Below are 115343 nucleotides of genomic sequence, written 5' to 3'. Positions count from 1 at the left end.
TCTGGCGCTCGGGCCGGTGCCACTGGGCCGCCAACTGATCGACATCAGCGTCAGCGAACGGATGCACGCCGGGCAACGGGTGCGGATCCTGCGCGACACCGGCATCGGGTTGTCCGGTCCGCTGGCTGCGCTGGACGTGTGGGACCACCAGATGGCCGTCAGCGCCGCGCCCCGCGACCCGGAGCGGACGCTGTGGCGCGAGCGCCTCGTGATCGGCGGAGCCGCTGCGCCGGCCCTGTGGCCGGCGCTGTGGGCGGTGTGGCAATGGCGGTCGTTGCGCATCCGCCAGCTCGCGCCGACCTGGGCCTACGACCCGGAGTCCGATCGACCACCGGCGCAGCCGCCGGCTTCCGTCTGACCGGCGGCGCGAAGTCAGGCCGGCTCCGGCTCGGGCTGCTGGTGCGTCGAGATGGCCAGTCGGTTCCACACGTTGATCGCGGCGATCGCGGCGATCAGGGTCGCGGTCTCGCGTTCGTCGAACTGGGCGCGGACGGCATCCCACACGTCGTCGGGCACCCCGTCCTCTGAGATCAGGGTGATCGCCTCGGTCAGCGCGAGCGCCGCCCGCTCCGCGTCGGTGTAGAGGCCATCGACCTCACGCCAGGCGCGCAGCACGTCAATGCGCCGGTTGGTCTCGCCGGCCGCACGCGCTTCATGCGCGTGCATGTTCAGGCAGTAGGCGCACCCGTTGATGCCGGATGCCCGAAGCTTGACGAGGTTGATCAGCGAGTGCGGCAGCGGGCCGGCCGCGACCGCCTTCTCCAATCCGAGCACACCCTTGAACCCCTCCGGGAATGCCTCACCGAAATTCAACCGCTCACTCATGGATTCCACCTCTCACTGCCGCGACACGGTCTGTTCGACAGCCGCTCGTCCTCCTTCCGGTCTACACCCGCAGACGCGGGGTGGGATCCGGGCGCGAGGGACCTCGGCGCTTACCCGAGGGGGCCGCGATCCTGATAATCTGCGTTACAGGGACAGAGGTGAAGGCATGGAGTCACAGGCACGTGCGGCGGCGGGCATCACGGCCGGTCAGGCGATGACGGCGCCCGTCATCACGGTCGGCCCGGATGCCACGATCGCGAGCATCGCCGAGACGATCACCTCCGCACGCATCAGCGCCGTGCCGGTGGTCGACTCGACCGGCACCGTGCTGGGGCTGGTCAGCGAACTGGATCTGCTCGCCCGCAGCGGCCGGATCGCGCGGGATGTCATGACCACGGCCGTGATCAGCGTCACGACCGACACCGATATCGAGCAGGTGCGCCGCATCCTGGTGGATTCGCGGATCCGCCGTGTCCCGGTGCTGTCTTCCGGCCGCCTGGTCGGGATTCTCAGCCGACGCGATCTGGTCGGCCGGATGATGGAATGGGCCTGTGGCGTCTGCGGCGAAACCGTCCGCGGCGCCCACCCACCGCTGGTATGCCCGAAATGCGGGGGAAGCGAGGACCGGTTCACGCTGCAAGAGCAGCCACCCGGACCGTGACGAAACACGCGGCCACAAGCCGCGGTGTTCGGTGAGAGGGATTCACAATGGCCGGACGAACGCAGGATCCGCAGCGCAAGACCGCCGCCACCGGCGGCGCGCGCGCGGACGAGGCGAAAGCGTCGACACCACCTAAGAAGACATCCGCGAAATCAGCGGGTGACCGTACGAAAGCTGATGCCGCAGTCACCGCGGACACCGGCACCTCGCACGCACCCGCTCAGCGCGCACCCGCGAAGCGCACCGCGGCCAAGTCGTCGCCGGCGGCGGCATCCACTTCCGCTGTGCGACAGCCGGATGCGGCGACCCGGACCGCGTACTACCGCGAGATGGCGCTGATCCGCGAGTTCGAGCAGCGCGCCGGTGAGATGTACACCCGCGCCAAGATCGGCGGGTACTGCCACCTGAACCTCGGCGAAGAGCCCACCGTGGTCGGACTGATGTCGGCGCTGCGCGAGACCGACTACCTGTTCACGAACTACCGCGACCACGGTTACGCGCTCGCCCGCGACATGGGCACCGGCCGCGTGATGGCCGAGCTGTTCGGCCGCGAGGACGGCGTGTCCAAGGGCCTGGGCGGCTCGATGCACATGTTCGACGCCGACAAGCGGATGCTGGGCGGCTACGGCATCGTCGGCGGTCAGCTGCCGCTGGCCACCGGGGCTGCACTCGCCCTGACCTACCGCGGCAAGCCCGGCCCCGACGCCGAGGCCGTGATGTGCCAGATGGGCGACGGCACGACCAACATCGGGGCATTCCATGAATCGCTGAATCTCGCCGCGATCTGGAACCTGCCGATCGTCTACGTGATCATCAACAACGGCATGGGCATGGCCACGACGGTCGAGCACGCGTCGGGCGAGCCCGACCTGTACAAGCGCGGCTGCTCGTACCGGATCCCGGGGCGCCGCATCGACGGCGACGACCCCGAGGTCGTGCGCCAGGCGGCCGTCGAGATGCTGACCGCGGCGCGCGAGCAGCGCCAGCCGGGGCTGCTCGAGGTCATGTCGTACCGGCTGCGCGGCCACTCCGTGGTCGACCCGGCCCGGTATCGCAGCAAGGAGGAGGTGGCGCACCTCAAGGAGGTCGACCCGCTGCCCGCCTACCGCGCCCGGCTGATCGCCGACGGCGTGCTCGATGAGCGCGCCGCGAAGGAGATCGAGGCGGATGCCGTCACCGAGGTCGCCTCGGCGATCGCGTTCGCCGACGCCAGCGCCGAGCCCGGCCCCGAGAAGCTGTTCGATTACACGTATGCGACTGATGTGGCTAGCGCCTCGCGGCTGATGCCGGGCGACCCGGTGATGGCGGCCGGCTGGGATGCCGTCGGCGCAGAGAAGCAGGAGGCATGACGGCGATGGCCGACAAGACAGACCAGGCCGCGGCATCCGCCCCGGAGATCACCTATCGCCAGGCGCTGCACGACGCGCTGCGCGAGGAGATGGCACGCGACGAGAAGGTGATCCTGCTCGGCGAGGAGATCGGCATCTTCGAGGGGTCGTACAAGATCACCGCGGGTCTGCTGAAGGAATACGGCCCGGAGCGGGTGCGTGACACCCCGATCGCCGAAGAGGGCTTCGTCGGCGCCGCCATCGGCTCGGCCATGCTCGGCATGCGGCCGGTCGTGGAGATCATGACGATCAACTTCTCGCTGATCGCGATCGACCAGATCGTCAACCACGCGGCGAAGATCTACGGCATGTTCGGTGGGCAGACCTCGGTGCCGATGGTCATCCGCACCCCGGGCGGCGGCGGCCAGCAGCTGGCGGCCACGCACTCGCAGAACCTCGAGGTCTGGTACGCGCACGTGCCCGGGCTGAAGGTGCTCGCGCCCTCCACCCCGGCCGACGCGAAGGCGATGCTGATCGCGGCGATCCGCGACGACGACCCGGTGCTGCTGCTGGAGAACCTGTCGCTGTACAACACGAAGGGCCCGGTGCCGGCCGGCGAGCACGTCGCCGAGATCGGCAAGGCCAAGGTGACGGTGCCGGGCACCGACCTCACCGTCGTCGGCTACTCGCGTTCGGCGGTGATCGCCAAGGACGTCGCGCAGCGGATGGCCGCGCAGGGCGTGTCGATCGAGGTCGTCGACCTGTGCAGCCTGCGGCCGCTGGACCGCGAGACCATCGTGCGCTCGGTCGCCAAGACCGGCAAGGCCATCGTCCTGGAGGACGACTGGCTCACCTATGGCGTCGGCGCCGAGATCGCCGCGACCATCGGCGAGGGCGCCTTCGATTATCTGGATGCTCCGGTGCGGCGCGTGGCGGCGGCGGAGATTCCGCTGCCCTATGCCAAGTCGCTGGAGCGCATCGCACTTCCGGACGCCGACGCGCTGATCCGGGTCATCAACGAACAGCTCGACGCGACCGGGTTCGCGCGCGCGAAGGGGGACCGCAAGCCATGACCGATGTCTTCATGCCGCGCCTGTCAGACACCATGACCGAAGGCGCGATCGCCCAGTGGCTCAAGGCCGAGGGCGACACGATCGAGCGCGGCGACGTCATCGCCGAGATCGAGACCGACAAGGCCGTGATGGACCTGGAGGCCTACGAGGCCGGCGTGCTGGAGAAGATCCTGGTCGAGCCCGGCGAGTCGGTCGCCATCGGCGCCCCGATCGCGCGGATCGGCGACGGCTCCGGCAGCTCGGATGCCGGTGGTGCGGATGCCGATGCGGCCGACGGTGCCGATGCGGCGGATGCCGATGCGGCCGACGGTGCCGACACGACGGATGCCGATGCGGCCGGGGATGCCGACTCCAGCGCTGCTGAGGCTGCCGAACCTGCCGCCGAGGCGGCGCCCGCTGCCGCGCCCGAAGCCCCGGCCCAGCAGGCCGAGACGTCGGGCAAGATCAAGGCGACGCCGCTGGTGCGGTCGCTGGCTCGCAGCAACGACATCGATCTGGCCACGGTCACCGGCAGCGGTCCCGGCGGTCGGATCATCCGCGCCGACATCGAGCAGCTGCTCGGCAAGCCCGTCGGAGCGGCAGCGGCACCCGCCACGGCCCCGGCCGCAGCATCCGCCCCGGCAGCGCCGGCCGTCGCCGCTCCCGTGGCCACGGCCGCCGACGACGACGAGCGCGTGCCGATGTCGCAGATCCGCAAGGTGACCGCGCGGCGGCTGACCGAGGCGGCGCTGGTGCCGGTGTTCCAGCTGACGACAGTGCTGGACGCCTCGCGCCTGGGTGAGCTGCGCAAGGAGATCAACGCACGGCTGGCCGATTCGGGCGTGAAGGTGAGCGTGACCGACCTGTTCGTGCGCGCCATCGCGGTGGCGCTGCGACAGCACCCCGAGGTCAACGCCTCGTTCGGCGGCGACGCGATCCTGCGCCGCAAGCACGTGAACGTCGGTGTCGCCGTCGCCCTCGAAGACGGCCTGGTGGTGCCGGTGATCAAGGACGCCGACCGCAAGTCGGTCGGCGAGATCGGCGCCGAAGTCAAGGACCTCGCCGCACGGGCCCGCGCCGGGCGCCTGAAGATCGACGAGATGACCGGCGGCACGTTCTCGCTGAGCAACCTGGGCATGTACGGGATCGACTCGTTCACCGCCGTGATCAACCCGCCCGAGGCGGCGATCCTCGCGGTCGGCTCGACCGTGGACGAGCCGGTCGTCATCGACGGCGAGGTGCAGGTGCGCCCGCGCACCCGGCTGACCCTGACGGTGGACCACCGGGTGCTCGACGGCGCGACGGCGGCCGCGTTCCTGCGGGACCTGACCGACCTGCTGGCCGAGCCGCTGCGGATCCTGGTGTGAGCGCGGCCGCCTCCGGCGGCGTGCGCAGCGTGCGTGCGGCCCTGCGCCGGGCGCTGCCGTACTTCATCGCCGCGGCGGTGTGCATCATCGTCGGCGGTGCGCTGGCCGCCGCCACCGCGTACGTCACGACGCAGAAGACCGCGTGGGCGACGGCCTACATCGTGCTGGTCGGCGGCGTCGCACAGGCCGTGCTCGGGGCGGCGCTGGGCTGGATCGCGACGCACGCACGGATGCCGGTGGTCTGGACGGCATTCGTGCTGTGGAACCTCGCCAACATCGGCGTCGTCGCCGGTCAGCTGACCGGCGTCATCGCGCTGACCTTCCTCGGCGGAGCCGCCTTCGTCATCGCGCTGATCCTGATCATCGTCGCGACCCTGCGGGCCGGGCCCGCCCACCCCGTCCTGCTGTGGGCCTTCCGCATCGTCGTGGTGCTGCTGGTGGTGAGCACCCCGACCGGACTCGTGCTGGCCGCCCTCGGGCGCTGAGCCACTCGCCCCACCCCACCCTCAGGCCCGCCCACCGGTCGAGAGTGCAGTACCGTGATGGGCGTGGCGCAGACCGACCTTCCCCTTGACGACCTCCGCACCTTTCGCCCCGCCGTCGCGGAGCCTGCCGACTTCGACGAGTTCTGGCAGCGGACACTGGCCGAATCCCGCGCGTTGCGCACGCCGCCGACACTGGTCCCGGCCGTCACGCCGATCACCGAGATCATCGTCGAAGACCTCACCTTCGCCGGATTCGGCGGCGAGCCGATCCGCGCGTGGGTGACCCGCCCCCGCGGCCACACACCCCACCCGGCCGTGGTCGAATACATCGGCTACAACGGCGGGCGCGGCATCCCCGGCGAGCGCCTCGCGTGGGCGGCGGCGGGCTACGTGCACGTGCTGATGGACACCCGCGGCCAGGGCAGCGGGTGGGGCACCGGCGGCGACACCCCCGATCCGCACGGCTCGGATGCCGCAGTGCCCGGATTCATGACCCGCGGCATCGCCGACCCCGACACGTACTTCTATCGGCGCGTCTTCACCGACGCCGCACTCCTGATCGACACCGTGTGCGACTTCGACTTCGTCGACGCCGGCCGCGTCAGCGTGACCGGCGGCAGCCAGGGCGGCGGCATCACGCTCGCCGCCGCCGCACTGAACCCGCACGTGCGCACCGCGATGCCCGATGTGCCGTTCCTGTGCCACTTCCGCCGCTCGGTCGAACTGACGCCCGGCAACCCCTACCAGGAGGTCGAGCGCTACCTGGCCGTGCACCGCGACCGCGTCGAGAACGTCTTCGCGACGCTCTCGTACTTCGACGGCGTCAACTTCGCGCGCCGGATCACCGCGCCGGCGCTGTTCTCGGTGGCGCTGATGGACGAGACCGTACTGCCTTCGAGCGTCTTCGCGGCATACAACCTGTGCGGCAGCGCCGACCGGTCGATCGAGGTCTATGCGTTCAACGGCCACGAGGGCGGACTGACCGCGCAGTGGCTGCGTCAGACCGCCTGGCTGGCCGCCCGGCTCTGAGCGTCGGCGATCGCGGCCGGCGACGGGGCGGGCGCCGTGCTCTGGCGCACGACGAGGTGGGCCGGCAGGTGCACGTACTGCTGCTCGAGCTCGCCGCGGCGCAGCATCTGGACAACCATCTGCAGCGCCTGCGCACCCATGTCGTGCAGCGGCTGCGCGACCGTGGTCAGCTGCGGCGTGCTCGTGGCCGACTCGGGGACGTTGTCGAAACCCACGATCGACAGCTCTTCGGGCACCCGGATGCCCATTTCGCGTGCGACATCGAGCACCCGCACCGCCGACAGATCGTTCGCCGCGAAGATCGCCGTCGGTCGGTCCGGCAGGCTCAGCAGCTCCTGCGCCGCGCGCGTGGTCGGCTTGCCCCAGTACGCGCCCTCGCGCACCAGGTCCGGGTCGAAGGCGATCCCGGCCTCGGCCAGCGACTCGCGGTAGCCCTGCTCGCGCAGCAGGGCGGATTGCAGGTCGCCGCGGCCCCGCACGTGCGCGATGCGACGGTGCCCCAGCGAGATCAGGTACCGGGTCGCGATGCGTGCGCCCTCGGCGTTGTCGGTGTCCACCGCCGGCACGTCGCCCAGGCCGGTGTGCGGGTCGATCGCCACGATCGGCACCGGCGCACCGGCGACCTGCACGGTCGGCGTGACGATGATGGCCGCATCCACGAGCGTTCCGGCCAGCCGCGACAGCGACCGGCGCTCCCAGCCGACTCGCGCTTCGTCGGTGAGGGCCCCGGCGTAGGCCAGCAGCTCGTACCCCGACCCCACCGCGGCCGCCGAGATGCCTTTGAGCAGCTCGGTCGAGAACGGTTCGAACCCGGCCACCAGAATGCCGATCACGTTGGTGCGATGGCTGCGCAGGCTGCGGGCGACCAGGGACGTCTCGTACCCGAGCTCGTCGATGACCGCCGAGACCTTCGCGATCGTGTTCTGCGCGACGCCGTACCGGCCGTTGGCCACCTTCGACACTGTGGCCACCGAGACCCCGGCCGCCCGCGCGACATCGTGGATCGTCACCCGCGCCGGCAGCATTCGGCCCCTGTAGTCCTCGCTCACACGCTCACGCTACAACACGGCGAGCCGATTTGATAACGATTTCGACAACGGTGTCGAAAACGATATCGAAAACGTTTGACACTCTTCCCGCGAGCGTGTCACTCTAGCCCTGCGGCATCCCCGTGCCCACGAAATGAAGGAGTTTCCACGATGAAGAGGAAAATTCGCGGCGCGACGCTGGTCACGCTGGCCGCGTCCCTCGCCATGGTTGCCACCGGCTGTGCAGCCGGCTCGGGCGACAACGGCGGGTCTGGCGACGGCAACGTCACGCTGACGGTCTGGCAGAACAGTACGACCGGCCCCGGCCAGCAGTACTGGGTCGATGCCGCCAAGGCCTTCCACGAGGCCAACCCGAAGGTCACCGTCAAGGTGCAGTCGATCCAGAACGAGCAGCTCGACGGCAAACTGCAGACCGCACTGAACTCCGGCAACCCGCCGGACGTGTTCCTGCAGCGCGGCGGCGGCAAGATGGCGGCGATGGTCAAGGCCGGTCAGGTGATGGACATCACCGACGCGGTCACCGATGCGACCAAGCAGGCCATCGGCGCAGGCGCGCTGAAGGCGGAGTCGATCGACGGCAAGGTCTACGCCATGCCGCTGGACGTGCTGCCGGAGGGCCTGTTCTACAGCAAGGACCTGTTCGACAAGGCGGGCATCACGCAGCTTCCGGCCACGATGGACGATTTCAACGCCGCAGTCAGCAAGCTGAAGGCATCCGGAGCCGTCCCGGTGGCCGTCGGCGCCAAGGATGCCTGGCCGGCAGCGCACTGGTACTACAACTTCGCGCTGCGCCTGTGCAGCGAGCAGACGCTGGACGCGACCGCCAAGTCCCTGAACTTCAGCGACCCGTGCTGGACCGCAGCCGGGAACGAGCTCGAGAAGTTCGCCGCGACCAAGCCGTTCCAGCCGGGCTTCCTGACCACCTCAGCACAGCAGGGTGCCGGCAGCTCGGCGGGCTTGGTGGCCAACCACAAGGCCGCGATGGAGCTCATGGGCGGGTGGGACCCGGGTGTGATCGCCTCGCTGACCCCCGACCAGAAGCCGCTGCCCGACCTGGGCTGGTTCCCGTTCCCCGCCGTCGCCGGCGGAGCCGGTGACCCGGCCGCCATCATGGGCGGCGTCGACGGGTACTCGTGCTCGTCCAAGGCGCCCAAGAAGGAGTGCACCGACTTCCTCAACTTCCTGGTCACCCAGTCGCAGCAGGAGGCCTACTACAAGGCCTTCAACTCGCCGCCGGTCAACCTTCAGGCGCAGACGGTCGTCACCGAGCCGTACCTGAAGGAACTGATCGCGGCCTACAACAAGGCACCGTACGTGTCGCAGTACCTCGACACCCTGTACGGCCAGAACGTCGGCAACGCCCTGAACGTGGCAGTCGTGAACCTGCTCGCCGGCAAGGGCACCGTCGCCGACATCATCTCGTCGGTCAACCAGGCCGCAGCCAAGGGCTAGCAGGGACGATGAGTGCATCCCTGAGCCGGAAAGCTCCCTCGGTTTCGCCTCAGGAGGACTCGTCGCCGGTCGGGAGCATCGCCACCGCGGTGCTCCCGGCCCATCCCCGGCGCAGCACGCGGAGGGCATCCTGGCGCATGCGCCTGGAGATCACCCTGCTCAGCGGGCCGGCGATCATCGTCTTCCTGGCCTTCGTGATCTTCCCGGTCGCGATGGCCGCGTATTACGGGTTCTTCAACTGGCAGGGCTATGGGCCTGCCACCGATTTCGTCGGCCTGAAGAACTACTTCATCATCTTCACCGACGGCGCCTTCCACGAGGTGCTCTGGCACAACGGCATCATCTTGGTGCTGTCGCTGGTCATGCAGGGGCCGGTCGCGGTCGCGCTCGCGCTGCTGCTGAACCAGAAGATCCGCGGCCGCACCGCGATCCGCGTGCTGATCTTCGTGCCGTACGTCATCTCCGAGGTCATCGTCGGCACCGGCTTCAGCCTGATGCTGCAGACCGACGGCGCGGTCAACGAACTGCTCAAGGGGATGGGCCTGGGCTTCCTGCAGGCCAACTGGCTGTCCGATCCGAGCGTCGCGATCTGGACGCTGATGCTGATCCTGACCTGGAAGTACATCGGCTTCGCCGTCATCCTCTTCCTGGCCGGGCTGCAGGGCATCCCCGAGGAGCTGTTCGAGGCCGCCGCGATCGACGGCGCGTCGTACTGGCAGATCCAGCGGCGCATCACACTGCCGCTGCTGGGCCCGACCGTGCGGATCTGGGCGTTCCTGTCGATCATCGGCTCGCTGCAGCTGTTCGACCTGGTCTACATCATCTGGGGTCAGTACATCGCCTCCACCGCCGGCACCTCGACGATGGCGACCTACATGGTCGGCAACGGGCGCGACGCCGGCAACTACGGCTACGGCAACGCCGTCGCCGTCGTGATGTTCGTGATCTCGCTGATCATCGCGCTGATCTATCAGCGGTTCGTCCTGCGCCGTGACACCGCCGGCGCCATCACCGAAGGAGACAAGTGATGTCCGCCGCCGCCCCCGCCGTGCACACGCCGCGCATACGCCCGAGCAAGGACCGCACCGACTGGGGCAGCCCGGTGGTGTACTTCATCGCGCTGGTGCTGATCGCGATCTGCCTGGCCCCCGTGCTGTATCTGGTGGTGGGCGGATTCCGCACCAACTCGCAGATCACCACCGACCCCGCCGGACTGCCGTCGCCGTGGGTGATCGCCAACTACATCGACGTGCTGGTCAGCAGCACGTTCTGGATCGAGGTCGGCAACTCGCTGATCGCCGCCGGCTTCACCACGGTGGGCGTCGTGGCGCTGGGACTGATGGTGAGCTACGTGCTCGCCCGGTACCGGTTCCGCGGCCGCGGCGCGATGTATTCGCTGTTCGCCGCCGGCCTGATGTTCCCGATCACCGTCGCGATCACGCCGCTGTACATCCTGGTCAAGGACCTCGGCCTGATGGACACCCTGGCGGGCGTCATCATCCCCCAGATCGCGTTCGCACTGCCGGTGACCGTGATCATCCTGGTGCCGTTCCTGCGCGCCATCCCCGACGAGATCGAGGAGGCCGCCGCCATCGACGGTGCCGGCCGGCTCGCATTCTTCTTCCGGATGGTGCTGCGGCTGTCGGTTCCGGGCGTGGTCACCGTCGGCATCCTCGCGTTCATCGGCAGCTGGAACAGCTATCTGCTGCCCCTGTTCATCCTCAATGATCAGTCCACTTACACGCTGACCCTCGGCGTGCAGGCGTTCTCGTCGCAGTACTCGGTCGACACGGCCAAGGTGCTCGCGTTCACGTCGCTGTCGATGCTGCCCGCACTGCTGTTCTTCCTGGTCTTCCAACGGCGCATCGTCGGTGGCCTGACCGGTGCGGTCAAGGGCTGAGCAGAATCTCGAATCGATGACGACAGGATCCATCATGTCCGAAATCCCCGCTTTCCCCGAGGTCTCGCAGCGGGTGCGCGCACTGCACGCGCGCATGACGCTCGATGAGAAGCTCGCCCAGCTGGTCGGCTATTGGCTCGACCAGAACGGCACGGTCGCGCCGATGCAGAGCGAGATGGCCGCCGGGCAGCGGGATGCCGGCGCCCTGGCCGATGTCACCAAAGACGGAATCGGCCACTACACGCGCGTGTACGGCACCCGCCCGGTCGACCCCCTCGAGCGCGCCGCCTGGCTGTGGCAGGAGCAGCGCCGCCTCAAGCGCGACACCCGCCTGGGCATCCCGGCACTGGTGCACGAGGAATGCCTGACCGGACTGGCCGCCTGGCAGGCGGCGGTGTTCCCGACACCGCTGGCCTGGGGCGCCGCATTCGACCCCGACCTGGTGCGCGAGATGGCGCAGGCGATCGGCGAGTCCATGCGGGCCCTGGGCGTGCACCAGGGCCTGGCACCGGTGCTCGACGTGATCGTCGACCCGCGCTGGGGCCGTGTCGACGAGTGCATCGGCGAAGACCCGTACCTGGTCGGCACGATCGGCACCGGCTATGTGCAGGGACTGCAGAGCGCCGGAGTGCACGCGACGCTGAAGCACTTCGTGGGCTATTCGGCCTCGCAGTCCGGACGCAACCACGCACCCGTGCACGCCGGACCGCGCGAGATGGCCGACGTGTTCGTCGCCCCGTTCGAGATGGTGGTGGCCGAGGCCCACCCCGCCTCGGTCATGAACGCCTACACGGCGCTGGACGGTGTGCCGATGGCCGCCGACCCCGAATACCTGACGACCCTGCTGCACGAACGGCTCGGCTTCGACGGGGTCGTGGTCGCCGACTACTTCTCGGTCGCGTTCCTGCAGGTCATGCAGTCCGTCGCCACCGACCGCGGTCATGCCGCCGCACTCGCGCTGCAGGCGGGGGTGGATGTCGAGCTGCCCACCGGCGACGCGTATCTGGCGCCGCTGCGTGCCCGGGTGCGGCAGGGCGGCATCGACGAGCGCTATGTCGATCGCGCCGTGCTGCGAGTGCTGCGTCAGAAGGAGCAGCTGGGCCTGCTCGACGCCGACGCGTACGAGGACGACCCGCCGGCGCACATCGACCTCGATTCGCCGCGGCACCGCGAGCTCGCCCGCGCCCTGGCGCAGGAGTCGGTCGTGCTGCTGGCCAACGACGGCACGCTGCCGCTGCAGCTGCCCGCCCAGCGCATTGCCGTGATAGGTCCGAACGCCGACCGGTCCGAAGCGCTGCAGGGCTGCTATTCGTTCGCGAATCATGTGCTCGCGCACCACCCGGGCGTGCCCGTGCAGGTGCGCATCCCCACTGTCGCCGAAGCACTGCGCGAGGCGGGTGCACGGCTGACGGTGACGCGCGGCTGCGCGGTCGACGACGACGACACGACCGGGTTCGCCGAGGCGGTCGCCGCGGCACAGGCCGCGGATGTCGCCGTCGTCGTGGTCGGCGATCAGGCCGGCCTGTTCGGCCGCGGCTCGGTCGGCGAGGGCAACGACGTCGATTCGCTCGAGCTGCCCGGTGTGCAGCGCGCGCTGGTTGAGGCGATCGTGGCCACCGGCACTCCGGTCGTGATGGTGCTGCTGACCGGCCGCCCCTACGTCCTGGACTGGGCGCTGGATGCCCCCGGCCCGCGCCCGCGGGCCGTGCTGCAGTCGTTCTTCCCGGGCGAAGAGGGCGGCAGCGCCATCGCCGACATCCTCGGCGGCGACCTCGCGCCATCCGGCCGGCTGCCGATCTCCCTCCCCCGCTCGTCGGGGGCCCAGCCCTACAGCTATCTGCACCCGATCCTCGGCGGTGACTCCGAGATCACCGCGGCGCGCTCGACGCCGGTGCGCCCGTTCGGGTTCGGCTTGTCGTACACGGGCTTCGACTACACCGACCTGGCCGTGGCCGCCCGCTGCGCGGCGGGCGACGAGTTCGACGCCGAGGTGACCGTCACCAACACCGGCTCCTGCGACGCCGACGACGTGGTGCAGCTGTACGGGCACGACATGCAGGCGTCGGTCACCCGCCCGGTCGCGCAGCTGCTCGGCTTCGCCCGCGTGCATCTGGCCGCCGGCGCGTCGACCCGGGTGCGGTTCCGGGTGCCGACCACGCGGTTCGCGTTCAGCGACCGGCGCATGGTCAAGATCGTCGAACCGGGCGACGTGCAGGTCTGGGTGGGTGCGCACGCTGCCGCATCCGCGCCCGCCGCGCGTGACGACGCCGGGTTCCGCGCGGTGTCGGATGCCCCCGGCCCGCAGGTCTCGCCGGGCGTGACGGGGGCGGCGACCGAACGCGCCGTCGTGTCGATCACGGGCCCGCTGCACGAGGTCACCGGCGCCGACGCACGCACGGTGGCATGGGAGCAGGTCGCCGCCGTCCGGGTGTGAGGCCCGCGGCGCAACGCGCGCCGGCGCCTCGCACTCAGCTCAGGCGCTCGCGTTCAGGCGCTGACGCAGCACATACTGCAGGATGCCGCCGTGCCGGTAGTACTCGCGCTCGGTGGGCGTGTCGATGCGCACCGTCGCGGTGAACTCGCGCGCCTGCCCGCCATCGGGCTGCACCCGCACGGTGACCTGCTCGGGCACCTCGTCCTGACCGGACAGCCCGATGATCGAGTAGGTCTCGGTGCCGTCCAGCTCGAGCGACTGGGCCGTGTCACCGGCGACGTACTGCAGTGGAAGCACGCCCATGCCGATCAGGTTCGAGCGGTGGATGCGCTCGTACGACTCGGCGAGCACCGCTTTCGCGCCCAGCAGGATCGTGCCCTTCGCCGCCCAGTCGCGGCTGGATCCCGATCCGTACTCCTTGCCGGCGAGGACGACCAGCGGCGTGCCCGACTGCGCGTACTCCTGCGCGGCGTCGTAGATCGACACCGTCTCGGTGCCGCCGGGCAGCACACGGGTGAATCCGCCCTCGGTGCCCTCCACCAGCTGGTTGCGCAGCCGGATATTCGCGAACGTGCCGCGGATCATCACCTCGTGGTTGCCGCGCCGCGACCCGTACGAGTTGAAGTCGTGGTGCGTGACGCCGTGGCCTGCGAGGTACTTGCCGGCGGGCGAGTCGAACTTGATCGATCCGGCCGGCGAGATGTGGTCGGTCGTGACCGAGTCGCCCAGCTTGGCGAGCACCCGCGCCCCGGTGATGTCGGCCAGGGCGCCCGGCTCGCGGCCCATGCCGTCGAAGTACGGGGGCTGGCGCACGTAGGTCGAGTCATCCTGCCAGGTGAACTTCTGCCCCTCCGGAATCGGCAGGCTGTTCCAGTTGTCGTCACCGGCATAGACATCCGCATAGCCCTCGGTGTACATCCGCGCCTCGATGCAGCTGTCCACCACCTGCTTGATCTCGGCCGATGAGGGCCACAGGTCGTGCAGGTACACCGGGTTGCCGTCCGAGCCGGTGCCCAGCGGGTCATGGTTCAGGTCGACGTGCATCGAGCCGGCCAGCGCATAGGCGACCACCAGCGGCGGCGACGCGAGGAAGTTCATCCGCGTCTGCGGGTGGATGCGGCCCTCGAAGTTGCGGTTTCCGGACAGCACCGCCGCGACCGTCAGGTCACCGGCATCCACCGCCGTCGCGACCTCCTCGGGCAGCGGGCCGGAGTTGCCGATGCAGGTCGTGCAGCCGTAGCCGACCAGATTGAAGCCGAGCTGGTCGAGATAGGGGGTGAGCCCCGCGCGGTCGAAGTAGTCGGTGACCACTCGCGACCCCGGTGCCAGCGACGTCTTGACCCACGGCTTGGACTTCAGGCCCTTGTTGACCGCGTTGCGGGCCAGCAGCGCCGCACCGATCATGACCGACGGGTTCGACGTGTTGGTGCACGAGGTGATGGCGGCGATCACGACATCGCCGTTGTCGATCTGCGTCTCCTGGCCGTTCAGGACCAGCTTCTGCGCGTTGCTCTCCCACTCGACCGGGTCGCCGGAGTACGCCGACCGCGGCGCCTTGACGTCGCCCATCTCGCGATCGCCGAAGAACGGGTCCGATGCCGGGAACGTGTCGTCGATCGCGTCGTCCAGCTCGGTGAGCTTCTGCACACTGGCGGTGGGGTCGTTCAGCAGCCGCTCGACGGTGCGGGCGGCCAGCGTGAGCGGGATGCGGTCCTGCGGACGCTTGGGGCCCGCGATCGAGGGCTCGATGCTGGACAGGTCGAGCTCGACGACCTGCGAGAACTCCGGCTCATGCGAGGGGTCGTGCCACATGCCCTGGGCCTTGGCGTACGCCTCGACCAGCGCGACCCGCTCGGGGCTGCGGCCGGTGAAGGTCAGGTAGTCGATGGTCTCCTGGTCGATCGGGAAGATCGTGCAGGTCGACCCGTACTCGGGGCTCATGTTGCCGATCGTGGCGCGGTTGGCCAGCGGCACGTTGGCCACGCCCGGGCCGAACACCTCGACGAACTTGCCGACCACGCCGGCGTGGCGCAGCAGCTCGGCGACCGTCAGCACCATGTCGGTGGCGGTGACGCCTTCGCGCAGCTCGCCCTCCAGCTTCAGGCCGACCACCTTCGGCAGCAGCAGCGAGATCGGCTGGCCGAGCATCGCGGCCTCGGCTTCGATGCCGCCCACGCCCCAGCCCAGCACGCCCAGGCCGTTGATCATCGGGGTGTGCGAATCGGTGCCGACCAGCGTGTCGGGGTAGGCCACCGGCATCCCGTCGCCGCCGCCGTCGCCGTCCGCGCCGAAGACGACCCGGCCGAGGTATTCCAGGTTCACCTGGTGGCAGATCCCGGTGTCCGGCGGCACGACGGCGAAGTTGTCGAAGGCATGCTGCGCCCAGCGCAGCAGCTGGTAGCGCTCCTTGTTGCGCTCGAACTCGATCTCGGCGTTGATCTTGAAGGACCCGAACCCGCCGAACGTCTCGGCGATGACGGAGTGGTCGATGACCAGCTCGACGGGGATCAGCGGGTTGACCTGCTGCGGGTCGCCCCCGAGGGCGTCCATCGCATCGCGCATCGCCACCAGGTCGACCACGCCCGGAACGCCGGTGAAGTCCTGCAGCAGCACCCGGGCGGGGTTGAACTGCACTTCGCTGTGGCCGACGTCTCGTGCGTTCCAGTTCGCCAGCGCCTGGATCTGCTCGGCGGTGACGGCGACGCCGTCCTCATTGCGCAGCAGGTTCTCCAGCAGCACCTTCAGGCTGTAGGGCAGCCGTGCGCTGCCGGGGATGGCATCCAGCCGGTAGTACTCGTACTGCTTGTCCCCCACGGTGAGGACGTCCTTGGCTCCGAAGCTGTTACTCATCTCGTGTCGCCTCCCGGCAAAACGTTCGGTGCGCGCGCTGCAACACCCCGCTGAGCCCCATCATGCCGCGGAACGGGCCCGAGGGCCAGTCCGAGCCGGGGCGAGCGCCGCGGGCGATGCCGCCGAACCCCGTCAGGTGGCCGGGGACGCCGCCGGCATCAGCGGGCGGTGCTCATAGAAGGTCTGCAGCACCACCGTCGTGCGGGTGCGCACGCCCGCGGCCCGCCGGATGTCGCCGATCAGGCGCTCCAGGTCGCGGGGCGAGGCGACCCGCACGAACAGCATGTAGCTCGCGTCGCCCGCGATCGAATGGCAGGCCTCGATCTCGTCCAAGTGCTCGAGGAGTTCGGGGGCGTCATCGGGCTGGGCGGGATCCAGCGGCGAGATCTCGACGAACGCCGCGAGGGGCTTTCCGACGGCTGCGGCGTCGAGGATCGGCCGGTATCCGCTGATCACACCGCGGGACTCGAGCCGGCGCAGTCGCGCCTGCACGGCCGACACCGACAGCCCGACCTCGGCGGCCAGCCGCGCGAGCGTCGCCCGCGCGTCGCGCGAGATCTCGGCGACGATGCGCGTGTCGGCGGCATCCAGTGGTGCATCCGGTACCGAATCGCTCATGACCGTAATATTATCGGTGTACAGGTGATTCCACCGGAATAATTCCATCCAATCTGGAGATCGGAGGTTCTCATGTCCCGCATCGAGCTTGCCGAAGCGTCCCTGAGCCAGGTCCACGCCGAGCGCGCGCAGGCCACCGTCGTCGACGAAACCGAAGTGGACGCGGCCGCCGGGGTCGAGGCATCCCCCGCCTGGCACCGTCTCAAGCGGGCCGCGATCGACATGCAGAGCCTGCAGCAGCAGGACGGGTCGGTTCCCCATGAGAAGGCACGCGCGGCCGGACTCGTCGATGCGATCGTGGCCTCGATCAGCGAGCTGGCACCCCGGTTCCCGCATGACGCCGCCTACCTGGCGGCTTCGGTCGCCGACTTCACCCGCTGGAAGAGCGACGGACTCGGCGTGCCCGATTTCTACGACTCGCTGCTCGCATTCCATCCCGAGCAGCACCGGGTGGACGGGCTGCGGCATCTGGTCGTGTTCCCGATGTACACCCAGAACGGGTCGCACAACCGGTACGTCGAGGCGCTGATCGTCGAGGTCATCTGGCCCGAGTTCATCGCCGCGCTGCAGGCCGGCCCCTACAGCAACAGGCTGTTCGTGTCGCTGCGGCTGGTCGACTTCACACCGGGCTACGACACCAACTCGGCGGTGCTGTTCCCCGAGACGGTGGCGATGCGCGAGATCCCGACGTTCACCTGGGGCGCTATCTTCCAGGACCGCGAGGCCGCCCGGTACCGCCGGGTGGTGCGCGCGGCATCCCGGATCACGAAGCTGGAGCTGCCCGAGCCGGCGGCGCGGATGCTCGATGACCAGGCGCTCGCGGAGGAGACCTTCGTGATGTGGGACATCATCCACGACCGCACCCACATGCGCGGCGACCTGCCGTTCGACCCGTTCATGATCAAGCAGCGGATGCCGTACTTCCTCTATTCGCTGGAGGAGATGCGCTGCGACATGACCGCGTTCCGCGAGTCGGTCGCGATCCAGAAGAAGCTGACGGCGCAGGACGAGCTGACCGAGGTCGAGGGGCAGATCCTCGCGCACGCCGAACTCGTGCAGTACGCCGTGATCTTCGACCGGATCTTCCGGTTCGCCGTCACCGGATCGCGGGTGCGCAACTACGACGGGCTCGGGGGCCAACTGCTGTTCGCGTGGCTGCACCAGCACGGCGTGCTGCACTGGACCGACACCGCGCTCAGCTTCGACTGGCCGGACGTTCCCGCGGCCGTGGTGGCGCTCGGCGATGCGATCGACGACCTGTACTGGCACTCGATCGACCGGCCCAAGACCGCGCACTGGCTGGCCGCGTACGACCTGGTGCGCTCGGTGCTGACGCCGCATCCGGCGTCGGCGTGGGCGCGCGGGCTGCCGGCCGAGGTGCTCGCCGGTCCGCCCAAGGGGTTCACCGACGCGGTGCTGGACGACGAGTTCCCGCTGTCGATGTTCTACGAGGCGCTGGAGAAGAAGACGCGCCCGGTGATCGAGTCCACCTCGGGGATCCGAGCCGGCGATGAGTGACCTGACGGGGCGCACCGTGCTGGTCGCCGGTGCGACGAGCACCAGCGGCCGCGTCGCGGTGCAGACGCTGCGGGCAGCCGGTGCCGGCGTCATCGCGGTGGGCCACGACCCGGTCAAGCTCGAGGCCCTCGCCGCACAGGTCGACGCCGCCGGCACGGGCGCACCGTGGATGACCCCCTCGTGCGATCTCGCCGACGAGCAGGCGGTGCACGGCCTCGCCGACCGGCTGCACGCCGGCGGTGTGACGGTCGACGGGGTGCTGCACCTGGTCGGCGGCTGGCGCGGCGGCGGCGGCCTGGCCGGGCAGAGCGACGACGACTACCGCTTCCTGGAGCGGTCCCTGACCGGGCTGCGGTTCGTCAGCCGTGCCTTCGACGCCGACCTGCGGGCCTCCGACGCCGCGCGCGAGGCGATCGTGTCGTCGGTGTCGGTGCGCCGGCCGCTGGCGGGCGGGGCGAACTACGCCGCGATCAAGGCAGCCAGCGAAGCGTGGGCGCGCGCGCTCGCGCAGGGCTTCGCGAAGGCGGCCCGGGACGCCGAGCGCCCGTTGGCGGCCGCCTCGGTCGTCTTCCGGGTCAAGGCACTGGCAGGCCTGGAGCAGACCCTCGCCGACCGCTTCGTGGCGCTGTGGGACGCCGATGCGGCCGACGTGAACGACACGGTGATCGACCTCACCGCGTGACGGCGTCGCAGAGCGCCCGTGACCACGAACTAGATTGGACAGCTGTGACCACTCTGCATGACCGAACCGTCCGCGGCTTCGCCAGCGACAACTACTCCGGCATCCATCCCGAGGTGCTCCTGGCGATCGCCGATGCCAACGGCGGGCACCAGATCGCCTACGGCGAAGACGACTACACCGCGCGACTGCAACAGGTGATCGTCGACCGCTTCGGCGAGGGCGCCGAGGCGTTCCCGGTGTTCAACGGCACCGGTGCCAACGTCACCGGACTGCAGTCGATGCTCCCCCGCTGGGGCGCCGTCGTCACGGCCGGCACGGCGCACATCAACGTCGACGAGCAGGGCGCGCCCGAGCGCATCGGCGGCATGAAGCTGCTGACCGTGCCGACCGACGACGGCAAGCTCACCCCCGAGCTGATCGACCTGCAGGCGTGGGGCTGGGGCGATGAGCACCGCGCGCAGCCGCTGGCGGTGTCGCTGACGCAATCCACCGAGCTGGGCACGCTGTACACGCCGGACGAGCTGCGCGCGATCTGCGACCACGCGCACAGCCTCGGCATGCACGTGCACATGGACGGCGCCCGGCTGGCCAATGCGGCCGCCGCGCTGGACGTGCCACTGCGCGCGTTCACCCGCGACGTCGGCGTCGACGTGATCAGCCTCGGCGGCACCAAGAACGGGGCGATGGGGGCCGAGGCGGTCGTCGTGCTCAACCCGGATGCCGCGGCCGGCCTGATCTACCTGCGCAAGATGAACATGCAGCTGGCCTCGAAGATGCGCTTCGTCTCGGCCCAGCTGGTGGCCCTGTGGGAGGGCGATCTGTGGCTGCGCAACGCGCGCCACGCCAACGCCATGGCGCAGCGGCTGCGCGGCGGCGTCGAGGCGGGCCTGTCCGACGGATCGATCCGCGGTGTCGGATTCGCGCAGCCGACCCAGTCCAACGGCGTGTTCGCGACGCTGCCCGATGGCGTCGCCGACCGGCTGCGGACCGCCTTCCGGTTCTACGACTGGGATGCCGCCCGCAGCGAAGTGCGCTGGATGTGCTCGTTCGACACCACCGAGGCCGACATCGACGCCTTCCTGGCCGCCATCGCCCGCGAGACAGCCGGGGCCTGATCCAGCCGCGCGGGACTGCCGTACCACTCCGCTGATTTGTATTCATTGGAATAGAAATGCCGGATCATCCGTTGTCCCCGGTGAAGGCAGGTACGCGATCGTCGTACCGTCGCAAGCGAAGGAGAAGATCATGGCGAGGTTCGATGGCCGAGTTGCACTGGTGACCGGCGGTGCGAGCGGAATCGGCAAGGCCACAGCGGCCCGGATCGCCGCCGAAGGCGGCTCGGTCGTGATCGCCGACGTGCAGGATGCCGCCGGTGCGGCCGTTGTGACGCAGATCGAGAACAGCGGCGGCAAGGCCGCGTTCGTGCACCTGGACGTGACCAGCGAATCGGGCTGGGCCGACGCCGTCGCCGCGACCGTGGCGAAGTTCGGCCGGCTCGACATCCTCGTCAACAACGCCGGCATCGGCGACACCGAGCCGATCGAGGTCACGACGCTGGACACCTGGAACAAGGTCGTCGCGGTCACCCAGACCAGCGTCTTCCTCGGCATGAAGGCCGCCGGAGCGGCGCTCAAGGAGAGCGGCAACGGGTCGGTGGTCAACGTCAGCTCGATGTACGGCATTGTGGGCTCGGGCGTGAGCCCGGCCTACCACGCCGCCAAGGGGGCGGTGCGGCTTTTGACCAAGACCACGGCCCTGGGCTGGGCGACCGAGGGCGTCCGGGTCAACTCGGTGCACCCCGGCTTCATCGACACCCCGATCCTGGGCGACACCGACCGTGACATGCTCATCGCCGGAACGCCGATGGCGCGGCTGGGCAAGCCGGAGGAGATCGCGGCGATGATCACGTTCCTCGCCAGCGACGACGCGAGCTTCGCGACCGGCGCCGAGTTCATCGTCGACGGCGGCTACACCGCTCGCTGACACTCGGTGCGACGACCGGCGGCAGGGCACCAGGCCCGGCCGCCGGTCGTTCGGCGTCTTCCGGCGCCGGTGCGCTCAGGCGCTGACGGACTCGAGCTCTTCGTCGTCTTCGGGCGTGATGTCGCGGGCATCGGAATCCCCGACCTCGGCGGCATCCTCCGCCGCATCGGCGTCTGCGGCGCCGGAAGCATCCCCCGGCTCGTCGGCATCCACCGACTCGGGGACCTCGGCCGATTCGGCGGCATCCGCCGACGACGCGGATGACTCGGGCCGGATCAGCTCGCGCACCTCGACCATGAAGCTGGTCAGCTGGTGCTGCTGCCAGCGCAGCTGGCGGGCGCGGTCCTCGGCGTCGTGCAGCACGGACTGCGAGTTCTCGGTCACCAGCTCCATGATCTTCTGCGCCTTCGTGCGGGCCTGATCGAGGAGCTCGCTGGCGCGCACCCGCGCGTCGGCCTCGATCTGCTGGGCCTGCGAGCGGGCGAGCCGCTCGAAATCATCGGCCTTGGCCGACACCCGCTGCGCGTGCTCGAGCGATGCGGCGACCTGCTCGTTGGCGTCCTGTGTGATGCGCTCGGCATGCGCGACAGCCTGATTGTGCAGCACCAGGAACTCCTGATGCGCGTCATCCTGGCGCCGGCTGAGGGATGCCTCGAACTCCAGGGCACGCACCCGCAGCTCGCGCACCGCCGCCTCGGCCTCGGCCCGATCGCGGCTGGTCTCGCGGGCCACCATCGAGCGCAGTGCGGCGGCGCCCTTCTCGGCCTCGGACCGGATCGCACCGGACTCCTGCTGGGCCTGGTCGACCTTCTCGGCGGAGTGTGCGGCCTCGCGCTCCAGGCGCGCCTGGTGTGCGGTCAGCTCGGTGTCGATGCGCAGCCGTGCCTGCGCGGCGTCGTGCTGGGCGTGCGAGACGATCGCCTCGGCTTCGGCCTGCGCGTCCTTGCGGCGCTTCTCGATCTCTTCGCGCGCGGAATCCAGCAGCCGTTCGCCCTGCACGGTCGCGTTGCGGATCAGCACGCTGGCCTGCTCTTCGGCGACCCGCAGGATCTCTTCGAACTGCCCGTGGCCGGTCGACTCGCCGCTGCTCTCGCGCAGTTCGTCGGTCAGCGCCTGCACCTGCTTGGCGGACTCGGCGACCTGCAGCTGCGCGGCCGTCAGCTCGCCCCGCAGCGCTGCGACGGTATCGTCGTCGGCTGCCTCGGCCTGCAGCCGGGCGACCTCGGTGGCGAGCTTCTCGGCCTTGGCCCGGCTCTGCTTGACGGCGGTCGATGCGCGCTGCTGATACTGTCGCAGCTTGGTCGATTCCTCGCCCGTGGCGCGCAGCCGCGCGTTCAGATCGGTGACGAGCCGGTCGACCTCGTCCTTGTCGTAGCCGCGGAATGCGGTCGAGAAGGTGCCCGGAGACGTCGACTCGGCGATGAGCCGGTCGAACGCGGATTGCTCGCGGGGCGCGTCGGGGCTGTCGGTCTGGTCTGGCATGGCATGTCTCCGCTTCGAGGGGCTCGCGGTACCGGCGGGCGACGTCGTGCACCCGCACCAGGGCGGGTGGGCCGACGCGCGGGTACGCACGGGCGCGGTGCACGACACCGGGAGGTGTGCCGCTGAATCACTGCGTACGTCAGTGGGAACACTACCTGCCCGCACCGGTTCCGCGAAACGTCGGTCTGCGAATCGTCAGCGCAGCGCACCGACGCTGGCCAGCGCCAGCTTGATCAGCGTGCCCCGACCGCCCTCCATGTCGGCGGCGACGGCCTCGGATGCCGCTTCGTCGGGCCGCAGCCAGGTGACCTCGAGCGCATCCTGACGGGGCTCGCAGGTGCCGGTGACCGGCACCACGAATGCGAGCGAGACGGCATGCTGCCGGTCGTCGTGGAAAGCGCTGATCCCCGGCATCGGGAAGTACTCGGCGACGGTGAACGGCACCGGCTGCGCGGGCAGCAGCGGGAACGCCATCGGACCGAGGTCGTTCTCCAGATGCCGGAAGAGGGCATCCCGCACGGTCTCGCCGTAACGCACCCGGCCCGACACGATCGTGCGGGTCATCTCGCCCAGCGGCGTCGCCCGCAGCAGCAGGCCGACCTCGGTGACCACGCCCATGCCGTCGGTGCGCACCGGCACGGCCTCGACGTACAGGATCGGCAGCCGGCGCCGCGCCTCGGCCAGTTCGACGTCGCTGAGCCAGCCGGGATTCGCGTCGGCCTCGCCCTGGCTGCGGAACCCGCCGGGCAGGCCGGCGGCGAACGGAACGCCCGGGCCGGGGCGCGCGTCGTCGTTCGGATCCGGGTCGGGCGTGCGCACGGGCATGTCTCCTGTATACCTCACGAGGCCGACACGGATGTCGTGCCCGTGCCGAGACAGCGTCCGATGCGGCTGACAGGATGGAACCATGGACGAGTCCGCGGCAGATCCCGATGGCGTCGGGGCGTGCATCGATGCCGACGCGGTGCTGTGGTCGGCGCCGGAGGCCGACCGGGCCGGCAGACCACTGCTGGTGCTGCTGCACGGCTATGGCGCCGACGAGCACGACCTGTTCGGCCTGGTGCCCGAGCTGCCCGGCGAGTTCGTCGTCGCGGCGGTGCGCGCGCCGCTGCACCCGCCGTGGCCGGCGCCGGGGTACTCCTGGTATCCGATCGAAGACGTCACCGCCGCCGATCTGGCCGGCACCGGCACGCGCGACGCGCAGCGGGTGACGCATGCCGCCGCCGCATTCATCCGGTGGCTGGATGCCGCCGCCGGCGCCGCCGACTCGATCGGCCTGTTCGGCTTCTCGCAGGGCGCGTCGGTCGCGATCCAGGCGATGCGGCTGGATCCGGCGCGGTTCGCGTTCGTCCTGAACCTTTCCGGCTACGCCGCCCCCGGCGACCTGCCGCGCGATGCGGAGCTGGCGGCCCGCCGCGTGCCGGTGTTCTGGGGCCGCGGCACTGAGGATGACGTCATCCTGCCGGTGCTGGTGGACCATACGACGCAGTGGCTGCCCGCGCACAGCGAGCTGTCCGGCCGCGTCTATCCGGCCCTCGGCCACGGCATCGCCGAGGACGAGGTCGCCGACGTGCGCGCGTTCCTGGGCAAGCAGCTGGCGGCGATCGCGGGCTGATCAGCCCGCGATCGGTGCTGCCCGCCGGCTGACCTCGCCGGGCTGTCCCCGCGGCGGCATCCCGCCCGGCCAGCCGGGCAGAACTCCTCTGATCCGCGCATCCGGCGCGCCTGAACCCGCGATCAGGGCGGATCGCGACCGGATCGAAGGAGTTGTGCTCACCCGGCAGCAGACGGATGCGGCATCCGGCCCGGTGCGCTATGCGAAGGGCGTCGCCGAGACGATCGTGACGGTCAGGGTGGCGCCGGTGGGAGCGGTGAAGCTGACCTCGTCGCCGACGTGGTGCCCGTCGATCGCGGCGCCCAGCGGCGAGACCGGCGAGTAGACGTCGAGCTCGACCCCGGGCTGGACGAGGTCGCGGCTGCCGAGCAGGAAGGTCTCGACCGAGTCATCGGCGTGGAAGCGCACGGTGATCTGCATGCCGGCCTCGACGAGTCCGTCGTCGGGCTTGGTGCCCACCTCGGCACGACGGATCAGCTCGCGCAGCTCGAGCACGCGCGCCTGGCTGGCGTCGGGGTGCTCGGCGAGCTCGGCGAGCTCGGCCTCCAGCGCCGCCAGGGCCGCCGGGGTCATCCACACAGGTCCAGTCAGGTTGGCCATCACCTGTTCCTTCCTCACGAGCTGATCTGCAGCAAAGAAACTCCAGCTTATCGGCAATGTCCGCAGTACCGACGAAGATGGAGGGATGGGCGACGTCCTCGAGCGGTTCGGCACCGCGACGGCGGACTGGTTCCGCAGTGCGTTCACGGCCCCGACCGACGCGCAGCGCGGCGCGTGGGAGGCGATCGCGGCCGGCGACCACGCCCTCGTGGTCGCGCCGACCGGCTCGGGCAAGACGCTCTCGGCCTTCCTGTGGGCGATCGACCGGGTGTTCCACGAGCACGATGCCGCCGCCGACCCCGCCGCCGCGCGCCCCGAAGCCGGCCGACGTGGCGCCGCGCGCCGGCGCCCCGAGCACAGCGCAGGTGACTCGACGCCCCCGCGCACCCGGGTGCTCTACATCTCGCCGCTGAAGGCGCTGGGCGTGGATGTCGAGCGCAACCTGCGCTCACCGCTGGTGGGCATCGCGCAGGCCGCGCGGCGCCTGGGCCGGCCGGTTCCCGAGGTGACGGTGGGGGTGCGCTCGGGCGACACGCCCGCTGCACAGCGCCGCACGCTGATCACCGCTCCCCCCGACATCCTGATCACGACCCCCGAGTCGCTGTACCTGATGCTCACCAGCCAGGCCGCACAGACCCTGCGCGGGGTCGACACCGTGATCGTCGACGAGGTGCACGCCGTGGCCGCGACCAAGCGCGGCGCCCACCTGGCGGTCAGCCTGGAGCGGCTCGACGACCTGCTGGACCGGCCGGCGCAGCGCATCGGGCTGTCGGCCACGGTGCGGCCGATCGACGAGGTGGCGCGCTTCCTGGGCGGCTCCGCCCCCGTGAAGATCGTCGCACCGCGTGCGACGAAGGCGTTCGACCTGCATGTCGTGGTGCCCGTCGACGACATGCTGAACCCTCCCCCCGCCGGCGGCCCCGTGCCGCCCTCCGCCGATCCGGCGGCGGGCACGGCATCCGACGACTGGTACACCCCCGCGCCGGAGCAGACCGAGATGACCGGGTCGATCTGGCCGCACGTCGAAGAGGCGATCGTCGACCGGGTGCTCGCGCAGCGCTCGACGATCGTGTTCGCGAACTCGCGACGGCTGGCCGAGCGACTCACCGGGCGGCTGAACGAGATCTACGCCGAACGGCTCGGCACCGATGCCGACGACGCCCCGGTGCTGGCCAAGGCGCACCACGGGTCGGTGTCGAAAGAGCAGCGCGCGCTCGTCGAAGAGGAGCTCAAGAGCGGCGTGCTGCGCTGCGTCGTGGCCACCTCGAGCCTCGAGCTGGGCATCGACATGGGTGCGGTCGACCTGGTCATCCAGGTCGAGGCGCCGCCGTCGGCGGCCTCCGGCCTGCAGCGCATCGGCCGCAGCGGCCACCAGGTCGGCGAGACCAGCCGCGCCGCCCTCTTCCCCAAGCATCGCGGCGACGTGCTGCACACCGCGGTGGTCACCGAGCGGATGCTGGCGGGCCAGATCGAGGCCCTGTCGGTGCCGCAGAACCCGCTGGACATCCTGGCGCAGCAGACCGTCGCCGCCTGCGCGCTCGGCCCGATCGAGGTGGAGGGATGGTTCGAGACGGTGCGCCGCAGCGCGCCGTTCCGCTCGCTGCCGCGGTCGGCGTACGAGGCGACACTGGATCTGCTGGCGGGCCGGTTCCCCTCCGACGAGTTCGCCGAGCTGCGCCCGCGCCTGGTGTGGGATCGCGATCAGGGCACCCTGACCGGCCGGCCCGGAGCGCAGCGGATCGCCGTCACCAGCGGCGGCACGATCCCCGATCGCGGCCTGTTCGCGGTGTACGTCGCGGGCGAGAAGGTCGGCGCCCGTGTCGGCGAGCTCGACGAGGAGATGGTCTACGAGTCCCGCGTGAACGACGTGTTCACCCTCGGCACCACGAGCTGGCGGATCGTCGAGATCACGCACGACCGGGTCAATGTGGTGCCGGCGTTCGGTCAGCCCGGCAAGGTGCCGTTCTGGCACGGCGACGGCATCGGGCGGCCGGCCGAGCTGGGCGAGGCCCTGGGCCGGTTCAGCCGTGAGGTCGCCGCCCTGCCGCGCGAGCGGGCCGAGGCGCGGCTGGGCGAGTCCGGCCTCGACGAGCACGCCGTCACGAACCTGCTGGCCTACCTGTCCGAGCAGCGCGAGGCGACCGGCACTCTGCCCACCGACCGCACGCTGACGGTCGAACGATCCCGCGACGAGGTCGGCGACTGGCGGCTCATCCTGCATTCTCCATACGGCATGCAGGTGCATGCGCCGTGGGCGCTGGCGGTGGGCGCGCGCATCCGCGAGCGCCTCGGGGTCGACGGGTCGGCAGTGGCGGGCGACGACGGCATCATCGCCCGCATCCCGGATGCGACGACCGAGCCGCCGGGCGCGGAGCTGTTCGTGTTCGAGCCCGACGAGATCGATCAGCTGGTCACCGACGAGGTCGGCGGGTCGGCGCTGTTCGCCTCGCGGTTCCGCGAGTGCGCCGCGCGCGCGCTGCTGATGCCGCGGATGAATCCGGGCAAGCGCAGTCCACTGTGGCAGCAGCGGCAGCGGGCCGCGCAGCTGCTCGAGGTCGCCCGGCGCCACCCGAGGTTCCCGATCATCCTCGAGACGCTGCGCGAGGTGCTGCAGGACGTCTACGACCTGCCCGCGCTGCTGCGGGTGATCCGTGCGATCGGGCAGCGGCGCATCCGGCTGATCGAGGTGACGACCAACCAGCCATCGCCGTACGCGCGCGAGATGCTGTTCGGGTATGTCGGCGCGTTCATGTACGAGGGCGATTCGCCGCTGGCCGAGCGCCGGGCCGCCGCGCTGTCGGTGGATCCGGCACTGCTGAGCGAGCTGCTGGGCAAGGTCGAGATGCGCGAGCTGCTCGATCCGGAGGTGATCGCGCAGTTCGAGCGCGAGGTGCAGCGGCTCGATCCCGACCGCCGCGTGCGCGGGATGGAGGGCGTGGCCGACCTGCTGCGCATCCTCGGCCCGCTCGACGCCGCCGAAGCAGCCGCGCGCCTGCAGGGCGCATCGATCACCGAGGCGTCGGCTCACCTGGCTGCCCTGGTCGATGCGCGCCGCGCCATCCGGGTCGCCATCGGCGGCACCGTGCGCGTCGCGGCGATCGAGGATGCCGGTCGCCTGCGCGATGCGCTCGGTGCGGCGCTGCCGGTCGGCATCCCGAACGCGTTCCTTGAGCCGCTCGCCGATCCGCTGGGCGACCTGATCGCACGGTTCGCACGCACGCACGGCCCGTTCCGTGCCATCGGCGCGGCCGAGCGGCTCGGCATCGGCGTCGCGGTCGTGCGCGCCACGCTGGCGCGGCTCGAGGGGCAGGGCCGCATCGCGAGCGGCTTCTTCCTGCCCGACCCCGACGCAGCGCACGCCGACGAGACGGAGTGGTGCGACGCCGAGGTGCTGCGCCGGCTGCGGATGCGCAGCCTGGCCGCCATCCGCGGCACGGTCGAGCCGGTCTCGCCGCAGGCGTACGCCCGCTTCCTGCCCGCGTGGCAGCACCACACCCGGCCGCTGGCCGGCATCGACGGGGTGGCCGCGGTGGTCGAGCAGCTGGCCGGCGTGCCGATCCCGGCCAGCGCCTGGGAGTCGCTGATCCTGCCCGCCCGGGTGCGCGACTATGCGCCGGGCATGCTCGACGAGCTGACCGCGACCGGCGAAGCGATCTGGTCGGGGCACGGCGCGCTGCCGGGCCGAGACGGATGGGTGTCGCTGCACCCCGCCGACGCCGCCGCCGGCACGCTGCCCGACCCGGTCGGCGAGCTGGTGCCCGAATCGCTCGAGCAGCGCCTGGTGAACATCCTCGGCGCCGGCGGCGCGTACTTCGCCGGCCAGCTGCGCACGCTCGCCGATGCCGACAACGAGCTGTCCGTGATCGAGGCGCTGTGGGCGCTGACCTGGGCGGGCCGGGTGACCAACGACACCTTCGCGCCGCTGCGCACCCTGACCTCGGGCGGATCGCAGGCGCACAAGACCGTCCGGCGCACGCCGCGCGCCCGGATGTACCGCGGCGCCCCGCTGCCGCGCAGCTCCGCGCCGCCGCGCCCGCCGGCGCTCGGCGGACGCTGGTCGCTGCTGCCGGCGCCCGAAGACGACCCGGCGCTGCGGGCGACGGCGACCGCGAGCCTGCTGCTGGACCGGTATGGCGTGGTCACCCGCGGGTCGGTGCAGGCCGAGGGGGTGCCGGGCGGTTTCGCGCAGGTCTACCGCATCCTCGCCGGGTTCGAACAGGCCGGGCACTGCCGCCGTGGGTACGTCATCGAGAAGCTCGGTGCGGCGCAGTTCGCAGCATCGGCGACCATCGACCGGCTGCGCGAATTCGCCGGGCTCGCCGATCCAGCCCCCTATGCCGCGCTCACGCTGGCAGCCACCGACCCGGCCAATCCGTACGGTGCAGCGCTGGGCTGGCCCGCGCTCGAAGGCAGCCCGCACCGGCCCGGCCGCAAGGCCGGTGCGCTGGTCGTCCTCGTCGACGGCGCGCTGGTGCTCTACCTCGAGCGCGGTGGCAAGACCGCCCTGGCGTTCACCGACGACGAACAGGCGCTGGATGCCGGCTGCCGCAGCCTCGCCGCGACCGCGCGCGCGCGCCACCTGCAGACCCTGACCGTCGAGCAGGTCAACGGCACGTTCGTGTTCACCAGCCCCGTCGGCCGCGCGCTGCGTGCCGCGGGCTTCGTCGAGTCCACCCGCGGACTGACGCTGCGCAAAGTGGCGGCGGGCGGCTGAGGGCCCGTCCCGCCGGCACCGATCGCGGGCCCGCCTCCACCCCCGGACAGGGCCGGCGCACCCGCTTCGTGCGGGCACCGAGCCGGTTTCGCCGCAGGGCTCCGACGCGGCCATCGCGCACAACCGGACACTATGTCTGGCACCTGCCGGACGGTAGGCGGATTCGTCCGTTTCCGGCGTGCGCAGGTTGCGTCGGGGCGCGGGCCAGGATTGAATCACCGGTCAGGGGCGACGATGCCGGCACGGCCGGCGCGGCCCCGAAATGGAGGTCCACAGGTGTCCATCACGACCAGTCCGACCCGCTCCGGTGAGACCACCGCCGACGACGTGGCCGGCGGGGTCGTGCTGGAGGGCATCACCAAGCGCTATTCGGGTCAGGTCGCCGTCGACGCGCTGTCCCTGGACATCCGGCCCGGCGAGTTCCTCTCGCTGCTGGGCCCCTCCGGCTGCGGCAAGACCACGACACTGCGCATGATCGCGGGTTTCGAGCATCCCGACGCCGGCGACATCCGGATCTCCGGACGTTCCGTTCTGGGGCAGCCGCCGTTCAAGCGCAACGTGAACACGGTGTTCCAGGCATACGCGCTGTTCCCGCACATGACGGTCGCCCAGAACGTCGCCTACGGCCTGCAGCAGCGGCGCGTCGGAAAGGCCGAGATCCGCGAGCGAGTGGGCGCGGCGCTGGGCATGGTGCAGATGCGCTCGTTCGCAGACCGCAAGCCCACCGAGATGTCCGGCGGGCAGCAGCAGCGCGTCGCCCTGGCCCGCGCGCTGGTCAACCGGCCGTCGGTGCTGCTGCTGGACGAGCCGCTGGGCGCCCTGGACCGGCAGCTGCGCGAAGAGATGCAGCTCGAGCTCAAGCTCATCCAGGCGCAGCTGGGCATCACGTTCGTCTTCGTCACGCACGACCAGGGCGAGGCACTGTCGATGAGCGACCGGATCGCGGTGATGCGCGCCGGCCGCATCGAGCAGCTCGCCGATTCGGACACGATCTACAGTGCACCGGCCTCGGCGTACGTGGCGGCATTCGTCGGCCAGCAGAACTTCTTCGACGGCACCGTCACCGCCGACGGCTCCGGTGTCGAGTCCGCGCACACGATGGTGCGCCCGGCCACGAGGATCACCCAGGTGGCCCCGGGCGTCGACGCACGTGCGGCCGTCCGCCCGGAGTTCGTGCAGATCAGCACCGAGCGGCCGGACTCGGATGTGAACGTCGCGCAGGGCCGCATCATCGGGGTCTCGCACCTGGGCGAGACGATGCAGTTCCTCGTGCAGTTCGGCTCGGACATGTCGATCATCGCCCGCCGCCCCACCCCGGATGCCCCGCGGGTCAGCATCGGCGACACAGTCTGGTGCTCCTGGCGCGCCGAATCCGTCCAGGTCTTCCCCATCGACGACTCCGCCGCGCACGGCGGCTTCGTCGGCCCGCCGACCACCGGAACCGTGCGCACCCGCTGACACCCGGGCAGCACCGCAGCACCGCAACGACCGAGCAGTCTCCCGAACAGCAGTCACCCGCCGAGAGGACCTACCATGGCCGAGAACAACCCCCTCCGCATCCTCGCCAGCCACCCCGGAACGGACAGGCTCATCGGCGAGCTGTCCCGCCGCAAGCTCTTCTCGCTCGCCGGTGTCGTCGGCGGCACCGCACTGCTGGTCGCATGCACGCCCGGCGGCGGCAGCGGCCCGGCTGGAAAGCCCGGCCCGCAGGCCAGCGGCGGCGAGCTCGAGGGCTCGCTGTCGATGTACTCGTGGGGCGATTACGACGCCCCCGAGGTGCTCAGCGCCTTCACGAAGGACCTCGGTCCGAAGCTGACCGTGGATTCCTTCGGCTCGAACGAGGAGCTCATCGCGAAGCTGGTCGCGGCCAAGGGCACCGGCGGCTACGACATCATCGTGCCCACCGGTGCATTCATTCCGCAGATGATCCAGAACAAGCTGCTGATGAAGCTGAACAAGAGCCTCATCCCCAACCTGTCGCACATGGACCCCGCCTTCCTCGGCCGCAGCTGGGACCCGGGCAACGACTATTCGGTCTGCAAGGCATGGGGCACCACCGGCTTCATGTACGACACGACCGTCATCACGCGCGACCTGCGCACCTGGAGCGACTTCCTGGACTGTGCGCAGAACGAGGCCAGCGGCAAGACCAGCGTGCTGGATGACCCGGCCGAGATCACCGGCATGTACTACTGGTCGCACGGCATCGACTGGAACACCACGGACAACGCCGAGATCGACAAATGCGAGGACTTCATCGTCAACAAGCTCGCACCGCACATCGCCGCGTTCGACTCCTACCCGGGCAGCGGCGCCATCCCGCAGAGCGCGCACGCGCTGCTCGAGGTGTGGAACGGCGACGCGCGTCAGGGCATCCTGGCCTCGGACAACCCCGAGAAGTGGCAGTGGGTGCTGGGCTCGCCGGCGACCGAGCTGTGGATGGACAACTGGGCGATCTCCTCCAGCGCCCCCCATCCCGAAGCCGCGCACGCCTTCATCAACTTCGTGCTCACCCCCGAGAACCAGCTCAAGAACGTCGACTACATCGGCTATCACACCGGCGCGAAGGACATCGAGCAGATCGCGAAGGACGAGGGCCTGGAGATGCTCGACCTGGTCTTCTTCAGCCCCGCGCAGCTGGAGACGATGCACGACGGGGCCGTGAATGAGGCGCAGGAGCGCACCGTCGACATCTACAACAAGGCGAAAGCGGCTGCGGGTGCATAGACGCCTGCGCCCGCCGGGCTTCATGATGGCGGTGCCGGCCTGGATCTGGCTGGCCGCTTTCTTCGTCGCGCCAGTGCTGGTGGTGTTCTGGTACAGCTTCGGCTACAAGCCGGGCATGTTCGCCACGCACGCGAACGACCACCTGTCGTTGGACCGCTACTTCGAGGTGCTCACCCCGACGTTCTTCGACACCTTCCGCAACACGCTGTGGATCGGCATCGGCGGCACCGCGCTGTGCTTTCTGATCGGCGCGCCGATCGCCTACTGGATGGCGCTGAAGGCACCGGCGCGGATGAAGGGGCTGCTGCTGGCCCTGGTGCTGGTGCCGTTCTGGACGAACTTCCTGGTGCGCACGATCGGCTGGATGGTGATCCTCTCGCCGGAGGGCTGGATCTCGCACGCCATGCAGGCGATCGGACTGCCGGCGCTGGACATCCTGTACACCCGACCGGCCGTGCTGTTCGGCGTGGTCTACAACTACCTGCCGCTGATGATCCTGCCGCTGTTCGTCGCCTTCGACCGGGTGTCGCTGCCGGTCCGCGAGGCATCCAAGGATCTCGGCGCGAACCGCTGGCGCACCTTCACCCGCATCACCTTCCCGCTGGCCCGGCCCGGCATCATCGTGGGCGCGCTGCTGGTGTACATCCCGCTGATGGGCGATTACATCACCGCGACGGTGCTCGGCGGCGCCAAGGGCAACATGGTCGGCCAGATGGTGGCATCCCAGTTCCAGACCGCGCAGAACTGGGCGCTCGGTTCGGCGATGGCGATCATGCTGATCATCATCATCATGCTGTCCATCGCGGTCATGGCGGCCGTGATCTGGCTGGTCGCGATGCCCCTGCGCCTGCAGAACCGCATCCGCGTCGAGCAGGTGGCCTCATGACCTCCGTCGAACCGGGCCTGGGCACGCTGCCGGCGGCAGCGGTCGACATCGAAGAGGGCGACCGGATGCCGCGCGCCGGCGCCGATCAGCAGGAGCTGCCGGCCGAACGCCCGCAGCCCCGGTCGCTGAGCGACCGGCTGCTGACGGCATGGAGCGTGCTGGTCTACGTCTTCCTGTTCACCCCGATCGTCGTGATCGTCATCTACTCGTTCAACAACGGCCGGCTGCTGGTCGCCTTCGACAGCTTCGGCTTCGACGGCTACCTCGCCCTGTTCCGCAAGCCCGCGATCGCCGACGCGGTCATGGTCTCACTGCGCACCGGCGCGATCGCCGCCGTGCTGGCCTCGCTGCTGGGCACGCTCGCCGGCATCGCGCTCGCGCGCAAACCCGGCAGATGGACGTACCTGTTCGTCACGTTCCTGCTGCTGGTGGCCGTGACCCCCGAGATCGTGGATGCGATCTCGCTGCTGCCCTGGCTCGTCTTCCTCGGCCAGGACCTCGGCATGACGATCTTCAACGACGGCACCGTGCGCCTGGTGATCGGTCACTCGCTGTTCTCGCTGGCCGTGGTCACCTACATCGTGCGGGCGCGGCTGGTCGGCATGCCGGCTGGCCTCGAAGAGGCCTCGGCCGACCTGTACGCCACGCCGCTGCACACCTTCCGCCGGGTCACCCTGCCGCTGGCGATGCCGGCGGTGCTGGCCGGGCTGCTGCTGTCGTTCACGTTCAGCCTCGACAACACCGTCGTCTCGGCGTTCGTGCAGGTGTCCGGTTCGACGCCGTGGCCGGTCTACGTGCTCAGCTCGCTGCGCAGCGGATTGCGGCCCGAGATCGCCGGGGTCTCGACGCTGATGCTGATCGTGACGCTGCTGGCCCTGTCGGTCGTCGCGATCGTGCTCAAGCGCGCCGGAGACTCGGCCACCGACATCGCCCGCACGATGGCCGGCGGCTAGCAGGCGCCGGCGCATCCCCTGGTGCCCCGGCACCGCCAGCATCGAAGGAGTCATCATGGCCCACGCCGACCTCGTCTTCACGGGCGGGCCGGTGTTCACCGCGAACACCGTCCGCTCCCGCGCGAGCGCGGTGGCCGTCACCGGCGGGCGGATCGTCGCGGTCGGGCACGACCTCGACGACCTCATCGGCCCCGGCACCGAGGTCGTCGACCTGCAGGGACGGATGCTGGTGCCCGGCTTCCAGGATGCGCACGTGCACGCCCTGTGGGGCGGGCTCGACCGGCTGCGCTGCGACCTGTCGCCGTACTCGACCCAGCGGGAGTACCTGGACGCGATCGGCGCCTACGCGGCGGCACGACCGCGCGACGAGTGGGTGCTCGGCGGCGGCTGGGCGATGTCGGCGTTCCCCGGCGGCACACCCACGGCATCCGCCCTCGACGCCGTCGTCCCGGACCGCCCGGCCTTCCTGCCCAACCGCGACGGACACGGCGCCTGGGTGAACTCCGCCGCGCTGCGGCTGGCGGGCATCGAGCGCGGCACGCCCGACCCCGCCGACGGGCGGATCGAACGCGACGCCGACGGCGCTCCGACCGGCACGCTGCACGAGGGCGCGATGACCCTCGTCAACCGGCTGCTGCCGGCCGAATCGCCCGAGCGCCTCGTCGAGGCGCTGCTGGAGGGGCAGCGCTACCTGCACTCGTTCGGCGTCACGGCGTGGCAGGACGCGATCATCGGATCATACGGGGATGCCGGTGACCCTGGCCCCGCCTACGTCACCGCCGCGGCGGACGGGCGCCTGACCGCCCAGGTCGTCGGCGCGATCTGGTGGGATCGCACCGCAGGGCTCGAGCAGATCCCGTCGATCCTCGAGCGCCGCGAGCGCTATCGCGCCGGTCGGTTCGCGGCGACCAGCGTCAAAGTGATGCAGGACGGCGTCGCCGAGAACTTCACGGCGTCGATGCTCGAGCCGTACGGCGATGGGCACGGGCATCCGACCGACAACTCCGGCATCTCGTTCGTCGACCCCGAGACGCTGAATGCGGCGGTCCCGGAGCTGGATGCGCTGGGGTTCCAGGTGCACTTCCACGCGATCGGCGACCGCGCCGTGCGGCAGTGCCTGGATGCCGTCGCGCACGCGATCGAGCGCAACGGGCGCGGCGACAACCGGCACCACATCGCGCACCTGCAGGTCGTGCACCCCGAGGACGTGCCGCGGTTCCGCCAGCTGGGCGTGACGGCCAACATGCAGTCGCTGTGGGCGAGCCTCGAGCCGCAGATGGTCGAGCTGACGCTGCCTTTCCTCGGCGAGCCGCGCGCGGGCTGGCAGTACCCGTTCGGCGACCTGCTGCGCTCGGGCGCCGTGCTGGCGGCGGGCAGCGACTGGTCGGTGTCGAGCCCGAACCCGCTGGCCGCGATCCACACGGCCGTGAACCGCACGGCGGCGCCCGGGTTCGAAGAGGGCGAGTACGACGCGTTCCTGCCCGAGCAGGCGATCGACCTCGCCGCGTCGCTGACGGCGTACACCGCCGGGTCGGCATGGGTGAACCACCTGGACCGGTCGACCGGCACGATCGAGGTCGGCAAGTACGCCGACCTCGCGCTGCTGGACCGCGACCCGTTCGCCGGCCCGGCCGATCAGATCGGCGCGACCGAAGTGCTGCAGACGTTCGTCGAAGGCGAGCGCGTGTTCGCCGCGGAGTAGGCCTCCCACCCCCACCCGACACTCCGTCCGGCAGTGCGCCGAGATCGCGACACGACGCCCGTGCGACCACGCACCCCACCCGCGAAGATGGAGACAACCCGCCCCCGATCGGAGCTGATACCCGTGGGAACCACCGTCTTCGAACGGAACCGCCCCGCCGCATCCGTCGTCGCGCATGCGCTCGACGATACGAAGCACGCGGTCTTCTGGCGCGACGACCTGCCGGCTGCGCTGACCCCCGCCCGCCCGGCGCTGACCGCCGCCCTCGAGGCGGACCTCGTCGTCGTCGGCGGCGGCTACACCGGGCTGTGGACGGCGCTGCTGGCGACCGAGCGGATGCCGGGGGCCCGCATCGTGGTCGTCGAGGCGCAACGGGTGGGGTGGGCCGCTTCGGGCCGCAACGGCGGGTTCTGCGAGGCGAGCCTGACCCACGGCCGCGAGAACGGGCTGTCGCGCTGGCCGGCCGAGATGCCGACGCTCGAGCGGCTCGGGATGGCGAACCTCGACGAGATCGAGGCCGCCGAGGCCCGCTACGGGATGGATTTCGAGTTCGAGCGCACGGGCGAGCTCTCCCCCGCGACCGAACCGCACCAGGTGGCGTGGCTGCAGGACGCCGCCGCCGGGGCCGCCGCCGATGCCGACGCCGTGTACCTCGACCAGGATGCGGTGCGCGCCGAGGTCGCCTCGCCCACGTACCTGGCGGGCCTGTGGTCCCGACGCGATTGCGGCATGCTGCATCCCGCGCGCCTGGCCGCCGAGCTCGCGCGGGTGCTCGAAGAGCGCGGCGTCGAGATCTTCGAGCAGTCGCGCGTGCACGACCTGCAGACGCCGGACGGCGCAGGGACGGTGGTCGTCACCGCCGGCGGCCGAGTGCGCGCGACGCAGGCGGTGCTGGCCACGAACGTCTTCCCGTCGCTGCTCAAGCGCAACCGGCTCATGACCGTGCCGGTCTACGACTACGTCCTGATGACCGAGCCGCTCAGCCCCGAGGAGCGGGCCGCGATCGGATGGCGGGGCCGGCAGGGCATCGGCGACATGGCCAACCAGTTCCACTACTACCGGTTGACCCGGGACGACCGGATCCTGTTCGGCGGCTATGACGCGCTCTACCACTACGGCCGCAAGGTGCGCAGCGAGTACGAGAACCGCCCCGAGACGTGGGCGAAGCTGGCGAGCCATTTCTTCACGACCTTCCCGCAGCTGGAGGGCGTGCGCTTCAGTCACGGCTGGGCGGGCGCGATCGACACCAGCACCCGGTTCGCGGCGTTCTACGGAACCGCCCGGAACCGTCGCGTCGCCTATGCGGCCGGGTTCACGGGGCTGGGCGTGGGCTCGACGCGCTTCGCCGCCGAGGTGATGCTGGATCTGCTGGATGGTGCGAGCACGGAGCGCACGCAGCTGGAGATGGTGCGCAAGAGGCCGTTGCCGTTCCCGCCCGAACCGGCTGCTGCGATCGGCATCCACGCGACCCGCTGGTCATTGAATCGCGCCGATCACCACCAGGGCAGGCGCAATCTGCTGCTGAAGACCCTGGACGGCCTCGGACTGGGGTTCGACTCGTGACCGGCATGGCCGCCGGGGCCGCCGTGGTCGCCGCATCCCTCGTCGTGCCGGACGAGGTGGTGCCCGCCGACCGGGTGCGCGCCGGCGCGCCGCGGACCGGATACGTCGAGCTCGATCGGGCCGACGGCCGCACGATCGGGGTCTGGGAGCACACGCCCGGCGTCTCGACGGACGTCGAGGCCGACGAGGTGTTCGTCGTGGTCGCCGGAGCTGGGCTCCTCGAGTTCACCGAGCCCGACCTGCCGCCGGTCGAGCTGCGCCCGGGCGTCATCGTGCGCCTGACGGACGGGATGCACACGGTCTGGACCGTGCGCGAGACCCTCCGCAAGGTCTACATCGCGCCCTGACCCGCCGCGACGCGTCTCACAGGCAGGCTCGATTGCGCGCTACCACGGCGCGAAGCCCCGATCGGCCCGATCCCGCCTGCTTCTGCGACGCGCGCCCGGGCGCCCCGCCCTCGCCCGCCCCACGACTGAGCACTCACTCACTTGCCGCAACTGGTCGGAATCATCGCGGCAACTCCCACCACTTGTGGCAAGTCAGCGCGAGGTGGGGTCGGCGTGGGATGGGGCGAGCGCGGGATGCGACCGGCGCGGTCAGAGTCGCGAGGTGCGAGGCGGCTCGGTGCGACGACGGCCCGTGGCCTCGAAGGCCGCGGCGAGCGCCAGCAGTGCGGTGTCGTCGTAGGCGCGGCCGGCCAAGGTCAGACCGACCGGCATCCCGGTGTCGGCCATCGTTCCCATCGGCACCGTGACGGTCGGGATGCCCAGGTGCCGGATCGCGAGGTTGCCGTTGGCGACCCACACGCCGTTGCGCCAGCCGAGCGCGGCGGATGCTTCGGCCACGTCTATGTCGGCGGGCGCGACATCGGCCATCGCGGGGAAGACGACGGCGTCCGGGCTCAGCGCGCACGCCCTGGCCCGAGGCACCGATGCCGCGGACTTCGTGCACCGGCTCGCACAGGCGAGCGAGGTGCTCGTCGGCGCGGATGCCGGAGCCGTCAGCGCGCAGGTGCCGGCGGAGCCTACCCCACGGGGATGAAGAACGCCATCAGCGCGACGACGACGGCGATGGCCAGCGACAGCAGCCCGATCAGCACCGCCGTGCGCTGATCCTTCCGGCGGAACTCCGCCTCATGCACCGATTCCTGCGTGCCGCGGGCGCCGAAGTTGTAGAGCCCGCGGCTGCCGAAGTTGACGCAGAAGTGGAACGCGCCCTGCAGGAACCCCGAGGCCCCGAGCATCGCCGGCAGCACGACCAGAAGGCGCCACGGCGCCGACCAACCCAGCGCGAAGGCGACGGCGAGGTAGAGCACCGAGACGACGAGGCCGATGCAGCCGCCCTGCCGACGCCGGCGGATCTCGGCCGGCCCGATGTTGCACACGCCTGGCTGGTACACGGCTTCCTGGGGCATGTCCTCATTGTGCGCCCTGGTGCGCCGCCACCGGGCGTGTCGATTCGGTCGCTGCGCTCCCGCGCTCCAGAAACGGGATGACCCCATTCAGCGACCCAGCGGCGCGCTGCGGCGCACCAGCAGCGCGAGGTGCAGTGCCGTCTGGGTCTCGCCGTCGTCGAGGTCCATCGCCAGCAGCTGCTCGATGAGCGCGATGCGCTGGTAGAACACCGACCGGGAGAGGTGGGATGCCGCGGCGGCGGCGGTGCGGTTGGCCGGATGTGCGAGCACGGCGGCCAGCACGTCGAGCAGGTCGCCACCGCGGCGCAGGTCGTGTTCGATCAGCGGCGCGAGCATCCGCTCGCCGTGCTCGAGCAGGCGGTGGTCCGCGCGCAGGTTCGTGACCAGGCGCACGAGCGGCCGGTCGTCGGCACGGCGCAGCTGCGGAGTGCGGCGGCCGCGCGGGCCGGTGCGGGAGAGGTCGATGGCCTCCTGCAGCGAGGTCAGCGCCTCGTCGAGTCCGGTCGCGGCCGAGCCGACCGACACGACGGCGCCATCACCGGCCGCAGCGAGGGCGAACTCCGCCACCGCGGCATCCGAGAAGGCCTCGTCGGGCGGGAGGGACAGCAGCAGCGTCGCGGCGCTCGCCCCGCCCAGCCCCGACCCGTCGCCGACCCGGCCGATGATGACCCGCCCGCCGATCCCGCGGGCCGCCGCGTCTGCCTGCTCGGCAGCGACCTCGACACCCGAGAGAACCATGCCGAACAGCCGACGCCCCGCCACCGGCAAGCCGGCCGCGCCCAGGCGGGCAGACGCCCCTGCGACGCTCGCGAATCGCCCCGCCAGGAGACGGTCGAGCAGGCGGCGGCGGGCCTGCCGTTCCCATTCGTCCACCGGGCCGTCGGCCAGCCGCCCGAGGGCGAGGGCGATCGCCCCCTGCTGCAGAACGCCCGCCCGTCCCGCCGCATGCTCCGGTCCGGGCAGCGCGACGAGGTGGCCCCAGCGGGTGCCTCGCGCCTCGACCGGCACCACGAGCCAGCCCGCTTCGCCCCCGGCGGGCCCGCTCTGATGTGCGGACCGCGATCGGCGCTCCCAGTCGGCGAACACCTCCGCTTCGCGGGCAGGTGGAACCTCGGCCGCGACGACCTCGTGCGCCATGTTCTCCAGCACCACGGGGGCCGCGAGGGTGAACGCCAGCTGCTGGACGACATAGTCGGCGGGCGACCCGCGCAGCGTGAGCGCGGTGAAGCGTTCGCGGACCTCGTCGCGCGCGCGCAGCGCCGCCGTCTGCCGGTCGATGATGAGCCGGTGCACGACCTCGGTGACGGCGACGTACCTGACCTCGTGGTGCAGCACGACCAGGACCAGCCCGTGCGCGCGGGCGGAGTCGACGATCACGGCCGGCGTCCAGCGATAGTGCGTGCCCAGCTCCAGAACCAGACCTGCGACGCCGACCTCGATGAGACCGGCGATGAACGCGCGCAGTGCGTCGGGGTCCTGCGGCCAGCCCGATCCCGTCGACAGCAGCAGCTCACCGCCGTTGAGCAGCCGCGCGACGCCGGCGCTGTCCGAGGCGTGCACCCATCGCACCGGGTTGTCGAGGGCGGCGGCACCGCTGAGCACTTCGGGCAGCCCCGCGGCGACGACCTCCAGGTGCAGCACCTCACCGACCGTGGGCAGTTCGGGCACCGAGACGCGGGCGGGGCCGCCGCCGGCTTCGCGCGCAGCGTCGTGCATCGACATCTCTCCCCCATCTCCGGGTCTATGCAGGGATGCCTCAGCATAGCCCGGACAGTGCGTCCGAATCGATCACCAGTTCGCGACGAATGTGCTCTTCGGCACCGGCCGGAGCCCTGCAAAACTGGGGATGCACCTCGGATGGAGCCTCGGTCGATCTGTCCGATCAGCGCGTTCCCAAGAGCATCGCACTCCGCACACCCGCGAAAGGACGTCCATGACCATCGTCCAGCAGGCCGCCGACGATCAGGCGAAAAGAGAGCTCCCCGTCATCGAGCACTGGATCGACGGCGCCCGGCGCGCGTCGGCGAGCGGGCACACCGCGCCGGTGTTCAACCCGGCGACCGGCCGAGCCACGGCCGAGGTGGCATTGGCGGACGCGGCCGACGTCGCGGCGGCGGTCGCCTCCGCCGAGCGCGGCTTCGGCGTGTGGAGCGGCTATTCGATCGCGAAGCGGCAGACGGTGCTGTTCGCGTTCCGTGAGCTGCTGAACGCCCGCCGCCACGAACTGGCCGAGATCATCACGGCCGAGCACGGCAAGGTGCTCTCGGACGCGGCGGGTGAGATCGCCCGCGGGCTCGAGGTCGTGGAGCTCGCCTGCGGCTTCCCGTCGCTTGTGAAGGGCGGGTTCAGCGAGAACGCCTCGACCGACATCGACGTGTACACGCTGAAGCAGCCGCTCGGGGTGACCGCGATCATCTCGCCTTTCAACTTCCCGGCGATGGTGCCGCTGTGGTTCTTCCCGGTCGCGCTGGCCGCCGGCAACGCCGTGATCCTCAAGCCCAGCGAGAAGGATCCGTCGGCGGCGCTGTGGCTGGCGGCGCTGTGGCAGCAGGCGGGCCTGCCCGACGGCGCGTTCACCGTGCTGCAGGGCGACAAGGTCGCCGTCGACGGCCTGCTGGGCGCGGATGCCGTCCAGTCGGTCTCGTTCGTCGGGTCGACGCCGATCGCCCAGTACATCTACGAAGAGGCATCCCGCGCCGGCAAGCGGGTGCAGGCGCTGGGCGGGGCGAAGAACCACATGCTCGTGCTGCCCGACGCCGACCTCGACCTCGTTGCCGACCAGGCCGTCAACGCCGGGTACGGCGCGGCGGGCGAGCGCTGCATGGCCGTGTCGGTCGTGCTGGCCGTCGGCGATGTGGCCGACCGGCTGTCGGCCAGGATCCAGGAGCGCATCCGGGCGCTGCGGGTCGGCAACGGCGCGGATGCCGCCGAACCCGACATGGGCCCGCTGATCTCGGCCTCACACCGCGACAAGGTGCACGGCTACGTGGACATCGCCGAGCAGGACGGCGCCGAGATCGTCGTGGACGGGCGCGGGTTCACGGTGGACGGGCACGAGGACGGCTTCTGGTTCGGTCCGACTCTGATCGACCGCATCCCGACGTCCTCCCGCGCCTATGCGGAGGAGATCTTCGGTCCGGTGCTGTCGATCGTGCGCATCGACACGTTCCAGGAGGGCCTGGACCTGATCAACTCCGGCCGGTTCGGCAACGGCACCGCGATCTTCACGAACGACGGCGGCGCCGCGCGCCGGTTCCAGTCCGAGGTGCAGGTCGGCATGATCGGCATCAACGTGCCGATTCCGGTGCCGGTCGCCTACCACTCCTTCGGCGGCTGGAAGAGCTCGCTGTTCGGCGACGCGAAGGCCTACGGCGCCCACGGCTTCGACTTCTTCACGCGTGAGAAGGCCGTCACCGCGCGCTGGATCGACCCCGCCCGCGATGACCATCGCGGCATCAACCTCGGATTCCCGCAGAACGATTGAGACCCACCATGACCGACACCCTCACCGCAGACCTGTCCGCCGACGCCGCCGTCCGCGCCGACGACCGCGGGCATGTGTTCCACTCGTGGAGCGCGCAGGCCCTCATCGACCCGCTGCCGGTGGCCGGCGGCGCCGGATCCACGTTCTGGGACTACGCCGGCAACAGCTACCTCGACTTCGCCAGCCAGCTCGTGAACCTCAACCTCGGGCACCAGCATCCGGACCTGGTCGCGGCCATCCAACGCCAGGCCGGCCGGCTCGCGACGATCCAGCCGTCGATGGCCAACGATGTGCGCGGCGAACTGGCCCGGCGCATCTGCGAGGTCGCACCGGACGGGTTCGAGAAGGTGTTCTTCACCAACGGCGGCGCCGACGCGAACGAGAACGCGGTGCGGATGGCCCGCCAGTTCACCGGGCGCCGCAAGGTGCTGGCGATGTACCGCAGCTATCACGGCAACACCGCCACCGCGATCGCGCTGACCGGCGACCCGAGGCGCTGGGCCAATGAGCCCGCCGACGGGTCGGTGGCGCACTTCTTCGGCCCGTACCCGTACCGGTCGCCGTTCCACGCCGTCTCGCCCGAGGAGGAGACCGCCCGGGGCCTGGAGCACCTCGAGCAGACCATCGTGCTCGAGGGCGCGTCCACGATCGCCGCGGTGATCATCGAGACCATCGTGGGCACGAACGGCGTGCTGGTGCCGCCGCCCGGGTATCTGGCGGGGGTGCGCGAGCTGTGCGACCGCTACGGCATCGTCTACATCGCCGACGAGGTGATGGTCGGCTTCGGCCGCATCGGCGAATGGTTCGCGTTCCAGGCGTTCGACGTCGTGCCCGACCTGATCACGTTCGCGAAGGGCGTCAACTCGGGGTACGTGCCGCTGGGCGGGGTCGTGATCTCCGACCGGATCGCGGCGCATTTCGACACCGTGCCGTTCCCGGGCGGACTGACCTACTCGGGACATCCCCTGGCGTGCGCCGCCGGCGTCGCGACGTTCGAGGTGTTCGAGCGGGACGGCATCCTCGAGCGCGTGCGCGACCTGGGCACGCGTGTCGTCGGACCGCGGCTGCGCGAGATCGCGCGGCGCCATCCGTCGGTGGGCGACGCCCGCGGCATCGGCCTGTTCTGGGCGATCGAGCTGGTGCGCGACAAGCACACCCGCGAGCCGCTGGTGCCGTTCAACGCCTCGGGGGCGGATGCCGCACCCATGGCCGCGGTCGCGGCGGCGTGCAAGAAGGCCGGCCTCTGGCCGTTCACGCACTTCAACCGACTGCACATCGCCCCGCCGCTGGTCATCGACGAGGACGACCTGGTGCGGGGCCTGGACATCATCGACAACGCGCTGCACGCCGCCGACGAGCACGTGTGATCGGGAGGAGCGAGCCATGACGACCGTCCTGCACAACCTCATCGACGGCCGGGCCGCGGCATCCGACGGCGAGCTGCTGGACCTCGTCGACCCGGCGACCGAGGCGGTCTACGGGCGCGCGCCGATCTCGACGGCGGCCGACGTGGATGCGGCGTGCGCCGCGGCATCCCGCGCCTTTCCGGCCTGGCACGATGCGACGCCCGCGCAGCGGCAGCTGGCGCTGTTCCGGCTCGCCGACGCGCTGGCCGCGCACGCCGACGAGTTCGCCGACCTCGAGTCGCGTGACACCGGAAAGCCCCGCGCGAGCCTGGTCGCCGACGAGATCGAGCAGTCGATCGACCAGCTGCGCTTCTTCGCCGGCGCCGCCCGAGAGCTCAACGGCCGCGCCGCCGCCGAGTACGCAGCCGGTTTCACGTCGTACGTGCGCCGCGAGCCGATCGGCGTGGTCGCGCAGGTCACGCCGTGGAACTATCCGCTGAACATGGCGATCTGGAAGATCGCCCCGGCGCTGGCGGCGGGCAACACCGTCGTGCTCAAGCCCAGCGAGACGACGCCGTCCACGACCGTGCGGCTGGCCGAGCTCGCGGCCGAGATCCTGCCGGCGGGTGTGTTCAACGTGGTGCTCGGCGACCGCACCACCGGCGCGCTGTTGATCGAGCACCTGGTTCCCGCACTGGTGGCGATCACGGGCTCGGTTCGCGCCGGCATGGCGGTCGCCGCCTCGGCCGCCGGCCGGCTCAAGCGCGTGCATCTCGAGCTGGGCGGCAAGGCTCCGGCTGTCGTGTTCGCCGACGCGGACCTGGCGCGGGCGGCCGCCGGCATCGCCGAGGCCGCCTATTTCAACGCCGGGCAGGACTGCACCGCCGCGACCCGCGTGATCGTCCACGCGTCGGTGCACGACGACTTCGTCCGCACCCTGGTGTCGTATGTGCAGGAGAACATCCGTGCCGGCGCCCCGGACGCGGGCGCGTTCTTCGGCCCCGTCAACAACCCGGCGCAGCTGGATCGGGTCACCGGGTTCATCGACCGGCTGCCCGCACACGCCCGCATCGAGACCGGCGGGCGCCGGCAGGGCGACACCGGCTTCTTCTTCGAGCCGACGGTGGTCACCGGGGTCCGCCAGGACGACGAGATCGTGCAGTCCGAGGTGTTCGGGCCCGTGCTCACGGTGCAGCCGTTCGAGACCGAGGCCGACGCCGTCGCTCTCGCCAACGGCGTGCCGTACGCGCTCGCGGCCTCTACCTGGACGACCGACCACGCGACGGCCATGCGGATGAGCCGGGCGCTGGACTTCGGCTGCGTGTGGATCAACGCGCACATCCCGTTCGTGTCGGACATGCCGCACGGCGGGTTCAAGCAGTCCGGATACGGCAAGGACCTCTCGATCTACGGCTTCGAGGACTACACCCGCCTCAAGCACGTGATGTCGAGTCTGGAGTAGCGGCCGGTCACGCGGCACGACACGTTCGAAAAACACATTGAACCTTCCGTTCACACAGGTCTGCTGAGGCCGCACGCCGCCTGCCGGTCGCCTGCGTGAGCCACGAGGTTCACTACGGATCCGAGGCCCCTGTACCTCGCGCACGGTCCTCGCGTACCGTCTCGCACTGCAGATTCAGTCGTCACAGATTCAGTCGTCACAAATGACCACTCCGCCGATCAAAAACCCGTCATACGTGACGACCGAACTGAACGAGTGTGTGGCGTCGCGGTAAGTGCCGGCCGGTCGTCTCGCTGCGCTCGCTCAGCGACCTGTGCGGGTCGATGGCCGCGGCCCGGCAGTCCGATAACTCAGGGGCCAGAGATGCGGCCGGCCAGCTTCACGATGGGCCGGCCGTCGCGCGACCGCATGGCCTCGTGCCGGTCAGCCAGGTGGGCGGCATAGATCGCGGTCACGGCCAGCCACCGCAGCGGCTCGACCCCCAGCGGCGCACCGCGTGCCCGACCCAGGGCAGCGTCACGAGGTCCGGTCGCACTGATGACTGCATCCGTGAGCATCGGCGGTGCGCTCGGCCTGCCGCCGGCCGTCGGCGTCGCACAGTTCGCGAGCCGGCGGGTGCTGTTCTGGGTGGTGGCGGTGATGCGGCCGCGTGACCCGCCGATGCGGCGCGAGGACCACTCTGGTGGTCGGGTCGGTGATCATCGCACTCGTGCGGTCGTTCGGCACCACGGCGTCGCTCATCGTCGAGGGCGACCAGCTCCCCGAGGAGGAGAGCGTCAGGGATGTCGACACCGCACTGGACTATATGTTCGCGAATTCGCCGCACCGGGTGTGGAGAACGCCGCGGCGCTCGGCCAGACGCAACGCCCGAATGCACGCCCCGTCGGTCCGCAGCATCCGATCGTGCACGATCTTGACCGACCGGTCAATCAACGGTGTAACATGTGGAGCGACCCCCGGTTCGGGAGCCATCTGACAAATGAGGAGGATGAGTTCAATGACACGGTGGACACGCTGGCAAGACTGGGTGGCCGTTGCCGCTGGTCTCTATGCAGCATTGGCAAGCATCTGGACGACGCCGCGCACGGGCGCGTCGATGTCCCTGATGATCGTGTTCGGGGTTCTGTTGATCATCGCCGGCCTGTGGAGTCTGTACGCACCGGGATCGATGTCGATGGAATGGATCGTCGCGGTACTGGGCGCACTGCTGTTCATCTCGCCATGGATCGGCGTATACGCCGGCAACATGGCACCGGCCTGGACGTCCTGGATCTGCGGTGGCGTCGGCGTGGTCACCGGCCTGTGGGCCCTTGCCCCCGCCGAGAAGGCGCACCAGGGCCACGAGGGGCACCAGCGGCACGGCGGACCTCGCGCCGCGCACGCCTGACCCGCGCCGGCCGCGCAGCGGTGGCAGAGTGACGTGTGAGCGTCGCCGAGCCACCGTCTGCGCGGCCGCCATCACGTCGGCACATGCCGGCACCACCGGGAGATCACGATGACCGATCCAGAAGACCCCGCAGGAGCACGCACCCGGATCTTGGATGCCGCCACCACGCTCTTCGCCGCCCATGGCTTCGACGGCACCTCGACAGCGCGCATCGCGCGCGTCGCAAGCGTGCCCAAGGGGCTGCTGTTCTACTACTTCCCCACCAAGTCCGACATTCTCTCCGCGCTGCTGGCCGAAGGTCTGGGGGTGCCCGCGATCGACCCGACGTCGCTGTCGGTGCCCGGTGATCCGGTGCGGGCGCTGATCAACGTCGGCGAGCGCATCCTGCGCAACCACGCGGCATCCGGTGTGCTGCGCGAGATCATCTGGCACGAATCGCACACCCGGCCCGAGGTCGGCGCCGCATTGACCCGATACCGGCAGGCGCTGCACGCCACGATCGAGCAGGTGCTGTCGGCGAGCCTGACCGCGCACGTCGGCAGCGCGGCGCTGCGGGCCGCCGCCGCCGCGTGGGGCGCGACCATCACCGCCCGCCCGCTGGACAGCGGCCGACCCGACGCCCCGCCCGGCGGCTATCTGCTGCACAGCGCCGAGAGCCTGCGTTCGATCGCAGAACTGCTGTGCGCCGGCCTGGTCGCCCCCCACATCAGCACCCTGTCATGACACGGACCTCGCCGGCCCCGCGCCGCGTGCGCCGCGCTCAGGCACACGCCGCCTTCGTACCCGGCCCGCGCTATCGCTGGGTCGTGCTGTCGAACACGACACTGGGCGTGCTGATGGCATCCATCAACTCGTCCATCCTGCTGATCGCCCTGCCCGACATCTTCCGCGGCATCGGCATCAACCCGCTCGAGCCGGGCAACACCAGCTTCATGCTGTGGCTGATCATGGGCTACATGGTCGTCACGGCCGTGCTCGTGGTCAGCTTTGGACGGCTGGGCGACATGTTCGGCCGCGTCAAGATGTACAACGCGGGCTTCGCGGTGTTCACGATCTTCTCGATCCTGCTGTCGGTGACCTGGATGCAGGGCGTGCCGGGCGCGATGTGGCTCATCATCATGCGCATCATGCAGGGCGTCGGCGGCGCGATGCTGTTCGCCACCTCGAACGCGATCATCACCGACGCGTTCCCGGTCAACCAGCGCGGCCTGGGCCTGGGGCTGAACCAGGTCGCCGGCATCGCCGGCTCGTTCATCGGCCTGATCATCGGCGGACTGCTGGGCCCGATCGACTGGCGGCTGGTGTTCCTGGTCTCGGTGCCGGTCGGCGCCTTCGGCACGGTGTGGGCCTACCTGAAGCTGCACGACACCGGCATCCGGCGTCCCGCCCGGATGGACTGGTGGGGCAACCTGACCTTCGCGATCGGGCTGATCGCGGTGCTGATCGGCATCACCTACGGCATCCAGCCCTACGGCGCCGCCGTGATGGGGTGGCTGAACCCGGCAGTGCTGGCCGCGCTGATCGGCGGCAGTGTCGTGCTGCTGATCTTCGCCGTCATCGAGACGCGCGTGGCCGAGCCGATGTTCAATCTGGCGCTGTTCCGCATCCGCGCGTTCACGGCCGGCAACATGGCCTCGCTGCTGAGCGCGCTGGGCCGTGGCGGCCTGATGTTCATCCTGATCATCTGGCTGCAGGGCATCTGGCTGCCCCAGCACGGCTACAGCTTCGCCGCGACACCGCTGTGGGCCGGCATCTACATGCTGCCGCTGACGGTGGGCTTCTTGGTGGCCGGCCCCGTCTCGGGCTGGCTCAGCGACCGTTTCGGCGCACGCGCCTTCGCGACGGGCGGGATGCTGGTGGCGGCCGGCAGCTTCTTCTGGCTGCTCGCGCTGCCGGTGGACTTCAGCTATCTGCCGTTCGCGGCCGCCCTGTTCATCAACGGCATCGGGATGGGAGTGTTCGCCGCCCCGAACCGGGCCGGCATCATGAACAGCCTGCCCGCCGCCCAGCGCGGCGTCGGCGCCGGCATGAGCACGGTGTTCCAGAACTCGGCGATGGTGCTGTCGATCGGCATCTTCTTCTCGCTGATGATCGCCGGGCTGGCCAGCGCCCTGCCGGCGACGCTGTCGGCAGGGCTGATGGCGCAAGGGGTCCCGGCGGCAGCGGCGGCGAAGGTGGCGGCGCTGCCGCCGGTCAGCGTGCTGTTCGCCTCGCTGCTGGGCTACAACCCCGTCCAGACGCTGCTGGGCCCCGGCATCCTGAGCCAGCTGCCCGCCGCGAACGCGCATTACCTGACCGGCCAGGCCTTCTTCCCGTCGCTGATCTCGGGGCCGTTCTCGGACGGTCTGGTCGTCGCGTTCGGCTTCGCGATCGTCGCGTGCGTGGTCGCGGCCATCGCCTCCGCACTGCGCGGCGGCAAGTTCGTCTATGTGGATGCTGTGAACTCGGAGCCCTCCGGAATGAAATAGGTTTATACATGGTTATTCCTATACCCGGTGCGGGACATCACCGCAGGAGGACATCAAGTGGGTAAGAACTACGTCGACATCGAGAACGACCACGGCGAGACGTTGCGGTACCGCAAGCATGCAAACGGTCGAGGCCTGATCGCGCACGGTGCCAAGGTGCACGCCACCGCCGTGGTGGAGGCGGGCGCCTATGTCGAGCCCGGCGTGCAGATCGCCGCAGGCGCGCACATCGGCCGTGGCGTGTGGGTGCAGGACGGCGCCGTGATCGGCGCCAACGCCGACATCGCGCCGCACGCCTACATCGGACACGGCGCCGCGATCGGCGCCAAAGCCAAGATCGGCGTGCGCACGCACGTCGGCGACCATGCCGTCGTCGAAGGCGGCTCATTGATCGGCGATGACGAGGTCATCACCGACGGCGAGCGCATCGCGACCGACCGACGAGGTCTGCGCCTGGCGGCCTGACCGCCGCCGGTCAGCGGCCCGCGATCAGGTCGGCGATCCTCGCGACCGGCGACGTGGCCGCGCGGCCGCGCGATTCATGCCGGTCGGCGATGCCGTAGGCGGCGTAGAGCGCGTTCACCGCCGTCCAGCGCAGCGGCTCGACCTCCCATCTCTTCGCGCGGTGACCGACCCAGGGCAGGTGCACCAGGTCGGTGTCGCGTCCCGTGATCAGATCGGCCAGGGTGCGCCCGGCGAGGTTCGTGGCCGTCACCCCGGTGCCGACATAGCCGCCGGCCCAGCCCAGGCCGGTCGCCCGGTCGTGGCCCACGCCGGCCGACCAGTCGCGGGGCACGCCGAGCACTCCGGACCATGCATGCGCGAGCGGCACCTCACGCGTCACCGGGAACACCCGGTGCAGCAGCGCGGTCAGCTTCGCGACGGTGCGCGCCTGGGTGCGCCCGTCCGTGTCGACGCGCGAGCCGTATCGGTACGGCACGCCACGCCCCCCGAACGCGATGCGCCCGTCGGCGGTGCGCTGCGCGTAGGCGTAGACGTGCGCGAGATCTCCGAGCGTGTCGGCGTGCTGCCATCCGATCTGCCGCCAGGCGCCGTCCGACAGCGGCTCGGTGACCACCAACGACGAGTTCATCGGCAGCCAGGTGCGGTGCTCGCCGCGCAGATCGGCGGTGAACCCCTCGGTCGTACGCACCACGTGCGCGGCCCGCACCGTGCCGCGCGAGGTGCGCACCCGGCCGGGCTCGATGGCCAGCGCCGCCGTGTCCTCGTAGATCACGGCTCCGGCGCGCTCGACGGCCTCGGCGAGTCCGCGCACCAGCTTGGCGGGATGGACGCGCGCGCAGTGCGGATGCCACATCCCGCCCAGCGGTCGGTCGACCCCGACCCGCGCCGCCGTCTCGGCGGGCGAGAGCTCGACGACGTCGGCCCCCGGCCAGCGCGCCTCGGCGCGCACCGCCTCGCGCATCCGGCCCAGCTGCGCCGGCGTGTAGGCCACGTTCAGTTCGCCGCCCTTGGCGAGATCGGCGTCGATGCCCTCGGCATCCAGCACGCCGACGACCTCGTCGACGGTGGCGTTGAGGGCGGCCTGCTGCGCGATCGCGGCATCCCGCCCGTGCGCGGGCAGGTACTGCTCGCGGCCGCCGGTGACCGAGTTCGTCAACCACCCGCCATTGCGACCGGATGCCCCGAACCCCGCGAAGCGCGCTTCGACGAGGGCGACCCGCACACTCGGGTCGGCCAGACGCAGGTAATACGCCGTCCACAGGCCCGACAGGCCCGCGCCGACGATGCAGACATCCACATCGATGTCACCCGGGAGCGCCGGGCGCGCGGCGGGCACGCCGATCTGCTGCCACCAGAACGAGACGTCACCGTTGCGCATGCGACCACCTTTGCTCACCTACGTTTTTCGTTGCGTAGATTTATCTTAGCTTCGAAATACATATTGATACAGACCAAGCACAACTGATATCGTACAAATCGAGCAAAGGAGACGATGGATGTCGACATCGCCGATCACGCTCGACGCCACCGCGAAGGCGATCATCGAGCAGCTGCAGGAAGACGGCCGCCGCTCGTACGCCGACATCGGCCGGGCGGTCGGGCTCAGCGAAGCAGCCGTGCGCCAGCGGGTGCAGCGCCTGACCGAGGGCGGCGCGATGCAGATCGTCGCCGTCACCGACCCGATGCAGCTGGGCTTCGCCCGGCAGGCGATGATCGGCATCAAGGTCTCGGGCGACACGCGCCTGGTCGCCGACGCGCTGACCCGGCTGCCGGGCGTCTCGTACGTCGTGATCACCGCAGGCTCCTTCGACCTGCTCGTCGAGGTCGTCTGCGAAAGCGACGACGAGCTGATCAGCATCCTGAACACGCACATCCGAGGACTGTCCGACGTCGTCTCGACCGAGACGTTCGTCTATCTCCGACTCCGCAAACAGCTCTACAACTGGGGGACCAGATGAACTCCACACCGACCGCCACCACCGGCATCCGCACCGACGCGCAGCTGCAGCAGATGGCGCGCGACCACCTGTGGATGCACTTCTCCCGCCAGTCCGTGATGACCGAGGGCCCGGGCGTCCCGATCATCGTGAAGGGCGAGGGCCACCAGATCTGGGACTCGCACGGCAAGCGCTACTTCGACGGCCTCTCCGGCCTGTTCGTGGTCAACGCCGGCCACGGGCGCAAGCGCATCGCCGAGGCCGCCGCGCGGCAGGCGGAGCAGCTGGCCTACTTCCCGCTGTGGTCGTATGCGCACCCGGCGGCGATCGAACTGGCCGACCGGCTCGCTTCGTTCGCGCCGGGCGACCTGAACCACGTGTTCTTCTCCAGCGGCGGCGGCGAGGCCGTCGAGACGGCCTTCAAGCTCGCCAAGCACTACTGGAAGCTGGCGGGCCGGCCCACCAAGCACAAGGTCATCTCGCGGTCGATCGCGTATCACGGCACGACGCAGGGGGCGCTGGCGATCACCGGCATCCCCGGCATGAAGTCGATGTTCGAGCCAGTGACCCCGGGCGGATTCCGGGTACCGAACACGAACTACTATCGGGCCGCCGAGATGGGCTTCGCGGGCGGCACGCCCGAGCAGTTCGGGCTGTGGGCGGCCGACCGCATCGAGGAGATGATCCAGTTCGAGGGGCCCGACACCGTCGCGGCGGTGTTCCTGGAGCCGGTGCAGAACTCGGGTGGATGCTTCCCCCCGCCGCGCGGCTACTTCCGGCGGGTGCGCGAGATCTGCGACAAGTACGACGTGCTGCTGGTCTCGGACGAGGTCATCTGCGCGATCGGCCGGATCGGCGAGTACTTCGCGTGCGACGCCTACGGGTACCAGCCCGACATGATCACCTTCGCGAAGGGCGTCACCAGCGGCTACTCGCCGCTGGGCGGCACGATCGTGTCGGATCGCATCTACGAGCCGTTCGCGCACGGCACGGAGTACTTCCCGCACGGCTACACCTTCGGCGGGCATCCCGTCTCGGCGGCGGTCGCGCTGGAGAACCTCGACGTGTTCGAAGAGGAGGGGCTGCTGGACAACGTCCGCACCAACTCCCCCGCGTTCCGCTCGACCCTCGAGAAGCTGATGGACCTGCCGATCGTCGGCGATGTACGCGGCGACGGGTACTTCTTCGGCATCGAGCTCGTCAAGGACAAGGCCACCAAGCAGACCTTCGACGACGATGAGTCCGAGCGTCTGCTGCGCGGATTCCTGTCCAAGGCGCTGTTCGACGCGGGGCTGTACTGCCGCGCCGACGACCGCGGCGACCCGGTGATCCAGCTGGCGCCGCCGCTGACCATCGGTCCGGCCGAGTTCGACGAGATCGAGCAGATTCTGCGCGGCGTGCTCACCGAAGCCTGGTCGCGCCTCTGACCCGTCGCGCGCCGCGCCGCGCCGAGAAGGCCCCTTCCCGCCGAGAAGGCCCCTTTCGTGCCGAAAAGGTCCCTTTCGTGCCGAAAAGGTCCCTTCCGCGGCGAGGCGGTGCCCCGCCGTACCGAGACCGGACGCACCACCTCGGCGCAGGACGCACCTTCTCGGCACAGGACGCACCTTCTCGGCGCAGGACGCACCGCCTCGGCGGAAAACGCACCTTCTCGGCGCAGGACGCACCGCCTCGGCCGCGCACGCTAGGTTGATGTCTGTGCCGAAGCAGAAGCCGGGCGGAAGCCGCCGCAGTGGAGTCAAGCCCCCCGCGCCGCACGCCGGGCGCGCCGGCAAGGGCGGCAAGCCCACAGGCAAGAACGGCAAGGCCACGAGCCCGGGCAAGCGCGGCACCGCCGGCGGCCCGCGCGCCCCGAAGGCGTCGGTGTCGGCTGCGGCATCCACCTCTCTGCCGGAAGGCCCGTTCCGGCTCGGCGTCATCCCGGGGGCGATGCCCGGCAAGTGGATCGACACCTGGAATGAGCGGATGCCGCACAACCGGCTCGAGCTCGTGCCGATCCCGGTCGCTGCACAGTTCGAGGCACTCGACGCCGGCGATGTCGATGCGGCGCTGGTGCGGCTGCCGATCGATGGCGCCGACCTGCATGTGATCGCGCTCTACGACGAAGTGCCGGTGGTCGTGATGCCGGCCGAGTCGCATCTGACCGCGGCCGACGAACTGGAGCCGGCCGACCTCGCCGGCGAAGTGCTGATCGTCCCCGCCGACGACGTGCTCGGCTTTCGCGCGCCGGGCGCCCAGAAGCCGCGCTTCGGCGCTCCTGCGACGACAGAGGATGCCGTGGCCATCGTCGCATCGGGTGTCGGCATCGTCGTGGTGCCGATGTCGCTGGCGCGGCTGCACCACCGCAAGGACACCGAGTACCGTCCGCTGCGCGATGCGCCGATCTCGACGGTCGCGCTGGCGTGGCCGGCGGGGCGCGACGATCCGCTGGCGGACGTCTTCGTCGGCATCGTCCGCGGTCGTACCGCCAACTCGTCGCGCTGACGGCCCGGGCGGGCCCCGCCGAGGCGGCTCACTCGGCACGTCGAGCGCACAGGCGAGCCCCAGCGGGCGCAGTCATGCGAATCCATAGCAGCCGAAAACGCGCAAACTGCGCCGGATGCCTCCTCAGCGCGCCGTCTGCGCGTTTTCGGCGGAATCGGGGCGGGCCGGGACGCTCCGCGCCCGCCTACTCGGCCTATTCCCCCAGCCCCGCCACGATTTTCGCGGCGAGGTCGACGCGCGTGGCGGCATCCACGGCCCAGCCGGCGCCGGCGGCATGCTCATCGAGCCGGGCGGCGATGGTCCCGGCGATATAGGGCGCCGCGAACGATGTGCCGCTCCACACCGCGAAGCCTCCGGTGAAGTCATCCGGATCCAGCGACTCGCGCTGCCGGCCGTGCGCGTCGTGCCGGGTCACCGCCTGCGCGCCGCCGTCGAAGACCGGGTAGGTCGAGACCACCGACACGCCGCGGGCGTACAGATCCACCCAGGGCGCCGTGTTGCTGAACAGCGCGACCGTGCGGTCGTTGGGGTTCTTCGCGCCGACCGCCAGCATCGGTGCGGCACCCGCCTGCCCGGGGAACGCGGCGGGGAACATCGGCCGGTCGGTCGCATCGTTGCCGGCACTGCACACGATCGTGCAGCCGGCCTCGGCGATGCTGACCAGCACTTCGCGCAGCGCGGTGCTGTAGAGCACATCATCCGGCGTCTCGTGGTAATACCCCAGCGACAGGTTCAGCACATCGATGCGCTGTCCGCCCGGCAGCCCTTGGGCATCGCGCTGAACCAGCTCCGCGACCTGCTCCATCGCGTCGATCAGGTCCGACTCGACGACCCGGCCCAGGCTGTCGGCGATCCGCGGTGCGAGGATCTTGGCGTCCGGGCACCGCTGCAGCACGATGCCGGCCAGGAACGTGCCATGACCGGAGACCGGATCGATCTGGCCGTCCAGCGGACCCACCTGGTCGGGGTTCAATTCGGGGTCGTCGGCGAGGCTGGTCAGCCCGATCGGCGTACCGTCGAGCTCGACCACCGTCTGCACGACACCCGGCGTGAACCATGGATGCGGCGCACAGCCGGTGTCCATGATCATCACCACGGGCCGCTCGCGGCGGCGCCTCTGCGCGCGATGCGGCGCCGCACCGATCCAGGTCACTGCCTGGCGTCCGCCGAATCCCGGCAGCGCGTAGGCGCCGAGGCCTGCCTGCGCAGGGTTGGTCGACCCGAACGGGTTCGTCGACGTGAAAGGGTTGGTCGAGGTGAAGGGGTTCGTCGACGTGAACGGATTCGTGGAACCGAACGGGTTGGTGGACGTGAACGGGTTCATCCCGACCGGCCCCACCGTCAACAGGTGGTCCAGCCCGATGCCGTCCAGGTCGACCTTCTGCCGGGCCGCCGCAGCGAGCACCGCCCAGGCATCCGGAGTGGACCCGGCGGCCGCCCCCGTCGCCACCACGCGCAGCCGCGTGACGGCCGGCCGGGCCTCCCGCCGCGCGGCGCGGCGGTCGATCACCACGACCGGCTCGGGCACGAACTGCCAGCCCGCCTGGCTGAACGCCGCATTCAGCTCGCGCGCGACCGCCTCGACGTCGCGCCGCGCCGACACCAGCAGCCGGTCCGGGATGTACACCGTCGGGAACACCTGGTCCGAGCCGGGCTCGGCCGGCGGCTGCAGCACGATGCCGAGCGGCTTGATGGCGTGCTCACGCTGCTGCCAGCTCGCGCCGCTGCGCATCGCGTCGGTCGGCAGCCCGCCGGTCGGCGCCCCGCCCGATCGCGCCCCGCCCGTCGGAACCCCGTCCGTCGGCACCCCGCCCGATCGCGCCCCGCCCTTGCCGTCGTCATCGCCGTCTTGAGAACGCATCTGGCCTCCTCGCCTGATCCTGAACTCTACTGGGCCCCCGTTATGACGGGGAAGGCCCCGGCTCGCGCCGACGCCCTCCCCGTTGGGTCCGGCGACAGCGGCCCCAGTTCCGCCATCATCGCCTCGCAGTCAGCCCCAGAGCGATGCCGGCTCCCCCACGAGCCGGCATCACGCGCTGCGAACGTCCCACTGTGCCAGAGCGGCATCCCGCCGCCCTGATACATCAGATCTCAGAATCCTGCGCCGTGCACCTGGAACGGGGTCACCAGACCGGTGCGCTCGGATGCCGCGGCCAGCGCCTCCGCCGGCGCGACGCCGGCGGCCAGTCCGGTGTGCATCGCACCGAGCAGTTCGCACGCCGCGCCGTCGGCGACCACCACCGGGGTGGCGATGACGCAGCCGGCGCCGGCCGACAGCCACACCCGCGCCATGCCGATGGCCTCTTCGCCCCAGCGCACCGACGATCTGCCGCCCTCGCAGGCGGAGAGCACCACGACCGCCGGCACCTGCGGGATCCGATCGATGTCGTAGCCGAAGAGCGCACCGTCGACGAGCTCCAGGCCCGAGAACATCGGGTTGTCGACGGCGTGCTGGCCATGGGCCGCCACGTGCAGCACGTCCAGGCGTGCGGCCAGGCCGGTGACGGCATCCACCGTCGCGTCGCCACCGCGCACGATCGTCGCGTCGTGCCATGCGGATGCCGCGGCCGACACCTCCTCATCGCCGCGGGCGACGCGCGGACCGGCGACGAACCCGATCGTGCCCAGCGGCCGCGCGGCCGTGCGGGTGTGCACCCACTGCGTCGCCGAGTTCGCCAGCGTGAACGGGCGCCCGCGCAGCGCCGGCAGCATCGCCCACGGGATGCCCGACAGGATGCCCGGGGCCGTGATCACGATCCGCCGGGAGCCGACGATCGCGAGCGGCTCCTCGAGCAGCTCGGCCGACAGCACCTGCAGCCGGGCCTGCAGCGACCGCCGCACGACGGCAGCCATCGGGCCGGCTCCGACCGCGGCGGCCATGTCGAGATCGGCGCGCAGCCCCGGCATCAGCGCGCGGGCGCCGGGGGCGCCGGGCAGCGGCACGATCTGCCGCCTCTGCGTCGTGGCCACCAGGGCGGTCAGCGCGTCGCCGGAGTAGACATACGTGATCAGGGCGGTGCTCTCATCCAGCGTCCCGACCAGTTCGTCGAGCGTGAGATGCGGGTAGACGGCACCGGCACCGGTCTGCGCCCATTGCCGGGCGCGGGCCCGCTCGCGCAGCTCGGCAGCGCGCGGGGTCGACATCCACTGCGGATCGTCGGCGCGCAGCATGCGCAGCTCGGCGAGATCGGCGGCGAGCTCGGGATCGGCCGGCGGACGCAGCGGCACACCCTGCTGGCTGAGATGCCGGGCGCGCTCGGACCACTCGAAGATGACGTCGGGCCGGTTCGAGCGCACCGCCGCGTCGAGCCCGCTGAGGATGAGGCCGCTGCCATGCATCGCGATCGAGGTCTGCAGGTCGAGGCTGCCGAACGACTCCCGCCACCCGGCCAGGGCGTCCAGCCCAGCTGCCGCGTGGCGGCGCGCCTGGGCCAGAGAGCCCCGGGCGGCGGCGCGCGCGGCGCGCGCTTCATGGGCGAGCAGCCGCACCTGCACCGTGCCGGCGGGCGGAATCCGAATCGTGCCGACCTGGTCGGCGTCGCCGTGCCGGGCCTGCCAGATGGCCAGCCGCATCCGCAGCGCCGCGGCTTCGCCCGCGAAGCCGCGCGTGACGAGGTCGGATGCCACGGCCTGCACCTGCGCGGCAGTCGGCACCCGTCCGGAGTCCGGCACACGGCCCCCGCCGCGCGCCACCGCGCCGCCGCTGAGGATCGCCCGCATCCGCACGGCGTCGGCCCGCGCCGCCCAGGTCGCGTTGCCGAGGGCGCGGAATCGGCGCATCGCCCCGGCCGCGGTGCGCATGGCCCGCTCGGGATCGTGCGTGAGCTGCGAGGTCGCGAGATGGAACTCGGCCTCGGCGCGGGACTGCGGCATCCGATGCGCCCCGAACACGGCTGCGGTGCTGATCAGCAGCCGTTCGGCGTCGCGGATCAGACCGGCGTCGCGCAGCACTTCGGCCCGATCGGTGTCGCAGATGCCGCTGGCCACCGGCGATGCCGCCGCGGCCGGCCGGGCCTGCTGCATGCCGCGCAGCGCCGCGATCAGGTCGCCCTGCAGCAGCGCCACGTAGGCGCGGTTGTGCTGGGCCTGGCCGCCGTCCACGGTCAGGCCGGCGGCGGTGAAGATGCGGGCCGCGCGGTCGAGGTCGTCCGCGGCGCCGGCCAGGTCGCGCAGCTGCAGTCGCACGACGCTGCGGTTCATCCGCACCCGCGCTTCGGCGACCCGATCGCCGGTTAGGTCTGCACGATCGGCACCATGCCCGCCGGCCAGGCTTGCGATCGCGGCGGAGAGCAGGCGCTCGGCATCGTGCAGCCGGCCCCGCAGCAGCGCCAGCGCGCCCAACTGGCCGCCCAGCACTGCGCGCGTGGACGCGCTCAGCCCGGGCAGCGCCATGGCCTGTCGGCAGATCCGCTCGGCGCGTTCGGGCTGGCCGGTGTTCTGCAGCACGACGGCACGGGTGCCCATGATGCGTGCGGTCAGGTCGGGTTCCTCGGCGCGCGCCGCGGCGCGATCCAGGGTGCGCTCCGCCAGCGCATACCGCCCGCGGATGCTCTGCTCCACAGCACGGCGGTGCAACGCCTCAGCGGTCGGTTCCACGCGTCTATCTTCGCGCGGACCCGGGTGTTTTCCACGCGCGACTTCGAAGGATCCCGGACATCCTCGGCGGCAGCCCGCACACCGCCGCCGGCCGCCGGACTTCTGCCCGCACCGCCGCGGGCATCCCGACTTCTGCCCGCACACCGCCGCAGGCCGCCCGACTTCTGCCCGCACACGGCCGCGGGCATCCCCCCGACGCCAGACACCGCGCGGACGCGCGCTCGACGACGTCAGACTTCGAACCGCGCAGTCTGGACGCCCCGCACCGCTCCATCGGCGCCGGCGACGCTGATCCGCACCCGCGACAGCCCCGGCGCCACACCCGCGAAGGCGAACCGCCCGGGCTGGCCGAATTCGGCGACCCATTCCCGGTCGTCCTGCACCAGACGCGCCCCGGTGGCCTCGGCATCCACCCAGCCGTCGATGCGGCGCTGCCCGCTCTCGGTGACGGTCACATGCAGCAGCACGCTCGTTTCCCCGTCGCTGAACTGCAGTGTCAGGGTCTCGTTCTCGCCGCGCACGGCCGCGTAGTCGCCGGTGACGAGGGTCAGCAGCGCGTACTCCCGCGAGATGTCGGCGACGGCCACCCTGGCCACCATCCGGTCGACCATCCCCACCGGCACCGGATCGACGACTTCCCACACCGACCGCAACCGCGCGAACAGCGCGGCGTCGGCGGCGGCATCCTCATGCTCCATGTCCGCTTCCCCCCTCGACAGCGCCCAACAGCACACGCAGCTTGTCCAGGCATCGCTGCCGGGTCGGACCGATCGATCCGACCGGCATCGCCATCTCGCGCGCGATGCGGGCGTAGTCGGGCCGATCGTCGAACGCGACGATGCGCAGCAGCCGCTGGCAGCGCTCGTTCAACTGGGCGACCGCGGCCCACAGCCGCTGGGTCTGGTCGGCCCGGGCGGCGGATGCCTCGGCCGACTCCTGTGTCGGCAGCTTGGGCTCGAGATACTCGTGCTCGGTCGGGTCGGTCTGCCGCCGGTCGCGTCCGACCCGCCACGCTTCGCGCCGTGCGCAGGTCGTCAGCCAGCCGGACACCGCACGCGGTTCGGCGATGCGCGCCTCCTGGCGCACCAGGGTGAGCCAGGCCGTCTGCACGACGTCTTCGGCCAGCGCGGCATCCAGCCCATACGCGCGCACGATGTGCCACAGGGTAGGCGTCATCAGTCGCACCAGGTCGTCCATGGCGCGCGCGTCGCCGTCGCGCCAGGCCGTGAACAGGTCGCCGGCGCGCTCCCACCGGGGCGGCGCCGCGGGCTCTGCCGGCGCGCCGGCATCGGCGCGTGATGTCATGTCGACCATTGTGTCCACATTGTGACAGAGGCGAAAGGCCCGCATCTGATACATCGCGCGGCCCGCCTGCTGCGCGCGACGCTGCGGCACCCAGGCTCGCCGAAAACGCACGAACTGCGCGCCACGCCGCCATCACGCGCAGTTTGCGCATTCTCGGCAGGATCTGGCTGCGCCGCCGGCGCAACCCGCGCGTCGTCCCCCGATCAAAGCGCAGACCGCGGCTGCCAGCACCCCCGCGACCGCGGCCGCCCACGCGCCCGCGCGAACGCCCCGGCTCAGCGTCGCCCACGCGCCCGCCCGAACGCCCCGGCTCAGCGTCGCCCGCGCGCCCGCCCTAACGCCCGGCTCAGCGCCGCCCGCGGCCGCGCGCGGCGGCCCGGATCTGCCGCACCGGGGTCGTCGGCGCGCGGAAGGCCGCCAGCGACGCGGCGACCGAGTGATCGGCATCCTCGGCCTCATCCACGTGCGCACCCAGCACGGTCAGGGCCTTGCCCTCCAGCGTGACGACACCGCCGCGCGGCACGAAGCGCTCGGCGGCCGGCGTGCGCACGCCGGTCTCGACGAGGATGTCCCAGCCCGTGGTGTCCTCGGCGGGGGGAATCGTGAAGTCGATCGGCGCATCGCCGGCGTTGAACAGCACGATGAAGTCGCGGTCGGTGACGGTGCGGCCACGGTGGTCGCGCTCATCGATGCTGCTGCCGTTGAGGAACACCCCGATGGCACGGCCGAATCCGGACTCCCAGTCCTCGGGCTGCATCCGGGTGCCGTCCGGCCGCAGCCACGCGATGTCCGGCAGCGGCGCCTCCTCCTCGCGATGCACCGGGCGGCCGTCGAAGAACCGGCTGCGCCGGAACGTCGGATGCTCGCGACGCAGCTTGGACAGCGCGGCGGTGAACTCCACGAGCGGCAGGTCCGCGGCATCCCAGTCGATCCAGGTCAGCTCGCTGTCCTGGTTGTACGCGTTGTTGTTGCCCAGCTGCGTGCGGCCGAGCTCGTCACCGTGCGACAGCATCGGCACGCCTTGGCTCAGCAGCAGCGTCGCGATGAAGTTGCGCTGCTGCCGGGCGCGCAGCGCGCGGATGGCCGGATCGTCCGTCGGCCCCTCGACGCCGCAGTTCCAGGAGCGGTTGTCGTCGGTGCCGTCGCGGTTCTGCTCGCCGTTGGCTTCGTTGTGCTTCTCGTTGTACGAGACCAGGTCTCGCATCGTGAAGCCGTCGTGGGAGGTGACGAAGTTGATGGATGCCACCGGCCGGCGCCCCGAGTGCGCATACAGGTCGCTCGACCCGGTGAGCCGGGTGGCGAACTCGCCCAGGGCCTGGGACTGCCCGCGCCAGAAGTCGCGGACGGTGTCGCGGTACTGACCGTTCCACTCCGTCCACAGCGGCGGGAAGTTGCCGACCTGGTATCCGCCCGGCCCGACATCCCACGGTTCGGCGATGAGCTTGACCTGCGAGATCACCGGATCCTGCTGCACGATGTCGAAGAACGCACTCAGCCGGTCGACCTCGTAGAACTCACGCGCCAGCGTCGAGGCCAGGTCGAACCGGAACCCGTCCACCCGCATCTCGAGCACCCAGTACCGCAGCGAGTCCATGATCAGCTGCAGCGTGTGGGGGCTGGACACGTTCATGCTGTTGCCGGTGCCGGTGTAGTCGGTGTACTTCGACGGGTCCTTGTCGTCCAGCCGGTAGTATGCGGCGTTGTCGATGCCGCGCATCGAGAGCGTCGGACCCAGATGGTTGCCCTCGGCGGTGTGGTTGTAGACGACATCCAGGATCACTTCGATGCCCGCGGCATGCAGCGCCTTGACCATCGCCTTGAACTCCTGCACCTGCTGGCCGCGCTGGTTGATCGAGGCGTAGCCGTTGTGCGGGGCGAAGAACGCGATGGTGTTGTAGCCCCAGTAGTTCTCGCGCCCGTTCGAGTCGCCGACGAACTGGTGCACCGGCATCAGTTCGATGGCGGTGACGCCGAGCTTGTGCAGGTGCGCGATGATCGCCGGATGCGCGATCGCGCTGTAGGTGCCGCGGATCTCTTCGGGCACGTCCGGATGGCGCTCGGTCAGTCCCTTCACGTGCGCCTCGTAGATCAGCGTCTGCGAATAGGGCGTGTGCGGCGGGTGGTCGCCGTTCCAGTCGAAGAACGGGTTGACCACGACGCCCTTCATCATGGCAGCGGCCGAGTCGTCGTCGTTGCGGGTGCCGGGATCGCCGAGCTGATAGCCGAAGACCGGCTGCCCCCAGTCGACGTCGCCGTCGACGGCCTTGGCATAGGGGTCCAGCAGCAGCTTGTTCGGATTGCAGAGCTCGCCGGTGGCCGGGTCGTACTCGCCGTGCACCCGATATCCGTATCGCTGGCCCGGGTCGATGTGCGGGACGTAGGCATGCCACACGTAGCCGTCGACGTCGATCAGTTCGACGCGCGTCTCGGTGCCGTCGACGTCGAACAGGCACAGCTCAACACGCTGTGCGACCTCGCTGAACAGGGCGAAGTTCGTGCCGTTGCCGTCGAACGTCGCTCCGAGCGGGTACGCGGTACCGGGCCAAGCTTCCACAGACTGTCCTCCAAGGGATCCAGCCTACCTTCCGGGTCTCGAAGGTCCCCGCGCCTCGCGGGCGGCCCGGTCAGGTCGCGCCGGCCGGTGGATGCTCGAGCAGTTCGATGCGCTCGTCCAGATACCCCTGCAGGCCGGTGTATCCGCCGGCCCGGCTCCAGTGGATGCTCGGCACGCCGTCGATCACGAGGAGGGGTCCGGATGCCTCGCCCCGCGCCACGGCATCCAGGTCGAGGCGCGTCCAGTCGTAGTGGACCACCTCGCCCTCGGCGAATCCGCCGCGCCGGGCGGCGCCGGCCAGCGCCGCGCGCTCGCGCTGCGACTCGGCCGTGAAGCCACGGCGCACTTCTTCGCGCGCGCGCAGGATCGCGCCGGTGGCCAGCACCGCATCGTCGGCGACCAGCAGCGCGCCCAGGTGCCAGACGCGCACCCCCGGCGCGATCTTCAGCGGGCGGGTCATGCCCAGGATGCGGCGCGGCTGCACCAGCTCGCCGAGTCGCTCGCGCGGCGCGTCCGCCTCGGCGAGGCGCCGCCTGGCGGCATCCATCATCGCGGCGACATCCACGCCGCCAGGCTACCCGCCCGCGGTCGCTCCGCGATTGCCCGGCGATCGCCCGGGCCCCGACCAGAACTCCTCTGATCCGAAGGGTGCGCCGGCCCCACGCCCCGGAAACACGCGGCAGCGGCACGCCCGATGCCCGGATCGAAGGAGTTCCGATCGGCGGGCCTCCGGCATCCAGCCGTCCGACACCGCCCGCCCCGGGTCAGACCGTGATCGCCCGGCCGTCCGGCCCGCCCGCGGCCCGGCGCGCATCGCCGTGCAGTTCCCGGTGCAGCCGTTCCATCCGCCCGTCCAGCTCGGCGGCCGAGTCGGCGGCGTCCTTCAGTTCGGCCAGCAGTCCGGCCGGCACCTGCTGGTCGTACTTGTAATAGATCTTGTGCTCCAGGCTCGCCCAGAAGTCCATCGCGATCGTGCGCAGCTGCACCTCGACGGGGACGGCCATCGGACCGGTCGACAAGAACACCGGCACCTCGATGATCGCGTGCAGGCTCTGGTAGCCGTTGGGCTTGGGCTGGGCGATGTAGTCCTTGACCTGACACACCGTGATGTCGTCCTGCGCGGCGAGCAGGTCGAAGAGCCGATAGGCGTCGGCGGTGAAACTCGTCGTGATGCGGATGCCGGCGATGTCGGTCAGGTGCGCGCGAATGGCGTCGAACTCGGGCTCGATGCCCTTGCGGCCGACCTTCTCGACGATGCTGTCCGGGGACTTCACCCGACTGGTGACATGCTCGATCGGGTTGTAGTCGTGCAGATAGAGGAATTCGTCGCGCAGGATGTCGATCTTCGTCGACACCTCGTGCAGCCCGAACGTGTACGGCAGCAGGAAGCGCTGGAACTCGTCGCGCATCAGGCGCAGCTGCGCGGGGGACACTTCGACGGGGATCTGCACGTCCGGCTGGCTGGGCATGCGCTCACGCTACGGAAGGCACCTGGGAGTCCCACATGCGCGCGATCCGGGCTTGCCGATCTCTCCCGACGCGAGCACCAGCCGCCGCGGAACTGCCCCGATCAGGCGCCGGACGTCGCGGCGACGCCGGCGCCGAGCTGCACGGAGATCGCGGTGGCCTCGGCCAGCAGCCGATCGCGCAGGTCGGGGATGGAGCGCACGTCGATGCGCTGGCTGGGCGCGGCGACCGTCAATGCCGCGATCACCCGACCCGAGTGACCGCGCACCGGCACGGACACGCTGGACAGCCCCTCCTCCTGCTCCTGCGCGCACAACGCGTAGCCCCGGTCGCGCACCGTGTCGACCTCTTCGCGCAGCCGTGCCGGATCGGTGATCGTGTACGGCGTCATGCGATCCAAGGACGCGGATGCGAGGAAGGCATCCAGGGCCGTGTCGGGCTGGCCGGCCAGCAGCACCTTTCCCGAGGCATTGGTGTGCAGCGGCGAGCGCCTGCCGACGTTGGCGACCATCGCGAAGGTCTCGGCAGCCTGCCCCCGGTCGATGTACAGCACGGTCTGCTCGTCCAGGATGCCCAGCAGCACGGCCTCACCGGTCTGGTCGGCGAGGCGATCGAGATGGATGCGGCTCACCCGGCTCAGGTCGGTCGAGCGCAGCACGGCGCTGCCGAGCTCGTACATGCCCCAGGTCAGCCGGTAGCGGGCGTCGTCGTCCTTCGCGATCAGCCCTTCGACCTCGAGCGTCTTGAGCAGGTTGAACGTCGCCGGCTTGCTCAGCCCGACGCTCGCGGCGAGATCCCCCAGCGACGTGGGCACCGCCAGCCGCGACAGCTCTTTGAGCAGGGTGACGGCGTGCACCACCGATCGCACCGTGCGCGCTTCGGGCTTGCGCGGCTCGTTCGTGTGCGTCAGCTCAGCAGAAGTCGATGCCCTGGTCACCTGCTGCCCCCTCCTCGGTCGAGTGTAATCGGCGCGCGGTGCGTCACGACCTGCGCGGCGCGTCGTGCCGCTCACGCCGTGCCATGCGCTGCCCGGGAACGCCGCGACAACGAATCGACCACGACGGCCACGATCAGTACGCCGCCGGTGACCATGAAGCGGATCGAGGAATCCAGATTGAGCAGGTTCAACCCGCTGGCGATGGCCTCGATGACCAGAATGCCCAGCAGCGCGGACTGCGCATTGCCTCGACCGCCGAACAGGCTCGTGCCGCCGATGACTGCGGCCGCGATCGCATCCAGGTTCACATCGTTCGTGCCGCTGCTCAGCGTCGCGGCGGCCAGCCGCCCGGCCGCGAAGAGTCCGCCGACGGCGGCCAGCACCGACGAGAGGATGAACGCCGACAGGTAGACGCGGTTCACACGGATGCCGGCGCGGCGCGCCGCTTCGACGTTGCCGCCGATCGCGTACATCGCCCGCCCCCATTGCGTGCGCTTGAGCGCATAGGCGACCACGGCGATGATCGCCAGGAACACCACGAACATGACGGCCACGCCGCGCGAGAGATTCAGGTACCAGGTGATGAACCCGAGGATGACCACCAGCAGCGCGCCCTTGATCCAGATGCCGAGATACGAGGGAGCCGAAAGATCTGCACGCACGCGCTTGCGCGCCGCCGACAGCGCGACGGCGACATAGCCGGCGGCGATCAGCACGACGAGGACGTACGCCGTGACCGGCGCCAGGAACATCTTCTGCGCGAACCGCACGATCAGGGAATCGAACGGGAGGTTGATCGACCCATTCGTGCCCAGGATGAACAGCTGGAACCCGAAGATGGCCAGCAGGCCGCCCAGCGTCGACACGAAGCTGGGGACGCCGAAGTGCAGGAACAGGAAGGAGTAGATGTAACCGACGATGACGCCCATCACCACCGGCAGCAGCAGGCTCAGCCACAGCGGCCACTGCAGCTGCACGAAGGTGACCGCCAGGATCGCGGCGGCGAAGCCGCTGACCGACCCGATCGACAGGTCGATCTGGGCCAGCAGCAGGATCAGCACGACGCCGACGGCGATCGTGCCCACCGCGGCGCTGTCCAGCATCAGGTTGACGAGGTTCACACTCGACAGGAACAGCGGGTTCAGGCTCTGGAACACGACGGCGATCAGGATCAGGCCGATGATCACCGGCAGCGAACCGATGTCGCCGGTGCGCACCCGCCGCCACAGCTGCCGGGACTCGCCGGCCAGTCCGGTGGCAGTGCTGAGTCGTTCGTCCTGCCGGTCGAGCATGCCGGTCTCGGGTACCGCGCGGGGTCGGGGTCGAAGGTTCACTTCTGCTGCTCCTGTGCGTGATGGGCGGTCGCCCGCTGGCTGACGGCGTTGTCGGCTGCACCGGTGATCGCCGTGATGATGTCTTCGTAGCTGACGTCGCTCGTGGCGAACGTGCCGTTGTTGTGCCCGAGGAACAGCACGGCGACACGGTCGGACACGGTCTGCACGTTGGCCATGTTGTGACTGACCAGGATCACGCCGAGACCGCGATCGCGCAGCCGCTCGACGAGGTTGAGCACTTCAGCGGTCTGGGCCACGCCGAGGGCGGCGGTGGGCTCGTCGAGGATGACCACGGCCGGGTCGCCGACCAGCGAGCGCGCGATCGCGACGGTCTGCCGCTGCCCGCCCGAGAGGCTGGCCACCGGGATGCGCACGGAGGGGATCTTGGCGGCCAGCTGCTGCAGCAGGCCCCAGGACTTCTGCTCCATCGTCACTTCGTCCATCGCCAGTGCACTGCCGATCTCGCGGCCCAGGAACAGGTTCTGCACGACGTCGAGGTTGTCGCACAGTGCCAGGTCCTGATAGACGGTGGCGATGCCCAGCGCCTGAGCGTCCAGTGGGCTGGCGATCGTCGCGGGCTGGCCGTTCCACAGCACCGTCCCGGAGTCGGCGGAATGCACGCCGGCGAGGATCTTCACGAGAGTGGACTTGCCGGCGCCGTTGTCGCCGACCAGGGCGACGATCTCGCCGGGATAGACGTCCAGGTCGACGTTCGTGAGCGCGCTCACGGCGCCGAAGGCCTTGTTGATGCCGCGCAGCGACAGCAACGGCTGGGCCGATCGCGGCGGTGCGGGGGTGGTCATGGTCACGGGTTCCTTCCGTTCGGTCGGCGTCCGGCGCCGACAGGCTGCCCGGCGCACCCTCGTGCCCCGGGCGCGGGGCACGAGGGTGATATCACTTGATGCCGTGGGCGGTGCACGCCGCCGCGAAATTCGGCGTGCAGATCTCACTGATCTTGTAGACGCCGTCCTTGACGACGGTCGACATGATGGTGTCCACCGTCACCGGCAGCGGCTGCTGCAGGAAGGCGGGGATGGAGTCGATCGTGTCGGTGGACTGCGGGGTCTGCCCCGTGGCCAGCTGCACGGCGACCTGAGCGGCCTTGGTCGCCTCGCCGTTGAACGAGTTGTAGACGCTCATGTACTGCTGGCCCGCCAGGATGGACTGCACACTGGCGAGGGTCGCATCCAGACCCGTCGTCGGCACGAGCTTCATGCCGGCCGCGTTCATCGCCGAGATGGCCGCCTGCGCGTTGCCGTCGTTGGCGGTGTAGAACGCCGTGATCTTGTTGCCGAACTTGGCGATCTGAGAAGCGGCGAATTTCTGGGCGGTGGGGCCATCCCAGGTCTCCAGGTGGCTGAGCACCTTGTAGCCGGCGGGCTCGATCACGCCCAGCGCGCCCTTGCGGATGTTCACGGCGTTGTTGTCGGTGCTCGCGCCGTTGATCATGACGATGCCGCTGCCGGCGGGCACGCCATCCTTCTTCAGCTTCTCCACGAGCGCCTGCCCCTGCAGCTCTCCGACCTTCTCGTAGTTGTTCGAGATGATGAACGACAGCTTCGGGCTCTTGATGAGCCGGTCATAGGCGACCACGGGCACGCCCTGCGAGCTCGCCTCGTCGACGATGCTCGCTGCGGCCACGCCGTCCCATGGGTCGACGACCAGCACCTTCACCCCCTGGGTGAGCATCGATTCGGCCTGCTGCTGCTGTTTGGCGGCATCCTGATTCGCATTCGCGTAGACCAGTTCGCACTGCGGGCACAGCTGCGTCAGTGCCGCCTTGAAGTCGGGGCGGTCCTGCGTCTCATACCGGGTCGAGGTCTCGTCGGGCAGCAGCAGCCCGACCTTGAACCCCGTCGCAGTCGAGACTCCGCTGGATTGGCTGGGTCCGCTCGTCGCACCGGGGCCGCTGGACTCCGGGGCGCACGCGGTGAGCCCGAGGCCAGCGAACACGATGGCGGCGGTGGCTGCTGCCAGCCACGGCCCCCTGATGGTGATCTTCATTTGACAACCTCCGTCGTTGCACGCCATCGGCGTCGATGGTTGGTCGAAGCATCACACCGGCGGACTGCACGAGCAAGGCAATACGGCCACTATTCGTTAGCGAGTAGCAAATCCTGTTATTGAGTAACTAACGCTGTAGGTCCAGCACTCGGCCGATTCCAGCGGCGGCGTCCCGCATCCGCACCGACAGTCGGCTCGGCGCGATCTGCCGCAGCCGGGCGGTGGCCACTGCGATCGCCAGACATGCCCGCACCGACCCGTCGACCGAGCGGACCGGCACCGCGACGCTGGACAGCAGTGGCTCCTGCTCACCCCAGCACACCGTGTAGCCGTCGTCCTTGGCCTTGACCAGTTCACGCATCAGCCGCGTCGGATCGGTGATCGAGGCCCGCGTCGGCGCCGCGAGCGGTTGATGCAGATAGCTGACCAGACCGCGCTGGGGCATCGCCGAGAGGAACACCTTGCCGGACGCGGTGGTGTGCAGCGGCGAACGCCGGCCGACGTTCGCCACCATCTCGAACGCGTCGGACGTCTGGAACCGCTGCACATAGAGCACCGACTCGTGATCGAGCACCGACAGCAGCACGGCGCCGTCGGCGGCCAGCGCGTCCAGCGATGCACCCACGGCCCGTCGGAGGGCTGCCGCCTCGGCCACGCGGCTGCCCAGCTCGAACAGACCCCAGTCGGCGGCATACCGCCGATCCGTGCCGCGCACGACGAGTCGCTGCTGCACCAGCGTGGTGAGCAGGTTGTAGGTCGAGGGCTTGCTCAGCCCGGCCTTGCGCGCCAATGCGCTGAGCGTGAGCGGCGTGGGCGCCGCGGCGATCATCCGCAGCAGCGCGACGGCGTGACTGACCGCGTGCACCGTGCGCGGCCGGTAGGTCCGATCAGATGCGTCCATGGCACGATCCTCTGTCCGAGCGTTATCTCCTGCCGAACACCATTATCCTCTGCCTATTGCTGGTGGGAAGAGCCCGTCGATAACGTATTGGCATCGAAGTCGCGACAGCGCCGAGCCGAGAGGGGTCGTCGATGCAGGATCCACTCGATGTCGACCGCGCCCTGGACGTCGCCCAGGCCCATGTCCGCACCCTGATCGAGGACCATCCCGGCCGGGTGCCCACATGCACCCACGGGGGGCACTGGCAGTTCGACGCCGATTCATGGGCTCCGGTGTGGACGTCCGGCTTCCTCGCCGGCGAGCTGTGGATCTTCGCCGAACGCACCGGCGACCCGACCTGGCGCGCCGCCGCCGAGCGCTACAGCGAGCATCTCGAGCACCGCAAGCTCGACGCCGGCACCCACGACATCGGGTTCCTGTTCTCGCCGAGCTGGGGCCGTTGGCACCAGGTGGACCCCTCGCCGCGCAACGCCGCCGTGCTGATCTCGGCGGGGCGCACGATGGCGGCCCGGTTCAACCCGCACGGGCGGTATCTGAGCACCTGGGTGCACGCCGGCAGCACGTTCATCGACATCATGATGAACCTCGACATCATCTTCCAGGCCGCGCAGCTCAGCGGCGACGCCGGCCTCTCCGAGATCGCGTTCCAGCACGCGCTGACCACGCGACGCTTCCTCGTGCGCGGCGACGCCACCACGGTGCACGAGGGGTGGTTCGATCCCGCCACCGGGGAATTCCTGCGGGCGGCCACGCACCAGGGGTACCGGTCGGATTCATGTTGGGCGCGAGGACTCGCCTGGGGCCTCTACGGATTCGGCTCGGCGTACCGCAACACCCACGACGAGCGCTTCCTGACCACGGCCCGTTCGCTCGCCCGCACCTACATCGAGCGCACCGGCGATGCCTACATACCCCCCAACGACTGGGACGACCCCCATCCGGCACAGCCCTACGAGTCCTCCGCGGCGTGCATTGCGGCATCCGGTCTGCTGCAGCTGGCCGAGCTCATCCCCGAGCAAGCCGCGACGTATGCGCAGTACGCCGCCGGAGTGCTGTCCACCCTCGCCGGGCCGGGATTCCTCGCCCCGCCGGATGGCGAGTGGGAGGGCATCATCCGACACGCCATTTATCACCCGGGCAACAATCTGGGCGTCGACGAGTCGGTGATGTGGGGCGATTACTACTTCGTCGAGGCGCTGTGGCGCCTCGCCACGTCGCCGCAGCTGCGGGCCGCAGCCGGCCCCACGCTGGTGGACCGGGCCGGTCCGCCACGCTCCGCGGCGGTTGCCGATGCGTGACCGAACCTGGACACTGAAGTCACAAGGAGGACCTTCATGAACCCGCACTTCTCCTCGCCGCCGCGTCTGATCATGGGCGACGGCGCGTTGGATGCCGCAGCCGGCGAGCTCCCCCGGCTCGGCCACCGCGCCCTGATCGTCACCGACCCGGGAATCGTCGCCGCCGGCCTGCTGGAGCTGGTCGCCGGAATCCTCGGCAAGGATTTCCCCACCTCTGCCTTCACCGAGGTGATCGGCAATCCCGACATCGCGACGGTCGCAAAGGCCCAGCGCGCCCGGGAGGAAGCCGGCGCCGACGTGATCATCGCGATCGGCGGCGGCTCGAGTATCGATGTCGCCAAGTCGATCGCGGTGCTGGGCACCAACGACGGCACCATCACCGACTTCGAAGGCGTGGACAAGTTCGCGAACCGCCCGCTGCCGGTGGTCGTGGTGCCCACCACGGTCGGGTCCGGATCCGAGGTGACCAAGGGAGCGGTGATCACCAATCCCGACACGCAGGTGAAGATGGTCATCGTCTCGGATCTGATGTTCGCCGACATCGCCGTGCTGGACCGTCGGGTCGTCGAGCACCTGCCCAGCCGGATCGCCGCGACCACCGGGATGGACGCCCTCACCCACGCCATCGAGGCATACGTCGCGAAGGGCGCGAACCCGATCACCGACGCTCTGGTGCTCGGCGCGATCGAGATGATCGGGAAGAATCTCGTCGCCGCGTCGCAGGGCGATCCGGACGCGCTGTACGGCATGCTCGTCGCGTCCTCGATGGCCGGCATGGGTTTCCACGACGCGGGCCTGGGCGCCGTCCATGCCCTGGCCAACACGCTCGGCGCGCACTTCGGCGTGCACCACGGAACGGCCAACGCGCTCTTCTTGCCCTATGTGATCGACTTCAACATCCCCGCAGCGCCGGCACGGTTCGCCCGCATCGCCGCCGCACTCGGCGAAGACATCACCGGACTGAGCGAGGCCGACGCGGCACAGCGCGCCTCGGTCGCGGTGCACCGCCTGGCCGAGCAGACCGGAGTGCCCCGGCGCCTCGCCGAGGTGAACGTGCCCGTCGACGCGATCCCCCGACTCGCCGCCGACGCCCTCACCCAGGCCGACCTGCCGGGCAACCCGCGCGCGGTCACCCTGGAGGACCTCGTCGCGCTCTACACGAAAGCCGCCTAGCCAGACCAGGCGCCACGCACGAAAGAAGAAGGATGACATGACCAGCACAACGACGGCACGTCCGGTGCAGCACTTCGTCGGCGGTGAGTTCATCGACAGCGCCGACGCGGCGCCGATCGACCGGCACGCACCGGCGACCGACGAGATCATCAGCCTCGTGCAGGCCGGCGGGGCACCCGAGGTGGCCCTGGCGGTGGCCGCCGCGCGGACGGCGTTCGACGAGGGACCATGGCCGCGCATGACGGGGCTGGAGCGATCCGTGCGCCTGTCCCGCGTGGCCGATCTGATCGACGCCCATGCCGCGGAGCTCGCCGCCCTGGACGCGGAGGAGGTCGGCAAGCCGATCCGACTGGCCGAGGGCGACATCGGCGGTGCCGCGGGCCTGTGGCGCTATGCCGCATCCCTGGCGACGACGATGAGCGGGTCGACCTACACGAACAACGGTCCGGACTTCACGGGCCTGGTACTGCGCGAACCGGTGGGCGTGGTCGGCCTGATCGTGCCGTGGAACTTCCCGGCGCTGATCCTCAGCCAGAAGCTGCCGTTCGCCTTGGCCGCCGGTTGCACCGCGATCGTGAAGCCGTCCGAGCTGACCAGCTCCAGCGCGCAGCTGATCATGCGACTGACCATCGAGGCGGGCATTCCTGCGGGCGTGATCGGGATGGTCGCCGGCGACGGCCGCGCCGGGCAGGCACTGACCGAGTCCGCAGGCGTCGACCTGGTGTCGTTCACCGGATCGACGGCCACCGGACGGCGCGTGATCGCGGCCTCGACCGGCAACATCAAGAAGCTCTCGCTCGAACTGGGCGGAAACGCCGCCAATGTGGTGTTCGCGGACGCCGATCTGGAGGATGCGGCCGCCGGCGTCGTGTTCGGGGTGAACTTCAACAACGGCGAGTGCTGCGTGTCGCAGCCGAGGCTGCTGGTCGAGCGCAGCGTCGCCGACGACTTCGTCCGCGAAGTGGCGCGGCAGACCGCGCTGCTGAAGGTCGGGCAGCCGATGGAGCGCAGCACCGACGTCGGCGCGCTCATCCATGCCGGCCACCTGGGCAAGGTGACCTCATACATCGACGGCGCGGCCCGGTTCGGCGGCGAGGTGATCACCGGCGGAACGCGGCTGACCGACGGCGCGTTCGCGCGCGGGCAGTTCATCTCGCCGACCGTCATCGACCGGGTCGTGCCGGATGCGCCGGCCTTCCAGGACGAGGTGTTCGGTCCGGTGCTGACCGTGACCCGGTTCGACTCGCGCGACGAAGCCATCCGGCTGGCCAACAACGTGCCGTATGGCCTGGCCAACAGCGTGTGGTCGCAGAGCATCGACACCGTCCTCGAGGTGGCCAAGGGTCTCAAGAGCGGCACGGTGTATGCGAACACCACGATCGACGCGCCGCCGCAGATGCCGTTCGGCGGCTACAAGGCCAGCGGCGTGGGCCGCGAGATGGGCCAGGCGGGCTTCGAGGAGTTCACCGAGCTGAAGTCGGTCAACATCCGCACCGGCAAGCGTGCGGGCACGTTCGCGATCCGCGTGGGCGACTGAGCACACCGACCACCACCGAGGACGACAGGAGGGGCGGCCGATGACCGACCCGATCGGATTAGAGGTGCGCGAGGACGGCGTGGGCGTGCTGACGCTGGACGCCCCACCGCTGAACCTCATCACGCGCGCCATGACGATGCGGCTGCTGGCGCTGTGCGATCAGATCGCAGCCGACCCGCGAGTGCGGTCTCTGGTGATCACCGGCGCCGGCGACCGGGCGTTCTGCGCCGGCGCGGACGTCGGTGAATTCGCGCAGGTGCGCGACGACGTCGTCGGCAAGAAGCTCACCCGCGAGAACCGTGCCATGACCGCCGTCGCTACGCTGCCGATCCCCACGATCGCCGCGATCAACGGCGTCTGCCTGGGCGGTGGTGCCGAATTGGCGATCGCGTGCGATCTGCGCGTGATGGATGCCGATGCCACGGTCGGCTTTCCCGAGATCCTGCTCGGGGTGTTCCCCGGGTCGGGGGGCGTGTTCCGGCTGCCGCGCATCATCGGCATCGCCGGTGCGCTCGACCTGCTGTATTCGGGCCGCCAGGTGCACGCCGACGAGGCGCTGCGCCTGGGCCTGAGCTCCGAGACCGCACCGGCCGGATCCGCACTGAAGCGGGCCCTGGAACGTGCCGCCGTCCTGGCCGATCGGCCGGCGCTGGCGCTGTCGCTGATCAAGTCCGGGGCATCCGCCTCCTTCACGCAGACGATCGACGACGCCACCGCCGCATCCCTCGCCGACAGCCGTCGCGTGTTCACCGGCCCCGACATCGAAGAGGGGCTGGCCGCATTCTTCGGCAAGCGCGCACCGCATTTCACCGCGCTGCGGACGGCGCATGTCCGTGCCATCGAGAACACCCAGGAGGACGCATGACCGGCATGCTGGACGGGATCAAGGTCGTCAGCTTCACGCATTACCTGCAGGGCCCATCGTGCTCGCAGATGCTCGGCGACCTCGGCGCCGACGTCGTGCGGATCGAACCCATCGGTGGCTCATACGAGCGGTTCTGGTCGGGGGCGCGCACTTTCGTCGGCGACGAGAGCGTGTTCTTCCTGCTGGCCGGGCGCAATCAGCGCAGTGCCGAGATCAATCTGCGCTCCCCCGAGGGCGAGCAGGTGCTGTGGCGCATGATCGATGCCGCCGACGTCATCGTCGAGAACTTCCGCCCGGGCGTGCTCGAGCGCCGCGGCTTCGGGTACGAGGCCGTCGCAGCGCGCAACCCGGGCATCGTGTACTGCTCGCTGACCGGATTCGGGCCCACCGGACCACTGGCCGACCAGCCCGGCCAGGACCTGCTCATCCAATCCTTCAGCGGGCTGGCCGCGCTCAGCGGTCGCGCCGGAGATCCGCCGGTGCTGATGGGGTCGGCCATCGTCGACGAGCATTCGGCGGCCCTCGGGGCGCTGGGCATCGTCGCCGCCCTGGTGCGCCGCGCACGCACCGGCGAAGGCGCCAAGGTGGACGGCAACCTGCTGTCGGCCGCGCTGGACCTGCAGCTGGAGCCGCTGAACTGCCACCTCAACGGCGGGCGGCTGTGGGACCGCAGCGCCTCGGGAATCTCCTCCCGCTTCCACCAGGCGCCGTACGGCGTGTTCCAGACCTCGGACGGGTGGCTCACGCTGTCCCTGGCCGATGGCGCGACGCTGGCCACGGCGTTCGACGACGACCGGTTCAGCGCGTTCAGCCGCGACGACCAGTTCGAGCAGCGCGAACAGATCAACGAGATGGTCGCCGCGCACATGCGCACCCGCCCGACCGCGCACTGGCGTGCGCATCTGAGCGAGGTCGGCGTGTGGAACGCCCCGGTCAACGAGTACGACGACCTGCTGCCCGACCCGCAGCTGGCCGCCAACGAATCGGTGCTCACCTTCGAGCACCCCGCCGCCGGCACCGTGCGCGTGGTCAACCACCCCGTCAAGTACGACGGGCACACCCCTGCGCTGCGGCGCGTGCCGCCCACCGTCGGACAGCACACGGGCGAAGTGCTGCACGACCTCGGCTACGCCGACGACGAGATCGAGCGCATGCGCGCCGCCGGCGCCATCGGCCCCGACCGCGCCGTGGTCGGCTTCGACCGGAAGGCATCCGAACCGGCATCCGCCTACTCTGCCAAGCGCTGACGCCGCCGCCGGCTCGCGGCGGTTAGGAGTTCGCTGGGAATTCTGCACGAATGCATTTTTGCGTTTGCGCAGGTTGGCTCGGGCGAGGAAGATCGCAGGAGTGCAAGATCTACCCACCCCCGGACTGCGCGAACGCAAACGCGAGCAGACCCGGCACCGCCTCGAGTCCGCCGCGATCGAGATAGCCCTCGAAGAGGGCCTGGACCACCTGACCATCGACGCGCTCAGCGAGCGGGCCGACGTCTCCCCGCGCACCTTCTTCAACTACTTCGACAGCAAAGAAGACGCCATCCTCGGCATGCGCACGCAGGATGACACCGAGCAGCTGGTCAGCGAGGCGCTCGAGCAGATGCACCCGGACACGGTGCTGGAGGGCGTGCTGGAGCTGCTGACCACGGTCGGCCGCGGCCCCGACCATGATCTGCACGAGCAGCGGCATCGCGTGCTGCGCGAGCACCCCGAGCTGCTGCAGCGCAAGTTCACCCACATGGGCCGGATGCTCGCGCCGCTGACCGAAGGGGTGCGCACCCTGATGACGCGGCTGAGCGCCGAGCACGCGGATGACGCGCCTTCGGCCGCGCACGCCCAGGTGATGCTGATGACCTGCGGGGCGGCGCTGCGCGCGGCCACCGCCGAGCTGGCCCGGGGACACCGAGATCTGTCCACCGAGGCATCCACCATCTTGCTGCGCGCCCGCGCCGCAGCACTCGTTCGAGAGACGGCAGGAATCCTGAAATGACCGCAGCCACCGCAGAACCCGCAGTGGAACCGCATCACGCCCGCAACATCCTGCTGGTGTTCGCCGGCCTGATCGTGACGATGCTGCTGGCATCGCTGGACCAGACCATCTTCAGCACCGCGCTGCCGACCATCGTCGGCGACCTGCACGGGGTCGACCAGATGAGCTGGGTGATCACCATCTACATCCTGGCCTCGACGATCATGCTGCCGGTGTACGGCAAGCTCGGCGACCTGATCGGCCGCAAGGGCATCTTCATCGGTGCGATCTCGATCTTCATCCTCGGGTCGATCATCGGCGGCTGGGCGCAGGACATGCCCTGGCTGATCGCCGGTCGCGCCGTGCAGGGTCTGGGCGGCGGCGGTCTGATGATCCTGTCGCAGGCGATCATCGCCGACGTCGTGCCGGCCCGCGAGCGCGGCAAGTACATGGGCATCATGGGCGGCGTGTTCGCCATCTCGTCGGTGGCCGGCCCGCTGCTGGGCGGCTACTTCACCGACGTGATCGGCTGGCGCTGGGGCCTGTGGATGAACATCCCGCTGGGCATCCTCGCCATCGTGGCGGCCGTCGCGTTCCTGCACCTGCCCGCGCACCCGCGGCGCGAGGTCAAGCTCGATGTCTTCGGCATCGCGCTGCTGGCGCTGGCATCCACCGGCATCGTGCTGGTCAGCACCTGGGGCGGCCACGACGCCCCGAACGGCTACGCCTGGGATTCGCCGCAGATCATCGGCCTGATCGCCGGCACCGCGATCGCCGCGATCGCCTTCGTGTTCGTCGAGCTGCGGGTGGCCGAGCCGGTGATGCCGATGCACCTGTTCCGCAAGCTGAACTTCAACCTGATGACCGCCGCGGGCCTGGCCATCGGCGTGGCCATGTTCGGCACGCTGGCCTACATCCCGACCTATCTGCAGATGGTCACCGGCGCCAACGCCACCCAGTCCGGCCTGCTGATGATCCCGATGATGGGCACCGTCCTGGTCTCGTCGATCATCTCGGGCGCGCTGGTCAGCCGCACCGGCCGGTACAAGTGGGCGCCGATCTCGGGCACCCTGGTCACCGCCGCCGGCATGGTGCTGCTGTCGACCATGACGCCGGCGCTGCCGGTGTGGCTGATGTGCGTGTATCTGGGCGTGATGGGCCTGGGCCTGGGCCTGTGCATGCAGATCTTCGTGCTCGTCGTGCAGAACACGTTCCCCGCCTCGCAGGTGGGCGTGGCGACGGCGACGAACAACTACTTCCGCCAGATCGGCGCGTCGCTGGGCGCGGCGGTGGTCGGCAGCCTGTTCACGACGCGGCTGCTGAGCCTGCTCAGCGACCGGATGCCGGCGGCCGCGGGAGGCACCACTGGAGGGGCGAACAGCCTGACGCCGGAGCTGGTGCGCGACCTGCCCGCCACGATCCGCACCATCATCATCGGCGCGTACAACGACGCCCTGACCCCGATCTTCCTGGTCATCCTGCCGCTCGTGCTGATCGCGACCGTGCTGGTGTGCTTCCTGCGCGAGGATCCGCTGAAGAAGACGATCGACCGCAGCGATGTGGCCGCCGCGAGCCTCGAGATCGACGGCGCCGATTCGGTCGCGCTGGCCACCGGCTCGCTGGCCGTGGTGGGCGACCGGGGCGAGTCGGCCTCATAGCTCCCCTGTCGTGACTTGCCAGAACTGGTCGCTTTCGGTTCGCCGATAACGACCAGTTCTGGCAACTCACCGGCGAGAGGGGCGATCGGCGGACTGTCACGTCCGTCGTGGCGTCGTAGAGCGTGACGGTGATCCGGTTCGGGATGCTGCCGCCGGGCTCGTCGACGGGGATGACATAGCCGGCCGGCACGAGGCCGACTGCGACCAGCCGTGGGCGGTCACCGATGCGCCAGAGAAGTACGTCGCCGGACAGCTGCGCGCGATCGTCGGCGTGAGATGGACGTGAACGATGTCGATGCCAAGGCGAAGTGGAGTCAGAACCGTTCGGATGCCGACCGCGCCGGCGTCATCGCGGGCTACGCGGCCGAGCATCGCCCGGTCGCGGCCGACCGCGTGCGCACCGGGAATCTCTGATCGCTCTTGCGCCGCCGTCCGAGCGCCCCCGCCCGCCCGTCTCCCCCTGGCCCTGGGTGTGAAAGCAGGCCCGATCGCGCGATGCTGCGGGGCTGGGCCCGGTTCACGCCGATCCAGCCTGCTTCTGCGACGCCCTCGCCTCGGTCGCCATATGCGGGGACCGAACGCCAGCCGCCCAGAACCGCCGGACTTGAGTCGTCACAGATGGCGGGCCCGGCTGCCCCGAGGCCACCACATGCGACGACCGAACGCCGTCGGAACGCCGTCGGAACGCCGACCCCCGGCCCGCCCCCGCTCAGAACCTGGCCGGCGCGGGCTGCGAGGGGTCCTTGCGGTTGACCGGGCCGTCGAAGAGCTGCGTGATCTCCTCGACCGACTTGCCCTTGGTCTCGGGCAGGAACAGGTAGACGAACACGACGCCCACGGCGCACAGCACCGCGAAGATCACCATGACCCAGCCCAGGCCCAGCCCGACCTGCAGGATCGGGAACACCAGCACCAGACCGTAGTTGGCCAGCCAGTCCACCGCGGCGCCGATGCCCGACGCGCGGCCGCGCACGGCCGTGGGGAACACCTCGCCCTGCAGCAGCCAGCCGGTGCCGCCGATGCCGATCGCGAAACACGCGATGAACAGCCCGAAGCCGACCATGATCACGATCAGCTGCGGCACCCCCGACATGAACGAGGCGCCGTACGAGCCGATCAGCAGGAACACGATCATGCCGATGTAGGCGCTGATCGCGAGACGGCGGCGCCCGATCGTATCGATGAACCGGTAGGCGAAGTACGTCGCGATCACGTTGACGACGGCGAGGATGCCGGCGGCGAAGACGCCGAAGATCTCAGCCTGCACGGCGCTCGTGCCCGGCCCGGTGAAGTAGGGCTCCAGCAGATGCGGGCCGTAGTAGAAGGCGACGTTGATGCCGGTGATCTGCTGCAGGATGAAGAACACGCACACGATCACGAGGGCGCGCCGCACCGGCTTGGTCCACTGCGTCCTGCCCGCGATGCGCTCCTGCTCGCGGCGCACCATGGCCGCCTCGGCCTGCACCTGCTCGGCGGTGGCCTCCAGGCCCAGGGTGTGGAAGGCCTTCAGCGCCTTGTCCTGCCTGCCGTGTTCGAGCAGCCAGCGCGGGGACTCCGGCATCCGCGCCCGCATCAGCAGCGAGATGACCGCGGGGATGAATCCGATGCCCAGCAGGATCCGCCAGTCGACGGTGGATGCCGCGCCCGGCGCGATCGCCAGAACGATCACCGCGATCACATAGGCGGCCAGGATGCCGATCGTGATCATCCACTGCTGGATGATGGCCAGCGAACCGCGGCGCTTCTTCGGTGCGAACTCCGAGATGTACGCCGTCGCGATCGCCGAGTCGGCGCCGATCGCGATGCCGATGATGACGCGGCCGACGATCAGGGTCGTCGGCTCGAACGCGAACGCCGAGATCAGCGACCCGAGGGCGAACAGGGCCGAGTCGGCCAGCAGCAGGGATTTTCGACCGAACCGGTCGGTGAGCGGGCCGGCCGCGAGCGCTCCGACGAACGAGCCGAGGGATGCCCCGCCCACGATGATGCCGATCGCAATCGGACTGAGTGTGAAAGGCAGGAACACCAGAGCGGACCCGATATTGGACGAGTCGAAGCCGAACAGGAACCCGCCGATGGTGGCGAGGACTGCCAGATAGATGTAGAACCGACCGATGTCGCGGGTGTCGAGCGTGGCAAGGAGTCCAGCCTGTTTGCTCTCCATGCTCGGGAGAATACGCCTGCCGCCCGCCCGGCGGAATGGGGTGTGCGCCGAGCCGGCAGGTCGTCCCTGCGGGCTCGACGCACACGGCTCAGGCGGCTGCGCCGACCGGGGTGCGGGCCGGGCTCTGAGTCCGGGCGACGGCGGGGCGCGCGGGACGCAGCAGCCGCATCGCGTTGGCGATCACGATCAGCACGGATGCCTCGTGCACCAGCATCCCGACGGCCATCGTGACCCCGCCCAGCAGCACGCCCAGCAGCAGCAGCGCCACGGTCACCAACGCGATCACGATGTTCTGGCGCATGTTGTTCACGGTGCGGCGGGCCAGCGAGATCGCCTCGGGCAGCTTCAGCAGGTCGTCGCCCATCAGGGCGATGTCGGCGGTCTCCACCGCGACCGCCGAGCCGGCCGCGCCCATCGCGACGCCGATGTCGGCGGTCGCAAGCGCCGGGGCGTCGTTCACACCGTCGCCGACCATCGCCACGACGTGGCCGCCTCGCTGCAGCGCCGCGACGGCGTCGAGCTTGTCTTCGGGCAGCAGCGAGGCGCGCACCTCGTCGATGCCGGTGGCGGCGGCGACCGCGTGCGCGACCGGCGGCGCATCGCCGGTGAGCATGATCACGGTGCGCACGCCCGCGGCGTGCAGGCCCGCCACCAGTTGCGCGGCGTCGCGGCGGATCTCGTCCGCGACGCCGATCACGCCCGCGACGATGCCGTCCACGGCCACGATCATCGGCGTGCGGCCGGCCTGGGCCAGCTCGCCGGCCGCCCGGGCGGCGGCACCGGCGTCGGCGATGCCGAAGTGATCCAGCAGCGCCAGGTTGCCGATCAGGATGCGGCTGCCGGCCGCCGTGACGGCGATGCCCTTTCCGGGCACGGGCTCGGTCGACTCGGGCAGTCCGGTCGCGGGCAGGCCCTCAGACGCCGCGGCCTCGAGGATCGCACGGGCCAGCGGATGCTCGGAGCCGGCTTCGGCGCGCGCCGCCGCGGCCAGCACCTGCGTGCGGGTCATTCCGGCGCCCAGCACGACCACGTCGGTCAGCTGCGGCCGGCCCTTGGTGAGCGTGCCCGTCTTGTCGACGGCGACGGCGCTGATCTTGGCGGAGGTCTCGAGGAACTCGCCGCCCTTGATCAGGATGCCGTCCTTCGCGGCGCGGCCGATGCCGGCCACGATCGACACCGGGATCGAGATGACCAGTGCTCCCGGGCATCCGATGACCAGTAGCGTCAGCGCCAGGACGACGTCCTGCGTGAGCACGCCCACGACCAGCGCCAGGATCATGATGGCCGGCGTGTACCAGGCCGAGAACCGGTCCATGAACACCTGGGTCCGGGCCTTGGCGTCCTGCGCCTCTTCGACGCGGTGGATGATCCGCGCCAGTGTCGTGTCGGCGCCGACGCCGGTGGCGCGCACCTGCAGGAACCCGCCGCGAGAGACGGTGCCGGCGAACACCCGGTCGCCGACCATCTTCTCGACCGGCATCGACTCGCCGGTGATGGATGCCTCATCCAGCGCACCGGTCCCGCCGATGACCTCGCCGTCGACGGGCACCTTGCCACCGTCCTTGATCAGCACGGTCTCGCCGGTGGCCACGGCGCCGGCGGCGACCTCGACCTGCTCGCCGTCGCGCAGCACGATGGCGACGTCGGGGGCGACGGCGACGAGGGCGGCGAGGGCCGACCGGGTCTTGTTCAGCGTCGCCGCCTGGAGGGCGTGACCGATCGCGAACAGGAAGGTGACCGCGGCCGCTTCCCAGTACTCGCCGATGATGACGGCGCCGATCGCGGCGATCGACACCAGCAGATCGATGCCGACGACCCGCGCCATGAGCGCGCGGGCCGCGCTGATCACGATGCGCGTGCCGGCGATGACGGCCGCGGCCACCATCACGAGGTCACCGACGGTCTGCAGACCCGTCACCGCGGGGATCACCCACGCGACGACGATCGCGATTCCGGCGGCGGCGGGGATCGTCCACCGGTTGCCCAGCAGTCGGCGCAGCGCGCTCATGGCAGTCACCCTTCTCTCATCGCCGAGCGGTCAGAAGCTCGCCGGGCGCGAGGTGTAGCCGGCCTTCGCGACGGCGGCGACCAGGTCGTCGACGCTGGCTGCGGCCGGGTCGTGGTCGATCTCGACGCGAGACGAGGCGAAGTGGACGGTGACGTCGGAGACGCCGTCCACGCGCTTGATCTGCTTCTCGATCTTCGCCACGCACGAGGGGCACGAGAAGCCCTCGGCGCGAAGCACGGTGTGCGTGGGGGTGGGGGCTGTGGTGGTCATGATGTCGTCCTTCCGTCGATCGTGAGAACCCCACTGCTGTGGGTGATCCTCACGTTACGAAGCAGGCGCAGAACGCACCATGACGGGCGTCAATCAACGGCAGATCAGTCGTCGGCGGCGATGGCGGCGAGCCGGTCCCGGTCGAGGATGGCCGTCCAGCGGCGTCCGGATTCGATGATGCCGTCCTTGCGCAGCCGACTCATCACGCGCGAGACCGACTCGGCCGTCGAGCCGGTCATCGCGGCCAGGTCGGCGCGCGAGAGCGGCAGCTGGATCAGCGTGCCGTCGCCGCTGACGCCGTGCTGACCGAACCGGTCGGCCAGCCGCAGCAGCGTCGTCGCGACACGGTCGGCGACGGTGACCGCGGTCTGCTGACGGGCATCCGACCGCGACCCGCCCAGCAGGGCCGCCACCTCGTCGAGCACGCGCAGGCCGACCTGCGGGTGCTCCACCAGCACCTGGCGGAACACGGCGGTGTCCATGCGCAGCGCGCAGGCCGTCGCCAGCGCCTCGACGGTCTCGGTGTGCGCCGGCCGGCCGGCCGTCGTCAGTCCCCCGAACAGGTCGCCCGGCGCGAGGATGTCGACGATGGTGTCCTGTCCGTTCGGCGCGGACTGGTAGGCCTTCGCGTGCCCGGCGGCCAGCACATAGAGGTGGTCGGCCGGTTCGCCGGCCGTGTACAGCCGGTCGCCTTCGCCCCACGACAGCGACACCATCCGCTTGTCGATGCCGTCGAGGTCGGCCTCACTCAGCCCCGCGAACAGCGGGATCTGGGCGAGGATGCGCATGCGCATCGGCCGCGGGCACTCGTGCGGCTGGGCGCACGTGCTGCGCAGCGGGATGCGGCGCCGATGCGCCGGAGCGCCAGTGACCAGCGCAGCCGGTGCACCGCCGGGCGGGGAATCGGTCACGGTCTCCTCCGAACGCTGTCGCCGCATGGGGACTCATCTGGAAGAACCATACCGGCGGGCGGGCCATTCCCCGCAGGTGCGCGGTGGGTCCCGGAGGGCAGGCCGCTGAGCCAAGGCGCGGAAGGAGATTCAGGCGAGGGAAGGAGATCAGATCGTCCCGAACACCTTCTGTCGCCGGATTCGCCTTCCGCCGCCGCGCCGCCGCGGCCGGTCAGCTGACGGCGGCGGCCTCCCAGAGGTCGATGCAGTCCGACTTGCAGGTGCTGTCGACCAGGGGGTCGCCTTCGCGCAGCGCCGGGCGGTGCAGCACGGCGCGGGAGGGCGTGACGTGGATCACGCCGTCGTCGGAGTTGCGCGCCGCGCCGTCGACGATCAGCGAATAGCCGTCGGGGTCGGCGGGCGGCCACACCAGCGTGACGTTCGGGTTCTGACCGGTGTTGGCCAGCGTGTGCCGGCTGATGCCGCCGACGGTGACCGTGGCCGCCTCGATGCCGGGGAACACCGCCGAGGTGTGGATCTGGGCGTTGTCGCCGATCGTGATCAGATAGGCCAACCCGCCGTACTCGGCGGCCCTGCGGGTCAACGCCGCCATGTCGACTGTCTTACTCATCTGGGTCTCCTCCGTCTGCCTGCGTCCAGATTAGGCGTGTATCCGGGTGCCGGGGCGCCCGCGCTCCGCCGGGCCGGCCCGGCCGGTCGCAGCACCCCGGGTGTACGGTGAAATCGGCCGCTGAGCCACGCACGCATCCATCCCGACGACGGACCCAGAGGCGCAAGTCCCGCTTCGTGGAAGAGGTGTGCTCTCGTGTCCGACCAGAATCTCGAAGAACGGATCCGTCGTTTCGGTGATGCGGTCAGGATGCTGCGCAGCGCGCCCGCGCTGAAGTTCCCGTTCCTCTACCCACCCGAATACTCGTCCTGGCCGGACGAGCAGCGCGCGTGGAAGACGACATCCGTCCTGTTCGACCAATCGCATCACATGGCCGACATCCATGTGAAGGGGCCGGATGTGCGTCGGCTCTTCTCCGACGTCGGCGTGAACAGCATGGCGGCCTTCGGCCGGAATCGCGCCAAGCAGTTCGTCGCCTGCAATCCCGACGGGCTGTTCATCGGCGACGGCATCCTGTTCGGGTTGGAGGATGACGAGTACAGCCTCGTCGGCGGTCCGCTCGCGTTCAACTGGGTGTCGTATCAGGCCGAGACCGGCGGGTACGACGTGGAGGTCACGAAGGATCCACCGACTGCGTTCAACCCCGGCAAGCGGCAGATGTACCGCTATGAGCTGAACGGGCCGCGCTCGCGCGAGATCCTCGAGAAGGCGCAGGGCGGGCCGCTGCCGCAGATCGGCTTCTTCCACATGGATGACCTGACGATCGCCGGTCGCCGGGTGCGCGCCCTGAACCACACCATGGCGGGCGCTCCGGGCATGGAGAACACGGGGCTGGAGCTGATGGGGCCGATCGACGACGGTCCTGCCGTGCTGGATGCGATCATCGCCGCCGGGCAGGAGTTCGGGCTGCGTCGCGGCGGGTCGCGCGCCTACCTCACGACGGCGCGCGAGTCCGGGTGGATCCCCCTGATCGTCCCGGCCATCTACACCGGTGAGCAGATGAAGCCCTATCGCGAATGGCTGAACCCGCGTGGGCTCGAGGGGCAGGCATCCCTGCAGGGCAGCTACGACTCCGACGACATCGAGGACTACTACGCGACGCCGTGGGATCTCGGCTACGGCAACCTGATCAGGTTCGACCACGATTTCATCGGGCGCGACGCGCTGCAGCGCCGGACCGACGAGCCGCATCGCCGCAAGGTCTGGCTGGTCTGGAACAGCGACGATGTGCTCGGCGTGATCGAGCACAGCCTGTTCGGGCAGGGGCTGCAACCGGCGATCCTCGACCTGCCGAATGCCGAATACGGCACGCTGGTGTTCGACAAGGTGCTCGTCGACGATCGCGTCGTCGGGCTGTCGACCTGGGGCGGATACACCGCGAACGCGCGGCGGTTCATGTCGCTGGCGATGATCGACGAGGCGGTCGCGCAGGAGGGCGCCGCCGTCAGTCTCGTGTGGGGACAGGCCGATGGCGGCGAGGGCATGCCGTTCCAGGTGCCGCACCTGCCGGCCGAGATCCGCGCGACGGTGAGCCTGCAGCCGCCCGACTGACCGGGGCGGGTCAGCCGTCGACGGTGATGCGCAGGTGCTCGGCCAGCAGCGGCGCCATCAGCGTCGCCTGGGTCGAGCTGATCGTCGCACCCGCCATGCCTTCGAGGCCGGCGATGATGTGCAGGTCGAGGCCGCGCAGGTCGACGTGCCTGAGGCGTGCACCATCCAGTCGCAGCGTGTCGACGGTGCAGTCCCGGAACGCGACCCGGGTCAGTTCGGCGCGCGAGAGGTCGAGCTCGTCGATCGTGCAGTCGGTGAACTGCACGTCCTGCAGGCGCGCGGCGCGCAGATTCGCGAAGCCGAGCTTGCAGCCGGTGATCGCGGTGGACTGGATCTCGGCGTCGTAGAGCTCTATCGAGCCCATCCGCGAGTGGCTGAGCTCGGACTCCCGGAACACGGCTCGGGCAGCCGTGAACACCGGGGCGTTCAGCCGCTGGATGCGCGTCTGCACGAAGCGCGCCGCCCGCAGCTGCGTCTCGTGCGCGGTGATCGCGGCCAGCTCGCACTCGGTGAACGACGCACCCGACAGGTCGGAGCCCGAGATGTCGGCATCGGCATACCGCGTCGCGTCGTACATGCCCTGGGCGACCAGGGCACCGGCATCGCCGTCGTCGAGGCCCGCGAGAGTGAGCGGCTCGATCACCGGGCCGGTCGCCGTCCGTCTGCCCATCGTCATCCTCCGGTCCTGGAGTTCGAGGGTATCGGACCCGGCGGACATGCGGCGCCGGCCGGGTGCGCCGGTCGCGTACTCTCGTCACATGTACGTGCCGCATTTCAATCGCATCGACGACCTCGACCAGACTCGCGCATTCGTGCGCCAGGCCGCCGTCGGCACGCTAATCACCACTGGACCCGACGGGGCGCCGGATGCCACGCTGTTGCCGCTGCTGTGGGACGGCGACCGCGTCCTCGCGCACTTCGCCCGTGCCAACGAGCACTGGAAGCGCATCGCGGACGGCGCGCCCGGGCTGTTCGTCGTCTACGGTCCGGACGCGTACGTCACGCCGTCCTGGTATGCCGCCAAGGCCGAGCACGGCAAGGTCGTGCCCACCTGGAACTACTCCGCAGTGCAGCTGCGGGGCCCGGTGACCGTGCACGAAGAGACCCCGTGGCTGGAAGACATGGTGACCGCGCTCACCGAGCGCCACGAGGACGAACGCGATCGCCCGTGGGCGGTGACGGATGCTCCCGAGAAGTACATCGCCGGGCAGCTGCGCGCGATCGTCGGCGTCGAGATGCAGGTGACGGATGTCGACGCCAAGGCGAAGTGGAGCCAGAACCGGTCGGATGCCGACCGCGCCGGCGTCGTGGCCGGCTATGAAGCCGAGCACCGGCCGATCCCCGCTGAGCACGTGCGCACCGGACGCCTCTGACGCCAGCTAGCCCGCCCGCTCCTGCGCGTAGCGCGGCGCCATCGCCTCCATCTGGTCCATCACCAGCGCGATCGCGCCGGGCTGGCGGTCGGGCGGGTACTTGTACTTCACGAGCAGGCGTTTGATCGACGAGCGCAGCTTGGCGCGCACGTCGTCGCGCACCGTCCAGTCGGTGCGCACGTCACGGCGCATGACCGCGACCAGTTCGCGCGCGATCTGCGCGAGCACGTCTTCGCCCTGCTCGTTCACGGCTGATTCGTTCTGCGCGACGGCGTCATAGAACGCGAGCTCGTCGTGCGACAGCGGCGGCCGGAAGGTGTCGCCGCGGGATGCCTCGCCCGTGACCTCCTTCGCCAGCGACACCAGTTCGGCGATGACCTCGGCGCTGGTGAGCTGCTGGTTCGTGTAGCGCAGCATGATCTCGCCGATGCGGTCGCTGAAGGCGCGCTGGCGCACGAGGTTGCCGCGCGTGGCGGTGCGCGCCTCGCCCAGCAGCGTCGCGCGCAGCGCCTCGATGGCCAGCTGCGGGTTGCGCGCCGTCTGCGCCTTCGCGAGGAAGTCGGGGCCGATCTCGCTCAGCGCGATCTGCGGCAGCCCGGCAGCCTCATAGATGTCGACGACGTCGCCGGTGGCCAGCGACTCGACGACCACCTGCCCGAGCAGCCGCGCGATCTCATCCGAGATCGGCTCGTCGCGGGCCTGGCGCTCGCGGGCGTCGTATTTCGCCATCCACACGCGCACTTCGTCATAGAACGCGATCTCGTCGTGCAGTTCGATCAGGCCGGGGCGGCGGGATGCCAGGGCCCACGCCCGCGCGAGTGCAGAGCTGGCCGCCCGATAGCGGGCCGACAGCCGATCGACTCCCCGCTCGGGGTCGTTGAGCGGACTCTGCTGGTCGCGCACGAGGTTGACCACCGTGGTGACGGCGGTCAGCATCGCGCGCGGCCCGCCGCGCTGCAGGATCGCCCGCCAGTCGCAGTCGCGCAGCATCTCGCGGATCTCGTTCACGAGCGCCAGCGCGATCTCGACGGCCTCTTCGACGCCGCGCCCGATGGGCCGCATCGCCTGGTCGTCCCTCGTGTACTCCGACAGGGCCGAGGCGAGGTTCTCGGCCAGCGGCGCGTAGGCCACGAGCAGCCCGTCCTGCTTGCCCTGGTAGGTGCGGTTGACGCGGGCGAGCGTCTGCATCAGCAGCGCGCCCTTCAGCGGCCGGTCGAGATACAGCGTGTGCAGGGGCGGCGCGTCGAACCCGGTGAGCATCATGTCCTTCACGATGACGAGCTCGAGCGCGTCGTCCGGGTCTTTCAGCCGCGCCTTGATCGCGTTGTTCTGCGAGTCGCGCCGCACATGGTCGCGGATCGGCGGCGGGTCGGCGGGAGTGCCCGAGTAGACGACCTTGATGGTGCCGGCATCCAATGCGTCGGAGTGCCAGTCAGGTCGCAGCGCGACGATCGCGTCGTACAGTCGGGCGCAGATCTCGCGCGTGCCGCCGACGATGAGCGCCTTGCCCGGCCCGCCGATGAACTCGTGCATGCGGGCGCGGCGCTCCTCCCAGTGCGCGACGAGGTCGGTGGCCAGGGTCGCGATGCGCTCGGGGGCGCCGTACACGGCGTTGACGACGGCGACGGATGCCTCGATCCGCGCGCGTTCGGAGTCGTCGAGCCCGAGGGTGGCCTCGTCGGCGGCGCGGTCGATGTCTTCTTCGGTGGTGCCGTCGGCGAAGCCGACCTTGATCAGGCGCGGCTCGAACGAGACCGGCACGGTGGCGCCGTCGGCGACGGCGCGGGTGAGGTCGTAGATGTCGATGTAGTCGCCGAACACGGCGCGGGTGTCGCGCTCGGCGAACGAGATCGGGGTGCCGGTGAACGCGATCAGCGTCGCGTGCGGCAGCGCGTCGCGCAAGTGCCGGGCGTAACCGTCGAGGTCGTCGTAGTGGCTGCGATGGGCCTCGTCGACGACGATGATGACGTTGCGGCGGTCGGTGAGCAGCGGATGCCGGGTGCCGGCATCCTTCTCGGCCTTCGACAGTCCGAACTTCTGCAGCGTCGTGAAGTAGATGCCGCCGGTGAGGCGCCCCGACAGCTCGTCGCGCAGCTGCGCGCGTTCGTGCACCTGGACGGGCCGCTCGGGCAGCAGCAGGCTCTGCGCGAAGGTCTGGTAGAGCTGGCCGTCGAGCTCGTTGCGGTCGGTGACGACGACGAGGGTCGGGTTGCGCAGCTCGGGCCGGCGGGTGACGAGGCCGGCGTAGAGCTCCATCTCCATCGACTTGCCCGAGCCCTGCGTGTGCCAGACGACGCCGGCCTTGCCGTCGCTGGCGACGGCTTCGACGGTCTTGCCGACGGCTTTGGTCACGGCGAAGTACTGGTGCGGCTTGGCGATGCGCTTGACGAGCCCCTCGGCGCCCTCGTCGAAGGCGGTGAAGCCGCGCAGCAGCTGCAGGAAGCGCTCCTGGTTGTAGAGCCCGTTCAGGGCGTCGTCGAGCGGGGTGACGCTGTCACCGCCTTCGATGCGCGGCTGCAGCAGCGGCGTGCCGTCGTCGTCGACGTTCCATGGCGCGAAGTGGTTGAGCGGGGTGAACGGGGTGCCGTACTTCGCCTCGGTGCCGTCGCTGGCGAGCGTGAACACGCAGAACCGGAACACCATCGGCAGCTCGTCGAGGTACGTGCGCAGCTGCCAGTACGCGTCATCCACCCCTGCCGAGGCCGCTCCGGCGCGCTTGAGTTCGATGACCGACACCGGCATCCCGTTGACGTACAGCACGATGTCGAACCGGCGGTGCACGTCGCGGTCGCGCACCGTGACCTGGTTGACGGCGAGCCAGTCGTTCTCTTCGGGGTTGGCGCTGATCAGTCGGATGCGCGGGTTCTGCTCGACGCCGTCGGCGTCGATGTAGCCGAGCGGGTAGCCGCCGATCAGATAGCGATGGATGCGCAGGTTCTCGGTGATCGCATCCTGCGAGCTCGGTGCGGCGATCTCGCCGAGCGCCTGCTGCAGGTAGTGCACCGGCACGTCGGGGTTCAGCCGCCGCATCGCCTCGAGCAGGCGCGGGCGGATGAGCAGCTCGTCCCAGCTGGCGCGCTCGCCCGTGCCGGGGGCGATCTTCTCGCCGACCATCGGCTGCCACATGAGAGGTTCACCGAAGACCTCCATGGCCTCGCGTTCCCATTCGGATTCGGGGATACCGCTCATGTGATCGCTCCTTGGATGGTCGATGCGGATGCCGCGTGTAGGTCGCGTGCGCGGCGGTACGCACCCGAATATTCATAACTCGTCGTCGACTGTTTATGAGTAACGCCGGTACTCATAAACGCGCCGTCACTGCTTATCCGCACAACTGCGTTCAACATCGGCGACCGCCCTTCGTGTACTCCATGGTCGATCAAAGTCGTCACTGCGATGCTTCCAACCGCACAGTCGATATTGTCGAAGGATGCGCCCTGAAAATGACCCCGCGTTCTGGCGTGGGCAACTGTCGGGCCGCACCCGCCCGCGGGCTGAGACCGTCATCCGCGCTCCCCGTGAACGCGCACGCTCGTCGGGCGCCGGTGCCTTCCTCGCGCTCGGCGCGAACGGCAACCAGTACTGGGTCAAAGTCCCGAACAACGGGCAGGGCAGCCAGGTTCTCGTCAACGAGGTGATCGTCGGCGAAGTCGGAAAGCTCATCGGCGCTCCCGTTCGCGAACGTGTGCTCGTCACCGTGCCGCCAGGCGTCACGACCTGGTCGGACTTCCCCGTCGCCGCCAGCAGTGTGCCGTTGCTCGCCCACGGCTCGCTCCACGTCCCGCACGCCGTCGACGATGACGAGTTGACGTACACGCGCCGCGACGACAACGCCCGGCGGCAAGCCGCGATGCTCGGTCTCTGGGACCTCTGCGTAGGCGAAGACCCGCAATGGCTGTATGAGACGACTGCCGCGTACTCTGTGTGGTCGTACGACCACGGACTCTGGTTCGCAACCGGCGAAGGTGACTGGGACGCCGCAGTCTTGAACAAACTGCTCCACGTAGACGCCTCGTTCCCCCACCCCCCGAAGGGCATCAGCGTTCGTGCGCTCCGGGAGACGGCTACACGAATCAGTTCTCTGACCAGCGGGGAGCTGCTCACCGCGATGTCTGCGGTCCCGGTAGAATGGGGTACCGGCGACGAGGATCTCGAAGCGATGGCGTGGTTCTTGTTCAGCCGCCGCGAGCCCGTCGCGCACCGGCTCAACAAGCTCGCGGCCGCTGCGTCGGGTTGACGAACGACAGGATCCCCGAGATGAGCACGGCATACCTCTACTGGTTGGTTCGCTACGTCCCAGACGTCGCGCGTGGCGAACAGGTGAACGTTGCTGTCATCGTGGGTCGCGATGACGGCGACTGGGCTATCCGTGTAGCCCCTGACATGCGCCGCGCCAGTCGACTGGGCGGCGACGCCAGCACACTCCGCCCATGGCTCGACCGATTGCAGCGCTCGATCAACGATTACGAGCGCCCACCGCTCGAGCTGTTTGCAAGCCCGGACGACGTGCGCGTCACGCGCTCCTGGCTCGAATTGCTGTCGCACCGATTCAACAACGCACTTCAGATCAGCTCTGCTTCGCCCGTTGAGGCTGACTCTGCGGCGGACGGCGCCAACTTCTTGTTCCCGCTCTTGGTCGCCACGCCAGAACCCATCCGTCGCTCGCAGACACGCACCCGCATTGTCAGTAACCTGACAGAGCTCTACGAACGAACCGCACAACTCGAGATCGGTGAGTCGCTGCTCACTCGTCCCCGTGCTGCGATCGGGCGTCAGCGTGGGCAGTTCGACTTCGCGGTCGTCGACGATCAGGTCGACCAGCTGTCGCAAGTGTTCGCCTTCGACGTACGCGACGCCGACGTACTCGAACGTCAACTTCAGTCCTGGAACTTCGTAGTCAGCCGGCTGCGCAACGACGGTGCGGACATCACCGCGCAGCACACGACCGCCCACGCCAATTCTGATGTCGCCATCGCCGTCGCCTACCAGGAACCGCCAGCCGGTCATTCCGAGCAGCACGCAGAAGTGTTCGCCGCAGCCCTTGAAGCTTGGGAAGGGCTCGACATCCATGCGATCCCAAGCACGCAGCTCGAGCAGATCCCACGCCAGGCGCGCGAGCTCGTTACCGTGTGACCACGCACTAATCGTCACACCCGTTCCATGCGGTGAGCTCACATCACGATCCCGTCTTCGCCGAGTCGACTTACAGAATTGCAGCGCAGGTCGACCTCGCTCCGTAGTTTTCGTGCGCAAAAGGAAGCGAGGAGACTACCCTCCAACAGTCGGAGGATCGTCAACGCGTCGAAGCATATATTCATCGACCCCCTCCCTCACACGCATGATCTCGGAGTACATATAGTTGACGCGCTTGTGACGGAACTCAGTCCAGTTGAACCAAACCACTTCGCCAGGAGCCAACACGTCGATATTCCCGGACTGTTGAGGATAGATAGACGTCGGCAGGTATCCACTGGCCGCACGCCATCCACCATCCGAAGTTGCGATCTGCACGCCAAACTCGCCAAATGGACGCCGCGATTGATTGATCACTTGGAACGAGTCTCCGGCGCCTCGTTTCAGAAGAATTGGAAACTGCTTCTTTCGCCTTCTGCGTGACACTGAACTCAACCCATTGGTAATTCCGAGCGTAGCTAGAGTCGTGACGACGCTAGCAACGACAGATGGAACCACACTGGCCCACGTATCAGTCACAGTTCGCAAAACCCTCCTGTGCAGGAGATGTGTTCAGATATCGAATCGAGTGCGCACACTGGTTTTCGATCTTCCCACTTGAACTTCCCCAGACATTAGCCGAGGCAGAAGCGCATCGCGCGTTGCCGCGAGGATGCGGTTCTCAGCCATAGCGGCGCGGACCGCATTGAAAACATCGGTGACACGTCTCCCGAACTCCGACAACCACTGCGGATCCGGAGCGGGAACTTTAAACCTCGCTACATCCGCGGCCGTCACTCGCTGCCGCCCCGAGGTGCCGACCATGTTCTGTATTGCGCTCTCGCGGAACCGAGCCTCCTTCGCAATGAGGAATGGAACAGGGGAAGCAACTCCTTCACGGGGGCGAAGAACAATGAACTCCGTGGAGCCAAGACCAACGGAGTCGTCGGGCAGCACATCGACGTACCCGGTCTTGCCGTTCTCGAGGCAGGGTGTGATGCGGGCGAGCAGGGTGTCGCCATTCATGAACCGAGCCCCGCCCTTTGCCTTTCTGCGATCGAAACCATCGATCGTCCAACGCCGTTCTGAAAGCCTCTTCATATCGATGTATGGCGGCTCGGGAGACACTGGCCGAGGGCTGGACGGATTCAGCTCCATAAACTCGACAACCGGGACACAGGGCTCACCCTTGTGGAGCCAGCTCGAGTCAATCTCGGCGCGGACAAGCTCATACGCTGCGGCGGCGAGCTTGGTGTTGGCGGCGATCTTGTCGTCGAGGGCACCCAAGACCTCGGCGATCGCCTGCTGCTCGGGGAGGGGCGGGAACTCGAGTCGAATTCTCGAAATGTCTCGTACGTTCAAACTGCTAAAGACAGCGCCAACATTCAGCAGCCGATCGACCTCGCCCCACCACTGCGGACTACGTACTGCCCATCGCAGGTAGTGCTGATCGGCACGCTCGCCATTGGTGCGCAGGAGAACAAGGTTCTGGCCAATTGCGCATCGGATACCGTCAGGAATGGGTGCGGTGTCCCCCACGCGGCCCCGCCGAGTGACGAGAATGTCGCCCGTGCGCGGCGTTGTTCTACGGGTCCAAGCTGCGAGATCCTCCTTTGAAATCCGGCGCGCTTGACCGAGGAGCACCCGACCATCTTGAATGTCCGGAATCGCTATATACGGGAACCCAGAAGGCTGCGCCTGCGGCGTCTTGTGCTCGCAATCGAGTACATCGACGCCAGCGTCGCTGAGCGTCAAAACGGTCACAGGACCCTCCCGAGCTGCTCGCGCACGACGTCGGCCAGGCGCGCCGACTCGGCGAACTGAGCCTCCAGCTCGGCGCGCAGGCGCGCGAGCTTCGCTTCGATCGGCTCGCCGTCGTCTTCGATCTCGGGGGCGCCGACGTAGCGACCGGGGGTCAGCGCGTAGTCGGCGGCCTTGATCTCGGCGAGGGTTGCGGAGTAGCAGAAGCCGGGAACATCCGCGTACACCTCGTCCGCTGCATCCCGACCGAGCCATGCGTGGTAGGTGTCGGCGATGTGGGCGATGTCCTCATCCGACAGCGCGCGCTCGGCACGGTCGACCATGTGGCCCAGGTTCCGGGCGTCGATGAACAAGACCTCGCCGGCGCGCGTGCCCTTGTCGCGGGCGAAGAACCAGACGCACACCGGAATGCCGGTCGAGCGGAACAGCTGCGTCGGCAGCGCGACCATGCACGAGACCAGATCGGCCTCGACGATCTCGGCCCGGATTCGACCCTCGCCACCCGAGTTCGACGACATCGACCCGTTCGCCATGACTACGCCGGCCTGCCCACCCGGAGCGAGCTTCGAGAGGATGTGCTGAATCCACGCGTAGTTCGCATTGCCCGCGGGCGGCATACCGTAGCGCCAGCGCGGGTCGGACTCGGACCGCGCCCAGTCCTTGATGTTGAACGGCGGGTTCGCCATCACGAAGTCGGCCTGCACCTCGGGGTGCAGGTCGCGCGCGAAGGTGTCGCCCCATCGCGGCCCCAGGTTGCCCGTCAGGCCGTGGATCGCGAGGTTCATCTTCGCCATGCGCCAGGTGCGCTCGTTGTGCTCCTGTCCAAAGACCGAGATGTCCGACCCTTCGCCGCGGTTCGCGTCGATGAACTTCTCGGCCTGCACGAACATGCCGCCCGACCCGCAGCACGGGTCGTACACCCGCCCGTGCGTCGGCTCGAGCATCGCCACCAGCACCCGCACGACACCGGCCGGCGTGTAGAACTCGCCGCCCCGCTTGCCCTCGGCGGCGGCGAACTTCTCGAGGAAGTACTCGTACACCTCGCCCAGCAGATCGCGCGCCCGGCGCCCGTCCGACCCGTTCTGCCCTTGACCCGCGAACCGCGCCGTGTTGAACAGGTCGACGAGCTCGCCCAGGCGGCGCTGGTCGACGTTGTCGCGGTTGAAGATGCGCGGTAGCGTGCCCGACAAACCCGGATTGGCCGACATCAAGGCATCCATCGCCTCGTCGATGAGCTGTCCGATCTGCTTTCCGGGAGCATCCAGCGTGGCCGGCAGCCCCTTCGCGTGCTCGGCCAGATACGACCACCGCGCGTGCTCGTCGACCCAGAACACTCCGCGCCCGGTGTACTCGTCGACGTCGTCGATCAGTTCGGCGATCTGGTCGGCGTCGTACCCGTCGGCCGTGAGCTCGGCGCGGATCTGCCCGCGCCGCTCGTCGAACGCGTCGGAAGCGTACTTGAGGAACACCAGCCCCAGGATCACGTCCTTGTACTGCGAGGCATCCATCGAGCCGCGCAGCTTGTCGGCGGCCTTCCAGAGCGTGTCTTTGAGTTCCTTCATGGTCGACGGCGCCAGCGAGGCGGTCTTGTTCGCAGTACGGGGCATGAGTCCTTCTTATCGGGTGGGTCGGTCATTCGAGATCGTGACGGCACGGGCGGCAACCGCGTCGGCGAGCAGATCGGTCACCTGGTCGAGCCGCGCGATGCGCTGCTGCAGCTCGCGTCGGGTGATGGATGCCGCAGCCAGGGCAGCACGCAGCGGTCGCAGCTGTGCGGGGTCGACGACGCGAATGCGCCAGCGGCGCCACGCGCCGGGGCCGGCGACGCCGGTCCTGATGTCGGCGGCGACCAGATCGGGCACGAGCCCACCCGGGTCGGCCGGTGCGATGCGCAGCACCCGTGCGGGATACGCGACCACGCGCGAGCCCTCGGCATCGACCCACGCGCGCGGGGTCGGCGCCGTGCGGAACACGACATCACCAGGCCGCGTCAGCTGTGCCCTCGGGTGCGCGGCGGCGAACGCGAGGTGGTCGATGCGATGTGCACCGATCTGCGCGGCATCGTCGAGGTCGTCGATGGTCACCACTGCCAGGCCCGTGTCGCCGAACTCGTCGGCGCCGATGCGGGTTCCCGGCAGCACCCGTGCGTGCCCGTTCGACACCGCGGCATCCACCGTCATCGTCTTCGGTTCAGCCAGCGCCTGCGGGGTGACTGCGACGGCGAGCGCCGGCGCGTCGCCTGCCGCAGCCGCGATCGCCGCGTCGAGCAGGGCCGGCAGCTCGCGAGACGCCGAGGCCGGCGTGGCGCCGCGACGCGGGGCATCCACCACCAGCGCGCCCGATCGGGCGAGCACCGACGACGTGCGCTGCAGCCGGGCGAAGCGGAACGCGTGCGCCCGTGCGGCGACCGGGCCGCCGAGATTGGCGAGGATGTCGCTGATCAGGTCGGCCACGGTCGCGGGCGTGAGCACCATGCCGGTCAGATCGGCGAGCGCGATCACCCGATCGCCGAGGGCGATGTCGGTGCCCGGCCCGAACACCCACAGCGCCAGCGCCTCGCGTGACGCGCTGGTGACGTGACCGGCGTCGAGCCGCACGATCGCGCGCACCCGGCCGGTGCGCAGGGTGTCGGCCCGTGCGGCCCCGTGCGCCGTCGGCAGGGCGTCGACCAGGGCACGCGCGGGACCCACGACGACGGCGAGATCGTCATGCTCCAGGCTCAGGCCCAGCTCGTCGACGGTGGTCAGCATGCTCGCGACCGACGCGCCCGCCACCACCGGCATCCGCGCGAGCACCACGGCCGTGCCGGTCCGGCCGCCCACATCGATCGGGATGCCCCGGCACGCCTTCGCGCGGCGCAGCGCCCGCGCCGCGAACCCGTCATCCCATGCGATGTCGACCTCGTCGCCGGCGGTGCGCGTGACGGTGTCGAACAGCGCCGCATCGACGCCCGGGGCGATGCATACGGCGGGAGTGCGGGCGGCCTGTGCGACCAGCGCCTGCACCAGTGCCGCGACGAGGTCGCGGGCATCCCGGTCGAGCGCGCCCGCCGACCCGTGCGCGCGCTGGCTGTGTGCGGCGCGGCGCTGGATGCGCGCCAGCGCGGCATCGGCAGAGTAGGCCGCGTCGATGAGCTGGTCGGCGTAGCCGGTCCACACGGCGTCACGGGTCAGATGTCGCTCGATCTCGCTGCGCAGCTGTGAGTCGTCGGGGTCGGCGGCTGCCGCGAGGGCCCGAAGGTCGTCGCGCGATGCGTCGGCCAGGGTCGCGCCGGACTGGGCGCGCAGCGCGATGAGCGCCTCGAGTTCGGCGACGTCGGCGGCGTCTGAGAAGTCGATCGCGACGCCGTCGGCGAATGCGGCAGCGTCAGCAACGGCGTCGGGGTTGTGGCCGTGGCCGGTCTCGACGAGCCAGCGCGCGACCGCGTGGGCGTCGAACATGTTGCGTCCACGCTGCTGGGCGACGGCCGGCGGAAACGGCGCGTCGGTCTTGCGCGCCCTGGTGCGCCACATCGAGGCGACGGCTCGCTGCACGCCGGCCAGCTCGGCCACGCCCGCCAACGAGATCAGCAGCGGTGCGACCACGGCGGTGTCAGCGGCAGGTGTGGGCATGAGAGAACGGTAGCGCGCTTGGTTAGCCGCTGCAATCGCGCTGTGTGATAAGCAGCCTTATCATGCATTTTCCAGACATGGGGGGCGGTGCGCTTCTAGGTTCGAGTTCGACGCAGAGAGCGACCTCCGGCGCTGGGGAAAGCCGTTCGGAACCCCTCGCGTCAGGGCGGGCGGCGATGGGGATCGCCGTCCGCCCGCCACCCCCGTCCCTGTTCGAAGGAGAAGGAACCATGAAGCGACTCATCGTCATCAGCATCGGGCTGGCAGCCGCGCTGACCATGATGACGGCATGCAGCGCCGTCTCGACGATCACTGCCACCGACGCTCCCACGTCACCGAACGTCACCTACCCGGAGCAGCATGACGCCGAAGCATCGAGCGCACCGGTCGAAGCGGAGCCAGAGAGCACCGAACCCGAACCGGGGTCGCTCGAGAACCCCTTTCCGAAGGGTTACACCGCCACCATCACGCAGGACGACGAGGACTACTACTCGGTGACGTTCGACCTGATCGCCGCCGACGGCGACAAGAAGGTCGCGGAGGCGAACCAGTTCAACGACAAGGCCCCCAAGGGCTACCACTACGTGATCATCAAGGCCACCTTCACGGGTCTCAGCAGCGAAGCCGTCCGGCCCGGTTCCGAGATGTACGACTGGCAGATCGCCGATCAGGACGGCAACCTCTACCAGCCGGCGTCGGTCGTGCCCGTCGGTGAATCCATCTCGGGAGCACCCGACCTGTACAAGGGCCAGAAGTTCAGCGGCGAAGAGGTCTACGCCGTTGCAGACTCCGCCAAGAAGCTCTTCATGAGCGCGCTCGGCTCGTACCTGCTGCTCTGACCCCACGACATCCCGTTCACCACGAAAGGAATCTCATGTCCATCCCCGCATCACACACCGGCGCCTTTGCGCCGGCGCCCTACACGCCGCCGCCATCGGCCGCAAAGTCATTCGTCACCGCCTGGCTGCTCTCCTACCTGCTCGGCGTGCTGGGCGTCGACCGCTTCTACCTGGGCAAGGTCGGCACCGGCATCCTGAAACTGATCACGTTCGGCGGTTTCGGCGTCTGGGTGCTGATCGACCTGATCCTGATCCTGACCGGCGCGATGCGCGACAAGGCCGGCCGGCCGCTGGTCGGCTATGACCAGCACAAGAAGGTGGCCTGGATCGTCACCGCCGCACTGATCGTGGCCGGTATCGTGATCGGCTCGGTCACCGCCGCGAACGCACAGAAGGCGCCCGACGCACTGCGCCAGGACCGCATCGCGCCCGCGGCCAGCACACCGCCCGCCGGCGCACCGACCGACGAGACGTCGGCCGCGGCATCCGCAGCCCCCGCACAGAGCGTCGAACCCGTCGAGCCGGCAGCGCCGGTCAACCTCGCGGCATCCTGGGCCGATGATGCCTACGGCACGTTCGCGACGATCAAGAAGAGCGGCACCGGCGACTCGCTCATCACGCTGCCCAAGGGCGCGACCGGCGGCGTCGTCACCGCGACGCACAAGGGTCAGCGCAACTTCGCGATCGCCGCGCTGGATGCCTCGAACCAGTCGACCGGCGAGCTGCTCGTGAACACGATCGGCGCCTATTCGGGCACGACCGCATGGGGGCTCATGGCGCTCGGCGACGGCACTCGCCTGCAGGTGACCGCCGACGGCGCCTGGACCGTCACGATCACACCGTTCTCGGCGGCGAAAGAACTGACCGGCTCAGCCAAAGGCACCGGCGACATGGTGCTGCTGTACAACGGCGACGCCGCAGCGCTCACCGCCACCCACGACGGCTCGCGCAACTTCGTCGTCTACGAAGCAACCGACCAGCTGTTCAGCATGGGTCTGCTGGTCAACGAGATCGGCAAGTACTCCGGCACCGTGCCCCTGTCGGCCGGCCCGTCGATCATCTCCGTGCAGGCCGACGGTGCGTGGACGCTGACGGCCGAGTAGCCCGTCTCGGACGAAGGAGATCCCCGCCGCGGAAGGTGATTCCGGCGCGGGATCTCCTTCTGCCGCCGGAATCTCCTTCCCTGGCTGACGACGATTCCCGGCGACCCGACGGGGGCTGCTCCACCTGTGGATAACTCCCGGTCAATGGCCGTTTCAATGTCGGAGGTACCGGGTTGAATAGAAGGTATGGAAGCACTGGCCGCACAGCTCGATCGCCTCGACGAGGCACTCTCGCTTGCCGTCGGCGAGGCGCTCGACGGCAACGCCCTCGCGGGCTGCGATGACGCCGAGCTGCTCCGCGTGCTGGCCACGGCATCCCGCCTCGGCCGACTCGTCGACGCCGCCCTGGTCGAGGCGACCGGGCACGTGCACGAGCGCTGCCTCACCGCCGAGCGCGTCGACCGGCTGTCGACGCGGATGGGATGCCGCGACACGAACGAACTGCTCCGTCGTGCGACCCGGTGCTCGGCCCAGCGCGCATCCGAGCTCGTGCGCGCGGCCGACGCCGTGCATCGGCGCACGGCGCTCTCATCAGGCGAGCTGCTGACCGCCGACTACCCGTCGCTGCGCGAGGCGCTGGGCGCCGGCGAGGTGTCGAGCGAGGCGCTGGGCGGCATCGTCCGGGCACTTGACAAGGCCCTGCCCGCCGCCACTGTCGCGCAGCGACTGGCCGCCGACACCGAGCTGGCGGCCGCGGCATCCGGCACGGCACCAGACCAGGCTCCCCCGGCGGGTGCCGACGACCTGCGCTGGCAGGCGCAGGTGTGGGCGATGGTCCTCGACCAGGACGGCGCCGAGCCGCGCGAAGATCGAGCGCAGCGCCTGCGCGAGATCCGCGTCGGGCGGGTGCGCGACGGACTCGCATCGGTGCGCGGCTACCTGCTCGCGGATGTCGCGGCACAGCTGACCCTGCTCACCGACGCGATCGACAATCCGAAACGGCAGCCGTCGTTCGGGCCGGCCGCAGACGACGACGATCCGCCCGAGCGCCTCGCCGACACGCGGACGGCCGGGCAGCGCCGGCACGACGCGTTCGCCGCGATCCTCACCGCCGCCGCCGGCTGCGCCGACATGCCGACGCTCGGCGGCGCCGCCCCGACCCTGACCGTCGTCGTGCGGGCCGAAGACCTCGTGGCGGGCGTCGGATTCGCGCACATCGACGGCATCGACGAGCCCGTTCCGCTCGAGGTCGCGCGGCATGTGGGGTGCTGCGGCAAGATCGAGCGCATCACGTGCGATTCGTTCGGCCGCATCCTCGACATCCAGGTGCAGGATCGCATCTTCACGCCGCAGCAGCGCCGGGCGATCGCGACCCGCGACGGCGGGTGCGTGATCCCGGGATGCCGCATCAAGGCCGTGTGCTGCGAGATCCACCATGCCCAGGAATGGGCCGAGGGCGGCCCGACTTCCACCGACAACGGGGTCACCCTGTGCTGGTTCCACCACCGCACGCTGGGATCCAGCGGGTGGGAGGTGCGCATCCGCGACGGCGTCCCCGAAGTGCGTGGCCCTTCGTGGTGGGATCCGCACCGGCGCTGGCGCCGCGCGGCGAAGCATCCGCTCTGGATGCGACCACGCGCGCGGACGGGGTGACGGCGATCTGGCCGCCGCGAAGCGCGCCGCACGGACGACGTCGACTTAAGCGGGCCGACGCACCTACGCGAGACGCGCCTATGCGATCACGATCCCGCAGCAGCCGCGGCGTGAGGCGAGCGCTTACTCGCCTTCAGATGCTCGAGCGCAGCGCGCGCCGTGCTCAGGGCGGTGCGCGGCGCGCCCACTGTCTCAAGCGTCAGCAGCGCCGCACCCAGGATCGGCCGCGATCGCACGAGCGTGGCCACGGCCAGCGGCGCGAGGTCTGCGAGCCCGGCCTCGACTCCCCCGATCAGGCGATCATTCCCCGTCGCGAGCACACCGCCGCCCAACACCACCGGCACCGGACGCGTGAGCAGATCGAGGCGCTTCATCGCCGCGACCGCGAACGCCACGATCTCGTCGGCCTGCCGGTCGACGATGCCGCGTGCGATCGCATCGCCGGCATCGGATGCTTCCAGCACCAGCGGAGCCATTCCAGAGAAGCTGCCCGCCGGCAGCGTGCCGAAGTGGAAGGCCTCGATGACCGCCGCCACATCGGCGAGCCCCAGATGGGCGGGGATGGCGCTGGTCAGAACAGTCGCGTCGCCGCGGCCGTCCATCGCGCGGGCCGCGTGCCACAGGGCCTGCTCGCCGAGAAACGACCCGCCGCCCCAGTCGCCCGAGATCCTGCCGAGGGCCGCGAACCGGGCCTGCTGCCCATCGCTGCGCACTCCGATGCAATTGATCCCGGTGCCGCACACGACGGCAACGGCATCCTGTTCTTCTGTGCCCGCGCGAAGCAGCGCGAACATGTCATTGCCGACCACTGCGGGATGGCCGGTGACGCCTGTCGCCCAGGGCGTGGTCGCGACGGCCCGCGCGAACGCAGACACCTCTGCGGGCAGATCGAGGCCGGAGAGATAGATGTTGGTCTGCAGCAGCGGGCGCCCGCCCGCGGCGTCGTGCACCCGCCGGATGAGCGAGTCGACGACGTGCACCGCCGGGCCGAGGTCGATCGTCTGCGGGCTCGACCCGGGCATCCGGGCGCGAGCGATCACGTTCCCCTCGAGGTCGAGGGCGACACCGTCTGTCTTCGATCCTCCCCCGTCGACCGCGATCAGAATGGCATCATCGGGGCGCCCGCTCACGATGCCCATTCGAGGTAGCGGGCGTTCTCGGCCAGCAGCAGATCGGTCAGCTTCTCGGCGCGGTCGTACTGCCCCACCAGCGGATGAGCCAGCAGCGCCCGAAGCACGCGGTCTCGACCGCCCTGGACTGCGGCATCCAGCGCGAGGCGCTCGTAGCCCGCGACATGCCCGATCAGCCCCGCCAGGTCCTCCGGCAGCGGTTCGATGGGAAGGGCATGCACGCCGTCGGCGCCGACGGTCGCCGGCACCTCGATCGCATGGTCGTCCGGCAGGAACGGCAACGCGCCGTCATTGCGCAGGTTCACCACCTGCACGTCGCCGCGGTCTGCGGTCAGCGACGCGATCAGGTCGACTGCGGCCTCGGAGTAGAAGGCCCCGCCGCGCTGTTTGAGCTCCTCGGGCTTGGTGTCGACCTTCGGATCGGCATAGATCTTCAGCAGCGCGTGCTCCACCGCCATGACCGCCTCCGCGCGGGTCGCCGAGCCGAGCTGCTGGGTCAGCACCTCCTGGTGGGCGTAGAAGTAGCGCAGGTAGTAGGACGGGACCATTCCGAGCATGGTCAGCAGGCTGCCGGGCAGCTCGACCTCCTCTGCCAGGTCACCCAGATGCGCGTGCAGCAGGTCGTCCAGCACCGGTGCGCCGTCGACGGTCACGCCGCGCTCCCAGGTGAGGTGGTTCAGGCCCACATGCTGCAGCTGCACGCGGCCGTGGTCGACTCCGAGCATGTCTGCGAAGCGGCGCTGGAAGCCGATCGCCACGTTGCACAGCCCGACGGCGCGATGGCCGGCCTGCAGCAACGCGCGGGTGACGATGCCGACCGGATTGGTGAAGTCGATGATCCACGCATTCGGCTTGGCGAAGGTGCGGATCGCCTCGGCGACCCTGAGCACGACCGGCACGGTGCGCAATGCCTTCGCGAAGCCGCCCGGACCGGTCGTCTCCTGCCCGATCACCCCGCATGCGTGCGGCCAGGTCTCGTCCCCCTTGCGGGCGGCCTGTCCGCCGACACGCAGCTGGATGAGCACGATATCGGCGTCCGAGACACCGGCCTGAAGGTCGGAGGTGGTCACGATCTTGCCCGGATGCCCCTCTCGGGCGAACATGCGCCGCGAGATCGCCGCGACCAGCTCGAGGCGGTGCACGTCGGGGTCCACGAGCCAGACCTCCCCGATCGCCAAGGTGTCTCGCAGTCGGGCGAACCCGTCGATGAGCTCCGGCGTGTAGGTCGACCCTCCGCCGACAACCGCTAACTTCATTACCGCTATCCCTTCACTCCGGTCAGTGTGATGCCCTCGACGAACGTGCGTTGGGCGAAGAAGAAGATGACCACGACCGGGATGGTCACCAGCATCGTCACGGCCATCGTGGTGCCCCAGTCGGTGCCGTGCGAGCCATGGAATGTGGCCAGGCCATAGGCGACCGGCCAGTTCTGCGGGTTCTCCGACGTGTACAGCAGCGGGCCGAAGAAGTCGTTCCACGCGTTGAAGAACAGGAAGATCGCGCTGGCGGCGATGCCGGGCTTGGCCATCGGCACGACCACCCGCAAGAGCACCCCGAGCTCACCGTTGCCGTCGATCCTGGCCGCGTCGGCATACTCGTTCGGGATCGTGAGGAAGAACTGCCGCAGCAGGAAGATGGAGAACGCGTCACCGAGCAGATTCGGCAGGATGAGCGGCCACAGCGTTCCGGTCAGCCCGAGCTGCGCCCACATCACGTAGATCGGCACGACGGTGATCTGCGGCGGCAGCAGCATCGCGATGATGATGGCGAGGAAGATCAGGTTCGCTCCGCGAAAGCGGATCTTGGCCAGCACATACGCGGCGGGCACGGACGAGGCCAGCATGAACGCGGTGGCAAGCACCGCATAGGTCGCCGAGTTTCCGAACCACAGCGCGAGCGGCACCTGGCCGAACGCGCGCGCATAGTTGCCCCAGTCGAACGGGTTCGGCCAGAACGATGCGGTCAACGTCTGGTTGGCCGACATGAACGAGGTCAGCAGCACGAAGACCACGGGCGCCATGAACAGGATGCCCAGCGTGACCAGAACGACGTGTTCGCCGATGAAGACCAGCAGCCGATTCGGGCGGCGCCGTTGCGCCGACAGGACTGCGGCGTTCGTCGTGGCGGTCATGATGCGTCCTCCGGACTGAAGGCCTTGAATTGGCGCAGCAGGATGCCCACGAACACGCTGGCGACCACGAACAGCACCACTGCCAGGGCGGCCGCATAGCCGAGCTGGAAGTTGCTGAAGCCACGGACGTAGAGCCACTCGGTGTAGGTGAGCAGCGAGTTGGCCGGGTAGCCGAGCAGTGCGCCGATGCCGTTGTTCACGCCGGCGGTGCCGCTGGCGACACTGGATGCGACGGCTGCTTCGGTGAAGTACTGCAGCGCGGCGATGACGCCCGTGATCACGGCGAAGACGATCACCGGGATGACGGTGGGAATGGTCACATACCGCAGCTTCTGCAGGCCGTTGGCGCCGTCCAGCGCTGCCGCCTCGTACTGCTCCTGCGGTACATCCAGGAACGACGCCAAGAAGATGATCATGATGTCTCCGAGCACCCACATGCCCAGCAGCACGAGCGAAGGCTTGGACCAGGCCGGGTCGCTGAACCACAGCGGACCCTGGATGCCGAAGAACTTGAGGACCTGGTTGACCGGCCCGGTGCCCGGATTGAAGAGGAAGACGAACGCCACGGTCGAGGCCACCGGCGGAACGAGCGCGGGCAGGTAGAACAGCGTGCGCCAGAAGCCGCTGCCGTGCTTGACCCGCGTCAGCAGTCCGGCCACCGCCATGGCCGAGATGACCCGCACCGGCACGAGGATGACAACCAGCCACAGGGTGTTGAGGGTCGCCGTGACGATTGCCGGATCCTGCGTGAACAGGTAGATGTAGTTGCGGAATCCGATCCATTCCGGCGGCGTCAGCAGGTTGTAGCGGGTCAGCGAGAAGTAGATGTTGGCGACCAGCGGATACCCGAAGAACACTCCCAGCCCGAGCAGCGCCGGAGTCAGCATCGCCCAGATCACCAGCTGGCGTTTGATCTTCGGCCGCGAAGTCCGGGTGGAGCGGACGGCCGACGCCGCCCGCTCCATCCGGACAGTCGAGACGGTCATCTCACGGTGCCTTGCTCAGCGCCAGGGCATTGTCGATGTCGTGGTCGACCTTGGCCAGTCCTGCCTCCAGGTCGGTGTCTGCACCGGACTGCCAGTTGTCCCAGAAGTTCTGGAACGTCGTCTGGTTGGCATGTCCGATCGCCGTCGCCGGAACCGTGATGAGGTGCGGGCTCTTGGCGATGTCGAGGAACGTCGTGAACTGCTCGGGGAAGTCCAGCTTCGGCGAGCTCAGCGCGTCCTTCGTCGTCGGGATGTTCTTGATCCCGTTCGACAGATCCACGACGGCATCGGTGTTGGTCGCGAGGTACTTCAGCAGCGCCCAGGCCAGCTCGGCGTGCTGCGACCCCTTGGCGATCCCGGCGATCGTGCCGGTCGTGTAGCCACCACCGTAGAGATCGGTGTACTGATCGCCGGTAGGGAAGGGCGCCGTGCCATAGTGCAGATCCGGCTTCTGGTCTGCGATGAACGCGACCCGCCACTCGCCGTCCAGGTTCATCGCCAGCTGGCCGGTCTGGAAGGCGTTGTTGGCCGACCACTCGTCGCCCAGTCCCGCGCTGAAGGCCTTCAGCTTGTCATAGCCGATCTTGTCGATGAACCCCTTCTGCCAGGTCAGCAGGTCTTTCCAGGCCTGGTTGTTGACGTCGCTCTTGGTCCCGTCGTCTGACATCCACGCGGCACCGTTGACCCCGGTCCAGTTCACGGGCTGGTTCTCGTAGAAGTTCATCAGCGGGTTGAAGCCCAGCGTCTTGATCGACCCGTCGGTGTTGTACGTGGTCATCTTCAGCGCCATCGCTTCGAGTTCGGAGAGCGTCTTGGGCGGCGCGGTGTAGCCGGCCGCTTTCAGCAGATCGGTGTTGTAGTAGAGGCCGTAGGCGTCAGCAGGCATCGGCAGCGCGCACTGCTTGCCATCGAACGAGGTGTAGCTTCTGGCGACGTCGGAGAACTGGGACATGTCGACCTTGTCTCGCGAGATCACCGGCGCGAGGTCACGGAACGAGCCGCTCGAGCAGAACAGCCCCACGCTGTCGGTCGACCCCGAGATGGCGACATCGATGTCTCCGCCGGTCGCGATCTTCTGCTGGAGTTTCTGGTCGTCCTGCCCGGAGTGGATGGTGACCGTGACGCCCGGGTTAGCCTTCTCGAAGTTGTCGACGACCCCCTTGATCACCGACGCCTCACGGTCGGTGAAGAAGTGCCACAGCGAGACGGTGCCTTTGAGGCTCTGCGGAGCGCTGGCTCCGAAGCTGCTGCCGCTGGTGCCGCTCGAGCACCCCGACAGAACGAGCGCAGCGGTGGTGGCGACCGCGCCGAACGTGGCCAGCTTGCGCAGATATGAGTACTTCTTCAACGTGATACCTCACTTTTCTTCCGATCGGATACGGATGGTCTTCGTTGCGCGCAATGCCGCGCGTCCGTCAGGACTTCGCTTCGAGTTCATGCAGCAGGCGCTGCCGCACCTCGCGGACGAGCACTATGCGGGCGCCGCGCAGCACCGGATGCACTGCGATGCCGGAGTCGGTAATGCGGGGATGCCACAGCGTCGTGCGGCGGACCTCGGAGCTGACAAGTTCGGCCAGCAGCTCTCCGCCGGCCGCACCGACGGGGCCGCCGAGGACGATCAGCTCCGGGTCGAGGATCGCCAGCACCGGCACCACCCCGATCGCCACGCGGCGAGCGACCTCGGTCAGCACGGCCGCGCGCGCGGGATGGGTGGTCAGCGCCTCCAGCACCGCCCGGTCATCGCCCGATACGCCGTGCGCACGCGAGATGGCGAGGATTGCCGCCTGGCCGAACAGCTGCTGCAGGTCGGTGGCGTCCGGGTCGATCTCAGCCGCGTTGCGCGGCGCCGGCAGGTAGCCGATCTCACCGGCACCACCGGCAGCCCCGCGATGCACGGCCCCGGCGAGATCGACGGCCAGGCCGAGGCCCTCGCCCATCCAGAGCAGCGCGAAGCTGTTCGCCTCGGCGCCCGACCCCTCGCTGCGCACGGCGATCGCCGCGAGGTTGACGTCGTTGTCGATGACGACCTCGAACCCGAGCTCGGCCTCAAGCTGGGCGCGGACATTCTTCGTCGGCCAGTTCGGCAACGCATCGATGAAGGAGAGCTCGTCGGTGCGCGGATCGACCGATCCGGGGATCCCGAGGGACACGACGCGGACAGCGGAGGGGGACTTGCCTGCTGCCGCGCAGGCGGCGTCCACGGCCTGCTGCACCACCGACGCCGCGGCGCGGTCGCCCTCGCTCGCGTCGATGACGGTCTCTGCGATGGGATATTCCGTGCCGTTGACGTCGACGACCGTCGAGCGCATCTCAGACTCACCGATGTCGACGGCCACACCGAGACCTCGGTCGCTGCGCACGCTGTAGGTGGCGGCATTGGGGCCGCGCCCGCGGGAGACCTCGCCGACCGCCTCGATGATCCCCACGTCTCCGAGATGTGCCACGATCTGCGATGCCGTGGGCTTGGACAACCCAGACAACTCACCGATGCGATTGCGGGTCAGCACGCCATGGTCGAACAGCACCGAGAGCACGGTGCGCTCGTTTCGCTGGCGCAACCAGGAAGGCGTGCCGGGCAGTGTCTTCGTCGACATGGATTCGTTTCGCTTTCGCTTGTGAGTCGGAATCTATCAGGAAAGGTTCTTAATAGATAGGGGGTGGGTGAAGATTCTTTCCGTGCCGGGCCGATGCCGGGCCGATGCCGGGCCGGTGCCGGCTCAGATGTCGAGGCCGCGCGGCGGCACCAGATGCACCGGGTTCCAGTGCCCGGGCAGATCGAGTTGCCCGTACTCCACCTCGACGCCGTCCGTCCCGATCGAGGCCACGCACAGCAGCAGCGACTGGGTCGGATAGCCCAGCGGCCGGTTGTCGCGGATGATCGCCCGGTCGTCCGTGGCCCCCAGCTCGGCGCTGCGCGCCAGCACCTCGAGCCACGGATGCGCCCAGGCCGGTCCGCCCGAGGCGATGGCGCCCGACGCCGGCGGCACGGTGTCGGCGAGCGCCCGGTCGGGGTCGGCGACCTCCCCCGCCTGCATCGCGGGCGAAGCGGATGCCGCCGCGTCGTCGGTCGTCGACGCAGCGGCAAACGCATCGTGCCAGGCGGTGATCCGAGCGGTGCGCGGGTCGTCCAGGTCGTCGTGCGCGATCATGTGGGTGCCCGGCGGCACCGCGACCTCGCTGCGCGTCAGGCCGTCCCACGTGATGACCCGCACCCCGTCCGGCCCGGCGTCGACGAGGTTGAAGCCGAGAACCGCGTGCGTCGGTTCCGGAGCGTCGCCGGCGACGGCATCCAGCACGATCGCCCCCCGTGAGATCGGCGCGACGCCTTCGGGAACCGGCGGGCTGTGCCGGTTCAGCAGTACGGCCAGGCGCCGGGTCGCGGCATCCGCTGCCAGCCAGGCACCGCCCGCGCGCACGTCGCGCACCCCGACCACGCCCGGATGCGCCTCGGGCCACCAGGCGCCCAGCGGCTGCCACGGCCGATTCGGGTCTTCATCGCGCACGGCCAGGATGCGCATCGGCTCGCCGGCATGGTCCGGCACGCGCAGGATCACCGTGCACATCGCGCACCTCCGCCGGGAGATGGGAGGATCGTGCCATGTTCATCGTCGTGGGAGTCACCGGCGGCATCGCGGCCTACAAGTCGGTGCACCTGGTGCGGCTGCTGGTGAAAGCCGGTCACCAGGTTCATGTCGTGCCCACCGTCGACGCGCTGCGGTTCGTCGGGCTGCCGACGTGGGAGGCGATCAGCCGCCACCCGGTCACCACCTCGGTGCATGACGACGTGCCGCAGGTGCGCCATGTCGCCCTCGGCCAGTCCGCTGATCTCGTGATCGTCGCGCCCGCCACTGCCAACTCCCTTGCCAAGATGGCCGCCGGCATCGCCGACGACCTGCTGGGCACCACCCTACTTGCCACCACGGCGCCAGTCGTTCTGGCGCCGGCGATGCACACCGAGATGTGGCGGCATCCCGCCACCCAGCACAACATCGCCACACTCATCGAACGGGGCGCGCACGTGATCGGGCCCGGCGACGGCCCGCTCACCGGCGGCGACTCGGGCCCCGGCCGCATGGTCGAGCCGGAAGAGATCGTCGCCGCCGCACTCGCCGTGATCGCGCCGCAGGACCTGGCCGGGCTGCGCGTGGTCGTCTCGACCGGCGGCACCCGCGAGCCGCTGGATCCGGTGCGGTTCCTGGGCAATCGCTCCAGTGGACGGCAGGGCACCGCCCTGGCCCGGGCCGCCGCCGACCGCGGCGCGGCCGTGACACTGGTCGCGGCGCACACCGATGCGGGCGTCCTGGATGAGGCGGGCACGATTCCGATGCGTCGGGTCGGCACCGCCGCCGAGCTGCAGGCCGCGATGGTGGATGCCGCCGCCGACGCCGACGTGATCGTGATGGCCGCGGCCGTGGCCGATTACCGGCCGGCGTCGGTCTCGGACGGCAAGCTGAGCAAGGATGCCGTCAGCGGCCACGCGCGCACTCTGGAGCTGGTCGAGACCGAGGATGTGCTGGCCGGTCTCGTGCGCGCGCGGCGGGAGGGCCAGACCATCGTCGGCTTCGCCGCCGAGACCGCGGCCGACGACGCCGACCTGCTCGATCGCGGCCGCCGCAAGCACGCCCGCAAAGGCACCGACCTGCTGGTCGTGAACCGGGTCGGCTGGACCGGCGGGTTCGAGGCATCCGAGAACACCGTGGTCGTGCTCGGCCGCGCGGGCGCCGTGGTGGCCGAGGCATCCGGCACGAAGCGACAGGTCGCCGACGCCGTCTGGGATGCCGTCCGGGGCGCGCGGGGATAGGGGCCGGGCCAGCGCGGCGAACCGGGGCGGCCCCCGGTTCGGCGGCCCGGACAGCAGGCCACGGGCATCCGCCCACCGTCAGCCCGCGGCCACGACCCACGTATCACCGGTGCTGCTCCCCGCCTCTTCCCACGAGGAGGCAATCATGAGTACGCCCTACGCGCCCAAGAACATCGTGGTCTGCCTGGATGGCACCAGCAATGAGCTCGACCGGCATCCGACCAATGCGGCCAAGGTGTTCATGATGCTCGACCTGGACGATCCGGCCGCGCAGATCGCCTATTACGACCCCGGAGTCGGCACGCTGCCGTCGGCGACCGCGCGCGGATCGATCGAGCGCTGGCTGTCGCAGCTGTGCGGGCTCGCGTTCGGATTCGGGATGCGGCGGAAGGTCAGCCAGGCCTACGGCTGGCTGGTGGATCACTACCGGCCCGGCGACCGCGTGTTCATCTTCGGGTTCAGCCGCGGCGCCTACACGGCACGCGCCCTGGCGGCGCTGCTGGCACGCCCGGGGCTGCTGCGCAGCGGATCGGAGCACCTCGTCGAATACGCGGTCGCGCAGTATGTGAAGCCGGCCGGCACGAAGAAGTCCGTCGCGCTGCGCGCCCGCGAGGCGAAGGCCTTCGCCGACGCCCTGTGCTGGGGCACGGCCGGCGAGCCGGTGGCACCGGCCTCCGGCGGGTTCGCCGCCGCGGATGTGCACGCGATCCCGGTCGAGTACCTCGGGGTCTGGGACACCGTGGAGGCCTGGTTCGCGGGGCTCGGCAGCCTCGACTGGCCCGACACCAGCTCGCTGTGGAACGTGCGCCGGCTGCGGCACGCGGTCTCGATCGACGAGACGCGGCGTCCGTTCCGTTACCTGCCGGTCGATCGGCGCGACGGGTTCGAAGAGGCGTGGTTCCCCGGCGTGCACTGCGACGTCGGCGGCACCTTCCAGAACCACGAGCTGGCCACGATCGCGCTCAAGTGGGTCTTCGACGGCGTGTGCGGCCAGCTGCGGCTGCGCGACCAGCAGCCCGCCGTCGCCTATGCGCGGTACTGCGCCGTCGAGCGCTCCTACGCGCAACAGGCGCCGGCGCACCGCAACCAGTGGGCCTGGAACCTGCTGATCCCCCGCCACCGGCGCATCCCCGACGACGCCGTGCTGCACGAGTCGGTGCGCGAGCGGATGGCCGCGCAGCCGGGTTACCTGTCCGACCTGGCGCGGGCGGATGCCGCCGACCGCTGGACCGATCCGGACTGGTGGATGCCGCAGGTCGCGGGCGCTGTCACTCCAGCCGCTCCGGGCGAAACCCATAGCCCACCAGCCGTGCCAGCAGCGGCGTGAGCAGCGGCAGCACCAGCCGCAGCACGACACGCTGCGGCCTGGTCGGCGGGTGGGAGATGATGCGCCCGATGCGCCCGCTCGCGATGAAGCGATGCGCGCGATACTGGATGGCCTGCATCATCGCGGTCGGCCGGTCGCGGCGCCGCTGCACGGCCGCGCAGGCCCGATCCACCGCGTCCGACGCCTGCGCGGCGAGCGCCGGCACGAGCACGCGGGCCGCGGCGACGGCGTCCTGCACCGCATAGTTGATGCCGACGCCGAACATCGGCGACATGGCATGAGCGGCATCCCCGATCAGCAGCACGCCGGGGCGCCACCACCGCGGCAGCCGGTCGATCTGCACCGACAGCAGCTTCACGTCGTCGTACGAGGCGACCGCGTCGATCACCTCGCCCAGTCGCGGCACGACCCGCACGACCTGCGCGCGGAACGCGTCGATCCCCTGCGCGTGCAGCGCCTCGTCGGACTCCTTGGGCACGAGCAGCGCGCACTGCAGGTAGTCCGGCCGCGGAATCGTGATCGCCACACCGCCAGGGCCGGCCCACGCGAGCGTGTCGGGCACCGGCCGCTGCGGCCTGGGCACCCGGAACCACATGACGTCGGAGTCGACCGGCCGCTCGCGCGGCACCAGTCCGAGCGCGCGCCGCACCGTCGAGCTGCGGCCGTCGGCGGCGACCACGAGGCGCGCCTGCACCGTCAGCTCACCGTCGGCGGTGCGCGCACGCACGCCGCGCACGCGGCCGCCGCGCTCGACCAGGCCGGTCACCTCGGCGCCCATCCGCAGGTGGAACGACGGATGCTCCGCCCCGGCCTCGGCGAGCAGGTCGAGCAGATCCCACTGCGGCATCAGCGTCACGAACCGGTTCGGCGGCGGGAGCGAGGTGAAATCGACCAGGTGCAGGCGGATGCCGTTGATCACGGCATCCAGTCGCCGCAGCGGCGCGTGCGCGATGGCGTCGAACCGCGCGCGCAGACCGAGTGCGTCGATCAGGTTCAGCGTCGAAGGGTGCACCGTGTCGCCGCGGAAGTCGCGGAAGAAATCGTCGTGCTTCTCGAGCACCAGCACATCGATGCCCGCTCGCGCCAGCAGCAGCCCGAGCATCACGCCGGCGGGCCCGCCCCCGGCGATGCACACGTCCGCACGAACGTCGCTCACGGTGGCACACTACGCGCGGGCCGCCGGCCTCGCCACCCCTGCTGTGGGCCGGCGGGACCCGTCACCCGTGCCTCGAACCGGCCGGCGCCGCCGCGGTGCGGCAGGCCGACCGGGCAGAACTCCTCCCAACCGGAGCCGACGGGCCCCGACACGCCGCGCAGCGGGCCGGAACGGCACGGATCGAAGGAGTTCTGGCCGCCGGCCCGACTTGAGCCTCCGCCCTCAGCCCACCCCGCTCGATCTCAGACACGGCCGTCAGCCGGGCCGGCAACCCGGCCCCAGCCCCGCTTCACACCCCGGTCGCGACGAACAAGCGTCCCGAGCCGGCCGCGTTCAGCTCGGCGGCCGCGTCGACGAACAGGATCGCACCGCGATCGGCCGCAGCCTCCGCTCCGCCGGCGCTCAGCGTGAACGCACCCTCGAGGACGACCGCGATGGCGGCCGAGTCGACCGCGAAGGTCGCGTCGCCGGTGACGGCCAGCAGCTCGAACCCGACGCCCGCGCCCGATTCCACCGATGCCGGACGGTACGACACCACGTTCGACCCGAGGGGCGCCGGCTGCAGCCGCGACGGCGGGCCCGGTGTGAAGTCGAGCACCTTCGCCAGCTCGTCGCGGTCGATGTGCTTGGGCGTCAGTCCGCCCCGCAGCACGTTGTCGCTCGGGCCCATCAGCTCCACCCCGGTGCCGCGCAGATACGCGTGGATATTGCCCGCGGGCAGCCACAGCGACTGCCCCGCCGCCAGCGTCACGGGGTTCAGCATCTGCGCGACGAGAATGCCGGGGTCCCCCGGATAGGCCCGCGCCAGCCGATCGATCAGCTCGAAGTCGGCCGGGTGCGCCTGCGCGGTCGCGACCGCCGCAGCGACGGCCCCGTCGGCCGCTCCGGAGAGCAGCCACTCGAACGCCTCGCGCACGCCTGCCGCGGTCGCCGCCCGCCACGATGCCAGCGCCTCGGGTGTGTCGGATGCCGCTGTCAGTGCGTCGATCAGCGCCAGGGTCTCGGCCACCGGCCGAAAGCCGCACAGCGCCTCGAAGCCGTCATCGACGGCGACGATCAGCTCGGGCTTGGCGTGGGGGTCCTTGTAATTGCGCTCGCGTGCGGTCAGCGGCACACCGGCCGCCTCTTCGCGGGCGAAGCCGGATGCCGCCTGTTCGGGGGTCGGGTGCGCCTGCAGCGAGAGCGGGGATGCCGCCGCCAGCACCTTCAACAGGTAGGGCAGCGTACGACCGGAATGCGCCTCCCATTCGGTCAGGTCCTGCCAATCCCCGGTGCCCACCCGCCGGCTCGGCGAGAGCGGATGCGCCCCCAGCCACAGCTCGGCCTCCGGCGCGCCGGTGGGCGCCCAGCCCAGCGCCCCCGCGACGCCGTCGACGGCGCCCCAGGCATAGTCGCGCGGCGTGTTCGTGATCGGGATGAGGTGTGCCATCGTGTCCTTTCCAGCCACCATTCAGCGTAGGCGCCCGACGCGCGTCCTACGCCCCAGCAGGTGCGCGAACAACGCCTCACACCTGAGGCAGGTACGCCGCCAGCGCCTGCAGCGGCGGCCGGGTGCGCGCGTCGGCGACGACCGCGGCGCCCACCGCACAGGCGGCGGCCAGTGCGCGCTCCTCATCGACGCCCTGCAGCAGACCGACGGTCAGCGCAGCGGCGAACGCGTCACCCGCCCCCACGGTGCTGACCACACTCGTCGGCACGCCGGGTGCCTGCGCGACCCGCACCCCGCGACGCAGCAGCACGGCTCCCTCGGCGCCGAGGGTCAGCGCGACCAGCGGCGCCGTGGCCAGCCGCGGCAGCGCCGCGTATTCGCCCTCGTTCACGATGAACAGCCCCGTGCGCTTCCACAGCACGGCGCTCAGTTCCCGGGCGGGCGAGACGTTCAGCGCGAACAGTCCGGTGCTGGTGCGCGCGACGTGGTCCACCACCTCGGCATCGATCTCGAGCTGGGTCAGCACCGGCACCGCCGGATCGCGCACGATCGCGGCCGGGTCGATCTTCAGGTTCGCACCGGCGCACACGACGATCGAGTTCTCGCCGTCGGCATCCACCACGATCAGGGCCGTGCCGGTCGGGTCCGAGACGGTCTGCACGCCGGCGGTGTCCACGCCCGCCTCGCGCAGCGAGGCGAGCATCTGCGTGCCGGCATCGTCGGCGCCGACCGCGCCGATCAGGCGCACCTGGCCACCCAGCCGTGCCGCCGCCGCGGCCTGGTTGGCGCCCTTGCCCCCGGGTTCGCGCGTCAGCACGCCGTCGGCGACCGTCTCTCCGGGCGCCGGCGCGCGCTGCACATGCGCGAGCAGATCGAGGTTGATCGCTCCGAGCACGTCAAGTCGCGGATTCATCGCGCCCACCCTTCGCACCGCGGCGGGCCACGATGACCTCGATGCCGGCCTTGCGCAGCCGCCGCACGTGCACCGGCGCCGTGTCGGCGTCGACGATCACGGCGTCGAAGTCGCTCAGCGGCAGCAGCGCATGCAGCGCCCGCTTGTCGAACTTGGTGTGGTCGGCCAGCAGGATCCGCCGGCTGGCCGCGTCGAACATCGCCTTCTTGATGTCGACGGTCTCCAGCGTCTGGTGGAACGCGATGTCGTCGGTGATCGCCGACGTCGACATCACGAAGACGTCCGCCCGCAGCGTCGCGACCGCCTGCACCGCCATCCGGCCCATGAACGCCGAGCACCAGTTGTAGTACTGCCCGCCCACCGACAGCAGCGTGATGCCGCGCGCCCCGCGCAGCTCGTCCATGATCGTCAGCGTGTTGGTGATCACCGTCAGCGGCGTCTTGGCGTGCAGCATCGGCACCAGCTGCATCGTCGTGGTCGAGTCGTCCAGCATGATGGCTTGGCCGGGTTCGATGAACTCCAGCGCGGCGCGCGCGATGGCATCCTTCTCACTCAGCTGCCGGCTCTGCCGATACACGTCGCTGGACTCGACCAGCGCCGACGACAGCGCCGTCGCGACGCCCCGGCTCTTGCGCAGCAGACCGCGCCCCTCGAGTTCGTCGAGGTCGCGATGGACGGTCATCACGCTGATGCCGAACCGCTCGGCCAACGTCTCGATGCGGATCGCACCGGCGGCCATCACCGCCTCGGTGATCTCGCGCTGGCGGGCCTGCTGGCGCCCCTGCCGCGACACCGACTCGTGCGCGACCGGCCCGTCCGACGCCCCCTCACCAGAGGGCGACTGGGTCATTGCCGTCACTTCCGCCTCGTTCCCCGACATGCGCCGAGCGCATCGCCGCGGCCTCGTCGACCACCCGCTCCAGCTGCTCCGGGTCGTGCGCGAACCGGCCCAGGAAGAGCCCGTCGACGCTGCCGCCGAGCCGGCCGAGCA

At 70.0% G+C, this 115343-nt stretch carries 97 protein-coding genes and 1 pseudogene (2 of these 98 running past the window's edge); 52 read left to right on the top strand and 46 right to left on the bottom strand.

Annotation, left to right across the window (positions count from 1 at the left end):
- On the top strand, positions 1 to 358 hold the 3' portion of the coding sequence (locus ABD705_RS14100) for a hypothetical protein (RefSeq protein WP_344784675.1). The gene continues 164 nt to the left of window position 1, outside the view; 358 of the gene's 522 nt are visible here — the last part of the coding sequence; its start codon lies beyond the left edge, outside the window; its stop codon occupies positions 356 to 358.
- Positions 359 to 372: 14 nt separating this feature from the next.
- Here the strand turns inward: ABD705_RS14100 and ABD705_RS14095 are convergent, their stop codons facing one another.
- Positions 373 to 825 (bottom strand): carboxymuconolactone decarboxylase family protein, encoded by a 453-nt coding sequence (locus ABD705_RS14095; RefSeq protein ID WP_344784673.1) that lies wholly within the window; start codon positions 823 to 825, stop codon positions 373 to 375.
- 166 nt (positions 826 to 991) lie between these two features.
- Between ABD705_RS14095 and ABD705_RS14090 the strand changes: the two genes are divergently transcribed.
- From ABD705_RS14090 to ABD705_RS14065, 6 genes are all read left to right on the top strand, one after another.
- The gene (locus ABD705_RS14090; protein WP_344784671.1) at positions 992 to 1486 is read left to right on the top strand and encodes a CBS domain-containing protein; all 495 of its coding nucleotides are present in this window, start codon (positions 992 to 994) and stop codon (positions 1484 to 1486) included.
- Positions 1487 to 1533: 47 nt separating this feature from the next.
- On the top strand, positions 1534 to 2835 hold the full coding sequence (locus ABD705_RS14085) for a thiamine pyrophosphate-dependent enzyme (RefSeq protein ID WP_344784669.1): 1302 nt from the start codon (positions 1534 to 1536) through the stop codon (positions 2833 to 2835).
- Positions 2836 to 2840: 5 nt separating this feature from the next.
- Entirely contained in the window at positions 2841 to 3887 is a 1047-nt protein-coding gene (locus tag ABD705_RS14080) for an alpha-ketoacid dehydrogenase subunit beta (protein ID WP_344784667.1), read from the top strand.
- Positions 3884 to 5233, top strand: a complete 1350-nt coding sequence (locus ABD705_RS14075; RefSeq protein ID WP_344784665.1) for a dihydrolipoamide acetyltransferase family protein — start codon at positions 3884 to 3886, stop codon at positions 5231 to 5233. Before ABD705_RS14080 ends, ABD705_RS14075 begins: the two co-directional genes overlap by 4 nt.
- Entirely contained in the window at positions 5230 to 5718 is a 489-nt protein-coding gene (locus ABD705_RS14070; RefSeq protein ID WP_344784663.1) for a hypothetical protein, read from the top strand. Before ABD705_RS14075 ends, ABD705_RS14070 begins: the two co-directional genes overlap by 4 nt.
- Positions 5719 to 5781: 63 nt before the next feature.
- Positions 5782 to 6747 (top strand): acetylxylan esterase, encoded by a 966-nt coding sequence (locus tag ABD705_RS14065; protein WP_344784661.1) that lies wholly within the window; start codon positions 5782 to 5784, stop codon positions 6745 to 6747.
- Here ABD705_RS14065 and ABD705_RS14060 read toward each other — a convergent pair.
- Positions 6717 to 7796, bottom strand: a complete 1080-nt coding sequence (locus tag ABD705_RS14060; protein WP_344784659.1) for a LacI family DNA-binding transcriptional regulator — start codon at positions 7794 to 7796, stop codon at positions 6717 to 6719. The genes ABD705_RS14065 and ABD705_RS14060 overlap by 31 nt on opposite strands.
- 150 nt (positions 7797 to 7946) lie before the next feature.
- Here ABD705_RS14060 and ABD705_RS14055 point away from each other — a divergent pair, with 150 nt between their 5' ends.
- The 4 genes from ABD705_RS14055 (at position 7947) to ABD705_RS14040 (ending at position 13582) form a co-directional block, all read left to right on the top strand.
- Positions 7947 to 9248 (top strand): ABC transporter substrate-binding protein, encoded by a 1302-nt coding sequence (locus ABD705_RS14055; RefSeq protein WP_344784657.1) that lies wholly within the window; start codon positions 7947 to 7949, stop codon positions 9246 to 9248.
- A 137-nt stretch (positions 9249 to 9385) separates the two neighbouring features.
- Entirely contained in the window at positions 9386 to 10276 is an 891-nt protein-coding gene (locus ABD705_RS14050) for a carbohydrate ABC transporter permease (protein WP_344784655.1), read from the top strand.
- On the top strand, positions 10276 to 11148 hold the full coding sequence (locus ABD705_RS14045) for a carbohydrate ABC transporter permease (protein WP_344784653.1): 873 nt from the start codon (positions 10276 to 10278) through the stop codon (positions 11146 to 11148). Before ABD705_RS14050 ends, ABD705_RS14045 begins: the two co-directional genes overlap by 1 nt.
- Positions 11149 to 11182: 34 nt before the next feature.
- Positions 11183 to 13582, top strand: coding sequence for a beta-xylosidase/alpha-l-arabinosidase (locus ABD705_RS14040; protein ID WP_344784651.1), 2400 nt, complete (start codon positions 11183 to 11185; stop codon positions 13580 to 13582).
- A gap of 39 nt (positions 13583 to 13621) precedes the next feature.
- On the opposite strand, the gene acnA is transcribed toward ABD705_RS14040, so the two are convergent.
- Both acnA and ABD705_RS14030 read right to left on the bottom strand, forming a co-directional pair.
- Positions 13622 to 16432: an aconitate hydratase gene (acnA, locus tag ABD705_RS14035; RefSeq protein WP_344784649.1), complete on the bottom strand. Its 2811-nt coding sequence runs from the start codon at positions 16430 to 16432 to the stop codon at positions 13622 to 13624.
- A 132-nt stretch (positions 16433 to 16564) separates the two neighbouring features.
- Positions 16565 to 17050, bottom strand: a complete 486-nt coding sequence (locus ABD705_RS14030; RefSeq protein WP_344784648.1) for an Lrp/AsnC family transcriptional regulator — start codon at positions 17048 to 17050, stop codon at positions 16565 to 16567.
- A 72-nt stretch (positions 17051 to 17122) separates the two neighbouring features.
- On the opposite strand from ABD705_RS14030, the gene ABD705_RS14025 reads away from it, so the two are divergent.
- The 4 genes from ABD705_RS14025 to ABD705_RS14010 all read left to right on the top strand — a co-directional run bounded on the left by ABD705_RS14025 (position 17123) and on the right by ABD705_RS14010 (position 21233).
- On the top strand, positions 17123 to 18568 hold the full coding sequence (locus ABD705_RS14025) for a DUF6421 family protein (protein WP_344784646.1): 1446 nt from the start codon (positions 17123 to 17125) through the stop codon (positions 18566 to 18568).
- Positions 18561 to 19250, top strand: coding sequence for an SDR family NAD(P)-dependent oxidoreductase (locus ABD705_RS14020; protein ID WP_344784644.1), 690 nt, complete (start codon positions 18561 to 18563; stop codon positions 19248 to 19250). The genes ABD705_RS14025 and ABD705_RS14020 overlap by 8 nt, the downstream gene beginning before the upstream one ends.
- A gap of 44 nt (positions 19251 to 19294) precedes the next feature.
- Complete coding sequence (locus ABD705_RS14015; protein ID WP_344784642.1) at positions 19295 to 20365, top strand: threonine aldolase family protein; 1071 nt, start codon at positions 19295 to 19297, stop codon at positions 20363 to 20365.
- Positions 20366 to 20495: 130 nt separating this feature from the next.
- Positions 20496 to 21233 (top strand): SDR family NAD(P)-dependent oxidoreductase, encoded by a 738-nt coding sequence (locus tag ABD705_RS14010; protein ID WP_344784640.1) that lies wholly within the window; start codon positions 20496 to 20498, stop codon positions 21231 to 21233.
- 75 nt (positions 21234 to 21308) lie between these two features.
- Here the strand turns inward: ABD705_RS14010 and ABD705_RS14005 are convergent, their stop codons facing one another.
- Together ABD705_RS14005 and ABD705_RS14000 are read right to left on the bottom strand one after the other, a co-directional pair.
- A complete protein-coding gene (locus ABD705_RS14005; RefSeq protein ID WP_344784638.1) occupies positions 21309 to 22715 on the bottom strand; it encodes a coiled-coil domain-containing protein in 1407 nt (468 codons plus the stop codon).
- A 195-nt stretch (positions 22716 to 22910) separates the two neighbouring features.
- Positions 22911 to 23540, bottom strand: a complete 630-nt coding sequence (locus tag ABD705_RS14000; RefSeq protein WP_344784636.1) for an NUDIX hydrolase family protein — start codon at positions 23538 to 23540, stop codon at positions 22911 to 22913.
- Between the two features lie 82 nt (positions 23541 to 23622).
- Between ABD705_RS14000 and ABD705_RS13995 the strand changes: the two genes are divergently transcribed.
- On the top strand, positions 23623 to 24330 hold the full coding sequence (locus ABD705_RS13995; protein WP_344784634.1) for an alpha/beta hydrolase: 708 nt from the start codon (positions 23623 to 23625) through the stop codon (positions 24328 to 24330).
- 198 nt (positions 24331 to 24528) lie between these two features.
- On the opposite strand, the gene ABD705_RS13990 is transcribed toward ABD705_RS13995, so the two are convergent.
- Positions 24529 to 24930: a GreA/GreB family elongation factor gene (locus tag ABD705_RS13990; RefSeq protein ID WP_344784632.1), complete on the bottom strand. Its 402-nt coding sequence runs from the start codon at positions 24928 to 24930 to the stop codon at positions 24529 to 24531.
- Positions 24931 to 25015: 85 nt separating this feature from the next.
- On the opposite strand from ABD705_RS13990, the gene ABD705_RS13985 reads away from it, so the two are divergent.
- From ABD705_RS13985 to ABD705_RS13950, 8 genes are all read left to right on the top strand, one after another.
- Entirely contained in the window at positions 25016 to 29644 is a 4629-nt protein-coding gene (locus ABD705_RS13985; protein ID WP_344784630.1) for an ATP-dependent helicase, read from the top strand.
- Between the two features lie 276 nt (positions 29645 to 29920).
- Entirely contained in the window at positions 29921 to 31102 is a 1182-nt protein-coding gene (locus ABD705_RS13980) for an ABC transporter ATP-binding protein (RefSeq protein ID WP_344784628.1), read from the top strand.
- A gap of 75 nt (positions 31103 to 31177) precedes the next feature.
- Complete coding sequence (locus tag ABD705_RS13975; protein ID WP_344784626.1) at positions 31178 to 32371, top strand: polyamine ABC transporter substrate-binding protein; 1194 nt, start codon at positions 31178 to 31180, stop codon at positions 32369 to 32371.
- A complete protein-coding gene (locus ABD705_RS13970) occupies positions 32364 to 33257 on the top strand; it encodes an ABC transporter permease (protein ID WP_344784624.1) in 894 nt (297 codons plus the stop codon). The genes ABD705_RS13975 and ABD705_RS13970 overlap by 8 nt, the downstream gene beginning before the upstream one ends.
- Entirely contained in the window at positions 33254 to 34210 is a 957-nt protein-coding gene (locus ABD705_RS13965; RefSeq protein ID WP_344784621.1) for an ABC transporter permease, read from the top strand. Before ABD705_RS13970 ends, ABD705_RS13965 begins: the two co-directional genes overlap by 4 nt.
- Before the next feature lie 55 nt (positions 34211 to 34265).
- On the top strand, positions 34266 to 35912 hold the full coding sequence (locus ABD705_RS13960; protein WP_344784619.1) for an amidohydrolase: 1647 nt from the start codon (positions 34266 to 34268) through the stop codon (positions 35910 to 35912).
- Positions 35913 to 36035: 123 nt separating this feature from the next.
- On the top strand, positions 36036 to 37475 hold the full coding sequence (locus tag ABD705_RS13955) for an NAD(P)/FAD-dependent oxidoreductase (protein WP_344784617.1): 1440 nt from the start codon (positions 36036 to 36038) through the stop codon (positions 37473 to 37475).
- 5 nt (positions 37476 to 37480) lie between these two features.
- The gene (locus ABD705_RS13950) at positions 37481 to 37822 is read left to right on the top strand and encodes a cupin domain-containing protein (protein ID WP_344784731.1); all 342 of its coding nucleotides are present in this window, start codon (positions 37481 to 37483) and stop codon (positions 37820 to 37822) included.
- Positions 37823 to 38071: 249 nt separating this feature from the next.
- Here ABD705_RS13950 and ABD705_RS13945 read toward each other — a convergent pair.
- The 3 genes and pseudogenes from ABD705_RS13945 to ABD705_RS13935 all read right to left on the bottom strand — a co-directional run.
- A pseudogene (locus tag ABD705_RS13945) lies at positions 38072 to 38380 on the bottom strand (amidase family protein); the annotation flags it as partial.
- A 119-nt stretch (positions 38381 to 38499) separates the two neighbouring features.
- The gene (locus tag ABD705_RS13940; protein ID WP_344784615.1) at positions 38500 to 38889 is read right to left on the bottom strand and encodes a hypothetical protein; all 390 of its coding nucleotides are present in this window, start codon (positions 38887 to 38889) and stop codon (positions 38500 to 38502) included.
- 87 nt (positions 38890 to 38976) lie between these two features.
- Positions 38977 to 40611, bottom strand: a complete 1635-nt coding sequence (locus tag ABD705_RS13935; protein ID WP_344784613.1) for a PucR family transcriptional regulator — start codon at positions 40609 to 40611, stop codon at positions 38977 to 38979.
- A gap of 211 nt (positions 40612 to 40822) precedes the next feature.
- Between ABD705_RS13935 and ABD705_RS13930 the strand changes: the two genes are divergently transcribed.
- Genes ABD705_RS13930 through ABD705_RS13920 form a run of 3 tightly spaced genes read left to right on the top strand, consistent with a single transcriptional unit; the run spans position 40823 to position 45181 of the window.
- Complete coding sequence (locus ABD705_RS13930; protein ID WP_344784611.1) at positions 40823 to 42373, top strand: CoA-acylating methylmalonate-semialdehyde dehydrogenase; 1551 nt, start codon at positions 40823 to 40825, stop codon at positions 42371 to 42373.
- 8 nt (positions 42374 to 42381) lie between these two features.
- Positions 42382 to 43740 carry an aspartate aminotransferase family protein gene (locus ABD705_RS13925; RefSeq protein ID WP_344784609.1) on the top strand — a complete coding sequence of 453 codons (1359 nt, stop codon included), beginning with the start codon at positions 42382 to 42384 and terminating at the stop codon, positions 43738 to 43740.
- Positions 43741 to 43756: 16 nt separating this feature from the next.
- On the top strand, positions 43757 to 45181 hold the full coding sequence (locus ABD705_RS13920) for an aminobutyraldehyde dehydrogenase (protein ID WP_344784607.1): 1425 nt from the start codon (positions 43757 to 43759) through the stop codon (positions 45179 to 45181).
- Positions 45182 to 45531: 350 nt separating this feature from the next.
- Here ABD705_RS13920 and ABD705_RS13915 read toward each other — a convergent pair whose 3' ends face one another.
- Positions 45532 to 45738 (bottom strand): hypothetical protein, encoded by a 207-nt coding sequence (locus tag ABD705_RS13915; protein WP_344784605.1) that lies wholly within the window; start codon positions 45736 to 45738, stop codon positions 45532 to 45534.
- Between the two features lie 440 nt (positions 45739 to 46178).
- Here ABD705_RS13915 and ABD705_RS13910 point away from each other — a divergent pair, with 440 nt between their 5' ends.
- The 4 genes from ABD705_RS13910 (at position 46179) to ABD705_RS13895 (ending at position 49501) form a co-directional block, all read left to right on the top strand.
- Positions 46179 to 46568, top strand: coding sequence for an SPW repeat protein (locus tag ABD705_RS13910; protein WP_344784603.1), 390 nt, complete (start codon positions 46179 to 46181; stop codon positions 46566 to 46568).
- A 108-nt stretch (positions 46569 to 46676) separates the two neighbouring features.
- Positions 46677 to 47291, top strand: a complete 615-nt coding sequence (locus ABD705_RS13905; protein ID WP_344784601.1) for a TetR/AcrR family transcriptional regulator — start codon at positions 46677 to 46679, stop codon at positions 47289 to 47291.
- Positions 47288 to 49036, top strand: coding sequence for an MFS transporter (locus tag ABD705_RS13900; protein WP_344784599.1), 1749 nt, complete (start codon positions 47288 to 47290; stop codon positions 49034 to 49036). The genes ABD705_RS13905 and ABD705_RS13900 overlap by 4 nt, the downstream gene beginning before the upstream one ends.
- A gap of 57 nt (positions 49037 to 49093) precedes the next feature.
- Positions 49094 to 49501 (top strand): transferase, encoded by a 408-nt coding sequence (locus ABD705_RS13895; protein WP_344784597.1) that lies wholly within the window; start codon positions 49094 to 49096, stop codon positions 49499 to 49501.
- Between the two features lie 10 nt (positions 49502 to 49511).
- Here ABD705_RS13895 and ABD705_RS13890 read toward each other — a convergent pair whose 3' ends face one another.
- Positions 49512 to 50879 (bottom strand): NAD(P)/FAD-dependent oxidoreductase, encoded by a 1368-nt coding sequence (locus tag ABD705_RS13890; RefSeq protein WP_344784596.1) that lies wholly within the window; start codon positions 50877 to 50879, stop codon positions 49512 to 49514.
- A 118-nt stretch (positions 50880 to 50997) separates the two neighbouring features.
- On the opposite strand from ABD705_RS13890, the gene ABD705_RS13885 reads away from it, so the two are divergent.
- From ABD705_RS13885 to ABD705_RS13875, 3 genes are all read left to right on the top strand, one after another.
- On the top strand, positions 50998 to 51459 hold the full coding sequence (locus tag ABD705_RS13885; protein WP_344784595.1) for an Lrp/AsnC family transcriptional regulator: 462 nt from the start codon (positions 50998 to 51000) through the stop codon (positions 51457 to 51459).
- On the top strand, positions 51456 to 52865 hold the full coding sequence (locus ABD705_RS13880; protein ID WP_344784594.1) for an aspartate aminotransferase family protein: 1410 nt from the start codon (positions 51456 to 51458) through the stop codon (positions 52863 to 52865). Before ABD705_RS13885 ends, ABD705_RS13880 begins: the two co-directional genes overlap by 4 nt.
- A gap of 262 nt (positions 52866 to 53127) precedes the next feature.
- Positions 53128 to 53919 (top strand): LysR family substrate-binding domain-containing protein, encoded by a 792-nt coding sequence (locus tag ABD705_RS13875; protein WP_344784593.1) that lies wholly within the window; start codon positions 53128 to 53130, stop codon positions 53917 to 53919.
- 193 nt (positions 53920 to 54112) lie between these two features.
- Here ABD705_RS13875 and ABD705_RS13870 read toward each other — a convergent pair whose 3' ends face one another.
- The 12 genes from ABD705_RS13870 to ABD705_RS13815 all read right to left on the bottom strand — a co-directional run bounded on the left by ABD705_RS13870 (position 54113) and on the right by ABD705_RS13815 (position 69017).
- Positions 54113 to 55780, bottom strand: a complete 1668-nt coding sequence (locus ABD705_RS13870) for a S8/S53 family peptidase (RefSeq protein WP_344784592.1) — start codon at positions 55778 to 55780, stop codon at positions 54113 to 54115.
- A gap of 230 nt (positions 55781 to 56010) precedes the next feature.
- Positions 56011 to 58515 carry a CHAT domain-containing protein gene (locus tag ABD705_RS13865; protein ID WP_344784590.1) on the bottom strand — a complete coding sequence of 835 codons (2505 nt, stop codon included), beginning with the start codon at positions 58513 to 58515 and terminating at the stop codon, positions 56011 to 56013.
- Positions 58516 to 58745: 230 nt separating this feature from the next.
- Positions 58746 to 59213 (bottom strand): hypothetical protein, encoded by a 468-nt coding sequence (locus tag ABD705_RS13860; RefSeq protein WP_344784588.1) that lies wholly within the window; start codon positions 59211 to 59213, stop codon positions 58746 to 58748.
- The gene (locus tag ABD705_RS13855) at positions 59203 to 59820 is read right to left on the bottom strand and encodes an RNA polymerase sigma factor (protein WP_344784586.1); all 618 of its coding nucleotides are present in this window, start codon (positions 59818 to 59820) and stop codon (positions 59203 to 59205) included. The genes ABD705_RS13860 and ABD705_RS13855 overlap by 11 nt, the downstream gene beginning before the upstream one ends.
- A gap of 346 nt (positions 59821 to 60166) precedes the next feature.
- Positions 60167 to 62374: a glycogen debranching protein GlgX gene (gene glgX, locus ABD705_RS13850; protein ID WP_344784584.1), complete on the bottom strand. Its 2208-nt coding sequence runs from the start codon at positions 62372 to 62374 to the stop codon at positions 60167 to 60169.
- Positions 62375 to 62444: 70 nt separating this feature from the next.
- Entirely contained in the window at positions 62445 to 62939 is a 495-nt protein-coding gene (locus ABD705_RS13845) for a glutaminase (protein WP_344784582.1), read from the bottom strand.
- 199 nt (positions 62940 to 63138) lie between these two features.
- Complete coding sequence (locus ABD705_RS13840) at positions 63139 to 63843, bottom strand: GTP pyrophosphokinase (protein ID WP_344784580.1); 705 nt, start codon at positions 63841 to 63843, stop codon at positions 63139 to 63141.
- Positions 63844 to 63944: 101 nt separating this feature from the next.
- Positions 63945 to 64778 carry an IclR family transcriptional regulator gene (locus ABD705_RS13835; protein WP_344784578.1) on the bottom strand — a complete coding sequence of 278 codons (834 nt, stop codon included), beginning with the start codon at positions 64776 to 64778 and terminating at the stop codon, positions 63945 to 63947.
- Between the two features lie 71 nt (positions 64779 to 64849).
- Positions 64850 to 66112 (bottom strand): sugar ABC transporter permease, encoded by a 1263-nt coding sequence (locus ABD705_RS13830; protein WP_344784576.1) that lies wholly within the window; start codon positions 66110 to 66112, stop codon positions 64850 to 64852.
- A complete protein-coding gene (locus tag ABD705_RS13825; protein ID WP_344784574.1) occupies positions 66109 to 66915 on the bottom strand; it encodes an ATP-binding cassette domain-containing protein in 807 nt (268 codons plus the stop codon). The genes ABD705_RS13830 and ABD705_RS13825 overlap by 4 nt, the downstream gene beginning before the upstream one ends.
- A 91-nt stretch (positions 66916 to 67006) precedes the next feature.
- Positions 67007 to 68116: a substrate-binding domain-containing protein gene (locus ABD705_RS13820; protein ID WP_344784572.1), complete on the bottom strand. Its 1110-nt coding sequence runs from the start codon at positions 68114 to 68116 to the stop codon at positions 67007 to 67009.
- A gap of 127 nt (positions 68117 to 68243) precedes the next feature.
- On the bottom strand, positions 68244 to 69017 hold the full coding sequence (locus ABD705_RS13815) for an IclR family transcriptional regulator (RefSeq protein ID WP_344784570.1): 774 nt from the start codon (positions 69015 to 69017) through the stop codon (positions 68244 to 68246).
- 131 nt (positions 69018 to 69148) lie between these two features.
- Here ABD705_RS13815 and ABD705_RS13810 point away from each other — a divergent pair, with 131 nt between their 5' ends.
- The 9 genes from ABD705_RS13810 to ABD705_RS13775 all read left to right on the top strand — a co-directional run bounded on the left by ABD705_RS13810 (position 69149) and on the right by ABD705_RS13775 (position 77927).
- On the top strand, positions 69149 to 70315 hold the full coding sequence (locus tag ABD705_RS13810; protein ID WP_344784568.1) for a glycoside hydrolase family 88 protein: 1167 nt from the start codon (positions 69149 to 69151) through the stop codon (positions 70313 to 70315).
- Positions 70316 to 70351: 36 nt separating this feature from the next.
- Complete coding sequence (locus ABD705_RS13805) at positions 70352 to 71488, top strand: iron-containing alcohol dehydrogenase (protein ID WP_344784566.1); 1137 nt, start codon at positions 70352 to 70354, stop codon at positions 71486 to 71488.
- A gap of 37 nt (positions 71489 to 71525) precedes the next feature.
- Positions 71526 to 73025, top strand: coding sequence for an aldehyde dehydrogenase family protein (locus ABD705_RS13800; protein ID WP_344784564.1), 1500 nt, complete (start codon positions 71526 to 71528; stop codon positions 73023 to 73025).
- 40 nt (positions 73026 to 73065) lie between these two features.
- Complete coding sequence (locus ABD705_RS13795; protein ID WP_344784562.1) at positions 73066 to 73890, top strand: enoyl-CoA hydratase/isomerase family protein; 825 nt, start codon at positions 73066 to 73068, stop codon at positions 73888 to 73890.
- Positions 73887 to 75137, top strand: a complete 1251-nt coding sequence (locus ABD705_RS13790) for a CaiB/BaiF CoA transferase family protein (protein WP_344784560.1) — start codon at positions 73887 to 73889, stop codon at positions 75135 to 75137. The genes ABD705_RS13795 and ABD705_RS13790 overlap by 4 nt, the downstream gene beginning before the upstream one ends.
- Before the next feature lie 100 nt (positions 75138 to 75237).
- Positions 75238 to 75876, top strand: a complete 639-nt coding sequence (locus ABD705_RS13785; protein ID WP_344784558.1) for a TetR/AcrR family transcriptional regulator — start codon at positions 75238 to 75240, stop codon at positions 75874 to 75876.
- Complete coding sequence (locus tag ABD705_RS13780) at positions 75873 to 77513, top strand: MDR family MFS transporter (RefSeq protein WP_344784556.1); 1641 nt, start codon at positions 75873 to 75875, stop codon at positions 77511 to 77513. The genes ABD705_RS13785 and ABD705_RS13780 overlap by 4 nt, the downstream gene beginning before the upstream one ends.
- 58 nt (positions 77514 to 77571) lie before the next feature.
- Positions 77572 to 77799, top strand: a complete 228-nt coding sequence (locus tag ABD705_RS16125; protein WP_425562090.1) for an FMN-binding negative transcriptional regulator — start codon at positions 77572 to 77574, stop codon at positions 77797 to 77799.
- The gene (locus tag ABD705_RS13775) at positions 77790 to 77927 is read left to right on the top strand and encodes a hypothetical protein (RefSeq protein ID WP_344784554.1); all 138 of its coding nucleotides are present in this window, start codon (positions 77790 to 77792) and stop codon (positions 77925 to 77927) included. Before ABD705_RS16125 ends, ABD705_RS13775 begins: the two co-directional genes overlap by 10 nt.
- A gap of 295 nt (positions 77928 to 78222) precedes the next feature.
- Here ABD705_RS13775 and ABD705_RS13770 read toward each other — a convergent pair whose 3' ends face one another.
- The 5 genes from ABD705_RS13770 to ABD705_RS13750 all read right to left on the bottom strand — a co-directional run bounded on the left by ABD705_RS13770 (position 78223) and on the right by ABD705_RS13750 (position 83476).
- Positions 78223 to 79677 (bottom strand): sugar porter family MFS transporter, encoded by a 1455-nt coding sequence (locus ABD705_RS13770; RefSeq protein ID WP_344784552.1) that lies wholly within the window; start codon positions 79675 to 79677, stop codon positions 78223 to 78225.
- Positions 79678 to 79765: 88 nt separating this feature from the next.
- Positions 79766 to 81685, bottom strand: coding sequence for a heavy metal translocating P-type ATPase (locus ABD705_RS13765; RefSeq protein WP_344784730.1), 1920 nt, complete (start codon positions 81683 to 81685; stop codon positions 79766 to 79768).
- A gap of 30 nt (positions 81686 to 81715) precedes the next feature.
- Entirely contained in the window at positions 81716 to 81955 is a 240-nt protein-coding gene (locus tag ABD705_RS13760; RefSeq protein ID WP_344784550.1) for a heavy-metal-associated domain-containing protein, read from the bottom strand.
- A gap of 104 nt (positions 81956 to 82059) precedes the next feature.
- Positions 82060 to 82866, bottom strand: a complete 807-nt coding sequence (locus ABD705_RS13755; RefSeq protein WP_344784548.1) for a Crp/Fnr family transcriptional regulator — start codon at positions 82864 to 82866, stop codon at positions 82060 to 82062.
- 211 nt (positions 82867 to 83077) lie between these two features.
- Positions 83078 to 83476 carry a hypothetical protein gene (locus ABD705_RS13750; RefSeq protein WP_344784546.1) on the bottom strand — a complete coding sequence of 133 codons (399 nt, stop codon included), beginning with the start codon at positions 83474 to 83476 and terminating at the stop codon, positions 83078 to 83080.
- Positions 83477 to 83725: 249 nt separating this feature from the next.
- Between ABD705_RS13750 and ABD705_RS13745 the strand changes: the two genes are divergently transcribed.
- Positions 83726 to 85027: an aminomethyl transferase family protein gene (locus tag ABD705_RS13745; RefSeq protein ID WP_344784544.1), complete on the top strand. Its 1302-nt coding sequence runs from the start codon at positions 83726 to 83728 to the stop codon at positions 85025 to 85027.
- Between the two features lie 10 nt (positions 85028 to 85037).
- Here the strand turns inward: ABD705_RS13745 and ABD705_RS13740 are convergent, their stop codons facing one another.
- Positions 85038 to 85697, bottom strand: coding sequence for a pentapeptide repeat-containing protein (locus ABD705_RS13740; protein ID WP_344784542.1), 660 nt, complete (start codon positions 85695 to 85697; stop codon positions 85038 to 85040).
- Between the two features lie 88 nt (positions 85698 to 85785).
- Between ABD705_RS13740 and ABD705_RS13735 the strand changes: the two genes are divergently transcribed.
- Positions 85786 to 86400, top strand: a complete 615-nt coding sequence (locus ABD705_RS13735; protein WP_344784540.1) for an FMN-binding negative transcriptional regulator — start codon at positions 85786 to 85788, stop codon at positions 86398 to 86400.
- 6 nt (positions 86401 to 86406) lie between these two features.
- On the opposite strand, the gene ABD705_RS13730 is transcribed toward ABD705_RS13735, so the two are convergent.
- Complete coding sequence (locus ABD705_RS13730; RefSeq protein WP_344784538.1) at positions 86407 to 89589, bottom strand: type I restriction endonuclease subunit R; 3183 nt, start codon at positions 89587 to 89589, stop codon at positions 86407 to 86409.
- Between the two features lie 241 nt (positions 89590 to 89830).
- Here ABD705_RS13730 and ABD705_RS13725 point away from each other — a divergent pair, with 241 nt between their 5' ends.
- Positions 89831 to 90637 (top strand): hypothetical protein, encoded by an 807-nt coding sequence (locus ABD705_RS13725; RefSeq protein ID WP_344784536.1) that lies wholly within the window; start codon positions 89831 to 89833, stop codon positions 90635 to 90637.
- Between the two features lie 20 nt (positions 90638 to 90657).
- Positions 90658 to 91533, top strand: coding sequence for a DUF3037 domain-containing protein (locus ABD705_RS13720; RefSeq protein ID WP_344784535.1), 876 nt, complete (start codon positions 90658 to 90660; stop codon positions 91531 to 91533).
- Between the two features lie 612 nt (positions 91534 to 92145).
- Here ABD705_RS13720 and ABD705_RS13715 read toward each other — a convergent pair.
- From ABD705_RS13715 to ABD705_RS13705, 3 genes are read right to left on the bottom strand one after another with little or no spacing between them, the layout of a single operon-like run.
- Positions 92146 to 93336, bottom strand: a complete 1191-nt coding sequence (locus tag ABD705_RS13715; protein WP_344784533.1) for a restriction endonuclease subunit S — start codon at positions 93334 to 93336, stop codon at positions 92146 to 92148.
- Positions 93333 to 94940: a class I SAM-dependent DNA methyltransferase gene (locus ABD705_RS13710; protein ID WP_344784531.1), complete on the bottom strand. Its 1608-nt coding sequence runs from the start codon at positions 94938 to 94940 to the stop codon at positions 93333 to 93335. The genes ABD705_RS13715 and ABD705_RS13710 overlap by 4 nt, the downstream gene beginning before the upstream one ends.
- 9 nt (positions 94941 to 94949) lie before the next feature.
- A complete protein-coding gene (locus tag ABD705_RS13705; protein WP_344784529.1) occupies positions 94950 to 96944 on the bottom strand; it encodes a hypothetical protein in 1995 nt (664 codons plus the stop codon).
- A gap of 230 nt (positions 96945 to 97174) precedes the next feature.
- Between ABD705_RS13705 and ABD705_RS13700 the strand changes: the two genes are divergently transcribed.
- From ABD705_RS13700 to ABD705_RS13690, 3 genes are all read left to right on the top strand, one after another.
- Entirely contained in the window at positions 97175 to 97783 is a 609-nt protein-coding gene (locus ABD705_RS13700) for a hypothetical protein (RefSeq protein ID WP_344784527.1), read from the top strand.
- A gap of 35 nt (positions 97784 to 97818) precedes the next feature.
- Positions 97819 to 98886: a TM2 domain-containing protein gene (locus ABD705_RS13695; RefSeq protein WP_344784525.1), complete on the top strand. Its 1068-nt coding sequence runs from the start codon at positions 97819 to 97821 to the stop codon at positions 98884 to 98886.
- Positions 98887 to 99072: 186 nt separating this feature from the next.
- Complete coding sequence (locus tag ABD705_RS13690; protein WP_344784523.1) at positions 99073 to 100479, top strand: HNH endonuclease signature motif containing protein; 1407 nt, start codon at positions 99073 to 99075, stop codon at positions 100477 to 100479.
- Between the two features lie 86 nt (positions 100480 to 100565).
- Here the strand turns inward: ABD705_RS13690 and ABD705_RS13685 are convergent, their stop codons facing one another.
- From ABD705_RS13685 to ABD705_RS13655, 7 genes are all read right to left on the bottom strand, one after another.
- A complete protein-coding gene (locus ABD705_RS13685; protein ID WP_344784521.1) occupies positions 100566 to 101618 on the bottom strand; it encodes an N-acetylglucosamine kinase in 1053 nt (350 codons plus the stop codon).
- Complete coding sequence (locus tag ABD705_RS13680; protein WP_344784519.1) at positions 101606 to 102865, bottom strand: 6-phospho-beta-glucosidase; 1260 nt, start codon at positions 102863 to 102865, stop codon at positions 101606 to 101608. Before ABD705_RS13680 ends, ABD705_RS13685 begins: the two co-directional genes overlap by 13 nt.
- 5 nt (positions 102866 to 102870) lie before the next feature.
- Positions 102871 to 103740, bottom strand: coding sequence for a carbohydrate ABC transporter permease (locus tag ABD705_RS13675; protein WP_344784517.1), 870 nt, complete (start codon positions 103738 to 103740; stop codon positions 102871 to 102873).
- A complete protein-coding gene (locus ABD705_RS13670) occupies positions 103737 to 104726 on the bottom strand; it encodes a carbohydrate ABC transporter permease (RefSeq protein WP_344784515.1) in 990 nt (329 codons plus the stop codon). The genes ABD705_RS13675 and ABD705_RS13670 overlap by 4 nt, the downstream gene beginning before the upstream one ends.
- Before the next feature lies 1 nt (position 104727).
- The gene (locus tag ABD705_RS13665) at positions 104728 to 106074 is read right to left on the bottom strand and encodes an extracellular solute-binding protein (protein WP_344784513.1); all 1347 of its coding nucleotides are present in this window, start codon (positions 106072 to 106074) and stop codon (positions 104728 to 104730) included.
- 67 nt (positions 106075 to 106141) lie between these two features.
- Positions 106142 to 107320: an ROK family protein gene (locus ABD705_RS13660; RefSeq protein ID WP_344784511.1), complete on the bottom strand. Its 1179-nt coding sequence runs from the start codon at positions 107318 to 107320 to the stop codon at positions 106142 to 106144.
- A 123-nt stretch (positions 107321 to 107443) separates the two neighbouring features.
- Positions 107444 to 108289 (bottom strand): NRDE family protein, encoded by an 846-nt coding sequence (locus tag ABD705_RS13655; protein ID WP_344784509.1) that lies wholly within the window; start codon positions 108287 to 108289, stop codon positions 107444 to 107446.
- 35 nt (positions 108290 to 108324) lie between these two features.
- Between ABD705_RS13655 and coaBC the strand changes: the two genes are divergently transcribed.
- On the top strand, positions 108325 to 109527 hold the full coding sequence (gene coaBC, locus ABD705_RS13650) for a bifunctional phosphopantothenoylcysteine decarboxylase/phosphopantothenate--cysteine ligase CoaBC (RefSeq protein ID WP_344784507.1): 1203 nt from the start codon (positions 108325 to 108327) through the stop codon (positions 109525 to 109527).
- 145 nt (positions 109528 to 109672) lie between these two features.
- Entirely contained in the window at positions 109673 to 110854 is a 1182-nt protein-coding gene (locus tag ABD705_RS13645; protein WP_344784505.1) for a phospholipase effector Tle1 domain-containing protein, read from the top strand.
- On the opposite strand, the gene ABD705_RS13640 is transcribed toward ABD705_RS13645, so the two are convergent.
- The 5 genes from ABD705_RS13640 to ABD705_RS13620 form a co-directional block, all read right to left on the bottom strand.
- Positions 110796 to 112010: an FAD-dependent oxidoreductase gene (locus ABD705_RS13640; protein WP_344784503.1), complete on the bottom strand. Its 1215-nt coding sequence runs from the start codon at positions 112008 to 112010 to the stop codon at positions 110796 to 110798. The genes ABD705_RS13645 and ABD705_RS13640 overlap by 59 nt on opposite strands.
- A gap of 289 nt (positions 112011 to 112299) precedes the next feature.
- Entirely contained in the window at positions 112300 to 113439 is a 1140-nt protein-coding gene (gene manA / locus ABD705_RS13635) for a mannose-6-phosphate isomerase, class I (protein WP_344784501.1), read from the bottom strand.
- A gap of 76 nt (positions 113440 to 113515) precedes the next feature.
- Positions 113516 to 114352, bottom strand: a complete 837-nt coding sequence (locus tag ABD705_RS13630) for a PfkB family carbohydrate kinase (protein WP_344784499.1) — start codon at positions 114350 to 114352, stop codon at positions 113516 to 113518.
- Entirely contained in the window at positions 114336 to 115202 is an 867-nt protein-coding gene (locus ABD705_RS13625) for a DeoR/GlpR family DNA-binding transcription regulator (protein ID WP_344784497.1), read from the bottom strand. Before ABD705_RS13625 ends, ABD705_RS13630 begins: the two co-directional genes overlap by 17 nt.
- Positions 115180 to 115343 carry the 3' end of a triose-phosphate isomerase family protein gene (locus tag ABD705_RS13620; RefSeq protein WP_344784495.1) on the bottom strand. Its footprint extends 661 nt past the window's final position, so the window shows 164 of its 825 coding nt (coding positions 662–825); its start codon lies beyond the right edge, outside the window; the stop codon is at positions 115180 to 115182. Before ABD705_RS13620 ends, ABD705_RS13625 begins: the two co-directional genes overlap by 23 nt.

The organism is Microbacterium kribbense (genome assembly GCF_039537285.1).
Taxonomy (GTDB): Bacteria; Actinomycetota; Actinomycetes; order Actinomycetales; family Microbacteriaceae; genus Microbacterium; species Microbacterium kribbense.
This window is presented reverse-complemented; position numbering and strand designations above follow the sequence as displayed.

Excerpts from the sequence above, each read along its gene's own strand:
- ABD705_RS13670 (WP_344784515.1), bottom strand. The coding sequence starts at position 104,726 with ATGACCGTCTCGACTGTCCGGATGGAGCGGGCGGCGTCGGCCGTCCGC.
- ABD705_RS13815 (WP_344784570.1), bottom strand. The coding sequence starts at position 69,017 with ATGGACGCATCTGATCGGACCTACCGGCCGCGCACGGTGCACGCGGTC.
- ABD705_RS13705 (WP_344784529.1), bottom strand. The coding sequence starts at position 96,944 with ATGCCCACACCTGCCGCTGACACCGCCGTGGTCGCACCGCTGCTGATC.
- ABD705_RS13630 (WP_344784499.1), bottom strand. The coding sequence starts at position 114,352 with ATGAATCCGCGACTTGACGTGCTCGGAGCGATCAACCTCGATCTGCTC.
- ABD705_RS13730 (WP_344784538.1), bottom strand. The coding sequence starts at position 89,589 with ATGAGCGGTATCCCCGAATCCGAATGGGAACGCGAGGCCATGGAGGTC.
- ABD705_RS13645 (WP_344784505.1), top strand. The coding sequence starts at position 109,673 with ATGAGTACGCCCTACGCGCCCAAGAACATCGTGGTCTGCCTGGATGGC.
- ABD705_RS14045 (WP_344784653.1), top strand. The coding sequence starts at position 10,276 with ATGTCCGCCGCCGCCCCCGCCGTGCACACGCCGCGCATACGCCCGAGC.
- ABD705_RS13675 (WP_344784517.1), bottom strand. The coding sequence starts at position 103,740 with ATGACCGCCACGACGAACGCCGCAGTCCTGTCGGCGCAACGGCGCCGC.
- ABD705_RS14075 (WP_344784665.1), top strand. The coding sequence starts at position 3,884 with ATGACCGATGTCTTCATGCCGCGCCTGTCAGACACCATGACCGAAGGC.
- ABD705_RS14055 (WP_344784657.1), top strand. The coding sequence starts at position 7,947 with ATGAAGAGGAAAATTCGCGGCGCGACGCTGGTCACGCTGGCCGCGTCC.
- ABD705_RS13925 (WP_344784609.1), top strand. The coding sequence starts at position 42,382 with ATGACCGACACCCTCACCGCAGACCTGTCCGCCGACGCCGCCGTCCGC.
- ABD705_RS13975 (WP_344784626.1), top strand. The coding sequence starts at position 31,178 with ATGGCCGAGAACAACCCCCTCCGCATCCTCGCCAGCCACCCCGGAACG.
- ABD705_RS13930 (WP_344784611.1), top strand. The coding sequence starts at position 40,823 with ATGACCATCGTCCAGCAGGCCGCCGACGATCAGGCGAAAAGAGAGCTC.
- ABD705_RS13860 (WP_344784588.1), bottom strand. The coding sequence starts at position 59,213 with ATGGAGCATGAGGATGCCGCCGCCGACGCCGCGCTGTTCGCGCGGTTG.
- ABD705_RS14005 (WP_344784638.1), bottom strand. The coding sequence starts at position 22,715 with ATGCCAGACCAGACCGACAGCCCCGACGCGCCCCGCGAGCAATCCGCG.
- ABD705_RS13885 (WP_344784595.1), top strand. The coding sequence starts at position 50,998 with ATGTCGACATCGCCGATCACGCTCGACGCCACCGCGAAGGCGATCATC.
- ABD705_RS13920 (WP_344784607.1), top strand. The coding sequence starts at position 43,757 with ATGACGACCGTCCTGCACAACCTCATCGACGGCCGGGCCGCGGCATCC.
- ABD705_RS13940 (WP_344784615.1), bottom strand. The coding sequence starts at position 38,889 with ATGCCCCAGGAAGCCGTGTACCAGCCAGGCGTGTGCAACATCGGGCCG.
- ABD705_RS13790 (WP_344784560.1), top strand. The coding sequence starts at position 73,887 with ATGACCGGCATGCTGGACGGGATCAAGGTCGTCAGCTTCACGCATTAC.
- ABD705_RS13935 (WP_344784613.1), bottom strand. The coding sequence starts at position 40,611 with ATGTCGATGCACGACGCTGCGCGCGAAGCCGGCGGCGGCCCCGCCCGC.
- ABD705_RS14020 (WP_344784644.1), top strand. The coding sequence starts at position 18,561 with ATGAGTGACCTGACGGGGCGCACCGTGCTGGTCGCCGGTGCGACGAGC.
- ABD705_RS13840 (WP_344784580.1), bottom strand. The coding sequence starts at position 63,843 with ATGCCCAGCCAGCCGGACGTGCAGATCCCCGTCGAAGTGTCCCCCGCG.
- ABD705_RS13965 (WP_344784621.1), top strand. The coding sequence starts at position 33,254 with ATGACCTCCGTCGAACCGGGCCTGGGCACGCTGCCGGCGGCAGCGGTC.
- acnA (WP_344784649.1), bottom strand. The coding sequence starts at position 16,432 with ATGAGTAACAGCTTCGGAGCCAAGGACGTCCTCACCGTGGGGGACAAG.
- ABD705_RS13750 (WP_344784546.1), bottom strand. The coding sequence starts at position 83,476 with ATGAGTAAGACAGTCGACATGGCGGCGTTGACCCGCAGGGCCGCCGAG.
- ABD705_RS13820 (WP_344784572.1), bottom strand. The coding sequence starts at position 68,116 with ATGAAGATCACCATCAGGGGGCCGTGGCTGGCAGCAGCCACCGCCGCC.
- ABD705_RS13995 (WP_344784634.1), top strand. The coding sequence starts at position 23,623 with ATGGACGAGTCCGCGGCAGATCCCGATGGCGTCGGGGCGTGCATCGAT.
- ABD705_RS14010 (WP_344784640.1), top strand. The coding sequence starts at position 20,496 with ATGGCGAGGTTCGATGGCCGAGTTGCACTGGTGACCGGCGGTGCGAGC.
- ABD705_RS13740 (WP_344784542.1), bottom strand. The coding sequence starts at position 85,697 with ATGGGCAGACGGACGGCGACCGGCCCGGTGATCGAGCCGCTCACTCTC.
- ABD705_RS13905 (WP_344784601.1), top strand. The coding sequence starts at position 46,677 with ATGACCGATCCAGAAGACCCCGCAGGAGCACGCACCCGGATCTTGGAT.
- ABD705_RS13625 (WP_344784497.1), bottom strand. The coding sequence starts at position 115,202 with ATGACCCAGTCGCCCTCTGGTGAGGGGGCGTCGGACGGGCCGGTCGCG.
- ABD705_RS13775 (WP_344784554.1), top strand. The coding sequence starts at position 77,790 with ATGGACGTGAACGATGTCGATGCCAAGGCGAAGTGGAGTCAGAACCGT.
- ABD705_RS13765 (WP_344784730.1), bottom strand. The coding sequence starts at position 81,685 with ATGAGCGCGCTGCGCCGACTGCTGGGCAACCGGTGGACGATCCCCGCC.
- ABD705_RS13700 (WP_344784527.1), top strand. The coding sequence starts at position 97,175 with ATGAAGCGACTCATCGTCATCAGCATCGGGCTGGCAGCCGCGCTGACC.
- ABD705_RS13915 (WP_344784605.1), bottom strand. The coding sequence starts at position 45,738 with ATGCTCACGGATGCAGTCATCAGTGCGACCGGACCTCGTGACGCTGCC.
- ABD705_RS13910 (WP_344784603.1), top strand. The coding sequence starts at position 46,179 with ATGACACGGTGGACACGCTGGCAAGACTGGGTGGCCGTTGCCGCTGGT.
- ABD705_RS14000 (WP_344784636.1), bottom strand. The coding sequence starts at position 23,540 with ATGCCCGTGCGCACGCCCGACCCGGATCCGAACGACGACGCGCGCCCC.
- ABD705_RS13720 (WP_344784535.1), top strand. The coding sequence starts at position 90,658 with ATGAGCACGGCATACCTCTACTGGTTGGTTCGCTACGTCCCAGACGTC.
- ABD705_RS14050 (WP_344784655.1), top strand. The coding sequence starts at position 9,386 with ATGCGCCTGGAGATCACCCTGCTCAGCGGGCCGGCGATCATCGTCTTC.
- ABD705_RS13890 (WP_344784596.1), bottom strand. The coding sequence starts at position 50,879 with ATGCGCAACGGTGACGTCTCGTTCTGGTGGCAGCAGATCGGCGTGCCC.
- ABD705_RS13875 (WP_344784593.1), top strand. The coding sequence starts at position 53,128 with ATGTCTGTGCCGAAGCAGAAGCCGGGCGGAAGCCGCCGCAGTGGAGTC.
- ABD705_RS13735 (WP_344784540.1), top strand. The coding sequence starts at position 85,786 with ATGTACGTGCCGCATTTCAATCGCATCGACGACCTCGACCAGACTCGC.
- ABD705_RS13825 (WP_344784574.1), bottom strand. The coding sequence starts at position 66,915 with ATGACCACCCCCGCACCGCCGCGATCGGCCCAGCCGTTGCTGTCGCTG.
- ABD705_RS13760 (WP_344784550.1), bottom strand. The coding sequence starts at position 81,955 with ATGACCACCACAGCCCCCACCCCCACGCACACCGTGCTTCGCGCCGAG.
- manA (WP_344784501.1), bottom strand. The coding sequence starts at position 113,439 with ATGGCACACCTCATCCCGATCACGAACACGCCGCGCGACTATGCCTGG.
- ABD705_RS13855 (WP_344784586.1), bottom strand. The coding sequence starts at position 59,820 with ATGACATCACGCGCCGATGCCGGCGCGCCGGCAGAGCCCGCGGCGCCG.
- ABD705_RS13950 (WP_344784731.1), top strand. The coding sequence starts at position 37,481 with ATGGCCGCCGGGGCCGCCGTGGTCGCCGCATCCCTCGTCGTGCCGGAC.
- ABD705_RS13725 (WP_344784536.1), top strand. The coding sequence starts at position 89,831 with ATGCGCCCTGAAAATGACCCCGCGTTCTGGCGTGGGCAACTGTCGGGC.
- ABD705_RS13880 (WP_344784594.1), top strand. The coding sequence starts at position 51,456 with ATGAACTCCACACCGACCGCCACCACCGGCATCCGCACCGACGCGCAG.
- ABD705_RS14085 (WP_344784669.1), top strand. The coding sequence starts at position 1,534 with ATGGCCGGACGAACGCAGGATCCGCAGCGCAAGACCGCCGCCACCGGC.
- ABD705_RS14095 (WP_344784673.1), bottom strand. The coding sequence starts at position 825 with ATGAGTGAGCGGTTGAATTTCGGTGAGGCATTCCCGGAGGGGTTCAAG.
- ABD705_RS14090 (WP_344784671.1), top strand. The coding sequence starts at position 992 with ATGGAGTCACAGGCACGTGCGGCGGCGGGCATCACGGCCGGTCAGGCG.
- coaBC (WP_344784507.1), top strand. The coding sequence starts at position 108,325 with ATGTTCATCGTCGTGGGAGTCACCGGCGGCATCGCGGCCTACAAGTCG.
- ABD705_RS13680 (WP_344784519.1), bottom strand. The coding sequence starts at position 102,865 with ATGAAGTTAGCGGTTGTCGGCGGAGGGTCGACCTACACGCCGGAGCTC.
- ABD705_RS13690 (WP_344784523.1), top strand. The coding sequence starts at position 99,073 with ATGGAAGCACTGGCCGCACAGCTCGATCGCCTCGACGAGGCACTCTCG.
- ABD705_RS13900 (WP_344784599.1), top strand. The coding sequence starts at position 47,288 with ATGACACGGACCTCGCCGGCCCCGCGCCGCGTGCGCCGCGCTCAGGCA.
- ABD705_RS13660 (WP_344784511.1), bottom strand. The coding sequence starts at position 107,320 with ATGTCGACGAAGACACTGCCCGGCACGCCTTCCTGGTTGCGCCAGCGA.
- ABD705_RS13710 (WP_344784531.1), bottom strand. The coding sequence starts at position 94,940 with ATGCCCCGTACTGCGAACAAGACCGCCTCGCTGGCGCCGTCGACCATG.
- ABD705_RS13960 (WP_344784619.1), top strand. The coding sequence starts at position 34,266 with ATGGCCCACGCCGACCTCGTCTTCACGGGCGGGCCGGTGTTCACCGCG.
- ABD705_RS13655 (WP_344784509.1), bottom strand. The coding sequence starts at position 108,289 with ATGTGCACGGTGATCCTGCGCGTGCCGGACCATGCCGGCGAGCCGATG.
- ABD705_RS13810 (WP_344784568.1), top strand. The coding sequence starts at position 69,149 with ATGCAGGATCCACTCGATGTCGACCGCGCCCTGGACGTCGCCCAGGCC.
- ABD705_RS13695 (WP_344784525.1), top strand. The coding sequence starts at position 97,819 with ATGTCCATCCCCGCATCACACACCGGCGCCTTTGCGCCGGCGCCCTAC.
- ABD705_RS13800 (WP_344784564.1), top strand. The coding sequence starts at position 71,526 with ATGACCAGCACAACGACGGCACGTCCGGTGCAGCACTTCGTCGGCGGT.
- ABD705_RS13795 (WP_344784562.1), top strand. The coding sequence starts at position 73,066 with ATGACCGACCCGATCGGATTAGAGGTGCGCGAGGACGGCGTGGGCGTG.
- ABD705_RS13685 (WP_344784521.1), bottom strand. The coding sequence starts at position 101,618 with ATGGGCATCGTGAGCGGGCGCCCCGATGATGCCATTCTGATCGCGGTC.
- ABD705_RS14080 (WP_344784667.1), top strand. The coding sequence starts at position 2,841 with ATGGCCGACAAGACAGACCAGGCCGCGGCATCCGCCCCGGAGATCACC.
- ABD705_RS14030 (WP_344784648.1), bottom strand. The coding sequence starts at position 17,050 with ATGAGCGATTCGGTACCGGATGCACCACTGGATGCCGCCGACACGCGC.
- ABD705_RS13985 (WP_344784630.1), top strand. The coding sequence starts at position 25,016 with ATGGGCGACGTCCTCGAGCGGTTCGGCACCGCGACGGCGGACTGGTTC.
- ABD705_RS13745 (WP_344784544.1), top strand. The coding sequence starts at position 83,726 with ATGCTGCGCAGCGCGCCCGCGCTGAAGTTCCCGTTCCTCTACCCACCC.
- ABD705_RS13870 (WP_344784592.1), bottom strand. The coding sequence starts at position 55,780 with ATGCGTTCTCAAGACGGCGATGACGACGGCAAGGGCGGGGCGCGATCG.
- ABD705_RS13990 (WP_344784632.1), bottom strand. The coding sequence starts at position 24,930 with ATGGCCAACCTGACTGGACCTGTGTGGATGACCCCGGCGGCCCTGGCG.
- ABD705_RS13770 (WP_344784552.1), bottom strand. The coding sequence starts at position 79,677 with ATGGAGAGCAAACAGGCTGGACTCCTTGCCACGCTCGACACCCGCGAC.
- ABD705_RS14025 (WP_344784646.1), top strand. The coding sequence starts at position 17,123 with ATGTCCCGCATCGAGCTTGCCGAAGCGTCCCTGAGCCAGGTCCACGCC.
- ABD705_RS14040 (WP_344784651.1), top strand. The coding sequence starts at position 11,183 with ATGTCCGAAATCCCCGCTTTCCCCGAGGTCTCGCAGCGGGTGCGCGCA.
- ABD705_RS13780 (WP_344784556.1), top strand. The coding sequence starts at position 75,873 with ATGACCGCAGCCACCGCAGAACCCGCAGTGGAACCGCATCACGCCCGC.
- ABD705_RS13805 (WP_344784566.1), top strand. The coding sequence starts at position 70,352 with ATGAACCCGCACTTCTCCTCGCCGCCGCGTCTGATCATGGGCGACGGC.